This window comes from Schlesneria paludicola DSM 18645 (assembly GCF_000255655.1).
GTDB lineage: Bacteria > Planctomycetota > Planctomycetia > Planctomycetales > Planctomycetaceae > Schlesneria > Schlesneria paludicola.
This window is the reverse complement of the sequence record NZ_JH636434.1, coordinates 1,223,716-1,339,058: the sequence shown is the minus strand read 5'-3', so window position 1 is coordinate 1,339,058 and position 115,343 is coordinate 1,223,716. Positions and strand designations below refer to the sequence as shown.

General features: G+C 55.8%; 93 protein-coding genes (1 of these 93 running past the window's edge). 38 read left to right on the top strand and 55 right to left on the bottom strand.

What is annotated here, in order from left to right; genetic code table 11:
• On the top strand, nucleotides 1-1,630 hold the 3' portion of the coding sequence (locus OSO_RS0106590; protein WP_157605063.1) for a hypothetical protein. Its footprint begins 86 nt before the window's first position; the window shows 1,630 of its 1,716 coding nt (coding positions 87-1,716); the start codon falls outside the window, past its left edge; the stop codon is at nucleotides 1,628-1,630.
• Between the two features lie 74 nt (nucleotides 1,631-1,704).
• On the opposite strand, the gene OSO_RS0106585 is transcribed toward OSO_RS0106590, so the two are convergent.
• The 3 genes from OSO_RS0106585 to OSO_RS51565 form a co-directional block, all read right to left on the bottom strand.
• Entirely contained in the window at nucleotides 1,705-2,034 is a 330-nt protein-coding gene (locus OSO_RS0106585) for an STAS domain-containing protein (protein ID WP_010582665.1), read from the bottom strand.
• A 456-nt stretch (nucleotides 2,035-2,490) separates the two neighbouring features.
• Complete coding sequence (gene sixA, locus OSO_RS0106580; protein WP_010582664.1) at nucleotides 2,491-2,970, bottom strand: phosphohistidine phosphatase SixA; 480 nt, start codon at nucleotides 2,968-2,970, stop codon at nucleotides 2,491-2,493.
• Nucleotides 2,971-3,049: 79 nt separating this feature from the next.
• Nucleotides 3,050-4,474 (bottom strand): hypothetical protein, encoded by a 1,425-nt coding sequence (locus OSO_RS51565; protein WP_010582663.1) that lies wholly within the window; start codon nucleotides 4,472-4,474, stop codon nucleotides 3,050-3,052.
• 308 nt (nucleotides 4,475-4,782) lie between these two features.
• Between OSO_RS51565 and OSO_RS0106570 the strand changes: the two genes are divergently transcribed.
• Together OSO_RS0106570 and nrdR are read left to right on the top strand one after the other, a co-directional pair.
• Complete coding sequence (locus OSO_RS0106570) at nucleotides 4,783-4,950, top strand: hypothetical protein (protein WP_157605062.1); 168 nt, start codon at nucleotides 4,783-4,785, stop codon at nucleotides 4,948-4,950.
• A 307-nt stretch (nucleotides 4,951-5,257) separates the two neighbouring features.
• A complete protein-coding gene (nrdR, locus tag OSO_RS0106565; RefSeq protein WP_010582661.1) occupies nucleotides 5,258-5,719 on the top strand; it encodes a transcriptional regulator NrdR in 462 nt (153 codons plus the stop codon).
• Between the two features lie 72 nt (nucleotides 5,720-5,791).
• On the opposite strand, the gene OSO_RS42430 is transcribed toward nrdR, so the two are convergent.
• On the bottom strand, nucleotides 5,792-6,742 hold the full coding sequence (locus OSO_RS42430; RefSeq protein WP_010582660.1) for a metallophosphoesterase: 951 nt from the start codon (nucleotides 6,740-6,742) through the stop codon (nucleotides 5,792-5,794).
• Between the two features lie 374 nt (nucleotides 6,743-7,116).
• Here OSO_RS42430 and OSO_RS0106550 point away from each other — a divergent pair, with 374 nt between their 5' ends.
• Together OSO_RS0106550 and OSO_RS0106540 are read left to right on the top strand one after the other, a co-directional pair.
• Nucleotides 7,117-8,088: a CE1 family esterase gene (locus OSO_RS0106550; protein WP_237729261.1), complete on the top strand. Its 972-nt coding sequence runs from the start codon at nucleotides 7,117-7,119 to the stop codon at nucleotides 8,086-8,088.
• Between the two features lie 217 nt (nucleotides 8,089-8,305).
• Entirely contained in the window at nucleotides 8,306-9,409 is a 1,104-nt protein-coding gene (locus OSO_RS0106540; protein ID WP_010582657.1) for a Gfo/Idh/MocA family protein, read from the top strand.
• An 81-nt stretch (nucleotides 9,410-9,490) separates the two neighbouring features.
• Here the strand turns inward: OSO_RS0106540 and OSO_RS42425 are convergent, their stop codons facing one another.
• From OSO_RS42425 to OSO_RS0106515, 4 genes are all read right to left on the bottom strand, one after another.
• Entirely contained in the window at nucleotides 9,491-10,447 is a 957-nt protein-coding gene (locus OSO_RS42425; protein ID WP_010582656.1) for a sigma-70 family RNA polymerase sigma factor, read from the bottom strand.
• A 241-nt stretch (nucleotides 10,448-10,688) separates the two neighbouring features.
• Nucleotides 10,689-12,137 (bottom strand): sigma-54-dependent transcriptional regulator, encoded by a 1,449-nt coding sequence (locus OSO_RS0106525; RefSeq protein WP_010582655.1) that lies wholly within the window; start codon nucleotides 12,135-12,137, stop codon nucleotides 10,689-10,691.
• Between the two features lie 47 nt (nucleotides 12,138-12,184).
• Nucleotides 12,185-13,753: a sensor histidine kinase gene (locus OSO_RS47525; RefSeq protein ID WP_010582654.1), complete on the bottom strand. Its 1,569-nt coding sequence runs from the start codon at nucleotides 13,751-13,753 to the stop codon at nucleotides 12,185-12,187.
• A 72-nt stretch (nucleotides 13,754-13,825) separates the two neighbouring features.
• Nucleotides 13,826-14,002, bottom strand: a complete 177-nt coding sequence (locus OSO_RS0106515; RefSeq protein ID WP_157605061.1) for a hypothetical protein — start codon at nucleotides 14,000-14,002, stop codon at nucleotides 13,826-13,828.
• A gap of 858 nt (nucleotides 14,003-14,860) precedes the next feature.
• Between OSO_RS0106515 and OSO_RS42415 the strand changes: the two genes are divergently transcribed.
• Entirely contained in the window at nucleotides 14,861-15,295 is a 435-nt protein-coding gene (locus tag OSO_RS42415) for an ANTAR domain-containing protein (protein ID WP_040591616.1), read from the top strand.
• A gap of 163 nt (nucleotides 15,296-15,458) precedes the next feature.
• A complete protein-coding gene (locus OSO_RS42410) occupies nucleotides 15,459-15,716 on the top strand; it encodes a phosphopantetheine-binding protein (RefSeq protein WP_010582651.1) in 258 nt (85 codons plus the stop codon).
• Nucleotides 15,717-16,088: 372 nt separating this feature from the next.
• Here OSO_RS42410 and rplU read toward each other — a convergent pair whose 3' ends face one another.
• From rplU to OSO_RS0106425, 11 genes are all read right to left on the bottom strand, one after another.
• Nucleotides 16,089-16,457, bottom strand: coding sequence for a 50S ribosomal protein L21 (gene rplU, locus OSO_RS0106495; RefSeq protein ID WP_010582650.1), 369 nt, complete (start codon nucleotides 16,455-16,457; stop codon nucleotides 16,089-16,091).
• A 279-nt stretch (nucleotides 16,458-16,736) separates the two neighbouring features.
• Nucleotides 16,737-18,347 carry an Rne/Rng family ribonuclease gene (locus OSO_RS0106490; protein ID WP_029246718.1) on the bottom strand — a complete coding sequence of 537 codons (1,611 nt, stop codon included), beginning with the start codon at nucleotides 18,345-18,347 and terminating at the stop codon, nucleotides 16,737-16,739.
• A gap of 698 nt (nucleotides 18,348-19,045) precedes the next feature.
• Nucleotides 19,046-20,794 (bottom strand): phosphoenolpyruvate--protein phosphotransferase, encoded by a 1,749-nt coding sequence (ptsP, locus tag OSO_RS0106480; protein ID WP_010582647.1) that lies wholly within the window; start codon nucleotides 20,792-20,794, stop codon nucleotides 19,046-19,048.
• 236 nt (nucleotides 20,795-21,030) lie between these two features.
• Nucleotides 21,031-21,321 carry an HPr family phosphocarrier protein gene (locus tag OSO_RS42405; RefSeq protein WP_010582646.1) on the bottom strand — a complete coding sequence of 97 codons (291 nt, stop codon included), beginning with the start codon at nucleotides 21,319-21,321 and terminating at the stop codon, nucleotides 21,031-21,033.
• Between the two features lie 80 nt (nucleotides 21,322-21,401).
• The gene (locus tag OSO_RS0106465) at nucleotides 21,402-21,872 is read right to left on the bottom strand and encodes a PTS sugar transporter subunit IIA (RefSeq protein ID WP_010582645.1); all 471 of its coding nucleotides are present in this window, start codon (nucleotides 21,870-21,872) and stop codon (nucleotides 21,402-21,404) included.
• Nucleotides 21,873-21,913: 41 nt separating this feature from the next.
• Nucleotides 21,914-22,279, bottom strand: coding sequence for a ribosome hibernation-promoting factor, HPF/YfiA family (gene hpf, locus OSO_RS0106460; RefSeq protein ID WP_029246717.1), 366 nt, complete (start codon nucleotides 22,277-22,279; stop codon nucleotides 21,914-21,916).
• Between the two features lie 593 nt (nucleotides 22,280-22,872).
• On the bottom strand, nucleotides 22,873-23,322 hold the full coding sequence (locus tag OSO_RS0106450; protein ID WP_010582643.1) for a hypothetical protein: 450 nt from the start codon (nucleotides 23,320-23,322) through the stop codon (nucleotides 22,873-22,875).
• Between the two features lie 184 nt (nucleotides 23,323-23,506).
• Nucleotides 23,507-23,980, bottom strand: coding sequence for a hypothetical protein (locus tag OSO_RS0106440; protein ID WP_010582642.1), 474 nt, complete (start codon nucleotides 23,978-23,980; stop codon nucleotides 23,507-23,509).
• Between the two features lie 348 nt (nucleotides 23,981-24,328).
• On the bottom strand, nucleotides 24,329-25,750 hold the full coding sequence (locus OSO_RS42400) for a UDP-N-acetylmuramoyl-tripeptide--D-alanyl-D-alanine ligase (protein ID WP_010582641.1): 1,422 nt from the start codon (nucleotides 25,748-25,750) through the stop codon (nucleotides 24,329-24,331).
• A 1-nt stretch (nucleotide 25,751) separates the two neighbouring features.
• Nucleotides 25,752-27,266 (bottom strand): UDP-N-acetylmuramoyl-L-alanyl-D-glutamate--2,6-diaminopimelate ligase, encoded by a 1,515-nt coding sequence (locus OSO_RS42395; RefSeq protein WP_063710399.1) that lies wholly within the window; start codon nucleotides 27,264-27,266, stop codon nucleotides 25,752-25,754.
• Between the two features lie 110 nt (nucleotides 27,267-27,376).
• Nucleotides 27,377-29,176 carry a hypothetical protein gene (locus OSO_RS0106425; protein ID WP_010582639.1) on the bottom strand — a complete coding sequence of 600 codons (1,800 nt, stop codon included), beginning with the start codon at nucleotides 29,174-29,176 and terminating at the stop codon, nucleotides 27,377-27,379.
• 542 nt (nucleotides 29,177-29,718) lie between these two features.
• Here OSO_RS0106425 and OSO_RS0106415 point away from each other — a divergent pair.
• The 4 genes from OSO_RS0106415 (at nucleotide 29,719) to OSO_RS42390 (ending at nucleotide 36,470) form a co-directional block, all read left to right on the top strand.
• Nucleotides 29,719-32,808, top strand: a complete 3,090-nt coding sequence (locus tag OSO_RS0106415; RefSeq protein ID WP_010582637.1) for a 2-oxoglutarate dehydrogenase E1 component — start codon at nucleotides 29,719-29,721, stop codon at nucleotides 32,806-32,808.
• 89 nt (nucleotides 32,809-32,897) lie between these two features.
• Nucleotides 32,898-34,121 carry a 2-oxoglutarate dehydrogenase complex dihydrolipoyllysine-residue succinyltransferase gene (gene odhB, locus OSO_RS0106405; RefSeq protein WP_010582636.1) on the top strand — a complete coding sequence of 408 codons (1,224 nt, stop codon included), beginning with the start codon at nucleotides 32,898-32,900 and terminating at the stop codon, nucleotides 34,119-34,121.
• 60 nt (nucleotides 34,122-34,181) lie between these two features.
• On the top strand, nucleotides 34,182-35,567 hold the full coding sequence (lpdA, locus tag OSO_RS0106400; protein WP_010582635.1) for a dihydrolipoyl dehydrogenase: 1,386 nt from the start codon (nucleotides 34,182-34,184) through the stop codon (nucleotides 35,565-35,567).
• Between the two features lie 132 nt (nucleotides 35,568-35,699).
• Complete coding sequence (locus OSO_RS42390; protein ID WP_010582634.1) at nucleotides 35,700-36,470, top strand: lipoate--protein ligase family protein; 771 nt, start codon at nucleotides 35,700-35,702, stop codon at nucleotides 36,468-36,470.
• A gap of 80 nt (nucleotides 36,471-36,550) precedes the next feature.
• Here OSO_RS42390 and OSO_RS0106390 read toward each other — a convergent pair whose 3' ends face one another.
• Both OSO_RS0106390 and OSO_RS47520 read right to left on the bottom strand, forming a co-directional pair.
• The gene (locus tag OSO_RS0106390; RefSeq protein WP_010582633.1) at nucleotides 36,551-36,892 is read right to left on the bottom strand and encodes a hypothetical protein; all 342 of its coding nucleotides are present in this window, start codon (nucleotides 36,890-36,892) and stop codon (nucleotides 36,551-36,553) included.
• A gap of 653 nt (nucleotides 36,893-37,545) precedes the next feature.
• Nucleotides 37,546-38,064, bottom strand: a complete 519-nt coding sequence (locus OSO_RS47520) for a hypothetical protein (protein WP_010582632.1) — start codon at nucleotides 38,062-38,064, stop codon at nucleotides 37,546-37,548.
• Nucleotides 38,065-39,072: 1,008 nt separating this feature from the next.
• Between OSO_RS47520 and OSO_RS0106355 the strand changes: the two genes are divergently transcribed.
• From OSO_RS0106355 to OSO_RS0106340, 4 genes are all read left to right on the top strand, one after another.
• Nucleotides 39,073-39,957 carry an ABC transporter ATP-binding protein gene (locus OSO_RS0106355; protein WP_010582629.1) on the top strand — a complete coding sequence of 295 codons (885 nt, stop codon included), beginning with the start codon at nucleotides 39,073-39,075 and terminating at the stop codon, nucleotides 39,955-39,957.
• 81 nt (nucleotides 39,958-40,038) lie between these two features.
• Complete coding sequence (locus OSO_RS0106350; RefSeq protein ID WP_010582628.1) at nucleotides 40,039-41,628, top strand: ABC transporter permease; 1,590 nt, start codon at nucleotides 40,039-40,041, stop codon at nucleotides 41,626-41,628.
• Nucleotides 41,625-42,992 (top strand): hypothetical protein, encoded by a 1,368-nt coding sequence (locus tag OSO_RS0106345; protein ID WP_010582627.1) that lies wholly within the window; start codon nucleotides 41,625-41,627, stop codon nucleotides 42,990-42,992. Before OSO_RS0106350 ends, OSO_RS0106345 begins: the two co-directional genes overlap by 4 nt.
• 6 nt (nucleotides 42,993-42,998) lie before the next feature.
• Nucleotides 42,999-43,679: an HD domain-containing protein gene (locus OSO_RS0106340; protein ID WP_010582626.1), complete on the top strand. Its 681-nt coding sequence runs from the start codon at nucleotides 42,999-43,001 to the stop codon at nucleotides 43,677-43,679.
• Between the two features lie 81 nt (nucleotides 43,680-43,760).
• Here OSO_RS0106340 and OSO_RS0106335 read toward each other — a convergent pair whose 3' ends face one another.
• From OSO_RS0106335 to OSO_RS0106320, 4 genes are all read right to left on the bottom strand, one after another.
• Nucleotides 43,761-44,681, bottom strand: coding sequence for a spermine/spermidine synthase domain-containing protein (locus OSO_RS0106335; RefSeq protein WP_010582625.1), 921 nt, complete (start codon nucleotides 44,679-44,681; stop codon nucleotides 43,761-43,763).
• A gap of 86 nt (nucleotides 44,682-44,767) precedes the next feature.
• Nucleotides 44,768-45,550: an SDR family NAD(P)-dependent oxidoreductase gene (locus OSO_RS0106330; RefSeq protein ID WP_029246713.1), complete on the bottom strand. Its 783-nt coding sequence runs from the start codon at nucleotides 45,548-45,550 to the stop codon at nucleotides 44,768-44,770.
• 346 nt (nucleotides 45,551-45,896) lie between these two features.
• Complete coding sequence (locus OSO_RS0106325; protein ID WP_010582623.1) at nucleotides 45,897-46,736, bottom strand: MBL fold metallo-hydrolase; 840 nt, start codon at nucleotides 46,734-46,736, stop codon at nucleotides 45,897-45,899.
• 40 nt (nucleotides 46,737-46,776) lie between these two features.
• Nucleotides 46,777-47,856, bottom strand: coding sequence for a Gfo/Idh/MocA family protein (locus OSO_RS0106320; protein ID WP_010582622.1), 1,080 nt, complete (start codon nucleotides 47,854-47,856; stop codon nucleotides 46,777-46,779).
• 484 nt (nucleotides 47,857-48,340) lie between these two features.
• Between OSO_RS0106320 and OSO_RS0106315 the strand changes: the two genes are divergently transcribed.
• Nucleotides 48,341-48,544, top strand: a complete 204-nt coding sequence (locus OSO_RS0106315) for a carbon storage regulator (protein WP_010582621.1) — start codon at nucleotides 48,341-48,343, stop codon at nucleotides 48,542-48,544.
• A gap of 547 nt (nucleotides 48,545-49,091) precedes the next feature.
• Entirely contained in the window at nucleotides 49,092-50,480 is a 1,389-nt protein-coding gene (locus tag OSO_RS0106300) for a DUF1501 domain-containing protein (RefSeq protein WP_010582619.1), read from the top strand.
• Between the two features lie 369 nt (nucleotides 50,481-50,849).
• Here the strand turns inward: OSO_RS0106300 and OSO_RS0106290 are convergent, their stop codons facing one another.
• The 3 genes from OSO_RS0106290 to OSO_RS0106280 all read right to left on the bottom strand — a co-directional run bounded on the left by OSO_RS0106290 (nucleotide 50,850) and on the right by OSO_RS0106280 (nucleotide 56,803).
• A complete protein-coding gene (locus tag OSO_RS0106290) occupies nucleotides 50,850-51,098 on the bottom strand; it encodes a hypothetical protein (RefSeq protein ID WP_010582618.1) in 249 nt (82 codons plus the stop codon).
• A gap of 314 nt (nucleotides 51,099-51,412) precedes the next feature.
• A complete protein-coding gene (locus OSO_RS0106285; RefSeq protein WP_010582617.1) occupies nucleotides 51,413-52,432 on the bottom strand; it encodes a threonine ammonia-lyase in 1,020 nt (339 codons plus the stop codon).
• Between the two features lie 102 nt (nucleotides 52,433-52,534).
• On the bottom strand, nucleotides 52,535-56,803 hold the full coding sequence (locus OSO_RS0106280) for a hypothetical protein (RefSeq protein WP_010582616.1): 4,269 nt from the start codon (nucleotides 56,801-56,803) through the stop codon (nucleotides 52,535-52,537).
• 295 nt (nucleotides 56,804-57,098) lie between these two features.
• Here OSO_RS0106280 and OSO_RS0106270 point away from each other — a divergent pair, with 295 nt between their 5' ends.
• The 3 genes from OSO_RS0106270 (at nucleotide 57,099) to OSO_RS0106255 (ending at nucleotide 59,853) form a co-directional block, all read left to right on the top strand.
• Nucleotides 57,099-58,439 carry a sigma-54-dependent transcriptional regulator gene (locus tag OSO_RS0106270; protein WP_010582614.1) on the top strand — a complete coding sequence of 447 codons (1,341 nt, stop codon included), beginning with the start codon at nucleotides 57,099-57,101 and terminating at the stop codon, nucleotides 58,437-58,439.
• A 175-nt stretch (nucleotides 58,440-58,614) separates the two neighbouring features.
• Nucleotides 58,615-59,103, top strand: a complete 489-nt coding sequence (locus OSO_RS0106265; protein ID WP_237729258.1) for a sirohydrochlorin chelatase — start codon at nucleotides 58,615-58,617, stop codon at nucleotides 59,101-59,103.
• Nucleotides 59,104-59,589: 486 nt separating this feature from the next.
• Entirely contained in the window at nucleotides 59,590-59,853 is a 264-nt protein-coding gene (locus tag OSO_RS0106255) for a hypothetical protein (RefSeq protein WP_010582611.1), read from the top strand.
• A 144-nt stretch (nucleotides 59,854-59,997) separates the two neighbouring features.
• Here OSO_RS0106255 and OSO_RS0106250 read toward each other — a convergent pair whose 3' ends face one another.
• The 3 genes from OSO_RS0106250 to OSO_RS0106240 form a co-directional block, all read right to left on the bottom strand.
• Nucleotides 59,998-61,014 (bottom strand): Kelch repeat-containing protein, encoded by a 1,017-nt coding sequence (locus OSO_RS0106250; protein WP_029246710.1) that lies wholly within the window; start codon nucleotides 61,012-61,014, stop codon nucleotides 59,998-60,000.
• Nucleotides 61,015-61,049: 35 nt separating this feature from the next.
• A complete protein-coding gene (locus OSO_RS0106245) occupies nucleotides 61,050-62,192 on the bottom strand; it encodes an alpha/beta hydrolase family protein (protein ID WP_010582609.1) in 1,143 nt (380 codons plus the stop codon).
• A gap of 220 nt (nucleotides 62,193-62,412) precedes the next feature.
• Nucleotides 62,413-63,036, bottom strand: coding sequence for a leucine-rich repeat domain-containing protein (locus OSO_RS0106240; protein WP_010582608.1), 624 nt, complete (start codon nucleotides 63,034-63,036; stop codon nucleotides 62,413-62,415).
• A gap of 576 nt (nucleotides 63,037-63,612) precedes the next feature.
• Between OSO_RS0106240 and OSO_RS0106235 the strand changes: the two genes are divergently transcribed.
• The 3 genes from OSO_RS0106235 (at nucleotide 63,613) to OSO_RS0106225 (ending at nucleotide 66,549) form a co-directional block, all read left to right on the top strand.
• On the top strand, nucleotides 63,613-64,401 hold the full coding sequence (locus OSO_RS0106235; protein ID WP_010582607.1) for a sugar phosphate isomerase/epimerase family protein: 789 nt from the start codon (nucleotides 63,613-63,615) through the stop codon (nucleotides 64,399-64,401).
• Between the two features lie 125 nt (nucleotides 64,402-64,526).
• Nucleotides 64,527-65,114, top strand: coding sequence for an ACT domain-containing protein (locus OSO_RS0106230; RefSeq protein ID WP_010582606.1), 588 nt, complete (start codon nucleotides 64,527-64,529; stop codon nucleotides 65,112-65,114).
• Between the two features lie 76 nt (nucleotides 65,115-65,190).
• Nucleotides 65,191-66,549 carry a DUF711 family protein gene (locus OSO_RS0106225; RefSeq protein ID WP_010582605.1) on the top strand — a complete coding sequence of 453 codons (1,359 nt, stop codon included), beginning with the start codon at nucleotides 65,191-65,193 and terminating at the stop codon, nucleotides 66,547-66,549.
• 222 nt (nucleotides 66,550-66,771) lie between these two features.
• Here OSO_RS0106225 and OSO_RS0106220 read toward each other — a convergent pair whose 3' ends face one another.
• Entirely contained in the window at nucleotides 66,772-68,412 is a 1,641-nt protein-coding gene (locus tag OSO_RS0106220) for an Nramp family divalent metal transporter (RefSeq protein ID WP_010582604.1), read from the bottom strand.
• Nucleotides 68,413-68,730: 318 nt separating this feature from the next.
• On the opposite strand from OSO_RS0106220, the gene OSO_RS0106210 reads away from it, so the two are divergent.
• Together OSO_RS0106210 and tatC are read left to right on the top strand one after the other, a co-directional pair.
• Entirely contained in the window at nucleotides 68,731-69,429 is a 699-nt protein-coding gene (locus OSO_RS0106210) for a zinc metallopeptidase (RefSeq protein WP_010582603.1), read from the top strand.
• 306 nt (nucleotides 69,430-69,735) lie between these two features.
• The gene (gene tatC / locus OSO_RS0106200; RefSeq protein ID WP_010582601.1) at nucleotides 69,736-70,827 is read left to right on the top strand and encodes a twin-arginine translocase subunit TatC; all 1,092 of its coding nucleotides are present in this window, start codon (nucleotides 69,736-69,738) and stop codon (nucleotides 70,825-70,827) included.
• 104 nt (nucleotides 70,828-70,931) lie between these two features.
• Here the strand turns inward: tatC and OSO_RS0106195 are convergent, their stop codons facing one another.
• The 3 genes from OSO_RS0106195 to rimI form a co-directional block, all read right to left on the bottom strand.
• Entirely contained in the window at nucleotides 70,932-71,918 is a 987-nt protein-coding gene (locus tag OSO_RS0106195) for a 3-keto-disaccharide hydrolase (protein WP_010582600.1), read from the bottom strand.
• A 245-nt stretch (nucleotides 71,919-72,163) separates the two neighbouring features.
• The gene (locus OSO_RS42380; RefSeq protein ID WP_010582599.1) at nucleotides 72,164-73,618 is read right to left on the bottom strand and encodes an FAD-binding oxidoreductase; all 1,455 of its coding nucleotides are present in this window, start codon (nucleotides 73,616-73,618) and stop codon (nucleotides 72,164-72,166) included.
• Nucleotides 73,619-73,743: 125 nt separating this feature from the next.
• On the bottom strand, nucleotides 73,744-74,319 hold the full coding sequence (gene rimI / locus OSO_RS0106185; protein WP_010582598.1) for a ribosomal protein S18-alanine N-acetyltransferase: 576 nt from the start codon (nucleotides 74,317-74,319) through the stop codon (nucleotides 73,744-73,746).
• Between the two features lie 340 nt (nucleotides 74,320-74,659).
• Here rimI and OSO_RS0106180 point away from each other — a divergent pair, with 340 nt between their 5' ends.
• Together OSO_RS0106180 and OSO_RS0106175 are read left to right on the top strand one after the other, a co-directional pair.
• On the top strand, nucleotides 74,660-75,367 hold the full coding sequence (locus tag OSO_RS0106180) for a sugar phosphate isomerase/epimerase (protein WP_010582597.1): 708 nt from the start codon (nucleotides 74,660-74,662) through the stop codon (nucleotides 75,365-75,367).
• Nucleotides 75,368-75,448: 81 nt separating this feature from the next.
• Entirely contained in the window at nucleotides 75,449-76,333 is an 885-nt protein-coding gene (locus tag OSO_RS0106175) for an alpha/beta hydrolase (RefSeq protein WP_010582596.1), read from the top strand.
• A 90-nt stretch (nucleotides 76,334-76,423) separates the two neighbouring features.
• Here OSO_RS0106175 and ychF read toward each other — a convergent pair whose 3' ends face one another.
• Entirely contained in the window at nucleotides 76,424-77,512 is a 1,089-nt protein-coding gene (gene ychF / locus OSO_RS0106170; RefSeq protein ID WP_010582595.1) for a redox-regulated ATPase YchF, read from the bottom strand.
• A 192-nt stretch (nucleotides 77,513-77,704) separates the two neighbouring features.
• Complete coding sequence (locus OSO_RS42375) at nucleotides 77,705-78,952, bottom strand: CinA family nicotinamide mononucleotide deamidase-related protein (protein ID WP_010582594.1); 1,248 nt, start codon at nucleotides 78,950-78,952, stop codon at nucleotides 77,705-77,707.
• Nucleotides 78,953-79,234: 282 nt separating this feature from the next.
• On the opposite strand from OSO_RS42375, the gene OSO_RS42370 reads away from it, so the two are divergent.
• Complete coding sequence (locus OSO_RS42370) at nucleotides 79,235-80,299, top strand: lipase family alpha/beta hydrolase (RefSeq protein WP_010582593.1); 1,065 nt, start codon at nucleotides 79,235-79,237, stop codon at nucleotides 80,297-80,299.
• Nucleotides 80,300-80,327: 28 nt separating this feature from the next.
• Here OSO_RS42370 and OSO_RS0106150 read toward each other — a convergent pair whose 3' ends face one another.
• Nucleotides 80,328-80,822 carry a hypothetical protein gene (locus OSO_RS0106150; RefSeq protein ID WP_010582592.1) on the bottom strand — a complete coding sequence of 165 codons (495 nt, stop codon included), beginning with the start codon at nucleotides 80,820-80,822 and terminating at the stop codon, nucleotides 80,328-80,330.
• 229 nt (nucleotides 80,823-81,051) lie between these two features.
• Nucleotides 81,052-82,233, bottom strand: coding sequence for a DUF1559 domain-containing protein (locus OSO_RS0106145; RefSeq protein WP_157605060.1), 1,182 nt, complete (start codon nucleotides 82,231-82,233; stop codon nucleotides 81,052-81,054).
• 617 nt (nucleotides 82,234-82,850) lie between these two features.
• Between OSO_RS0106145 and OSO_RS42365 the strand changes: the two genes are divergently transcribed.
• The 3 genes from OSO_RS42365 (at nucleotide 82,851) to OSO_RS42360 (ending at nucleotide 86,320) form a co-directional block, all read left to right on the top strand.
• Nucleotides 82,851-83,519 (top strand): NUDIX domain-containing protein, encoded by a 669-nt coding sequence (locus tag OSO_RS42365; RefSeq protein ID WP_157605059.1) that lies wholly within the window; start codon nucleotides 82,851-82,853, stop codon nucleotides 83,517-83,519.
• 706 nt (nucleotides 83,520-84,225) lie between these two features.
• The gene (locus OSO_RS0106125) at nucleotides 84,226-84,699 is read left to right on the top strand and encodes a hypothetical protein (protein ID WP_010582588.1); all 474 of its coding nucleotides are present in this window, start codon (nucleotides 84,226-84,228) and stop codon (nucleotides 84,697-84,699) included.
• A 577-nt stretch (nucleotides 84,700-85,276) separates the two neighbouring features.
• On the top strand, nucleotides 85,277-86,320 hold the full coding sequence (locus OSO_RS42360) for a DUF1559 domain-containing protein (RefSeq protein WP_010582587.1): 1,044 nt from the start codon (nucleotides 85,277-85,279) through the stop codon (nucleotides 86,318-86,320).
• Nucleotides 86,321-86,684: 364 nt separating this feature from the next.
• On the opposite strand, the gene OSO_RS0106110 is transcribed toward OSO_RS42360, so the two are convergent.
• From OSO_RS0106110 to OSO_RS0106095, 3 genes are all read right to left on the bottom strand, one after another.
• Nucleotides 86,685-88,010 (bottom strand): sulfatase, encoded by a 1,326-nt coding sequence (locus tag OSO_RS0106110; protein ID WP_010582586.1) that lies wholly within the window; start codon nucleotides 88,008-88,010, stop codon nucleotides 86,685-86,687.
• Nucleotides 88,011-88,076: 66 nt separating this feature from the next.
• Nucleotides 88,077-89,483: a sulfatase-like hydrolase/transferase gene (locus tag OSO_RS42355; protein WP_010582585.1), complete on the bottom strand. Its 1,407-nt coding sequence runs from the start codon at nucleotides 89,481-89,483 to the stop codon at nucleotides 88,077-88,079.
• 405 nt (nucleotides 89,484-89,888) lie between these two features.
• On the bottom strand, nucleotides 89,889-91,211 hold the full coding sequence (locus tag OSO_RS0106095) for an MFS transporter (protein WP_029246705.1): 1,323 nt from the start codon (nucleotides 91,209-91,211) through the stop codon (nucleotides 89,889-89,891).
• Between the two features lie 507 nt (nucleotides 91,212-91,718).
• Between OSO_RS0106095 and OSO_RS0106085 the strand changes: the two genes are divergently transcribed.
• On the top strand, nucleotides 91,719-93,677 hold the full coding sequence (locus OSO_RS0106085) for a right-handed parallel beta-helix repeat-containing protein (RefSeq protein ID WP_010582581.1): 1,959 nt from the start codon (nucleotides 91,719-91,721) through the stop codon (nucleotides 93,675-93,677).
• Between the two features lie 41 nt (nucleotides 93,678-93,718).
• Here OSO_RS0106085 and OSO_RS0106080 read toward each other — a convergent pair whose 3' ends face one another.
• The 3 genes from OSO_RS0106080 to crcB form a co-directional block, all read right to left on the bottom strand.
• Complete coding sequence (locus OSO_RS0106080; protein WP_029246704.1) at nucleotides 93,719-94,798, bottom strand: WD40 repeat domain-containing protein; 1,080 nt, start codon at nucleotides 94,796-94,798, stop codon at nucleotides 93,719-93,721.
• 3 nt (nucleotides 94,799-94,801) lie between these two features.
• Nucleotides 94,802-95,971, bottom strand: a complete 1,170-nt coding sequence (locus tag OSO_RS0106075) for a hypothetical protein (RefSeq protein ID WP_010582579.1) — start codon at nucleotides 95,969-95,971, stop codon at nucleotides 94,802-94,804.
• 457 nt (nucleotides 95,972-96,428) lie between these two features.
• Nucleotides 96,429-96,833, bottom strand: coding sequence for a fluoride efflux transporter CrcB (crcB, locus tag OSO_RS0106070; protein ID WP_010582578.1), 405 nt, complete (start codon nucleotides 96,831-96,833; stop codon nucleotides 96,429-96,431).
• Nucleotides 96,834-97,403: 570 nt separating this feature from the next.
• Between crcB and OSO_RS42350 the strand changes: the two genes are divergently transcribed.
• The 3 genes from OSO_RS42350 to OSO_RS0106050 are packed head-to-tail and all read left to right on the top strand — an operon-like array spanning nucleotide 97,404 to nucleotide 101,237.
• Nucleotides 97,404-99,734 carry a CotH kinase family protein gene (locus OSO_RS42350; RefSeq protein ID WP_010582576.1) on the top strand — a complete coding sequence of 777 codons (2,331 nt, stop codon included), beginning with the start codon at nucleotides 97,404-97,406 and terminating at the stop codon, nucleotides 99,732-99,734.
• A complete protein-coding gene (locus OSO_RS0106055) occupies nucleotides 99,731-100,552 on the top strand; it encodes a polyphosphate polymerase domain-containing protein (RefSeq protein ID WP_010582575.1) in 822 nt (273 codons plus the stop codon). Before OSO_RS42350 ends, OSO_RS0106055 begins: the two co-directional genes overlap by 4 nt.
• A gap of 1 nt (nucleotide 100,553) precedes the next feature.
• Nucleotides 100,554-101,237, top strand: a complete 684-nt coding sequence (locus OSO_RS0106050) for a DUF4956 domain-containing protein (RefSeq protein WP_010582574.1) — start codon at nucleotides 100,554-100,556, stop codon at nucleotides 101,235-101,237.
• 92 nt (nucleotides 101,238-101,329) lie between these two features.
• On the opposite strand, the gene OSO_RS51500 is transcribed toward OSO_RS0106050, so the two are convergent.
• The 8 genes from OSO_RS51500 to rpsO form a co-directional block, all read right to left on the bottom strand.
• Nucleotides 101,330-101,467, bottom strand: a complete 138-nt coding sequence (locus OSO_RS51500; RefSeq protein ID WP_010582573.1) for a hypothetical protein — start codon at nucleotides 101,465-101,467, stop codon at nucleotides 101,330-101,332.
• A gap of 73 nt (nucleotides 101,468-101,540) precedes the next feature.
• Nucleotides 101,541-102,389 (bottom strand): hypothetical protein, encoded by an 849-nt coding sequence (locus tag OSO_RS0106040; RefSeq protein ID WP_010582572.1) that lies wholly within the window; start codon nucleotides 102,387-102,389, stop codon nucleotides 101,541-101,543.
• A 72-nt stretch (nucleotides 102,390-102,461) separates the two neighbouring features.
• Nucleotides 102,462-103,130, bottom strand: a complete 669-nt coding sequence (locus tag OSO_RS0106035; protein WP_010582571.1) for a hypothetical protein — start codon at nucleotides 103,128-103,130, stop codon at nucleotides 102,462-102,464.
• 490 nt (nucleotides 103,131-103,620) lie between these two features.
• The gene (locus tag OSO_RS0106020) at nucleotides 103,621-104,382 is read right to left on the bottom strand and encodes an EscU/YscU/HrcU family type III secretion system export apparatus switch protein (protein ID WP_010582570.1); all 762 of its coding nucleotides are present in this window, start codon (nucleotides 104,380-104,382) and stop codon (nucleotides 103,621-103,623) included.
• Nucleotides 104,383-104,411: 29 nt separating this feature from the next.
• Entirely contained in the window at nucleotides 104,412-104,801 is a 390-nt protein-coding gene (locus OSO_RS0106015) for a Minf_1886 family protein (protein ID WP_010582569.1), read from the bottom strand.
• 137 nt (nucleotides 104,802-104,938) lie between these two features.
• Nucleotides 104,939-105,691, bottom strand: coding sequence for a sensor histidine kinase (locus tag OSO_RS0106010; protein WP_010582568.1), 753 nt, complete (start codon nucleotides 105,689-105,691; stop codon nucleotides 104,939-104,941).
• A gap of 137 nt (nucleotides 105,692-105,828) precedes the next feature.
• Complete coding sequence (pnp, locus tag OSO_RS42345) at nucleotides 105,829-107,970, bottom strand: polyribonucleotide nucleotidyltransferase (protein ID WP_010582567.1); 2,142 nt, start codon at nucleotides 107,968-107,970, stop codon at nucleotides 105,829-105,831.
• Nucleotides 107,971-108,153: 183 nt separating this feature from the next.
• Nucleotides 108,154-108,423 carry a 30S ribosomal protein S15 gene (gene rpsO / locus OSO_RS0106000; RefSeq protein WP_010582566.1) on the bottom strand — a complete coding sequence of 90 codons (270 nt, stop codon included), beginning with the start codon at nucleotides 108,421-108,423 and terminating at the stop codon, nucleotides 108,154-108,156.
• 553 nt (nucleotides 108,424-108,976) lie between these two features.
• Between rpsO and OSO_RS42340 the strand changes: the two genes are divergently transcribed.
• Both OSO_RS42340 and OSO_RS49715 read left to right on the top strand, forming a co-directional pair.
• Complete coding sequence (locus OSO_RS42340; protein WP_162130515.1) at nucleotides 108,977-111,994, top strand: PVC-type heme-binding CxxCH protein; 3,018 nt, start codon at nucleotides 108,977-108,979, stop codon at nucleotides 111,992-111,994.
• Complete coding sequence (locus tag OSO_RS49715) at nucleotides 111,991-113,220, top strand: thioesterase, FlK family (RefSeq protein ID WP_010582564.1); 1,230 nt, start codon at nucleotides 111,991-111,993, stop codon at nucleotides 113,218-113,220. Before OSO_RS42340 ends, OSO_RS49715 begins: the two co-directional genes overlap by 4 nt.
• 93 nt (nucleotides 113,221-113,313) lie before the next feature.
• On the opposite strand, the gene OSO_RS0105980 is transcribed toward OSO_RS49715, so the two are convergent.
• Together OSO_RS0105980 and OSO_RS0105975 are read right to left on the bottom strand one after the other, a co-directional pair.
• Nucleotides 113,314-113,877, bottom strand: a complete 564-nt coding sequence (locus OSO_RS0105980; protein WP_010582563.1) for a cytochrome c oxidase subunit 3 — start codon at nucleotides 113,875-113,877, stop codon at nucleotides 113,314-113,316.
• A gap of 35 nt (nucleotides 113,878-113,912) precedes the next feature.
• Nucleotides 113,913-114,578: a metal-dependent transcriptional regulator gene (locus OSO_RS0105975; RefSeq protein ID WP_010582562.1), complete on the bottom strand. Its 666-nt coding sequence runs from the start codon at nucleotides 114,576-114,578 to the stop codon at nucleotides 113,913-113,915.
• A 430-nt stretch (nucleotides 114,579-115,008) separates the two neighbouring features.
• Here OSO_RS0105975 and OSO_RS0105970 point away from each other — a divergent pair, with 430 nt between their 5' ends.
• The gene (locus OSO_RS0105970) at nucleotides 115,009-115,290 is read left to right on the top strand and encodes a type B 50S ribosomal protein L31 (RefSeq protein ID WP_010582561.1); all 282 of its coding nucleotides are present in this window, start codon (nucleotides 115,009-115,011) and stop codon (nucleotides 115,288-115,290) included.
• Nucleotides 115,291-115,343 lie beyond the last annotated feature (53 nt).

Genomic DNA, 115,343 nt, shown 5'->3' with positions numbered 1-115,343 from the left:
GTTTGCCTGCGCGCAGCCTTCCCAGGCGTTAACGCCACCTGTGCCAATCGGAACGTCGAATGTTCCCTATGGTCCGCCAGCGCCCTATGGTCAGGCTCCCGTTGCCATCGGCCCCGGGCCGGTTCCAATCCGCTATGGCGCGCGATACCCGATGGTCTCGCCCTATCCGCAACCCAACTATCCTCCGATGCCGCCCCGTTACTGGTACCGGCAACCGACGCCGTTCGATCCGACGCTCTCGGCAAGGCCTCCGGTGAATGCCAATCCCGCGATTCCATTGACGCCCATTCCTCAGGGGGTTGATGGTGAAGCGTATCGCGTCACTCGTCCGATTGATGAAGCACAAGCGATGGTTGCGCCGCCAGCCATCGGCAATCTGCGTGTTTCGGTCAGTGAAGCATTCGTGAATCGAATTGTCGCACGGAATGAGCAAAAGCCAGGAGAGGTTCGTGATTTTATTCTTGGCGCTCAGGTCAGTGGGCACCAGACGACCGAGACCCGGTTGCGGTTCGATGTCTTGCCAAACTCGGAAAAGATTCGCGCCGCGTTGATTCTTGACGGATTGACACAGAGCCAGACAACGGGCGTGACGCCTCAGGCGATGGTCGATGTGGCCAGCCAGCAGCAATTTATGGCCACCAAAGAGCTGTACTTTGATGGGACCAGCATTTCAACGCGGCACGCCGTGGTCCATGTCCGGGCGAACAATCAAACACTGGGGGCGAAAACGCCGCTCAGCGGAACTCTGTTTGGGGGAATTGCCGATCGGATCGCCTATCGCGAAGCGGAGCGTCGCAAAACGGAAGCCGAAGCGATTGCACGTGACAAAGTCGCAGAACGTGTTTACCCGGAATTCGATTCTCAGATCGATAAGCAATTGGCGCTGGCCAATGATCACCTGGAGAACACAGTCCGGAAAGGCTTGCGTTTGGCCGGCCTAATGCCGACGCAGCAGCAGGCGTTTTCCACGAATACCTATCTGCAGTACTCGGCACAAATGACGGAAGATCAGCCTTCGACACCCGCGACATCGCTGGAAGCCGCGATGAATCGCGATGAAGGGGTGAATCTCCTGTTGCACGAGTCGTTCCTGAAGGCCATCGTGGCGCGTGCAAATTTGAAAGGTCTTAAGACGACTGACAAGGATTTGAAAGCCTCGCTGGCTCCATATGAAGTGAAGCCGGAAGAGGGGGATTCGACAGGTGACTCGGTGGCGCCACCGCAGGGGTTGGGGAATTTCGTCACGGATATTGAGTTCGATGCGGAGGACCCGCTGACGATTCGACTTGAGCAGAACCTTGCCAGTGTGACAATCCGAGCAAAGTTTAAGCCCGCAGGCCAAGACTTTTTGCCTCCGTTGGCGATTACGATCGGGTACAAGACCGAAATCGCTGGTGAGAAGATTCTGGTGACTCCCACCGAGGTTCAAGTCAAGGTGGCGAATCGCGATGATTCGAATGATCCCCCCAGTTTGGGGTTGAGTGTGCTTTCGCAGGCAATCAAGGCCAGCATATCCAAGCTGGCGTTTGATCGGGCGTTGCCGGCGAATTGGTGGACGTTTGGAGGGGTCTGTCCTCGCGTCACGGGAATTCGATCGGACGACGGATGGGCGGCAATTTCCATCAACTGAATGGCGTTCATCAAAAGCAGAACACCCTGGTACGGGTACCAGGGTGTTCTAAAATGTCTTCGTGCGTCGTCTGATCAGACTGCCACATCCAAGTCATGCAACTGCAGGACTTGATCAAGCTTTGTGATTTCAAGCACTTCACGGATGTCGGCCGAGGGGTTGTACAAGTGGACTTCGACGCCTTGTTTGCGAATCGAAGCCAAGAGCCCCAGAAGGCCGCTCGGAATTAATCTCACGCGTGTCAAATCGAACGCAAGCACCTGACAATTGTTTTCACGAATCAATTCAACTAGTTCATCGCGGCAGTCCGCCACATTCATGTCGTCAAGGACTTCCCGTCCCCCAAACCCAATGACGGTGAGTTCTCCCGCCTGGTAAACCTCCAGCGCTGAAACACTTTGCATTGTTCACAACCTCCGCGAAAAACAGAAAAGAAACAAAACCAAACGATATGGGCCTGATTTTTTGATCAGGTTCCCGAATCCCTTTCGAAAAAAAAGAAAGGGCAAAAGCGATAAGTGCAGCAAACATACCGTTTCTCAACAAAATGGCGCGAGTTCCATTTCAACCGCACGCGAACATCTGCCTAAGACAGAATAACGTAGAATTCCCGCTCGACTAGCGTGGAAATCCGGTGGATCGCCCGTTTTTTTGGGGAAAAAGAGCATGCCATAAGTATGGGTTGATTGGTGGTTGTTTCAGAAACGACAGCAGATTTTCCGTAGGTGCCGCCTGACAATGCAGATCTTGCGAGAATTCGCATCAAAACTCGGAAGTGTATTAAAACTCACCAAATCGCAGAACCCAACTTATCCGTGCCCACAACGTCCGAACGAGGGCGCCTGGCGATTCAAACTAATTTATCCAAACCAGTGCGGATCAAGCAGCCAGCGAAGGACACCTGCACTCCGAAGGATGGGGCCGTTGAAATCGATGCAGGCCACTGTACCGGGCGAAAACTGGATTCGTCCCCCACCCAGCATTTCCGCCAGGCATCGGCTCATGTCGGGCTGATGGCCCACACAGACGACTCGTTCCATCGCGGTGCTGGATAGAGAGCTTAGAAGCTCGTCGGTGCTAAGGCCTGGCGCCAGCCGCTGGCTCACACGAACGAGTGAGGAGTCCGCACCGATTTCTTCGGCGATCACCTCTGCGGTCTGTCGAGCTCGAACCAGGGGACTATGCAAAATTAGCTCGGGAGGCTGTTCGCGGGCAATCAGCCACTGGATTGAGCTCGCAAGCCGCCGCCGACCTGCGGGCGTCAGAGTTCTGTCGAAATCTGACGCCGCAACATCGGGGTCCACTGCTTCGCCGTGTCGAGCGAGCCAAAGTCGAAGCATGACAATTCCGGACAGCAGGATTAGGGATGAGGCACCTGGTTTGTGTGACTTCAACTTTACCGGCCGTCCCTAGGCCTGGCTATTCTGGGACCGCTGGCGGGGGTGACACTTCAGGCTGTGTACCTGCCGCAGGCACCGCCTCGACGGGTGTTTCAATGGCCGCTGGTGCGTCGAGCGACGGTGCTCCATCGTTTGCGGAACTCGCCGGAGTGGCCTCAACGGGTTCCGGGGTTTGTGTTGGCACGGTCTCAAGTTGAGGTACGCTCTCGGATGTTTCCGGATTCGGTGCAGGAATATCGTCCGGCTTGCTGGCGACGACAGGTGGCATAGGGCTGCTGGACAAACTTGGCACATTTGCCGGCGGGACCGTTAGGGCAGGGGCCGCTGCGGCCGATGGTTTCACGGCAGCCGTCACTGGGGCTGGCGTATTGCTCGCTGGCTTATTCACGACAGGCACCGTCGCAGGGGCTGGGGTCGCGGGTTTTGCAGCCGTTTGTGGTTGTGCTGCGGCAGGCTGCTGAGTGACCTGAGGTTGAGCTGAGGGCCGGTAATTTCCGGTCGCGACGTAGACCTTCGGGTCATCCACAATCCACCGCGTCGACCAGGTCCGTCCGTCATCCTGATTGACGATATTGAAGAAGTACGTACTGGTTTGTTCGCAGTGGTAGCCGTACGGGTAGTTCGAATACAGGTGATCGCGAGCGGTCAGGTTCGCAACACCTTCATGGGCGTAGTAGTGAACCTTTCCGTCGGAGGTGATGGAAAGTCCCAGCGTCCACCAGCCGGCATGCGTGATTTTCGGGCCGGGGACGTCATGACCGCGTTCGTCGGAACGGATCAGGATTGTGGCATAGTCTTCTTTCTCCCCGGTCATCTGTTTCGTATTCAGTTGGATGAAGAAGCCCGGCCAGTACTGCTCCTGCTTCTTAAATGATCCCATATTCTTGAACAGGCGTCCCATCGACTTTGTCGAATTAATCGTCGTCATGCAGTCCGCACGGAAACCGAAGTGGCTGCCATGACGACGTTCCCATTTTTCGAAAGGGGGGATATAGACGCGGCAGGTATAGCTGGGGGTCCACGATGCAGGCAGCATATAGCCCAGGCGTTGCTGGACACTGGCGATCAGGTCATCCTGCTGAAATGTGCGCGACGTCTGGCCGGGTATCCCCGAGTTCAGGGTCTGCATGGCCAAGGCCCCTTTGCTGCCGGGAATGCCGCCAGGTGGGGTGTCGACGCGGTGAACGTAGTCGGGCGTTCCTCGGTAAAGGCTCTCGAGGAACAGTCGATTGCTCGAAAAGCCCGACGGATGTCGTTCGACTTTATCGATGTTTGCACTCGACTTGGGCAGGTTCAGCGTAAAGCTCCAGGTCGGGTCTTCAAAATCATCGAAGCATTCGACGATCTGCTGCCCAGTCCCAGGTACGACCTGAGCTTGAGCCGGCATGACCAGATGTGGAAACGCGAACGCGAAGACGATCGGCAACGTGAAGCGAGATTTCATGTGAGGCATCCTGTTCCTCAAGGACCATCCTGTGCCATCAGTCACCGAACCTGATCGGAGATGCATCGGCACCACGTCAGATGTCGTGACGAATTTGTTCTAAACAACGTATTCAGGTGGGCGCATTTGTGAATACTCTGCCAGCAGTTGCTGAGTCGTGACGACTTTTCCGATTGTGCGGGATTTTCAGGATCCGCATCTTGGAACGTCTTTGCAGGCATACTCTTCCGTACCACCACTCACCTCGTGTATCGGATTCGATGAGGATCCTGATTCAATCAAATCCGCGTCACCGGAATTCACGACAATTGAGTTTGCCGACGGTGCGTTTTACGCGGCTTTTGAAGACGCCTGCGCAGGTCTTTCCCCATCCTCAGGTCGTTGTTGGGTCTGTCGATCGTCAGCGGACGCTCAACCTGTTTCAGGTCACCGCCGACAATCACTTCATTCGATTGGAATTCGATTTGAACGGATAATTTCTCGGAAAGAAGGCGTTACACCTAGTCTTGTCCCGTGCCTAGGGGTACCGTATCGTAATGGCTCGTCAAAGAGACACGACGACTGAAAACGACTGTGTCGACGATTGAACTGACGGGCAGATTCGCGGTGAGGATCGTCCTTCCGTACACAATTCGTCGTGATGCGATTGCGCAATCGCAGTGCGTCACCGTATGCCTTTGATTTTGCCTGGCCGACCTCAGTTGTTTCGTGCTTTTCCGTGTCTTGCTCAAGGGAACTGGCGTTGCAACTCCGTCAGGGAATGGTTGTGAGGAGCGTCGAACTATGATGTGTCCATTTTGCCGTCATGAAGACACAAGCGTGATCGACTCGCGTGCCAGCCAACAGTTTGTCATCCGTCGCCGCCGAAAATGCCTGGGATGTGAGCGGCGTTTTACCACCTACGAAAAGATTGAAGAGTCACCGCTGAAGGTCGTCAAGAAGGACGGAACTCGCGTTCCCTTCCAGCGAGAAAAGATCAAAGCCGGATTGGAAAAGGCTTGCTACAAACGGCCGATCAGCGATGAAACGCTCGAAACGATCATCTCCGAAATTGAAGGGAATCTTTACGAGCAATTTGATCGTGAAGTTCCGTCTCGCGAGATCGGTGAAAAGGTGATGGAATCGCTGCGGCATCTCGACCATGTGGCGTTCGTGCGGTTCGCTTCGGTCTATCGCGAGTTCCAGGACGTCAACGATTTCGTCGAAGAACTTCAGCCCATTCTTCGCGGTGACTCCCCGCGATAAGTTGGCTTGCTGCAACCAGCGACGCCCATTGACGCGAACACCGCTTACCAAATTGCGTCTTGAAGTGTGCCACTACACGTTGGGAATAGCGTCGTCATTGCCGGGCTGATTTGTCCAGACGAAGTGCTCGTTCGCCAGACGGTGTTCTCCCTGCCAGCGATAGGCACAGAGAAACCCGCCTTTGGCCACACTGAAGTCGAGGCAGGCCACGTTCGGGGCCAGGATCTCCGGACGAATCGGCGCCAGCCAGTAGTGTCCGCAAAACACGGGTGGCGCGTCGGACGGATAAGGAACCGCTGCCGCGATCGAGGCCTCATCGAGCTGATGGTCTGATTCGATTTCGTCGGTCATTGCGTAACTGCGAATCGTGTGGCGTTCGGGTGACAAATACCAGCGGACTCGGACATTGCGACGCACGTGCCCTTCCTTGTCGCGGAAGAATGCCATTCCCGGCAAGGGAGCTTCTTTCCCTTTCAGCAGAGTCTCGACGGCGTCAAATAACTCATTCCCCGGTCGGCAGGCGGACTGTAGAAACGATGGCAGCAACGGCTGATCGTTGGGGTGGTCCTGACGAACCCGTGCGATGGCGCGATCGTCCCAGCAGGCGTGGACCGCTCGAAGTCCTTCAAGTTCGAGCCACATCGGCAGGGTGCGAAACCATTCGAGGTAGAACTTGAGTTCGTCCGGCGTCAGTTGCTCGACAGTCTGGCGATGTTGGTGATTGTTGGAAGGAGAATGTCGCCTCAGAAATTCACCCGGTGCGTTTCGGTCTTCGGTGTGGTAGGCGATCGCGTTGAGTTCGTGGTTTCCCATCACGGCATAGGCGGTTCCGGCAGCGACCATCTGTTGAACGATCTTCAGAACTTTTTGGATTTGCGGGCCGCGATCGATGAAGTCCCCTAGAAAGATCACCTTCCGCTCGGGGTGCCGATAGATGCCTTCGTGACTTTGATATCCCAGCAGTTGAAGAAGTTGGACAAGTGCATCGGCATGTCCATGAATATCGCCAATCAAGTCATACATCGCGATTCGAATTTCCCTCACTCGTGCCGGTCGTGCGAACCAGAGTCATCTGTATATTTTCGGAAATTATAGCGGCTGCAAGAGTTCGAACGAACGTGGCTGGATCGCATGGCTGGGCCATGCAGCACTGAGTGACGCGGACACATGGATTTGAAGTACGATGAGTGTCCCGAACCAACTTTTTGATACAAACCCTGCGGCATGATCTTTGCGGCCCGAATCGAGACGGCATTTCGAGAAATGCGAAGTCGCTGTGACTTTCGCAAGAAGCGTCTTTCCCAAAGTATGATGCCTATTTCGGCGGTATTCTGCATCGGGATTGAGGAGTATAGAGGATGCGGACAGTTCATCGTTCCTCGGTGATAGTGATCGCGATGTCGACAAGAGTGTCTCTGGTTGTCGTGGCCATGTTGAGTATCGCGGCGACTGCCGGGCCTGCGGCTTGTCAGGATAGGCCGACATTGCGCGTGGCTGATGAGAAAACGAGCGAGCCACTGTTGCCCGGAGACCATTGGCGCAAGTTGTCGGTTGGAAAGCTTACCCGGACTGCGGCTGTGCATGTCCCGGTAACCTACGATCGAAAAGTGCCAACGCCCGTCGTACTGGCCTTGCACGGCGTCGCGATGAGTGGCCCGATCATGGCCGCATTTAGCGGGCTCAACGAGACTTCGGATCGAAAAGGATTCGTGGTCGTCTATCCCAACGGAACCGGATCAGGGCCGGTCTTGACCTGGAACGCCGGTGGTTTTGTGAAAGGAGTTTCGAGTCAGGCTGACGATGTCGGGTTTATTCGGCAGTTGCTGGACGATTTGGCAACCGTCGTCAACATCGATCAGAACCGCGTTTATGCATGTGGCATGAGTAACGGCGCCATGATGTGTTACCGCCTTGCCTCGGAATTGTCGGATCGCATCGCCGCCATTGCTCCGGTTGCGGGCACAATGGCCATCGGCAACCGCGAGCCCGATCGCGCGGTGTCTGTGATTCACTTTCATGGGACTCGCGACACGCTGGTCCCTTTCGAGACGGAGGGCATCAAGCAGATGCCCTGGTTGCGTCTGAAATCTGTGGAAGAATCGATCCGGACATGGGCCAAAACGAATCGATGCGATGTTCAGCCCGCGATCAGCGATCTGTTGTCAAAAGAAGGGGACGAGTTGACGGTCACGCGGCGGCGGTATGGGCCTGGGGTTGAGGGGACAGAAGTGGTCCTGGTCACCGTCACGGACGGTGGGCATACGTGGCCGGGGCAGGTTCCACCCGTCGAATTACTGGGAAAATCCGCGATGAATATCTCGGCAAATGAACTGATCTGGGCATTTTTCCAGCAGCATCCGCTGAAATGATCGAGCCATGACAATTCAGTGATTCGAAAATGCGGTCGCACGCGATTCGCAAGTTCCCCCCGCACGGAATCTCATCTACGGGTGCGCATTGATGGCATGACACATTTGAAAACGTCATGTCTGAAAAGATTGCGGGTCGGCATCATCCACAGCGAGATCCGCCATTGGTATTCTACGCGGCAGTGCTTGACCGTCATTGTGTTCCTGGGATTGAAACATGAGTCACCGAGTCTGCCGATGGGGCATTCTATCTGCCGCGAATATTGCTCGTAAGAACTGGTTGGGTATTCGGAACGCGGAAAATTCCGTCGTGACGGCCGTTGCCAGCCGAAGCCTTGATAAAGCCCAGCAGTTCATCGACGAATGTCAGGCTCATTCTTCATTTGATCCGAAGCCTGTCGCGGTGGGAAGCTACGAAGAATTGTTGAAGCGGCCCGATGTGGATGCCGTCTATATTCCGATGCCCACCGGGCTTCGCAAGGAATGGGTTATTCGTGCGGCAGAAGCGGGCAAGCATGTGCTTGCCGAAAAGCCGATTGGATGCGACTCGGCCGAAGCAGCCGAGATGATCGCTGCGTGTCAAAAGCACAAAGTTCAGTTCATGGACGGTGTGATGTTCATGCACAGTCAGCGGCTGAACAAGTTGCGCGAGGCGATCGATGACGGCCGCAGCGTCGGTCCACTGCGGCGAATCGAGACCTCGTTCAGTTTCTGCGGAACGGACGAGTTCGCAAAGAGTAACATTCGTTCAAGCGGCGAACTGGAACCACTCGGATGCCTTGGCGATCTCGGTTGGTACAACATCCGGTTTTCGCTATGGGTGATGAACTATCTGATGCCCACGCGCGTCAGCGGCCGGATGTTGAACGAAGCCAAGCGGACGGATAGTCGCGCTTCGGTGCCCACAGAGTTTTCCGGCGAGCTGTTTTTCGCGAACGGCGTGACGGCGAGCTTTTATTGCTCATTCCTGACTGCCGTGCAGCAGTGGGCAACCATTGCCGGAACGGCCGGCTATATTGATGTTCAAGATTTCGTGATTCCCTACTTCGGCAACGAAGTTTCTTTCCGCGTGCGCAATGCAGGGCTCAATCAAGTGAGCTGCGATTTCAACATGGAAGATCACACGCGACGCGTGTCCGTTCCGGAATACAGCAACGGATGGGGAAACGCACAGGAAACCAATCTGTTCCGCAATTTTTCGCAGCTTGTGCTATCGGGAAAAACCGACAATCACTGGCCCGACATCGCGCTGAAGACTCAGCAAGTTCTTGATGCCTGCTTGAAATCCGCTCGTTCCAACGGCGCGATCGTCACGCTGTAGTCAAACGCATTTGCTTTTCACCACTGTTGCGTGCAGGGCCTTAGCCCTCACGCAACGGTGGTCGTTTCCGACTCGACAGCCTCACACAGGGGCGGCTTCCGAGAGTTCCGTATCCGTATGCGTATAGTTGATCGCAACGGATTGTAGCTTTCGAAGTGCCAGACCTTCGACCTGTCGAACGCGTTCTTTGCAGATCCCCAGCTCGCTAGACAATTCCATCAACGTTCTGGGTTCAGATCGCCCGTTCAGTCCGAATCGCCCCTCGACGATATGGCGTTCGCGGTCACTCAAATGCTCGCTCAATGTTTCGACGACACGTCCGATCAATCGCGTTTGCGCTGTCGCCCCAAGATCGAGTTCTTCAAATGTGTCAGGTGTGCTGATCAGCACGCTGGGGTCCGTGGCAACGAATCGCGTCCGGTCGCGTTGACGTCGTTCGATCTTGCGAAAGAAACTGCGTCGGATTGCATGCGTCGCATAGGTACTGAATCGAAATCCCCGCTGATAGTCAAATTTATCGACCGCTTCCATCAGAGCCAGCGAGCCGTCGCTGACCAGGTCTTCGAATCCGTAGTGTGGAGATCGGTATTTTCCCGCGTTCGAAACGACAAGGCGAAGGTTGCTGCGAATAATGTGATCGCGAACTTCCTTGGCTTCGACCAGCAGCCGTTCGATCTCGGCGACTTTCGTGATTGAGGGGCGGCGTGGGTTGAGTGACGTTTGAAGGCGTGCGGCCACGAATTTCAGGTAATTCATTCGCCGAAATTCGAACTGTTCTTCAGCAAAGCTGAGCAGTGGTTCACTGAGTGCCGACGAGAGACAGGACGTGTGTTCACCATCAGGAGCAACCCGTCGGCGTGGAGCCCGCTTCGGAGTGTCGATTTCAAATTTCTGTGTCTTTGTTTTCGCGGCCAGCATTGATTCGAATTCATCGCTGGGGATGAACTCAATCTCTAGCATCAGAATCCGAGCTACGCGCGCTTCTTGATCGCAGCCCGACATTTGTCGATCGATCGAGCTTGAAGACGACCGGACCATGAAAGCCTCCTAAAAACGTCCATATCGTTCACGCATCTTAGTCGTGCGTGACTACTCCAACAAGCATTCCATACCGAATCGTACGCGGACCCTTACACGAAAAACGGGGCGTCCGTTGGGAATTTCTCATGAATTTCCGTTGGATTCGCTGATTGGAAATCGGCCATTTCATCTATCCGAAGTGGCGCGGAATTCGCGCAGAATGTGTTGGAAATGTCGTTTTCCTGCGACGCGAGGCCGATCAATTCGGATCGGGTTGCTGGGGTCCCGACATCATCGTTCGGATTTTGGCTCTTAAGGTGGGGCGGCTCAGTCCCAGAATTTCGGCCGCGCGAGACTGAAGTCCGCCGGAAAGTTTCATCGCCTGACCGACAATAATTCGGTCGAAATGAATCAGGGCGCGCCGGTAGATATCGACACTACTTTGCGTCATCTCCTGTTCGACGAAATCGCCCAGGGTTTTCCAGGCGTTCTGATTGACGCTGACGATCGGCTCAGTCGTTTCGACTTCCACCGGTCCATCGCTGTGAAGTTCGATGGACAGAAATTCAGGCAGCAGTGTAGGGCCCGTTGACACAATAAGCGCTTCACGAATGACGCTTTGCAACTCGCGAATATTTCCGGGCCATCGGTAGTGTTGCAGCTTGTCCAGTGCATCTTGCGAGATGGATTGCACGGCGGTGCCAAGTTGTCGATTGAATCGAAACAGGAAGTAATGGGCCAGCTCGGGGATATCGTCGAGTCGTTCTCGAAGTGAGGGCAGATGCAGCGTCACGCCTCGCAGTCGATAGTAGAGATCGCGCCGAAATCGACCATCTTCGATCATCGACTCGAGATTCTGATTTGTCGCGGCGATCACGCGGACGTCAACCGACAGCGTTTCGTTGCCGCCCACACGTTGAAACTGCCCATCCTGAAGCAGCCGAAGGATTTTCGCCTGCGTGGCCAATGGCATGTCGCCGACCTCGTCCAGGAACAACGTTCCGTGGTGGCATTGCTCGAATTTCCCGATCCTGCGGCGATCGGCCCCCGTAAACGCCCCTTGTTCGTGACCAAACAGTTCACTTTCCAGCAGGTTCTCGGGAATTGCGGCGCAGTTGATCGCCAGGAATGCGGCCTGATTTCTGCGACTGTGCTGATAGAGTGCCCGGGCGACGAGTTCTTTCCCGGTACCGCTTTCGCCCAGAACAAGCACGTTGACGTTCTGGGGCGCAATTCTGCCGATTTGCTTGCAAATGGACTGCATCGACGGGCCATTTCCGACCAGGCGATCGGACGAGTCATCGGCCAAGCTGGTGTCGTCGATCGCGGCGGCTGCGTGCATCAGCCGGCCGATTTTCAGCGCTTGATCCACAACCTGCTGAAGCTGTTCGAAGTCGAGTGGTTTAACGAGATAGTCATACGCACCGATTTTCATCGCTTCGATCGCAGTGTCTGCAGTGCCATGCCCCGTAATAAAAATGACGAGCGCTTTCGGATCGACTTCATGGACCTGTTTAAACAGGTCGAGGCCTGACATCTTGCCAAGGCGAATATCCAGCAGCACCACATGAGGCATTTCCTCACGCAGCAGCCGCAATCCTTCCGCGGCTGTTGAGGCGATCAGGACGCGTAGGATGTCGCTCTGCAAGATGTTTTGAATCGTCTTGCAGATTCCGACTTCGTCATCAATGACCAGTAGCGATTCCAAGTGACACCTCGTATTGAATCGATGACCGCGACTGCAAATTGCCTGTCTCAGGCCGAACCTGTATCGGCCGTCAATTCGTAGAATGGAAGATGGATCGTGAACTGTGCACCGCCATCGAGACAATTGATGGCATGAATCGTTCCACGATGTTCCTCGATAATTCGGCGGGAGACGGCCAGCCCCAATCCTGTTCCTCGTTCTTTTGACGTTGCAAAGGGCTCAAACAGTCGGGCTAAAACCTCGTCCGGAATCCCTTCACCCGTGTCTTGCAAGATGATCTGAACCCATTGCTCATTCGGCGGCTCATTCGGGCTTGGATCGAACGCAGGGCGGAGGTGACGATTTTCGACAACGGCGGCATCGATTGTCACCACGCCCCCATCTGGCATTGCCTCGATCGCATTGATCAGCAGATTGACCAGCACTTGATGCAGCTTTTCCGTGTCTCCATCGACCGTCAACGGGGACTCGTCGATCCGGGTGACGATCTCGATTTTCTGCTGACGCATCCGGGCGTCCACCAGGTTGAGCGCACGTCGCAACGTCTGGCGAATGTCGTGCGGAATTCGATTCAATTTTGGTGGCCGCGAGAAATCCAGCAGTCCTTGAATCGTCGCTTCCATCCGTCCGATCTCTTCCAGGATCAGACGTAGCTTGTTCTCGTCAAGTGACGGTCCAGATGCCTGCCGGATTGCATGTTGAAGGAGCAGTTTCACCGACGTCAGCGGATTGCGAATCTCGTGAGCCACTCCCGCAGCGAGTTCACCAACCGCCGCCAGACGCTCTGATTGCAGTACCTCACGACGAGCCGCCTGAAGGTCGCGACTAACGTTACGCATGCGTTCGGCAACGTGCTCCGCCTGCTGTTGAACATCGGCAAAGTCGCCCGATGATTCGATGGCGATTGTGCCGACGTCGCTATTGATGCCTCCCGCGTCATGCAGTGTAACGGCGATTCGCGCCATTGAGCGGTGCATGCGCAAGGCCAGTCGCCATCCGAGAAACACCCCCAGTACGGGGCCAATGATCAGCATCGCCACACGAAATGATAGCACCACACGGGTCACTCTCTGGCGTCGCAATGCATCTCGCTCTGCCAGTTCACGATTGAACTTGAGCAGTTCTCCCGCAGAATCGGTAATGAGTCGTGCCAACGCGACGATTTGCCGTTTCTCGCTGGCGATTTCGGTCGATAGGGAGGTCGATGGATCGTGAGCCGCCAGTCGATCGAACAAGCGGGGCATGCCATCCGTGAACGCGTTCAACGACGTTTCGAACGTCGTCAAGATTTGTTGCTCCATCTTCGAGAACACGGCCTGATCAAGGCGTTGCCGCTCACGAATGATTTCGTCCAGAATCTCCGTCCAGCGGGACGCGGCGCCTTTCATCGGGACCGTTTCATCGTAGAGTTCAGCGACGAGTTGCCAGACCCGAAGCAGGATCGATTCCGTCGCGCGAATCGAAACGACACTTTCCGTAAAGCTGCGCTGGTGTGAGCGTTCGAGCCAATACACGTAGTAGTTCGTGACGGAACTCATCGTAATCCAGAGTGTTGCCACCAGGATCACGGGGGCCAGCGTCTGGGCTAGCATCGACTTTGACGTATTCGATTTCATGAAAGAACTCTGCGCTCGTCAGTCGGGACGTGATGCAAACCGTCAGAACCCAATCGCGCCCTCTTGTTGATTCTATGGATTTAGGACAAATGTCTTGAGTCGCTCGCGGGTGATCATCTCGATGCGGTCAGGAAAAGGCCAATGATCGCGTCGTGAAATGACACGATACTGCAGCAGATAGACAGGACTCGATAAGCGACCTTCACTCATGATCGGTTCGCAGCCGTAGAGTTGTGCCCCGCGACGCATTCCCTGATCAAACAGCAGGTGTTCGAGTGCTTGCAAGGGTTTGGGAAAGCCGAACGCCGCAGTGGGGCTCTACATTGGCAACAGACCTCCCGGTCGCTACACCGCAGCGTTGATTCCCTCAACATCGTATTGTTGCTTTTCACAGAGTTCATGATTCGGTTGATCGCGATGGCGTCACCTCCACAAACATCTCGATACGGTCTCTATCCCTGCTTCGATCGCGGCTTTGATTTAAGATTGTGACGGCGGTTTTAGGGGGCACTTTGAATTCAATTGCTGGCCCACGGGCGTCCCTCGAGGATGCGTAAGCACCTCGAATGCCATTGCACCGAAACATTGCCAGGCCTTACGCCCTCCACAGGATTCGCCACAAATTGGAACTTGTTAAGACGAATTGCCGGTCTGCACTTTGGTTCAGTGGCAAGAGCGAGCTGAAGCGGGCTGCTGTATGGAGCCGAGAGTTGGAAATGTTCTTTTCGATTGGAAAGAAACTTTCCGACGAAGATCTCAGGTTCGACCGAGTTAGCGGGTGATGAAGTGATAGGGGCGTACGCTGATCCGAATCAAAATCGCCATGACATGGTTGAAGGTTCAATGCCCTTTATTGCCTGACCTGCAGTCGGCGTTCAATTGAATTGGCTCATTTCCAGCGATGAGAGACAGGTGGATTGTCTTTGTTTTTCGACATCCACCTCCTCGGCGCGCGATATGCAATGGCGGAACCGATGAAAGTCTTTCATCTGGCTGTTCGAAGATGCGGTTGGAGGGGTTCTTATTTCGTGGTGTTAATCGATGCGCCTCGTTCGCTACCCAAATCGCGGGCGAGGCCGCTTGAGGTGATCTGAGTCAAGGATTGCGATGATGTCTCATCAAGTCCTCGTTGCGAGCGAATCCGCATTTCGGCGTGCGTGGTGTGTTGACGAGTTGGTCTTGAACGGAATGGATGTGACGACGGCGACAGATGGAGTGGATTGCATTGCGAAGATGCGCGACGTGCGACCCGATGTGGTCTTGCTCGAACTCTCCCTGTTGTGGGGTGGCAGTCAGGGGGTTCTCGCAATCCGAGCGGAAGAACATGCATTGCAGTCGATTCCGGTTGTCTTGTTGGCCGTCGATGGATTTGCGGCCGAGTGGTACCAGTCCGCCCAATATTCCATTCAGGGATTTCTGTTGCGCAGGCCTTCCTCGGAGCTGCTCGTCTCGGCATTGCTCGCGGCGATGCGCCGGGCGGACCGGGAGACGCGAGAGATATCGTCATCTGTTCAGGGGCCGTCTCGCACGACGCTCTTTTGATTTTGATGATTTCATCTTGAGTTCAGGGAGGACTCCGGCGAAGTGGCAATGAGTTTGTTAATCTCAGCCACGCACAGCGACTGAGCTCGCGAAACTTTTTCGAGCTGGACCTGTTCAATTGAGGGAACTTGAATCTTTAAACCATCGAAACGGAATTCGACGAATGGAACTTTCCGAGTTGATCGCTGAGTTTGAGCAGCTCTGCAATGCAGCACCCGGAAGCTTGAATCAAGACTCGATCATTGAAGTCATCCCAGGCTGGAGCTCGCTGGCCTTTCTGGGGGTGATTGCGGTCGCGGATGACATGTTCAGCGTCACGTTAAAGCCCAGGCAGTTAATGCAGTGCTCGACGATCGCAGACTTGTATTCACTGCTCCAATCGCTGCGAGGCGATTCCAGCGCGAGTTCCAACTCCAGGTGAGCGGCATCCGAGTGGTAGATCGTTCCCGAACCTGGCGTGATTGGTTGCCCTCGCTCAATTCGACGTCGTGTCAGGACAGGAGTGGTCATACAGAGGCGTGTGTTGGGATGTGATCAGCGAGGCGCGCGGGCGATAAAACAAACGCATTCTGTGTGATCGGGTTGCCCAGTCCCATGATTGCCCAATCATGGGACTGGGCAAAAAAACAGAAACGCGAACAGAGAGAGCCTCTGTTCGCGTTTTGTTATTCTTACGATTGACCAATACGGTCACGATTTGATCGTCCGTTGAAATAACGGGGACTGGCTCCGCAACGACTCTGAAACGCCAGACGTCGTCAAGGGCAGCCCCCCCTCTTATTGCAACAGGTTGCTAGGAGGCGGTTGACGCTTCCGCAGCAGGCTGCTCAACAACTTGCAGGTTGGGAACGGCGATGTTTGTGATTTTCACGCGAGTGTATTTCTGACGATGTCCCGTATGACGACGCGAAGCATTACGACGGTGGAACGTCTGGATTTCGAGCTTGAGGCCCTTGAGCTGTGCCGTGACCACTTCTCCGGTGACGGTGGCCCCGGAAATGACCGGCTGGCCAACAACACTCGTTCCGCCGCCGTTTGCCAGCAGAACCTTGTCGAAGGTGATTGTCTGGCCGTCCTGGACGTCGTTGCGGTAGTCAACAGCCAACACATCGCCGGTCTTGACGCGATACTGACGGCTGCCATCTTCAATGATTGCGAACATAACTGAACCCCGAAAACCTCTACCCCGTTTCCGAGGCAATATAGAAACGAACGTCGCTGCTGGCGGCAGATTGCGGCGACTGAATGCACAGTCGCCGCCACTGGCCACCACAAGAGCGAGGCGAGCTCCGCTCGCCCATCATTTGACAATCGAAATCGTGTACTACCGAATTTCAGCTCGTCGGCCTCGGTCCTTTTCGGGACGATCGAGGTTTAAGGCATTGGACGCTTCGGGATACGAAAACACCAATGCCCAGCGAGGGAGGGAGAGAATACCGACTTAGCTCTTCGATTTCGAGTCTGGGTTTGCAAAAATTTTCACTTCTGTTCCAGTTGTGTTGGAACAATGGAATTTTAAATGCTCAGGACCCACCCCACTGCGGGCGTCCACAGTCACCAGCACATCGTATGTTTCTTCTAACTGCGTGATGTCACGTCGCTTACGGTTATTCAGGAATGCGGCGACGCGTTCGTGAACTTCCACAGTGACGCGTGACACGTCTTCCTGGTTGGCGTGTGACATCAAAAGCCGCATGACGTCAATTGCCATGCTTTCTGCTGTTTTGACTTGCGCCGTGCCCGAGCAGCAGGGGCAATCCTCGTAAACAGATCGTCGTAGCGACGGACGAATTCGCTGACGCGTCATTTCAATCAGCCCAAACGGGCTGATATTCAGGATCTTCGTACGTGCGCGGTCTCGTTTCACGGCGTGATGAAGTGCTCGTTCGACTCCGCGTCGATGCTTCTCGTCGCGCATGTCGATGAAGTCGTTGACGATCACGCCACCCAGGTCTCGCAAGCGAATCTGTCGGCTGATTTCTTCGGCGGCGCGAAGGTTGACCTGGTATGCGTTCTCTTCCGGATCGTCGTCCATGCGGAAGTTTCCGCTGTTGACGTCGATCGCCACGAGGGCCTCGGTCTGGTCGATCACAATCGAACCGCCACCCTTCAACGGAACGTGACGGCTTTGGATTCGGGTGATCTCTTGTTCGATGTCGTGCTGTTCGAAAATGGGTTCGCGGCCATCGTACAGGCGGACCCGATCAACGTGGCGAGGCAGCACGATTTTCATGAACTCGCACGCACGCTCATACGCACGGGGTTCATCAATCCAGATCGCGTCGATCTCGGACGTATAGATGTCGCGGATTGTCCGCGTGATCATGTCGCTTTCTTCGTAGATGTCGACCGGAGCGGGGAACTTTTTGACCCGGCTGACGATCACCTTCCACAAGCGAAGCAGGTAGTTCAAGTCGCGCTGAAGATCCGCTTGCGAACGATCAACGCCGGCGGTGCGAATGATAAATCCGAGTCCTTCAGGCGGACTCAGATCGCGTAGGATTCGCTTCAATCGTTTCCTCGCGTCGTCATCAGCGATCTTGCGGCTGACCCCCACGCGTTGCAGCCCCGGCATCAGAACCAGGTATCGGCCAGGGATGCTGATGTAGGTTGAAAGAGTCGGTCCTTTGGAGCCGATCGCACCCTTGATCACCTGCACCAGAACTTCACTACCGCGCTTCAGAATGTCCTGGATTTGCGGCTTGTTCCGAACACTGCGTTCGTTGAATTTGGTTCGTGGTCCGCGCGATGGACGGACGTCATCTTCATCGTCGTCATCGCTGTCATCAGCGTCTTTGCCGTCAACAAGATGCTTGTAGTACTGGAATTCGATGTCACTGACATGCAAGAACCCGTTTCGGCCGACGCCGAAATCGACGAAGGCTGCCTGGATGCTTGGCTCGATGTTGACGACGCGGCCCTTGTAGATGTTGCCGACGTAGTTCTCGAGGCTGTTTCTTTCGACGTAAAGTTCTTGCAAAAGGCCATCTTCAACGATGGCGATACGGCTTTCCTCGGCTTGGAGGACGTTCATCAGCATTTCTTTTTTCATCACTCACCTTTTTCAAAGAGTGAGTGCGCAGTCCGGCTTTTGAGTCGTTTGCACCAGGCGCAATCCGAATCGCTTCCCAATCGACGCGAACGCTGACTTCGTTCGTTGGCGAGGCGAGGTGAGAATTGCTCCAAGGACTTGATTTGAACTCCACAAAAGTTGAAACAAGGCGATTAGACGCACGGATCAATCCTGAAGGATGAACCGTTGGGCGAGTGACGGATGTTCCACCGTTGGCACGAGAGCACGAGCGCGACCGATCGGCAAATCGACGTTCAGCGGAACCACCCAGTCCCAAGGGCCCCTGGAAAAACGCCTTGGCGTTTTCGAGGCACTCAGACGGTTCAACGCCTTCCGACGACGAGAGTTCACGGACAAAGTCGTGCGAGATCACTTGCGGCCAACCAGAGAGGTGCAGACGCGCCGATTGCTGACGGGAAGGATACGGAGAAATTCCGTAGTACCCGACAAAGCAGGAGTCCTGCCGGCGGTCATCGAGAGAATCGTCACCGTTCCCACAACGCGATGCTCGGTCAAGCGGCAAGCGGTTGTCGGCGTCTGGATCGCAATTACGCACTCGAAATGATTCCAATCCAATGTATTTTGCCACGATCACAAGACCGCGGCGTTCGTAAATTTTGCAGGCGACTGCGTCGTGGCGAGCTGGCTTCGAGAAATCCCGATCCAACATTCGCGGTTCAGTCCAACTGCATGAGATCAGGGCAGATCCGTTTCAGTTCTCCCCCGAGATAGTTCTCGACATCGCGAGCAACGTCGAGTGTTTCTGCTCGAGCGGCGATTTTCTCCGCCTTCGAGATCGACAGATTTCGAATAACCTCCTTCAGTTCAGGAATTGCATGAGGTGTCACACTAAATTGCCGAATTCCCATTCCAATCAGTAATGGCAGGAATACGGGGTCGGAACTCATTTGCCCGCAAACGGATACGGAAATGTTGTGCTTCCGTGCCGCGTTGACGACGTGCCGAATCATCCGCAAAATCGAAGGATCGCCAGAACGATACAAATTCGCAACGGCTTGATCAGCCCGATCGACCGCGAGAGTGTACTGAATCAAGTCGTTAGTCCCAAGCGAGAAGAAGCTGACTTCTCGTGCAAATTCTTCCGCCATGATCGCGGCCGCGGGAACTTCGACCATCATTCCGATTGGGACATTACGCCGGAATGGAATCCCCTGCTCTTCAAGATCTTCAATCACATCACTCAACACCATTTTCGCCTGCCGGAACTCGAGCAGTGTCGAAATCAGTGGGAACATGATCCACAAATCGCCAAACTCGGCCGCCCGAAGCGCGGCTCGTAACTGGGTCTTAAACAGTTGAATATGCTGCAAGCTAAGGCGAATACTACGAACGCTGAGTGCGGGATTGACGCTTTCCGGATACTTGGCTCGAAGTGCGCCGGGCATCTTGTCTGACCCCAGGTCCAGCGTACGGATCACGACGGGTTGACCGGGGAATGCCTTTAAGACCTGGCAATAAGCCTGGTAGTGGTCTTCTTCTGTCGGCTCACGATTGGATTCAAGGTACAGAAATTCGGTTCGGTACAGTCCAATCCCAGCGGCACCTTTCTCCTTGCAGGGTTCGGCCTCTTCCGGGAACTCGATGTTGCCAAGCATCGTGATCGGTACGCCATCTTGCGTTTCGCAGGGCAACCGACTTAACGAACTCAGGCGGCGTGCGTGACTTCGGAATCGTTCTTCGGAATCGCGATACCGAATCAAGGTCTCTTCATCCGGGGCGATGATGACGACACCCTTGCTGCCGTCGATGATGATCGTTTCAGAGCCTGAGACGTCGGCGAGAAAATTTCCGATTCCCACGACGGCGGGAATCTCCATGGCTCCCGCCAAGATCGCCGTATGGCTCGTGTGGCCACCCACTTCTGTCGCAAATCCCAGCACAAACTTGCGGTCAAGCTTCGACGTTTCGCTTGGCGACAGATTGTGGGCGAGAACCAAGACAGGTTCGGTCAAATGACTCAGTTCTTCACGCCGCTCGCCCAGCAGGTGACGCAGCAGCTTCTTCTCGAGATCAAAAATGTCTGCGGAACGCTCGGCCAGATATACACCCAGATTCTGCATCTGCTTCGCGTACTGTCCAAGGACCTGGCTGACGGCGTACTCTGGCGACTGTTTTTGGCGAATTCGTGACTCAACCTGTTCGATGAACTTCGGGTCACGCACCAGAGCAAGGTGTGCGGAAAAGATCAGCGCGTACTGTCCGCCCAGGCGCTCGCCGACCAGCTTTTCGTTCAGCAGGATTTCTTCGCAGACGGCATCGAGCGCCGCGTGGAATCGCGTCAGCTCAAATTCGATCCCGCTCTCGGAGACGAATCGGACGGGGATGCGGAAATCTTCGGTGCCCAGAACCATGGCCGAGCCGATGGCGACACCGGGGGAAACGGCGATACCGCGTTTTATCAGCATGAAAAACAGCTATCCACTTGAAACGTCATCATGGCGGGGCGTCAGCAGCACAAACGAGTCCAAATTCAAGGTGTCCTGTGGGCCACTTCCGCAATTCGACACGATCCATTCTTCCGAATTTCAGAATGACCCGTCAGTCAGCGATTCACAGTCAGAAAACCAAAGTATTACCCAGCAATCTCCCTCTTTGATTTGCGAAGTCCAAAGTTGTCGCCCAGCGTTGCCGGCTCTGTCGATCAGGGACTCTTCTCGACTTGAAACCCGTCCAGGAACAGTTGGCTGACCCGTTCCACAACGATTTGCGAGCCAGCGCCCGTCGCCTCAATTTCCAGGCTGGTTCCCCGTTCTGCAGCGAGCGTTAACAGCTCCAGAAGGCTTTTTGCGTCGGCGCGCAAAGCCCCCTTGGTCAGCACCACGCTGCCCTGGTGTTGTTGCGCGGCCAAAGCAATCAACTGGCAGGGACGAAAGTGAAGTCCTTGCTCGTTGATAACAGTGACCGTTCGACGATGGATGACTGCATCGGACATGATGAATCATTCATCACGTAGGCGTTTGGATCGGGAATTGACGACATCCGCCCGCGTGGAAACGGGACGAGCGAAGACGTTTACAGTTCGTTATTGTCTGCTTCGGCAAGCAATTCCCAAATGTCTTCGCTGGTCTTGGACTGACGCAGGAACTTACAGAAATGATCGTTTCTGAGGTGTCGCGAGATGTTCTCGAGACCCCGCAAATGGTCTCCCGGACGATCGGGTGGGGAAACCAGCAAAAACACGATGTAAACCGGTTCGCCATCCAGGCTGGCGAAGTCGACGCCGTCTTTCGCCAGAGCGATTGCCGCGATCAACTTATCGGTTGAACTGTGTTTGGTGTGTGGAACGGCCACGCCGCGACCAATTCCGGTCGAACCGAGCTCTTCACGCTTCAAAATTGCGGCGACGATGTTTTCTTCGTCTTCGGCCTTGATGCTGCCGGCTTTCTGCAGGCTCGCAACCATGGCTCGAATCGCGTTTTCTTTGCTCCCGGCCGGAAGCTCGGGCAGGATCGCGCCCGGAACAACGAAGTCGCACAACTTCATGGAATCACCCCTTCTGGCTTCTATCTGAATGTTTCGATGTATTACGGATTATCTTTGGGATTGCGTTGTTCCGCGGCTTCGGCGATTTCGCTCAGTGCCGGGTCGCGACGGTGATCCTGAATCTTTTCTTTGTACTTCCGCACCTGCTGCTCCATCTTGTGCAGAGCCGCGTCAAACACGGCGATGACGTTCTCTCCGGTTTCACCCGATTCACTCGCCACCAAATCGTGACGATGCTCGGCATCCACAAGAATTTCGACGTTGGTTCGGTCGTTTGAAAAATCCACTGTCACGTTGATCGCCGTCACGCGATCGAAAAATGTCAACAATTTCTCAGCCTTCCGAGCAATGTGCTCTTGTGCGCTGGGACTCAAAGTACCGTGTCTGCTGGTGATAGCGACTTGCACCGAAACCTACTCTTTCTCTGGAATTTCATTCTCTGGAACATCAACTCAGATCGACGCTCAGGGTATGGGCGGCTTGGAATTGTGAAAAACGCAACCCACCCCAACGACCATCCAGGTATGGCGTCGATCCTTTACCAACTTGTTCGGAGAATAAGGGGGCGACCCTTAACTCTACTCCCATTTCTGATTCTGACAAAATAACCCCGAGGAGGTCATCCTCGGGGACATACGCGACTGATTGTATTCTACGAGAAATCCCCGTCAATCACCGAGCACACTTGCCTGTCAGGGCTTGTGCCGAATTCTCGGCGGCTTTCCGATTCTCTGACCTGCGTCTCACTGTTGCCCGCATCGAAGCAGATGCCATTCTGCTTAAATGCGGTACCATCGCGCATTCTTTCTCGGACCGATACGCTCAAACAATTCGTCCGTTTCGGAATAAACCTCCGATTGCCACGTCGTACGAAGAGTTTGGCTTTCCAGCAGCAGAAGTTGCCACGACACGCCGAACGCACCCAAGACGCAAGTCCGCTACGGCCGGACAAGTGTAGCACTCCTGCGCGTGAAGGAAAACTGCGCGGCCGTCTTGATTCCTACTGGAAATCGAGGATCGCGCCCGTGCGATCGGACGGTTCTGGTGTCGGCCGAACGTCCTTCATCGGCAGTGGCTGTGAGAGAGGGACAGCCGATGGCGCGGTCCTGATCAGGCTCTCCGCAGAAGGTCGGGTATCTTCGGACATCGCCGCGACACGCAGTCCGCCGTTTCGCAAATCCTTCTGTTTCAGCAGGCGGCTCGAACTCGATGTTCCTGTTTGCAGGGCGGGTTGGAACCGAGACTGACCGCCCTCCGACTGACTAATCGAGCGATAGGATGGGGCTTTGTCTTTCGCCTTTCGCTCTTTCAGTTCCAGGCCAAAGAAGGGAACTCGCGAATTACTGTCGATGGCGAAGCTTTTTCCGCCGACGGCGCAGCCGCTGGACACCAGGATCAGTCCCATGGCCAGACACGAAACAAACGCAGATTGTCCGCGAGCGGCCTGCATTCGACGGCCCTTCGAAAAATCATGACAGGAAAATGGGGAGTGAAGTCGGGTTGATATCAGGAAGAATGAAATTCGCAAAGATGTCTTTTGACGTGCGCGACAGCGGAATGACGAGGAATTCAGGCGGCTGGCAGAACGCAATTCGGTTTCGAATGCGAAGCCGGCCGCGCAAAATCCATTCGTCTCAGGCGGTCGGCGAACGTCCCTTCGACTTGGCGGGAGAATTGTCACGGACTTGGTTTGGTGCCTTCAGTGACGGTCGTTGTGACTTGCGATCAATCAGCAACCGGAAGCTCCATTTCTGCCCGTTCGTTTGTTGCAAGTCATCCGAATCGGCATCTGTGGCGTCGCTCGCGTCATCGAAATTCGGAAGTCCTGACTCGGTTGCCGAAGGCGATGGAGAAAATCTCTCGGGTTGCGGGACCGACGATGGCTCGCGGTTATCCGCCTGGCGAATCAATGAGTCGCGATCTTCAAGAGCGGCCAGTCGTTTCTCGAGTCCTTCAATCCGCGAGATCAGTTCCAATTTGTCGACCAGGTCCTGTTTTTGGTCAACCGCTGCAGACGGTTCGTCGTCGCTGGCGTGTGACGTCGGCCAGTGCATCGCGGTGCCAAGCCCAAGCAGCGCGACCGCCAAGCACAAATAGAACTTCTTCATTGATAAAGCCTCCTGCTGGTTCGTCAGTCCCCGTGATCCTTCACGGAGATGTGATTTTTTGGGGTGCCATCGACTGGCCGGTTCCATCCGGTCGGGCGGCGGTATCCCCTTGGTGTGTGGACAAGGCGGGTTCGAATTCTTCCGATCAGGAAAACCCCGGGCGCCGGGGGGACAGCCCCAGCGCCCGGGTGTATGGTCCCGTCACAACGTGACGACAAAGCCATCGACCCAGAGACAGCTTCGTCATCGAATACGTGAAGGCCCGGCGCGACCCGGACGAGCGATCAATTCCCGCAAATCAATCGCATGTGACGGAACCTTTCTCTCTTCAAAACCCTCGTTTTCATTTCACGCACAGTATCGTTGCGGTTTGATCTGCCGCTGGTGTTCCTCTTGTTGTGCCCGGTCTCGCAACCATTCGATGATGCGCTCCATTCGTGTCGCACGCGACCCTTTGACAAGCAGCGTGTCGTGCGGCTGCAGCCAGCAGTCGAGTACCGCCAGAAGCGTTTCCACGTCCTTCGCAGCCACGATCTGATGAGATCCCATTCCCGCCCGCGCCGCGCCACGGGCGATGTCATCCGCGTGCCGACCGCACGTCAGCAGGCGGTCTACACAAAGCTGCGCGGCGAGTTGTCCGATTCGTTCGTGTTCGTGCGCGGCTGACGGTCCCAGCTCGAGCATGTCTCCCAAAACCAGCAACCGTTGGCTCATGGCTGGTGTGGACGTGTCGGCCAGCAGTCGACAGGCGGCAGACACCGCGAGCGGACTGGCGTTGTAGGTCTCGTCAATAACGGTCCAGGTACCCACCTGTGTCATCCGACCACGGCCGGCGAGAGGCGAAAATTTCGCCAGTCCCGAAGCGATTGCGCAGGGCGACATGCCGACTTCCAGGCCGATCGCGATTGCGCACAGGGCATTGGAAATCAGATGACGTCCGGACAAGGGAAGGCTGAATCGTGCACCCTCGCAGCTAAATTGCAGGCACCTGTTGTGGATCGCGACGTCGGTTGCCTGGATGTGGTTGTCGTCGCCCTGGCCCACGAAAATGACGGGACAAGGCGCTCGATCCGCCATTTGCCGGACCGTCGAATCGTCACCGGGAAGTACTGCAAAGCCAGTGGTGGGAAGTTGTTCGAGAAGCTCGCCCTTGGTTTCGACAATGGCTTCGATCGAGCCGAACGATTCAAGGTGTGCGGCGCCGACCGCCGTGATCACGCCGACTTCGGGAAGTGCCAACTCGCATAGCCGGCGAATGTTCCCGATTTCCGAGGCTCCCATTTCCAGCACGGCGAATTCGTGTTCCTGATCGAGTTCGAGCAGGCTTAAGGGCAGGCCGATCTGGCTATTGAAGTTTGACGGACTGCGCGTGCCTTCGAAATGGTCGCTCAATGCCGAGAAAATCAGTTCGCGAGTGGTGGTCTTTCCGACGCTGCCGGTGACTCCGATGACCATGGCGTCCATTTGGCGACGGTACCAATTTCCAAATCGTCCCAAGGCGGACAGGGGATCATCCACGATCAGCATTGGCCCGGTCAGTCGCTCCGCCCGGTCGGCCGAGACGACGCACAAATGGGCCTGTCGCTCGAGTGCTTGTGCCGTGAAGTTGTGGCCGTCCTCTCGCTCGCCGCGAAGCGCCCAGAAAATATCGCCTCGCCGAACGTCGCGTGAGTCGATACTGACGCGGTCAAATTCGGTGTCGGGCGTGTTCAGATCGCGCAGCCGCCCCCCGGTTGCCAGCATCAGATTTCGGATGGTGAGCCGCTTCATGTTATGCGCTCACCCGTAACTGGGGTTGTGCCAAAGGTTGCCACCGTTCACGCAGAATTTCGCGGGTGATTTGGCGATCGTCGAATGGAATGCGGTCGCCGCCAATGATCTGCTCGCATTCATGGCCTTTTCCGGCGATCAAAACGCAGTCGCCAGGGGATGCGATTTCCAGCGCGAGTTTGATCGCGCTGCGGCGATCGGGCTCGACGACGATTTTCTGTGTCGATTCACCCATCCCGGCGAGAATCTCGTCAATGATCCGGTTGGGGTTTTCGCTGCGAGGGTTGTCGCTGGTCACGATTGCGATGTCGGCAGTCAATGCCGCGCGGCCCAGTTTGGGACGCTTTGTGCGGTCCCGGTCGCCACCGGCCCCGAAAATGCAAATGACCCGTCCAGGGGTGAGGGCACGAAGGCCGCTCAAGCATCGCTGCAGTGCATCGTCGGTATGGGCATAGTCGACAAAGGCTTCGAATGGCTGCCCGCAGTCGACGCGCTCCAGTCGTCCGGGGACACAACGAAACTCTTCGATTCCTGCCACGATTTCCTGTGGGGTCAGGCCAAAGTGTGTACAGACTGCCACGGCACCAAGAATGTTCGAAAGGTTGTGGCGGCCAATCAATCGAGTGGCGCAGTCCCAGGTCTTTCCATTGAGCTGCAGGCGAAAACGTGTGCCGGTCAGCGACTGGTCTCGGATCTGGGCGGAAATGTCCGCGGCGGGCGTCAATCCGAATGTCTGACACAGGTGTGACTGACCCTGCCGTCTGTGAATCGTCTGGGCACCAGGATCGTCAAGGTTCAGGGCAATCAACCCGCCCGGTCGAACCATGTCGCAGATCTTGGCTTTCGCCTTGAGGTAAGCATCGAACGTCTGGTGATAGTCGAAGTGATCCTGGGTGATATTCGTGATCACCGCCGCTTCCAGCTCAATTCCGGCCGCACGTCCTTGGTGTAGCGCGTGGCTCGAAAGTTCGATTGAGGCATAGTCCGTCCCGGTGCGGACCATCTGGCCTAGCCATTGAGCCAAAGTTCGCGAGTCCGGTGTCGTCAGAGTTGCCGATTCCGTTCGCTGACCATCAGAGTATTCCACGGTTCCCAACACGCCACAGCGATGCCCTGACTGTTCGAGCAGGCTGCGGATCAGCCAGCTTGTCGTCGTTTTTCCATTGGTGCCAGTGATTCCGGCTGTTTTCAGGCGGCGTGAGGGCTCGCCCGCCAGAGATTCACAGACCCGTGAATAGGACGATCGCACATCTTTCACAATACATTGCGGAATGGCGAGATTGGGGATCGCTTCATCGACCAGAAGTCCGGCGGGATTTCGTGAGATCGCGTCCTGAAGAAATTGACGGGCATCCACCCTGGTTCCGCGAATGACTGCGAACAACGAACCCGGGCGAGCGTCAGTACTTCGCTCAACAGCGTCGGTGACACAGAGGTTCGTACAGCCGACGAAATTTGCCTGAGGCAGCAACCGCCTTAAGCTTACGGCGTACGAAAATTCTGCCCCTTGATTCACGCCGAACGCCTCCCTGCGATCGTTGTTTTCAACCGTCACTCGGCCGACTTGTCCTTGATTCTTCCGAACCGGTCAAGACGATTTCGTCGCAGGGAGTCTTCGTAAGTGGCCTACAGCGGGGGAGCTTCGGGTTTCGCGGCGGGCGCATCGGGCTCCACGGCTTCCTGTCCGGCCGGCCCCGGGACAGCGGAATCGTCCGTCAGCACTCCACCGGAGTACGCGACGATGAATAGGAAAATTGAAAAAAAGTAGCTTAGCCCGACTTTGAAGAGATCCCCTTTGCGCTCTTCAAAGCTCTTGAAAATAAAGACCAGATATCCGATCGGATACGTGAAGATCGTCAACGCTCCCCAGCCCACGCTTTCCTGGAAGGCGGATTTGATGTTCTGACCATAAACCGCAAGGTTGGCGAATGACTGCCCCATCAACATGCCGAGGATGATGCCTTTCGTTGAGCCGGCCTGGGTGAATGATCCGTACAACATTCCACCGACCAATCCCATCAGGTCGAAGACCATGAAGAAGACCAGGGCGTCGACAATCAGTTGGGTAGTCGTCTTTGGTTTCTCGTCTTCGTCCTCGTCTCGCTTCTCCTTCGCGATGTACTTGTACTCTTTCTTGCGATCAACCAATTCCAGCGAGTCTCGGTTGTAGTAGACAAACTGACCGTTGGTTCGCATGTTGAACATGCTCGTAAACCCGTTCGCCAGGCTCATGACCAGCAGGAGGACGCATGGGACGATAATCGGCTGAAAGTTGATAACGTGTGGGTCTGGAAATTTTTCCGGCTCGACAGGTGCCGCCCCTTTTTTCTTCAGCACGGGGTTCAGTTCCAGTGCGAACTTCTTTCGTGCGACAGTGGCGTTTTCTTCCATATTGGAAGCAATCGTGACCAGATCAGGGCCGTAAACACCGGCAATGACCCCGATTCCCGCGATGTTCAGCGTGTTCGTCAGAAGAAACCACATGAGCCAGACGCTTAGTGGCTTAATGGTGCGGGCCCACATGGGGACGAGTTTCCAGACCATCCAGCCTTTGTACATGACGGGCATCGCCATGTGCGCCATGGCCACCGGCAACATCCAGATTGCGGGCAGAATTCCCATGGCGATGCAGATCGGGAACACGATTTCAGGTGTGCCGCCCAGATAGTTGATGACCACATACCCAACCATTGTGGGGATCAGGATCAGCGGGAGCATCACGACGAGGCACCACACCACAGACGCCGCCCCGAGTGCACTCGACAAGAAGAAGTCAAAATTCAACTTCTTGAATTTGTCTTTCCCCTCGAGCGTCAGCTTGATGATTTCGGTATCGAGAAACCACATCCAGCCGGGAATCACGAGAAAACTGATCGTGCAGCACAGCGCGAGAAACAGTCGCGGCGGCCACATCGAGATCCAGAGGAACAGAAACAGGCACAACAGTGTGAACGTTGTGGCGACGAGGGTATAGATTGAGCTGCGAAGAGCCAGGAACTGGTTTTTGCCGACGAACTTCCATGAATCGCGGAACAATCGCGGATAAAAGTCGGCGGGGTCGGGGCCTTTGAGCGATTTCTTTCGGGCTTTCGCCCCGATGCCGCCGAGGCCCGAGTCGTACCCGCATTCGGGGCACTCGGTGTCCTCCTCGTCCTGATACTTCATATCGAAGCCGCATTTGGCGCAAATGCGGGCCGAGGTGTCTTCCGCACGACGCATGTCAAAGGTCGCGAGCGCAAATTCGCTGTCAACCGGGGCCGCCGCCTTTTTCGCTTTGGCTTTCGCGGCGGCCGGCTTGCTGCTCGTGGCGGCTGCGGGGATGGGAATGCGCGTCTCGCAATTCGGACATTTGACGGCTTTGCCACGAGCGGTGTCCGGTACGGACAGCACCTTCTCGCAATTGCTGCACTTTACTTTGACGGGCATGGTTCGGCGGCCTTCCCCACTCAGTTGTCAATGCATTTCGACCGCGGCACCAACGTTCGAACGGCTGTCCATGCGGAATTTCTGAAGATCAGCAATTCGCTCGAATTCCGATTGCAGACAATGGAAATGCCGAATCATCTTGCAGAAAAGTGCTTTCACGACATTGTACGAGGCGAACAGTCGGTGGACAAAAAAGGGATTTGCCCGGCGAAAACCCTGCGAAAGACAGGGCCGAGGTCGGGCAGAACCATCCTCGCTGGTCGGTCAATTTGTTGAACGCCAGGCGCGCAACGAGACTCATCACGAGGAATTCAGGCAAGTTACAGCAAGGCGGATAGATTTCAAGTCACTTCCTTCGATCCATCTTGGTTTATCGAGCCATTTCAGTGCGGGTGATGTCAGTCGCACTTCCCCGTGCACTTCGGTAATCGGCAGGTATAGGGGCAAACGGCAGGTACAGGCCCAAATGTCTCCGAAAAGCGCTTAAATTTCCTGTTTGCTATTCTCCTCATTCTTGCTACGGTCTGTTAAAGTATCTGGCGATGTTTGCCAGCGCAACTTGGGTTATTTCATCCAACTGCGTAGAATTGGCGACAAAGCCGCTGAGCTTATGTGGCACTGAGTTCTTTCGATTGGTATTTCAAGCGTGGGAAAGGTTTCGGCCAACTGTTGCCGTCGAACGTCGTCCCCCGCCTGACTCGGGATCAGAAACGATCAAGATGAGTCCTTCAGATACGCTTGCGGCTCGCTCAGAGAAGAGCAAAGCCAGTTCTAACGCGTCGCGCAATAGCGATCCTGCCTACGCGGAACCTGAAATGGGTAGTCATTCTCATGACTCGAACTTGACGTATGTCGAGTCGCTGTATCTGGATTATTTGAATAATCCAGATACGGTGTCACCAGAGTGGCAGGACTATTTCCAGCAGATTGTCGACAGCCAGACTCGATCGGGCGGCGAACTGCACGACCCAAGTCTGTTCCGTGCGCCGTCGGTGGGAACCGGTGTTGTCAGCCCCATTCAGCTCGACTATGCGATCCTACAGGAACGCGTCGAACGATTGATTCGTAATTATCGAATCATGGGGCACTACAACGCGGATATCGACCCGCTCGGTCAGCCTCGGCCCAAAGTGACCGAACTCGATCCGACGAGTTGCGGACTCTCGGAAGCGGATCTGCACCGCCAGGTATCGACACTGACGGCCAGCGGGCAAAATGTACGTACCGTCAGCGACATCAACCAGTGGATGCGCAATACGTACTGCCGCTCGATCGGCGTGCAGTTCATGCATATCGACGATCCGATTGTCCGGGAATGGCTTCAGACGCGGATGGAAGCGACCGAAAACCGCATCCAACTCACGCGCGATGAACAAAAGCGAATTCTGAAGCGGTTGAGCGACGCCGTGGTGTTCGAGGAATTCATCCTCAACAAGTTCAAAGGCGCGAAAAGCTTCTCACTGGAAGGGGCCGAGACGCTCATTCCGCTGCTGGAACTCGCCATTTACCAGGCCGCCGATCAGGGAATCGAAGAAATCGTCCTGGGGATGGCGCACCGCGGTCGACTGAACGTGCTGGCCAGCATCATGGGTAAAGCGCCGCGCGCCATTTTCCGCGAGTTCGCTGACCTTGATCCGGAACTGAATACCGGGCGCGGCGACGTCAAATACCATCTCGGTTACAGCAACGACTGGCATTCCGGCGATGGCCGCAAAATGCACCTATCGTTGTGTTTTAACCCCAGCCACCTGGAATTCGTCAACGCCGTGGCCATGGGGCGCGTGCGCTCGAAGCAGGACCGTCATGGCGACACGGAACGCGAAAAGGTGGTCTGTCTGTTGATTCACGGGGATGCGGCCTTCGCAGGTGAAGGGATCATCCAGGAAACGCTGAACCTCAATCAACTGGACGCAACGCGCATCGGTGGGACCGTGCACATTGTCGTCAACAATCAGATTGGATTCACAACCGGGCCGCTGCAGGCGCGTTCAACGCCGTATGCGACCGATGTGGCCAAGATGCTGCAAATTCCGATCTTCCACGTGAATGGTGAAGATCCGGAAGCGGTGGCACAGGTCGTTCGGCTGGCGATGGATTTCCGTCATCAGTTCCACAGCGACGTCGTGATCGACATGTACTGCTATCGATTGCGTGGCCACAACGAGAACGATGATCCGTCGTTCACGCAGCCTTTGATGTACCGCGAAATTCGTTCGCGAAAGAAGGTCGGTCAAAGCTACTTGGACAAATTGCTCAAGATGGGCGATATCTCCGAAGAGGAAGCGAATCGACTTCAATTCGCCCACCGTCAGCAACTCGAGTCAGAACTCGAAGTTTCCAACGGTCCCAACTACGAGCATCGCTGGGATATGCTTCAGGGTCTGTGGCGCGGCTATCTCGGTGGAAACGAAGCCGGGATCCCCGACGTCAACACGGGGGTTGATGAATCCAAGTTGGCGGGAATTCTCGAGAAATTGACGCAGCTTCCCGCCGGATTCCACCCGCACTCGGGGATCGTCAACGATCGTTCGACGGGGATTCTCCAGAAGCGATTGGCGATTGCGCAAGGCAAGCAACCACTCGATTGGGCGGCAGGCGAAGTTCTCGCGTTCGCAACCCTCAGTCTGGAAGGTCACCGCGTTCGAGTTCACGGGCAGGACGCGGAACGTGGTACATTCTCGCACCGGCATGCCGTTCTGCACGACGTCAACAACGGCCAGACCTATATGCCGTTGGCACATCTGTCGACTGATCAGGCGAAGATTGAAGTCTACAATAGCTGCCTGTGCGAAGCCGCCGTGCTGGGCTATGAGTACGGCTACAGTCTCGACACGCCGGATGGCCTGATTTGCTGGGAAGCGCAATTCGGTGACTTCGTCAACGTCGCCCAGGTGATCATCGACCAGTTCATCGTCAGCGCGGAAGACAAGTGGAATCGGTTGAGCGGTCTTGTGATGCTGCTTCCACACGGGTTTGAAGGAAACGGCCCCGAGCACTCCAGTGCCCGGTTGGAACGGTTCCTGCAACTGGCCGCGGAAGACAATATCCAGGTCGTCTACCCGACAACGCCCGCCCAGATCTTCCATGTGCTGCGCCGGCAAGTCCTGCGGAAATGGCGAAAGCCATTGGTGGTGATGACGCCAAAAGCCATGTTGAGAATGCGCGAAGCGACATCGACCTTTGCGGATCTCGCGACCGGGACGTTCCGTCGGATTCTGCCCGACACCTTGGGGCGACCTGCCAGCGAAGTCCGGCAGATTGTCCTTTGCTCGGGAAAAGTCTACTACGATCTGGCGGCTCGCCGAGAAGAATTGCAACGGACCGACGTGGCGATCTTGCGGCTGGAACAGCTCTATCCTGTTCCAATGCAAGAGCTCGAAGAAGCGTTGGCAGCCTATCCCGAGGGGACACCGGTGGTATGGGCTCAGGAAGAACCGGAAAACATGGGTGCCTGGCGATTCCTGCGAGTCCTTTGGGGCGACGCGATTTTCGGGCGATATCCACTGTCGGTGGAATGTCGTCCTGCGTCCGCAAGTCCCGCGACGGGTTCCCATACAAGCCACGATCTTGAGCAGGACGAAATTCTGACGAAGGTCATCGGCAAATCGACGAAACCTGTCGGGCATCATTGATCGTTTAGCGCAGGCGATTGAACGCGCTCGCGATCTTCTCAACTTTGAACAGATCCCGTTTTTTGACGTGTAAAGGACGACGAAGTCTCATGACAGTCGAAGTGCAGCTGAAGAAGGGTGATTTTGGCGATTCGGTCTCCGAAGTCGTCGTCGTGGAATGGCTCAAGCAGGTTGGCGACGCGATCGCCGTGGATGCGGATCTGGTTGAACTGGAAAGCGACAAGGCCACGACGAAGTGGCCGGCTCCCAAAGCGGGAGTTGTCACAAAACTGCTCTTCAATGCTGGCGACACGATACCACTTCCTGCGGTCATCGCGTTGATTGACGAAACCGCGACCGCTCCGACAGCCCCCGCAGCAGCTGCTCCGGCCCCGGCCGCTGCTGCCGCCACCGCGAAAGTCTCGCCGTCCGCGGAACCACGCGTCATGCCGTCTGCCGCGGCAATGATGTCCGAAAATGGCGTGAAGCCATCGCAAGTCACTCCGACCGGACCTGGTGGTCGGATCCTGAAAGAAGATGTGCAGAAGCAGGTTTCAGCGGCTGCCGCTCAACCGGCCCCCGCACCGGCTCCTAAGCCACCTGTCGAAACTGTCCGCACCATTGTGACGGGTGAGCGGTCGGAAAAGCGTCAAATGATGAGCCCGATTCGGAAACGAATCGCCTCACGTCTGGTCGAAGCTCAAAGCACGGCGGCCTTGTTGACGACGTTCAACGAAGTCGACATGACCGCGATCATGGACCTGCGAAAGCAGCATCAAGACGCATTCACCCAACGATACGGGATCAAGTTGGGTTTCATGTCGTTCTTCGTGAAAGCCGCGATCGACGCCCTGCAGACGTTTCCTGCGATCAATGCCGAGATTCAGGGGACGGAAATCGTCTATCACAACTATTTCGACATCGGGATCGCCATCGGCGGCGGCAAGGGACTGGTTGTGCCCGTGCTGCGAAACGCCGAACGAATGGGGTTTGCCCAGATCGAGCAGGCGATTGCCGAATTTGCCAATAAGGTCAAAAGCAACACGCTCAGCCCACAAGAACTGACGGGCGGAACGTTCACGATCACCAACGGCGGCGTCTATGGATCGTTGCTGTCGACACCAATCGTGAATCCGCCCCAAAGCGGTGTGCTCGGCATGCACTCAATTCAGGATCGTCCGGTTGCTCGTGACGGACAGGTTGTGATTCGTCCCATGATGTATCTGGCTCTGACCTACGACCACCGAATCGTTGACGGCCGTGAAGCGGTCACGTTCCTCAAGCGAATCAAAGATTGTCTTGAAAACCCCGTTCGTTTGCTTCTCGATGTGTGATTGTCGCTCGATTCTTGAGTGTCGACGCGTCAGTTTCTTGGAAGATCATCGGGAGCAAACATGCCAGAACATGATTTGGTGGTTATCGGAGCGGGTCCAGGCGGCTATGTCGCCGCGATTCGCGCCGCTCAACTCGGAATGAACGTCGCTTGCATCGAAGAAGCCAATGCATTGGGAGGAACCTGTCTGCGGATTGGTTGTATCCCCAGCAAGGCGCTGCTCGAAGCGAGCGAACTGTATAAGATGGCGCAGCATCACCTTTCCGAATACGGTGTCACCGTCGGAGATGTGAAGCTGGATCTGCCGGCCATGATGAAACGGAAAGACACCGTCGTCACCGGTTTGACCAACGGAATCGCTGGCCTGTTTCGCAAGAACAAGATCACTCGCTATACCGGCCGCGGTCGAATTGTGGCTCCGGGGAAAGTCGCTGTCGAAGGTGCTCAACCCGTTGAGATCACGGCGAAGAAAATCATCATTGCGACAGGAAGTCGCTCTGCTCCACTGAAGGGCGTTGAAGTCGACGGCACCATGATCGGGACGAGCACCGAAGCGCTCTCGTTTCCGGAAGTGCCAAAGCATCTAGTTGTGATCGGCGCGGGGGTGATCGGTCTGGAACTCGGTTGCGTCTGGGCGCGACTGGGCGCGAAGGTCACCGTTCTCGAATATCTTGATCGCATCCTGCCAGGGATGGATACCGAAATCGCGACCGAAGCCCAGAAGATCCTGCAAAAGCAAGGACTTGAGTTTCGCTTGGGCATGCGAGTCACTGGCGCCCGCGTCAAAGGTGCCGGCTGCGTGGTTGAATGTGACGGTCAGCCACCGATCGAATGCGATCGCGTTTTGCTGGCCGTCGGACGTTTGCCGAACACAGACGATATCGGTCTGGAAAAGCTCAACGTCGCCCGCAATCAACGCGGTTTCATCACCATCGATCCTCATTCGTTCGAAACCTCGATCCCCGGAATCTATGCCATCGGCGACTGCATTCCTGGGCCAATGCTGGCTCATAAGGCGGAAGAAGAAGGGGTGGCCTGTGCCGAAGGGATTGCGGGCAAATATTGCCACGTGAACTACGACGCGATTCCCGGTGTGGTCTATACCGATCCGGAAATCGCCAGCGTTGGCAAGACCGAAGAGCAATTGAAGGACTCGGGAATTCCCTATCGCAAGGGGCTATTCCCTTTCATCGCGAACGGTCGAGCCAAGGCGATTGGCCGGACTGAAGGTCGGGTCAAGATCCTGGCGCACGCCGAAACCGATCGAGTGCTCGGGGTTCATATCATTGGCGCCCATGCTGGCGACTTGATTGCCGAAGCGGTTGCCGCGATTGAATTTGGTGCCAGCAGTGAAGATATCGCGCGGACGAGCCACGCTCATCCGACGCTCGCAGAGGCGATCAAAGAGGCCGCATACGCCGTCGATGGTCGTACGATCCACATGTAGTCGTCGGCGAATGGTGGTTGCCGCGCAGCACCACCCTTGGTCCCGACAGGTTTGTGAGCGTCGTCCGCACGCTGGCTTGCGGCGAGTTCGTCGACGCGTCAATTCTGGTTTGAAGAACCCCAGGTGGATTCCATGACGGACACGCCAGTTCCGGAATCGTTATGGCCTGGGACAGTGCTGCGCTCTGAACTGACGCTGCCAACGCCATCGGAAAACCTGGCGCTCGATGAAGCGATCCTTCACCATGTCGATCAGAGTCCAGACGCAGGAGCCTACCTTCGATTGTGGCAGCCGTCGACATACTTCGTCGTGTTGGGACGTTCCAATAACGTCGCAACCGAAGTCGACGTCGATCACTGTGCCGCCGCAGGGATTCCGATCCTGCGTCGAGCCAGTGGCGGTGGCACGGTTCTGGTCGGACCGGGGTGTCTTTGCTACTCACTGGTCTTGCCGCTCAATCCCCTGCTCCGCACCCTCGGCGTTTCAGGTGTGACCTCGGAACTGATGGAACGCACCGCCAAGGGATTGCGGTCGATGAATCCCGAGATTGAAGTCCGCGGGACGAGCGATCTTGTGTGTGGTGGTCTGAAGTTTTCCGGTAACGCCCAACGCTGGCTACGGAATGCCTTCATTCACCATGGAACGCTGCTTCACGATTTCGATCTCGCGTTGCTCGAACGCTGTCTGCGACATCCATCACGCGAACCCGACTATCGACAGGCGCGTCGGCATCCAGACTTCGTCGGGAACCTGAATGCCCGTCTCGAAGATCTGAAGCGTTGCGTCAGCGACGCCTGGTGTGCGATCGACGGACCGATTCCGCCCGAGATCGTGGGGGACGTTCAGCGAATCGTCGATACTCGCTCGCAACACGTTGATTGGAACATCGCACCGCCCATGTGACCGCCCTCGCGGAAGCGATGCTGTTGATCTGCCTGCTGTCGCTGTGTTGATGGAGATTGTCTGGCGATCAAGCGGTCAGATCAGAACCCGCCAGCCAACCCGTAGCCAAACCCTTCGCCCACGATGGGGCCGCTGCAGACCAGGTCGCATGATGAGTTAAAATCGCAGTCATCGATCATGTCGTAGAAGACCGTGCCCGAGATAAAGCTGGTCATCTTGAATCCGAATTTGCGGAAGCCTGTGAACGCATAAGACTGGTTGAGCGCCCCGAATGCATTGGACAGATCGTTCAATTCATTGTTGCAGGCGATCGCGACTTCGCTCAGTCCCACCACCATCGCCAGTACCGCCAGCGTCAGGACCAGAATCAGTTCCGCCGAGATGATCACACCAGATTCATCGTTCATTAGATTCAAAAACATGTCCGGGTTCCTTGGTCGATCGAGTTGAGAGACTGAAATCACGCCATCCCGTGCTCCAAATGCGTGAGCGAGCATGGGGTGAGGTCTCGGTGTGGCCGAAATCCTCGTGGTGTTGACGCCGAATTTGGACGTTCCGGCCGTTGGCTGGACACCCCCCGTTCGGCAGCGGGGAACAATTCGCGACGGTGATGCCGCGTGAGTGTCGAAAGAACGAAGCGGCTGTGGTGAGTAGCCGCTTCGTCAGGAACTCAGAATCACCGTGATTAATGTGGGAAAACGTGATGTTTTGTCCGTCATGTCACTCGGTGATGCTGAAGCAGAGTCGAGTCGTAAAGGTCTTTGATGCCGGGGGCAGACTTGCCACTGATCGGCGTGTCCTTCCGCAATCTTGCGGGCGAACGGTCAACACAAAATGCACGATCTGTGCCACGCGAATGACCGTTCGACCCGTACCAATGCAAAAAATCGTCACAACCGCTAGGAGATCCTGCAGGTTGTGACGATTGGGGCGATCGAATTATTCGACACAGCGCCGAAGGAGCCGTTTAAGCCTGTTGTCGAGATGTTAACGAATGTGACGGCTACACACTTCAAACGTGTTAACAGGATTGAAGCGGTCAGGCCTCAGATCACGGTTCGATTCTTCAGTCGCATCAGGGGGTGGCCGGCGGCGTTGTTGGAGCGGCCCCTTGTGGTGCAGGTGTTACAGGTGTCGCCGGAGTGCTTGGTGCTGGCGAGGGCGGCAAGAGGTCGGTTGGGCAACCCGTCGTACAACCCGTGGGGCATGTCGTCGTGGCCGGTTGATCGGTCGTGATCGGGCACGTTTCGGTGGATGAGTAGTAGCCGGTTCCGCCTTGAATGTCGGCGGCATAGTAGCCCGCGTTGGGATTTGAGACGCACCCATCATAGATGTCGATGAACGTGCTTCCTGCCACCCATGAAGTTCGTCCCCCCCACCACTTCATGCAACCGCGGTACGACGGAGTGCTGTAAGACTGATTCAAGGACTGAAATGCCATGCTCAGGTCAGCGAACTCGCCCAACAACGCATTCTGTAGATTCACCAGTCCAACGACCATCCCCAGGATGGCGACGGTAAGGATAATGACAATTTCGGCGGACAGGATGAAACCGGACTCGTCTCGCGACAAATCTCGCAACAGGGTCAACATTGGAAAAACCTTTCTCGAACAAGATCATCCGATTCGGAATCCTGAGGCACGACACAGGATCTTGGGCGGCATGCGTTTTAGGGAAAACTCCGGCGATCGAACTGGCGAAGTGGTGCGGCACTCGACACCCGCTGACGGAAAGGTTGGTGTGAAGACCATTCCGCCAGCGGGTGGGACGAGCCGTGCCACCTCGTCAGTTCGATCTATTGAGTCAATTAGGTCCGGTGCCACACACCGGATTTGTCTGCGTCTGGACGTCTGCAATGGTCTCTCAGGTCACCGCCGACATTCATTCACAGGGTTGGCGTCTTGGTCCCTTGAACCAGGACGCATCTGAACTTGGCCGATCGCACAACTCGTTTGTTCATGACGACCGCTGCATTCATGACAATCGCTAGCTCAAGCAGAACACGTGCCATCGGCCCATTGCGTACAGTCGTTAAATTCGCGACGCAATTCGCAATTGCCTGCCAGTCAATGGGTTATGCGATTGTTCGGTGCATGAAAGGGCAGCGTGCCGTTCCGATTGTGCCGTTTCTGATGTTTACAACGATTATCGCAATGAAAGGTGTTATGCTCAGGATTCTGAACATTCGCATCAAAGCGAGCGTGCGGAAGATCGCGACGACGCGGGGGGAAATGCGTAGGTCAGTACGGCCGAAGGAACACGCGAACTGAGAAGAGGGAATCGGGAGCGGCGTGGTCAGGTTGTCGTCGTTGCCTGACTGGTCCGATTGAGCGAGTTTTTCTGTTGTCGTGCGATCAGCCTGAGTTCCCTTTGCCGATTGCACTTCAGCCGCTTGTCAGCGGCCTCAGACGTTCTTAGGATGTTGGGTCTCCACGTTCGCACGAATTCCGAAATCTTGAGTGAACCAGCAAACGCAATCTCGGAGTTCGTCGTACATCGGCAGCGGAGATGTCTGTATCGCACCTGCGCAATCGCGCGGACTGCGTTTTCACTAGTCAGCGTCAAACGACGAAACATCGATTGAGACTTCGGGAGCCTGCATGAGCCAGTCTGAGGCCGTCATTGAAATTCGAAATCTTTCGAAGGTTTATCGCGACTTTTGGGGGCGCCCTAAGGTCAAGGCGCTGAATGCCCTCAGTCTCGATATCCGCAAGGGGGAAGTCTTCGGCCTCCTCGGACCGAACGGGTCTGGCAAAACGACCACGCTGAAGCTGCTGCTGGGGTTGCTGTTCCCCACGGAAGGTGATGTCACCATCCTCGGCAAGCCCGCGGCCGACGTGAGCAAGAACGAAAAGATCGGGTACCTGCCCGAAGAGTCCTATCTCTATCGCTTCCTGAACGCGTACGAAACGCTGGATTTTTATGGTCGCTTGTTCAATATCTCGCCCGCCCAGCGAAAAGAGCGGTCCGAGAAGTTGCTCGATCTGGTGAAGCTCGCCCCTCAGGCCCGCCGTCGCCAGTTGAAAGAGTACTCCAAGGGGATGACGCGACGTATCGGGGTCGCACAGGCTCTGATCAACGATCCCGACCTGGTCATGCTCGACGAACCAACCAGCGGTCTCGATCCGCTCGGTAATCGCGACATGAAAGACTTGATTCTGGATCTGAAGAAGCAAGGCAAGACCGTGCTGATGTGCAGCCACTTGCTGGCTGACGTTCAGGATGTGTGCGACCGCATCGCGATTCTGTACGGCGGTGAACTGAAGGTGATGGGACGAGTGGACGAGTTGCTGAAGGCCCAGGACGAGACGCAAATTCTCAGTTCCAAGCTCAGCGACGCGGCGATCAAGGAAGTGCAAGAAGTGCTGAAGAAACACGGCGCGAGCACGCTCAAGATCGATCAGCCGACTGCAAACCTGGAAGACTTGTTCTTGAAGACGGTTCAAGAGAGCCGCGAACGTCCTGGTCATCGCAACGTCGTCTGAGACAAGGCGGCATTCTGATTTCTTCGCCCACTGGCGCGGTTGTCCTTCCGTTATCCTAGTTAGTGAGCAACGGTCTCCGTCATGTATTTTGATCCTGCCGAAAATGCAATTTCGCTGGTCTTGACGCCGCTGTACTGGTTGGTCGTCACTGCTGGCCTATTGTTTGTGGTGCTGTTCGTGTCGCTGTCGAGCCTTCTGCTCACACGTGGCAAGAGCGGATTGACTGTGTTCTTCGCGGAAGTCCGCGGCATGCTGTCAGACATTTTCAGTCTGTCACCCCGCCGCATCTGGTCGCTGGCGCGGCTGGCGATCATGGAAGGGTATCGACGCAAAGCGCTGTCGGTTTTCGTGGTCTTCGCGCTGCTGTTCATGTTCGCAGGGTGGTTCATGGGGGATTCGGAAGGCGTGACGGCCGACCGCGTCAAGGTATACGTCAGCTTCGTGCTGACCGCTCTAACCTGGCTGCCCATTCCGGTGATTCTGATTCTGGCCTGCTTCGGAATTCCTGAAGATATTCGCCTGCGATCGATTCACACGGTCGTGACCAAGCCGGCTCGACGACTGGAAATTGTCATTGGCCGTATGCTTGGCGTTTCGGTAATCGCACTCTTCATTCTGCTGATCATGGCCATCGTCGGGCAGATCTGGATCCAACGACAAATCCCAAGCAGTCTGCTCACCTGTCGCGTTCCCGTTTATGGCCTACTGCGATTCATCGATCGCAACGGTGACGTGGGGGCGGGGGTGAACGTCGGGGATATCTGGGCCTATCGCAGTTACATCGAAGGGGCGACGAAAGCCCGGGCCCAGTGGGGATTCACCCAGGTTTCGGAATCGATGCTCGATTCTGACGGCAACTTGAACCTCGAGAACTCGTTCTCTGCGTTTCGTAGCTACAAAGGAGATATGTCGCGCCCCTTGTTCTACGATATTAAGATCTACCATCCTGAGACGAAGCTGGCGTATACGACTGACCCTCAGCCGGTCAATGAGTTCCGCAGCAAGCTCGATAAAATTCCTCGTAAGCTGACTATCGACGACGCTCAATACGACCTGTTCAAAGACTTTGTGACCAAAGACGGCGTGCTCTATGTGGAAGTTGCTTGTATCGATCGCGAGCAGTACATCGGGATGGCACGAGCGGATCTTTTCATTCGCATGCCTGACCGGCCGTTCGCCGTGGGTTACTGGAAGGCGATCCTTGGGATCGGCATGATCTTCGTTCTGGTCACCATGATTGGCGTCTCGGCCAGTACCGTGGTGAAAGGTCCGATCGCTGCAATTCTCACACTGGTACTGTTTGCCTTGTCAGGCAAGAAGTCCCACCAGTTCATGGATGCCCTGATGACGGGTGAGGTTCAAGGGGGCGGTTTCCTCGAATCGATCTACCGCCTTGTGACGCACCTGGGCCCCTCAACCGAATTGCCGGCGAATCCGGCGTTCACGATTATCAAGTTTATTGATACGGTGCTGACCAGCTTCTTGTGGCTGTGTAAGCAGGTCATTCCGCGCCTGCGTTCGTTCAACATGAGCGAGTTTGTGGCGAACGGGTTTGATGTGCCGTTTGATGTTTCGATTCTGCCCAGCCTGCTGGTCACCGCCGGTTATATTATTCCTTGCGTCATGCTTGGGTACTTCGCGCTTCGCATTCGCGAATTGGAGTCCAAATGAACAAATTGACATCTCAACAGCGAAAGCTGGTGTACCTAGTCGGTATCATCGTCCTGCTGATTCCGATTATCCAATTGAGCTTGCCGTCCGAAGGGGCTGCCGAGAAGGACGGAAAGAAGAATCCAGGCGGATTACTTTCACAGCTTCGCAGCAAGTACGACTTGGGCGAAAGCGATCTCGGTGACGTCGACGCCTCGGGCGCTGCGATCAATCTGGTTCTGCTGGGAATGCGCGGCGTCGCCGTGAACCTGCTCTGGATTGAACTCGACGAACAAAAGGACATGAAGCGTTGGGCCGAAATGCAGGCCACAACGGAATCGATCGTGCGACTTCAGCCACACTATGAACGTGTGTGGGACATCAACGGCTGGAATCTCGCCTACAACACCTCGACCGAATGGGACGCTGTGCCCGATCGGTACTATTGGGTTAAGCAAGGCGCGAAGCTGCTCAAACGTGGTGTTGCCCGCAACAAACGGTCTACCGAACTCTTCTACCGGATGGGTAAAGTTCTACAGCACAAGATCGGTGTTGCCGACGAATCGGTCGAGTATCGGAAGTACTTCCTGCACGATCCAGATCCTGTCTTCAAGGGCGGACCTGATCCAGAGCTCAACCCGGACGGCCGTGACAATTATCTGGTCGCGAAAGACTGGTTCTTGGAAGCGTGCGAACGCGAACTCAGTCGAGTGCAGCACATTCTCGACCGAACCTTGTTCCGCGCGACGCCCGCCCGTTGCCAGTTTGACTATGCACAAGGCCTGCAGAAAGACGGGAAGTTCGGGGAAGAAACACGAACCGCATGGGAAATCGCTCGTCAGGACTGGACTGAAAAGTACGGCCGGGAAATCTTCCATGCGACCATCGGATCGGATGAATCAGACATCCGGATGGAAATGACTCAGGACGACATCCAGCAGGTCGCGAAGACGCCAGATGATGCCGTGCGTGTCCGCAGAGCTGTCGACCAGTATCAAAAGATGGTCAACTATCGTTATTGGCGCATGCGTGCCTACGCGGAAGCCGAACAGGAAACGGCCGAAGCACATCGCAGCTTCTTCGAAGCCAAGCAGTTCTTCAAAGCCCAGAAGTTTGAAGAGGCCCGCGCTGCCGCTTATGCCGCAATGGAAGGTTTCGACAAACTGCTCAAACAGCCCGAATTCAAAGACCTGGTCGATGAAGATCTGCTGTGCGAAGAATGTGTGCTCGGCTGGAAGATCTGGGATGATATCTATCAGATTCATCAAGAGAAGGTGCCCGAAGAGTATCCACTCAAGTGGCTGGTCCAGCTCAAGCAGCAGAACCCGCAGTTGATGGAAAACGTCAACAAGCAGTTCAAGCGACTGTTCTTGGAAAATCGGTAATCGTCGATGTTGGTCACTGCCGAGATCATATCCCTGACCGTGGATCATATTCGTAACGTCCTTGCGAATGACTCGTCGGGGCACGACTGGTGGCACATCGATCGCGTCAGGCGAACGGCACTTGAGATCGCCCGCCAAGAGCAGGCGGATCTCGGTGTCGTCGAGCTTGCCGCCCTGCTCCACGACATCGCCGACTGGAAATTCCATGGCGGTGACGAACATGCGGGGCCACGGGCCGCCCGCGAATGGCTTGAACGGAACCATGTCGATCCGACGGTGGTCGACGCCGTGTGTGGTATCGTGGCCGGCGTCTCGTTCAAAGGGGCGGGCGTTGCCACTGAGATGCCAACGCTCGAAGGAAAGTGTGTTCAGGACGGCGATCGGCTGGATGCGATCGGTGCGATTGGAATTGCACGTGCCTTCGCATTCGGCGGGCATTTTGGCCGCCCGATGCACGATCCCGAGACGCCCCATCAACTGCATGAATCGTTCGCGGCGTACAAAGCCAAGCACAGCCCGACGATCAATCACTTCTACGAGAAGTTGCTGCTGCTGAAGGATCGTATGCAGACGTCAACCGGTCGCCGTCTGGCCGCGCAGCGACACGCGTTCATGGAAGCCTATCTGAAGCAATTCTTCAGCGAATGGAATGCGGACTTTGGACGTCAGTCGCCAGTAAATGCATGATTCCAGGCCGGTCGTTACGTTAAGCCACGAATTTTCTGCGCTGATGATCAGCGGGACAAAGGGGCCCGCCGTTCAATTCGGTCACGCGTTGCCGCGTGATAATTGTGGTGGATTGTCGAGCGAGTAGATCATCGTTTCGTCGGCAATGCGTTCCCGCACGTGCCGTGGAGGCTGCAGCAATCCGAGCAGTGTCCGGCCGTCGAACATGCGCAGTGGGCCGTTGACGGACTGAGCGAGATGCGCATCGATCGCGTCGATCGCCGGTGACGTGTTGATCGGTGTGTCACTTGCCAGCACCATGCCCCACGGCGAACCATAGGTCGGCACGAAGACCGACATGACTGCCGTGTGTGCGAACACCGATTCGATCGTCTTCGCGGTGCGCGAAAGAGGTGTTAGCAGCGGAGGTGACATCGACCCCGCCTGATTAACGAAGAGACCGCCGGGGCGAAGGGCCTGACGGCAATGCGTGAAAAACTCGCGCGTAAACAGCTTGTACGCCGGGCCGTCTTCGATCGGGTCGGTGAGGTCAGCGATGATCACATCCCAATCTCGTGCTTGGGCGATGACGTCATAGGCATCTCCGATTTCGACGTGGACGCGAGAATGGTTGAGCGACCCCTGGTGGATTTCAGGCAGCCACGTTCGACACGCTTCCACGGCGGCTCCGTCGATATCGACCAATCGAATCTCTTCGACGGTTTTCCACTTAAGAGCTTCACGCGCGGCGCCGCCATCCGCCCCGCCGGCAATCAGAACGCGTCGCGGATTGCCATGAAGTACGAGTGGCGTGTGGACGATGGGTTCGTGATACAGGAACTCGTCTCCCGTACATGTTTGCCAGCGATTGTCGAGGACCAGCGCGCGGCCGTAAACGCCGCTGTCGACCACCGCCAGTGTCTGAAACGGAGTCTGGCAACTGGTCAGGACTTTTGTGACGCGATGCTGCCAAACGTCGTGCGGCGTCAATTCTTCGCCGATCCACTGGTCTTTTGATTCCATGAGTCACGGTCCTCGCGCCTATTCGACGGGCGCAAAAGTCGCCTCGTCAACGGTTCAATTCAAGTTGCCGGCATTGACGCTGCTGATCACCAGAGCGTGTAGCCCCCGTCAATGACAATTGACGCGCCCGTCATATAACGCGAAGCGTCACTGGAAAGATAAACCGCCAGCGGTCCCAAGTCTTCGGGTTGGCCGAAGTCTCCGTTCGGGATCTGTGAGCGGAAGTTCTTGATCATCTCTGGGCAGTCTGTTGCCCAGCGAATATTCGGCGCCGTCATGAATCCGCCGGGGCAGATCGCGTTGACGGTCACGCCGCGAGGGGCCCAGTCGGCGGCGGCGGACCGTGTCAGTTGAATCACCGCTCCTTTGGCTGTTTCATAGTGACGGCCACCGATGCCACGGTTGGCGATCATGCCCGAGATGGATGCGACATTGATGACTCGTCCCCCGGTTCCGCGCCGCACCATTTCTCCGCCGATATATTTGAGGCACAGGAACGTGCTGGTCAGGTTCAAATCGATCAGCCGATTCCATTCTTCAAGCGTCTGGTCCTCGATCGGAACGTCGACACGACGGCCGCCGACGTTGTTGATAAGAATGTCGATCGGTCCAAATTCTTTCAGCACACGCTGGCAGACCTGTTCGCACTGATCGGGTTCGCTCATGTCCCCGACAATGGGGAATGCGGCGCGTCCGCGTTGCCGAATATCTTCTGCGGTCTTATGCAGGCTGTCTTCTTCGCGGCCGACCAGCACGACGTCAGCGCCGGCTTCGGCGATTGCCAGCGCCATCTCGCGTCCCAAACCCCGGCTGCCACCGGTGATGAAAAGTCGCTTGCCATCCAGGCGAAATCGGTCGAGTACATGCATTCGAATAGCCTTTCGGGGTGTGATTTGTGGATTGCGCGGGCAAACGTTGGGGAAGATCCGCGTCGTCGCGTGGTGATGTTTTTCCTCAGGCCCAACGAGGCCGGCCAGTTTCGTTGCCAGGGTCGAAGGCGACTTCACTGTAACTCTGGATCAGACCGAAATGTCAAAAGCAGGTCTGAAGGGCCGGTCAGTTCATTTCAATGCCATCAGTCGTTGATCTCATTGCTCTGTTGGAGTCGCGTCGGGTGGACTGGGTTTGCAGTGGGTTGCCGAAACCTCGGGTCTTGCAGGGCTGCGCTCGTCCTGACTTGGCCACCCAGTACGTGTTTTTCGTTCTGACAAGGCGTTAGAACCACAACTTGACGCGGTCTCTCAGTTGAGCGGGCAATCGTTTCATGACGGCCCTTTCAATCTGGTTGGTCGCGTAGCGCGTACTGAAGTGCATGATGATGATCAGTTCATTCTTGAATCGATCGGCCCGCTCGATGATGTCATCAAGATGCGTGTGGCCGAATTTGTAGATTTTCTCTTTCCGGTGGTCAGGCCGAAAGAAGGTCATTTCAGTAATCAGGATCTTCGCTTCGTAGAGCGCCGGGTAATTGTCGAGTCCCGGTGGCGCGGTATCGCCGGTGTAACACACCAGCGGGGTTCGCACTTCATGAGTGACGTCGACTCCCGATTTCCGCAGGTCGCGGATCTCGTTGCCACTCATGGATTGATACTGCAGTTTCAGCTTCTTTCGGCGCTGCCAGACCAAATAACCGACGGACGGCACCGTGTGGCGCGTCTCGAAGGTCGTGACGACATGATCGCGAGACAGCTCGATTTCCTGGCCTGGCTTCACGCCCACCAGTTGGCAAACCATCCGACCACGATCCAGTCGCTGCCAGACTTTCAGCAGCCGATCGGCCCACTCGACATTCTCTTCGGGTAGGTAGATCGTCGGCGGTTCCATCTTCATCATGCGCCGTCGGGCCACATAGACCGGCAGCGCGGCCATGTGGTCCAGATGCGCATGTGTTATGAAGATCGTGGGCACATTCATGAAGTCCCAGGGGCTGCCACCCAGATCGAAACCCAGCTTCAGTTCGGGGATCCGCCAGTAGCTTTGGACTGCCGCACGCGAATAGCCCTCAATTGTCAGGCCGTCGTGCTGCAGAGTTTGAAACGGCAGATTCTCAACCATTACGGATCGTCCGATCAGTCAGTTCGTCAGGTGCCCGCGTTCAGGAAACCTTCACGGGCTTGTTGGTCATGATACTCTTGGCTTCGGCGTGGCACAGCTTGAGTGCATCGCGGGCCAGTTCGTCCGAAAGCAATCGCGGCGTTTCCCCGGTCTTGATCGCATCGACGGCGGTTTGAAGCTCGGCCGTGAATGGAGAACACCATTCGCCCCCGCCCTTTAGTTTGGGCTGCGTTACCTTCCCGCCCGTGACGAGCGTCAATGGGCGATCCGTGACCCACTCGCCGCCCAGCGTTCCCGCCGAGTAAAGAAGTGTCGCTTTTTCAAGATAAATCTCAAACCCCGATGAGAATGCCAGTCCGTCGGCAGCGATTCCGCCGCTGTGCGACGTCACGGCAAGGGACGAGTTCTCGTAGACATATTGAGTGTGGACGTGGTTGACGAAGCCATCCTGAACCAGTCCGCGAGAAAAGACTTGCTGTGGGATTCCGCAAATCAGTCCGATGAAATGGTTGTCGTGGATATGCAGGTCGATTCCCCAGCCTCCCAGTTTTCGGAAGTCTGACATGTCACCCGACCATTTAGGCGGCGAGATCACGCGACGAAAATTCGCGGCGAGCAGTTTTCCGTATTTTCCCGATGCGATGGTGTCGGCGGCGAATTTGAATTCAGGGAAGAACGGCAGAACCTGGGCGACCATCAGCTTTCGGCCCGTCTTGCGTGCCGCGGCGACCATGCGATCGGCCGATTTGGGATCGACGGCGATCGGCTTCTCGATCAGCACGTCTTTCCCGGCGTTCAGCGCCGCAATCGCGACCTCTTCATGCTGGTCGTTTGGCAGACAGATGTCGACCAGATCGATATCTGGTGATGCGAACATTTCGTGATAGTTGTCGTAGGCGACGATTTTCGTCAGATCAAGCTTCGCGCCGCGCGGTCCGAAGTTTCCTTGAATGGACGTCCAGTCACCGATCAGTTTTTCCGGGCTGCGGGTGCAGATCGTCGTGACGGACCCACCCTTGAGTTTCGAGCCGGTGATTTTGCCGGACTCCGTGATCTTTGTAGCGCCAGAGAAGTGCGCCCAGCCCATAAACCCAATCCCGACGATTCCGATCCTGACCATCGGCTCACACACCCTTCACAAAAGACCCGCCGAATCCTGAAAACGAGTCGCTAGCATCTGGCTCGACTTTGCGAAAAGCAAGTGTGGATCGACTGCGCGAAATCTAGGCATGGTGGTTCTGCCTATTTTTTGTGCACACGCCTGGCCGGGTGGAGGTCGGTTTCGTCCTGAGGGCGATTTTGTGACGCGGTTTCGCGGTTTTTGCGGATTGCTCGCGTTTTTTGCGTGGTTTCTGTGCATTTCTCGCAGGGTTTGCGGGAGTTTTCACGCGGTTGCTGACGAAGTAGGCATGCGTCGGGTTTGTTCTGATTTCTTGGATTAGACTGGATTTCCTGTTGGGCAACCTGTTATCCTTCTGACGTCGTCCTCCAGTTGATGACACTTCCGGCGGGTTGTCGGATTGATCAATGAAGTGAGTGCGACCGTTGAGACCGCTGAGTAAGCACAAGGATGATTGATCAGTAACCAGGAAAGGGGTGGCGGTATGTTGGTTCTCTCTCGGAAGCCAGGCGAAAAAATCCTGATCGGCGACAATGTGGCGGTCACGATCGTGCGGATTGGTCCCAATACCGTGCGCATCGGAATCGAAGCTCCACGTGACATGAACATCGTTCGTGAAGAACTGTGTGAGCCCGCTGGTCATCTTGAAGAACAAATTAATGACCGTCACGACGTCGACTCGCTGTAATCAGCAGTTCGGCGCGACGCGTTTAAAAACTTGAACCGGCAAAGCTCTCACGCTTGGCCGGTTTTTTTTATTGGTCGGCAATATTGGTCGCAGCTCGGGATGACGCCTCGCGTCACCATTCACGAGTTGGGGGCTGGCGCAGATTCATCTCAGAAAACACGAGGCACCGCGCGAGATGTTCACAGCCAAATTGTCCGTGGTCGAACAGTGTGGGACCGCAATCCGCTCGGGCAACGCCGTGAACGAAATTTCAACGGGGATCGGATACCAATCAACGCGGGCATAATTTCGTCGATATTGCGTGGGCGCTGTCATTTCCTCAGGTCCAATCGGTCCTAAAGTTCTGCGACGCAACATTGGAATCGTTGCCAATTCACGGACCATCCGCCGGCGTCTGGTCCGTGCGAACTTGCACGAGACCGCGCGAAGTTGGTCTACTTGCTGGGACGACAGCGACCTTCGACCCGGTCTGGGGCATGTCGAACGACGGAACGATCTCGGGATCGTCTTTCCTTTCGAAGACGCAGAGCTGAAAGGATGATCGACTATGTTGAATCTTTCAGGTGACGGTTCGGTTCGCACGTGTGACGGTGTCTCGCGCCGCGACTTTCTTCAAGTCGGAAGCTTGGGCGCGATTGGCTTGTCGATGGCCGATCTGGCGCGGCAATCCGTCCTCGCCGCCGACTCGACCACCGGCGCCGGAAAGAACGATCGTGCTTGCATCATGATCTTCAACCTGGGGGCACCCAGTCAGCTTGATACCTTCGATCCCAAGCCGGATGCGCCACGTGAGATTCGCGGGCCGTTTCAACCCATCGCGACGAGATCGCCCGAGATTCAGATCAGCGAGATCCTGCCACGGCATGCCGAACTGGCCCAACACATCTCGTTTGTCCGCAGTTGCAACCACAGCGCGCCCGCCGTTCATGATGCCGGCTGGCAAATGATGCAAACCGGACGCTTTTTCACGGGTGGGGTGAACACGCCTCATGCAGGAAGCGTGACCGCCTATCTGCTGGGACGAAAAACCGATCTCCCTCCGTTTGTGGTCCTGCCGGAATTGATGGGGTCCGGTGGTGGCAACTTGCCAAACGGTCAGGCCGCAGGATTCCTGGGCAAGGCGCATGACCCATTCGCCTTGAATGCCGATCCGTCCAAGCCTGACTTCGTCGTTCCAGATCTGTTGCCGCCCAAGCAGATCGGCGAGGCGCGAATGGACCGGCGTCGTCGAATGCGAGACGTGGTCGACCAGACAATTGCGGGGTTTGAAAAGAGCGAAAACGCACAACTTCTCGACAGCAGCTTTCAGTCGGCGTTTCGCATCATCTCCAGTCCCCAGGCGCGTGATGCATTCGATCTGAGCAAAGAACCTCAGTCGGTTCGCGAACGTTATGGAATGAATCGCTTCGGTCAATGCTGTCTCTTGTCACGCCGACTGGTGGAAGCGGGCGTTCGGTTCGTCACGGTGAACACCTTTCTGACGGTTTTCAATGAAGTGACCTGGGACATCCATGGAACGCTTCCGTTCACATCGATCGAAGGGATGAAGAATGTGGTCGCGCCGATGTACGACCAGGGATACAGCGCCCTGATTGAAGACTTGTCACAGCGGGGAATGCTCGACAACACACTCGTCTGCAACCTGGCCGAATTCGGGCGAACGCCGCGCGTCAATCCGGCGGGCGGGCGCGATCACTGGCCGCAGTGTTGGACCGTCTATTTCGCGGGAGGGGGCGTCAAAGGCGGACGTGTGATCGGTCGCAGCGATCCGATCGGCGGGGATCCGGCCGAGCGGCCCGTCACACCACCCGAAATCGTCGCCACAATCTATCAGAGTCTTGGGCTGAACGTGGAAACCCATTTGCCCGGTCCCGCAGGTCGACCGTTTCCGCTGGCCGATTTCGGAACGAAGCCAATCATGGAACTCTTTAGTTAAGCTTCCATACTGAATTAACAGCGTGTTGAAGTAATGGGGACTGGCTCCGACCACATTAAAGCACCCCATGATATCGTGAACGCTACGGTGCCTGTCACCCTTACTTCAACACGCTGTTGAGCTTTCATTCGGCCGCGGTGCTGACCAAAAGAAAAACCCTTCGCAAGCCGACGAACTCAGGCAATGTTTGTTGCCTGAATACGCTGACTGCGAAGGGCTCGTCCCCCCCCGACGTCGATTCGCACGGTTGGCGAACGACGTACGAGTTTTCGCTTGCAGAACCGGTGATGCGAAGTGTTCTTCGCGGGTTCTGATGGTGTGTGTGTGAAGATCTGGCACAGCGGCCTGACGATCACGCCTGGTCAACGATCAGTTGCCGACGTTCTCGTTTAAACCCTGCTGGTTGGCTTCGCGTTCCACCTTGTATCGTTCCAGCGAACGAATCTGGTTGGCCAGCTTCTGTTCCGGTCCTCGTTTGAAGTACTGCACGTCATCGTCGAGGTAGTACGCCGACGGCAAGGTCTGACCACCGATCGTCGTTTGAAGGCAGCCGGTCGAGGTCGCCGAAATCAGCAAGCCTGTGACCAGCATTCCGCGCCAACCCGATATCGCTTTCATGACAACATCCTTGCACGACGAAGTACCCACGCCCCACGCGTGGCGTTCCCTTGATTTCCTGCTGCCTTCATCTAAAGGCAGTCGACCCGAAGCCTGAAGCGGCCACGTCGCGAAATCATCGGCTGCGTGGCGTCGAATGAAGTCGGCTCATCCGAACATCTCATTGCGATGCCACACGGGTAAAGAATCGGCTGTTACAACCAGAATCTTTCGCAGAATCGGCACAAACCTCCAGATTTATGAATTTGTGCCGTTCACGGTAGAAATTGAGGCTCTATAGCCACTCTTCGTTACGCAGCTTCTCCAAATTCCGGTCATTTTGAGTCGCTTGGCAACGTCATCCATTCCTGGAAACGGTCTTCGTCCACGTTCCGTCCGCTGATGACAACGACGATGTCCCCCGTACCTTCAGTCGAAATCTGGCCGCTAAGGAGTGCGGCGGTCGAGATCGCGCCGGAAGGCTCGGTACGAAGGCCGTGCGTGTCGTACAGCCACTTCATCGCCCCCCTCGTCTTCAGTTCGGAAATCGCGACGGCATCCGTGACAAACTTCCGCAGAATAGGCCAGTTGTGCTCACCCACGTCGTACGAGAGTAACCCGTCGCAGATACTCTGGGGATGATCGACGCGGGTTCGCTTGTTTGCGGCCAGCGATTGTCGAAAGTCATCAGCGCCGTCGGGTTCCACCCCTATGATTTTTGCCGACGGGAACCCATCGGCGATGGCAATCGCTTGACCAGCCATCAGACCTCCGCCGCTGACCTGGCAGAAGAAGTGGGACACGTCGCGACCCTGTTGCTGCAATTCGGTGACGACTTCCAGTCCGCCGACTCCGTTTCCGGCAATGACATAGGGGTCATCATAGGGCGAGGCCTGAACGGCTTTCCGTTCATCGGCCAGCTCGCGCGTGATGCGATCGCGTTCACCCGTTTCGTGGTCGCGCGAAATATCGTACGTCATGACTTCAGCCCCGAAGGACCGGGTCAATTTGAATTTGACGCGTGGCGCGGATTCGGGCATCACGACGACCACCTGCTTCTTGTATCGCATCCCCGCAAACGAGATCCCCGAGGCAAAGTTTCCGGACGAATGGGCCGCGACGGGCCGGTCGCCGATTCGCTCGAGATTCTTGGCCATCCAGTAGAGAGCACCTAGTAACTTGAACGAACCCACGGGAGTCCATCCATAGTCTTTCAGCCAGACGCGGCGATGACTTGGCAGCCCCAATTCACGTTCGAGCGAGTACGAACGAATCAGGGGAATGGGTGTCAGATGCTCTCGAATGACGGACTCGGCATCTCGAACGTCGTCAATGGTCACTTCGCGGATCGTCATCGTTGGTCCTTAGGGGGGAATCACCCTGAATCGGCATCAAAGGTACGCTTGCCCCTTCGAACACGTGTTTCGAAGGGGGCGGTGTCTGTTGCGATTCGTGATTCACTTACTGGCGGGCTTACCTGCGGGAGGTTTCTGGCGGGCGAGGTCTTTCGTTGCTTTCTCAAATGCTTTTAAATACGCCGAAGGTGCGGGCGGGCGCTTGGATTCGATCTGATTCACTTCGCGTTTCGGTTCGTTGGCACCGGAACGTTGAGCTCCCGACCGTTGCAGGTCGAGATTCTTCAACATTTCCTGGAACTGTTGCTGGCGCGCACGCGATTCAGGAGTCTCTTCTCCTTGTTTCGATTCGTTCAGCGATTTGGAAAGCCGATCGGCGAACTTCTTCAGTTCAGCGGGCGTCCACCCAAGCTGCTCCAAGAGTTCCGGATCAACGTCGCCGCGTTCAAGATCCTTCTTCAGTTTTTGCAGGATCAACTCTGTGGCCTGCCGGTTGTATTCCAGATTGGCGTCGTCGCCTTCCCCTATTGCTGGTGCGGCGTCCCCGGCGTTGGGAATTCCGTCTGCGTCGCCCGGATCACCGCCGCCAGGGCCATCCTGTGGCGGACCTTTTCCACCCTGCCCGGGTTGCGAGCCAGACCCGGCTTTGCTCGATCCTTCGCTTTTTCCGCCCTGATCGCCTTGGCCCTTCCCCGATTCACCCTTGCCGGATTCGCCATTCTTGCCTTTACCTGAATCGCTCTTACCCGAATCCTTTTTGCCTTGGCTTTGTGAATCGGCCTTTCCTGATTCGGAATCCTGCTTGCCGGTCTTGCCCTCTTTCGGGGCCTTTGAATCACCTTGCTTTGAATCAGCCTTTGACGACGACTTGTCGTTCTTCGATTTGTCGGAATCGGAGTTCTTCGACGAATCCTCAGGCTTGCCAGATCCCTCGCCGCCCTGCTCTTTCCCGCTCTTGGATGAGCTTTTCGTGTCGTCACCTTCGGACTTCGAACCTTGCGGATCTCCTTCGCCTTGCTTTCCGCCTTCTTGACCTTCCTGACCCGACTGACCGGAGGATTTTTTCGAGTCTCCGCCTTCTCCGGAATCGGACTTGGATTTCGACGGAGTTTGATCCTTGTCGTTCGAAGTGGGCTCCTTTTCGTTCGCTTCGTTCTCAGTCGATTTCGTGGATTTTGGATTCTTGCCCTGTTTGGGGGCGTCCGTTGATGGGTCTTGTTCGACTCCGGATGGGTTTTCATCGGGCGATTTGCCGGATTTTCCTTGATTGGCCTTCTCATTCGGCTTCGTCGAAGACGGCTTGCCGTTTTTGTCCTGTTTCTGTTGTTGAGTCGCCGTCTCTGGATCGCCTTTTTCCGGCGCGGCCTCACCACCACTAGGTTTCTTCTGTGGCTTCTTGGTGGAATCCGACGGCTTCTTGCCGGGCTTGGAGGCGCTTGACGAATCCGCTGAGGATTCGTCGGCGTCCTTGGGTGGTTCGCCCTCTTTCTTCGAGTCCGACTTCGATCCGGAAGCCTTGTCTGTTTGCTCGGCAGCGTCGTCCGATTTTTCCTTGTCCGATTTCTTCTCACCAGCGCCCGATGGCTTCGATGACTCCGCGGATTTTTTCTGCGAATCGTCGTCTGACGTTTTCATCTCTCCTGGACCTTTTTCCTGGTCCGCATCAGTAGGTTTCTCGGAGGGGTTTCCTTGATCCTTCTGACCACCGTCTGGTTTCTTGCCGTCTTGTTTCGAGCCATCGTCGGGTGATTCTGACTTGGATGGCTTTAGAGAATCGTCTGTCGCGTTACTGGCGGGATCGGGTTCTGTTCCTTTGGGAGTCGGTTCTGACTTCGTGGGTTTATTCTCAGGCTTGTCGGTCCCGTCTCCCTCTTTCGCGGCTTCCGAGCCGGGCTTCTTTCCGTCGGACGGCGTGTCGTCTGTCTTGTCGTCCGTAGAGCCGTCAGAATCCTTCTCGGGCCCTTTCATCTTGGACGGATTTTCCTCTTTCTTGTTGTCGCCAGGCGGTTCTTCAGCCGTCGCAGGCTTGTTCGGCGATGTCTTAAGATCGGAATCTTTTTTCGATTCCGAAGGCTTTGTCGAAGACGGATCGTCCGACGACGTCGGCCCTGCGTCGTCGCCTTGCGGACGATCGTTCTTGCGGGGCGATTTGGCGTCTGATTTAGACGACTTCTCGTCCGACGAAGCACCTGATTTGTCGGATTTTGATGGCTTCTCCGACTCGGGTTTGGTATCTGGATTTGGTGTGCCGGGCTTCGGTTGCGATTCTTTCTGTTCGTTCGCGGCCGCATCGGGATTCGCGTCTGATTTCGGCGGTTTCTCTTGCTTCAACCGCTCGTTGATCCGTCGAATGATCTCGTCATCCTGGGTTCCGTCGTTCGGCAGCTTTTTGTCATTGGCTTCGCCCGAGTTTTGATCGCTTCGCGCCTCGTCCGGTTTCCCTGCCGTGTCTTTCTTCGAGGGCTTCGTTCCCGCCGTCTGACCAGATCCGTCTCGAGAATCGCCTTTTTCGGCCGTCTTGCCCGGTTCCGTCGGCTTCTTTTGACCGGCATCTTCCTGTTGACCGTTTTGGGGTTCTTGAGCTGGTTGCTCGTCCTGATTCTCGCGCCGCGCTGTGGCCTCGTCAGGCCGCGTCGGATCGCGTGGCGGCCGGTCTTCAGGTTCGCCCTCACGTGGGGGATTCGCCGCATCATTGGCGTCGTCGCTCGCTTCGGCCATCTTCTGATCAAGGCGTTCGTTCTGAGCCGCAAGTTGTTCGTCGGCCTCTTGCTGAGTCACCGTCTGGATTACGCGGATTTTCACTTTCGGTGTGTTGCGTGAATTCGCCCGCGGTCGCCGGTTGTCATGGACTTCGATCCACAACTCAAACGTGTCTCCTGCAGCCGCTTGTAGCCGCTTCAGTTCCAGATTGTGCTTCAGCGTCAGGCGTTGCACCCGTCCTTCCGAGATCTGCTCGTGTAGTATGCGCTGTCCCGACTTTTCGACGTTCAAATACACATAACCCAGCTCGAAATCCGGGTCGTGTGCCTGAATCAATAGCGGAATCGTGACATTCGCCGGGGCATCAATGTCACGATCGGGTTGCACCAGCGTCACTTGTGGCGGGGCATCGGGGCGAATGGTGATCGGATAATTGACATGCCCCGTCGTGACGCGATCCTCTTCGGTTTTGCAGTGGATTCGGTAGTGCTTGGGGAATGTGCCATCGGATCGAAGTGCCAGCGTCCACTGCGCCTGCAGGATTTTTCCGCCCGATGAGACCGCCATGGGAATTTCTTCGCCGTTCGGGCCCGCCTGGGGATCGTCCAGGAACTGAATGGTCCCCGAACGGACCGGCATGTTGGTCTTCGCATGGAAGGTCACCGTTGCGCCTTCCCAGGTATCGATCGCACCATGATGCGGCTGTTCCACCGGAGACAGCTTCATGTAGGCGGGAAATTCAATCCTCAGACTTTCAATATCCGCATACGGAGGTTGCTCGACATGAATGCGATAGGGTTTTGATGTCGCGTCGCCGGCGCGAATCAGATACGTGATGTCCTGGACCAGCCCCTGGCCGCCATCGCCGATCAGTTGTCCCCGGTAACGCGGCTGCCCATCCTCGTCCGCGCGCAGTTCCAACGGCTGGTCCTGCTTGCCATCGGCGGTCGAATACAGCAGCAGAACTTGCGGGGGGATCTCTCCGGCCAGATCGACTTGAACGTCGACAAACGGTTGATGAACGGGGACGGAAATGTCACCGGGCTTGATGTCCAGGATTTCGGTGACTGTCGCGAGCGGCACCTGAGTCAAAGGAACCAGTCCACGCCAGATTGAGTTCGAGATCTTCTTCGGGGACAGCATCGCGTAAATGCAGAAGATGACGATCACGGCCAGTAGCAAATACGCCGTCCGAACAAGCGGTCGATGGTCAATCACGGACGCAACGTCGACCTGCTGCAGTTTGACGGCCGTTTGACGCTCGATCGCCTGCAGGATCGCTGGATTGATCGGTCGCCCTGCGGCTTTCAAATCGACAAGGTTCAGGAGACTGCTTTTGAGCTCAGGTTCGGCCTTTTCGATCGCTTTGGCCGCAAACAAGCCGTTGACGGAGCGAAACGAGGGAATTCCGACCTTATAGACCAGCCAGCCGCCTGCCGAAATCACCAGCATCGACAGCAGGGCCAATCGCCAGCCCGCACTAAATCCGCCCGGAATGACCCATTGGTCCATGACCACGAACAGCAGCAAATAACCGAGTGTCATGGCGCCGACGCCAGCGACGGCGGTCAAGATGTCCGTCGTTCGAATCGTCGAACGTGTCTTTTCGAGCTTCAGACCGACATATTCGTCAAAGTCGACATATTTGCCGGGGTTGGTTGCGGCCGTCATGTTCGATCGCCCTCATCGGGAATTGAACTGGAAACACCAGAAATTGTTGCACTTCCCGCAGATTTTCGCGAGGGCTCGCGGGCTGCCGACGACCACTTTCCGTCACTTTCGACGATACCATAGTTCGACGCAACCACGGCCGGAAGAGTTGCCGAAATCCTCACTTGTCAACAAACATTACCGCAAATTTACAAACACGGTACCGCTTGCCGGAAATCAGTGACGCGGTCACTATGATTCTATTGCGGTTCCAGTCACTGGTCGATTTCCTCGCAATTTGAAGATTCCTTGCGCCATGCTCAAACGCACGAATTCGATCTTGATCGTTGAAGACGAAGACATCATTCGGAGTTCGCTTCGTGAATTCCTTGTTGACGAGGGATATCAAGTTGGTGTCGCATCGTCGGTGGTCACCGGAATGTTGCAGGCCAAAAAGCAGGATTTCGACGTCGCGATCTGCGATGTGCAACTGCCCGATGGAGACGGTTTGGACCTGCTTCGCCGGCTACAGCAGCTGAACCCCAGCCTGTCCGGCCTGATCATCACAGCGTATGCCACCGTCGAGAACGCGGTTGAAGCGTTCAAGTCCGGAGCCTTCGACTATCTCGTCAAGCCCGTCATTTTTGATGACCTGTCCAATAAGTTGCGGCGACTGTTCGAGTACCGGGAATTGTATCTGGAGAATCAAGCCCTGCGGCGCGAACTGTCGCGACGGGATAATCGCGACGAAATCGTCGGATCAAGCAAAGCGATTCGACAGGTCCAGGATGCGATTCGCAAGGTGGCCGTTACCAATGCGACGCTGCTGCTGGTGGGAGAGTCGGGAACGGGGAAAGAGCTGTTTGCCAGGACGGCCCACCAGTGGGGGACGAAGCAGAACGAACGATTCATGGTGGCGAACTGTTCGACACGCCCCGAAAGTGATCTCGATTCCCTGCTGTTCGGATCGGTTGGCAATGCGAACCCTCAACCGGGATTGTTCCGGCTCGTCGGACACGGAACCCTGTTCCTCGACGAAGTGGCTCAGTTGCCGCTCGCGACGCAGATGAAACTGCTGCGTGCGATCGAGAAACTCGAGGCGACTCCGCTCGGTGGATCGGAACCCTATAAGATTCATGCCCGCGTGATTGCCGCCACCACGCGGGACCTTTCGGCCGAAATTGAAGCCGGGCGATTCCAGGAAGACTTGTTCTATCGATTGGACGGATCCAAGATTTGCATTCCACCGCTTCGTGAGCGTCTGGACGATATTCCCGAACTGGTCGAATCGTTCATCAGCAAGCACAGCCGTGCGATGGGACGCAAGGCAACGCTGGCCTCGAGCGACACCATCCGGCTGCTGATGTCGTCACAATGGCGCGGCAATGTCCGGCAGCTCGACAATGCGATCGAACGCGCCGTAATGATGTGCGAGGGAACACATGTGCGGCCCACCGATCTGCCACCGGACCTCCGCGGTGCCGATCAGCCTCTGCCCGACACGGACGACTTGCGGTCCGCCCTGCGCCACTACGAACGCCTGCACATTTTGCGCGTCCTTGACCAGTGCCCCGACAAACGCGAGGCCGCCAAACGCTTGAAATTAGGGCTGTCCAGCCTGTATCGGAAGATCGAGGAATTGGGCATCGATCTTTGAGATCGTATTCGCGAACGGAAATCCCTCGTTGCTTCCCTCGTTACCAAGCTCCCGCTTGGTAACGCCTCGTGCGAGGCGACCCAAGCTTCTCCTTCAAACACCGGAATTGGCGAAGCGTTCCCAAGCGGGAGCTTGGGAACCAGGGCCGGACGAGAGAGAGAAAAGAGACAGACGAGTGACAGAACGCCTGTGGCGAAAGCGATCCGCCCCCGAGTGTGCGATGCCTTTTATCGAGTACCAGATGACCAGCGACACCAACCCCTCCCCCGAAATCCGCTCACCACAGACGGGGGTGCTGCTGATTGCTCACGGCAGCCGGCGGAAAGAGGCCAACGACGATCTCGTCCGATTGGCCGAACTCATCACACGTCGCCAGGAATACGGCGTCGTGCAAGAATCTTACCTGGAGCTCGCGCCGCCGACGATCGTCGACGGTGGCCGCATCTGCGTCGAACGCGGGGCCACTCGAGTCCTGATGCTGCCCTATTTCCTTTCGGCCGGCGTTCATGTCGTGTTGGATCTGGAAGACGCCCGAAAGCAACTGGCCGCGGAATTTCCCAACGTCCAGTTTGAGCTCTGCCCCCACCTGGGCCTGAACCCACTGATGGCCGACATCGTGCTTGCCTGTTTGGAAGAGGGGAACTCAAAATCAACGACGGTGTGACTCACTGACAACTTGTGGCTCTCCGTCGGTGGAATGACTGAACCTTCCTCGTCGTCCGCACGGGGCAATGGTAGTGCGCCTTTCGGCGACATTTGATCTGTCTGTGTCCGCCAGAACTACTGGACAAATTGCGTTTCGAAGGCGACCCGCCCAGCGAATCGCGGTTTCATGCTCTTTGGGCACGAGCCGTCGTCTTCCTGTCCCGAAAACGATTTGACCGTAGTTGCATCCAATCCACGGGGGCAGTCTTCCAAACCTTTGGAAGATTGGTGCGAGTTGGTCCTGACACGATTTTTCGAGAATGTATGATCAGTTCGTGTCAAAATTGCAGGCCTTCTGAACGAAACCGGTCGCAGGTCGGGATGGGCTCCTTTTGCCACGGCATTCCCACGGCAAAAAGCACCTCGTCGAAGCACTGTTGAATTCAACAGCCCTGGAAAATGTGCCTGTCCACCTCGTGTCGGACGGGGTGAATGATGTGAACCTATGAACGTCTTGCAAACGTCGGCGAAGTGTGATGTCTGGGCCACACGGCTGAAACTCAAGGAGCGTCCTCATAGCCGCAACCCGCAAGCAAAGAATCACGGCGGCATCGGCCATGTGTCGAATCCTGGTTCAACCGACTTGGAGGCCGAGGTCGCAGCTCCGATCAGTACCCAGTCCCTCAAAGGGGAATTCGTCAACATCTCGCGCAAGATGCTCAATATGAGTATCTTGTTGTTTTTGCGGCAAGTCGTGTTCTTCAAATGAGTTGCAGGGCAAATTGATCAAGTCGGTCAAGATGCTCAAAATACGGGCCGGCCGATCACAGATCTTTTGCAATCTGTGTAAAAAAACACCTTGCGGACGCGGTGATTCGCGACCCCAAGGTGAAGGACCTGTGACCGCGGGCGGTTACTTCTTGCTGAAAAAATCGGGCGGCAGCTCGAGCGACCAGACTTCATTGTTGAGTGGCGGAGACATGCCCCCCGCGACCCAGATCTTGCCCTGGAATACGTATGTCGAGTGTTCGTGACGCTCTTTCCAGATCGCCTTGGTTTTGAGCTGTTGCCAGTTCTTTCCGTCGGCCGAATGCCAAACATCGCTCCAGTTTTTGGACGGATTATTCGACCAGCCGCCCAGGACCCACATGCGATCGCGGTAAACCACCGATGAGAACCAGAGTCTGGGCGACCATTCGGCAAACTCGGTGACGCGTTCCCAGGTCTTTCCGTCGCTGGACGACCAGACATCATTGAATGCTTGATATTGCGGGACGTAGTTTCCCCCGCCAAATACATAGATCTTGTCGTTCAAGACTGCCGCCTGATGGTATGACCGAGGCGCCCAGCCCGCGTCGGCAGTCTCCAGGCGCCATTCTTTTCCATCTGCCGAGGACCAGACGTCGTTTTTCAGGCTCTTGAGATCGCCGAAGTAGTAGTTTTCGGTCCCACCCAGAATCCACATCCGGCCTTTAAACTCTACGACGGCCGACGCGATTCGAGGTGACCATCCAGCAAGCCCGTCGAGTTTCCAGTTGGTGCCATCGGCTGAAGACCAGACCTCATTCGTGGCTCCGTGGCCTGCGAGTCGCCCATTGGTCCACCCTCCCATAAACCACATCCGGTCTGCGAAGGTGATCGTCATCGGCAGGTCACTGAATTTCCAAGGCGCTTCGGACTGCACCAGGTTCCAGCGTGTGCCGTCGCTCGAATTCCAGACGTCGCGTGGAGGCGATTGGAACGAATCAAACCAGCCGCCGAAAAGCCACACCTTGTCTTGGAAAACCACCTCACCGCTGGAATCACGCGCCCGCCATTCCGCCTTGGGGGTGACCAGTTTCCAATCGGGACTGTCTGACTGGGCCATTGACGGGATCGGACCGAACCAAGTCGCGAGGCCAGCCAGAATCAGGATCACTCGGAACGGCATGCGAAACACCTTTTGCAGTTTCAAGAGGATTTCAATCAGGGGGCAGGTTTGACTTCGATACCCGCGGCGACCTTCGGCTCAAATCGTCCGACGGGATACCCTCGTTGGTAGGAAATGACGAATTCGCCGTCTGAGGTTCGATATCGAACCTCGTCACGCCGCTCAAAATCAGTGGGGCCGGGTCGTCGAAGCGAGTTTGCGCTGTCGACTCTGACGTACTTGTCGGCAACTTGGATCACGATCTCCGTTCGATTGCCCAGAGAATGGCCGGTCGACGTGAATGCGACACCGTCCAGGTCCGCCTTGGAAATAAAGTGGGGTTCAACATCGAGGCCACTGCGGCGCATCAAATTGACCATCTCTTCGGCGTCTGAGAACAGGCAGACGTCATCCTCTGTTCCGTGGACGACCACGATTTTGGAGGAACTTCCCATCCGTCGCATCGTCAACAAGTGCTCGGGACAACCGACGAATCGCAGCTCTTGCTGCCCAGACGCCAGATAAAACGGGTGTTGCGGATCGCGCGACCAGCGTGCGTTTAGAGTCGTCCCGCCGGGAAGGTTGTACGCAATGTCGTCTGACAATTTTTTCATTCCACACATGTCGACAATACAGGCAAACGTGCGTGGCGCGAGCTTGTTTGCCATCAGCGTGACGTTTCCACCTCCCGAGCCACCTGTCGCGTAGATGCGATCATCCGCGAAGGGCTGCTTGCTCGCCAAGAGTCGATCTCGAAGCCACCAGAGCGATCGCAATGCGTCGAGGCTCTGTAGATAGCCGCAGTCGTACGGTTCGGGGCCCTGGATGGAATCCATCGGACCGCTTTGCAGGTAATTGACGCAGAGAACGACAAGGTTCCAGCGATCGGCAAGTGTTTGCGGCACCGCCGTTCCTACGCAATCGACGCCCCCCCAATTGTGAAGGCTTAGCATCAATCCTGTGTCGGCCGTCACCGACGCCTGTTTTTGCTGTGGATAATGGACCAGCACTCGGATGGTGCGTGGACCAGGACGCAAGGGCCACTCCTGTGCGGGCAACTCGACAACGTCATTTTGCGTGGGTAACTCGGGCCAGGGTTGACCCGACGAATTGCTTGCGAGAGTCAGAAGAGACTGGATCACAAGCGGACCGATTCGTCGCGCGAGTCGATTTCGCGAGGCCGCAGCAGCAAGAGACAAGCTTGGGGTCCCCTTCCAACAGCCGAGTCAGTTCATTTTTGTGGCGAGATCAGGCCAACAAGCCAAAATTTGAAACGGGCTCTTGTACTTACCGCATCGATGAAATTGTCGGAATGAACGATGTCAACAGACAGGTCAGGCCTAGGCAGGACGCTCGGGCGGCTCGACATCTCGACCACCGATGGCGATCGAGATGTTCAGACCGTCTCTCGAAGAGATATTACTTTTTCTCTTCCGGCTTCTTTTCTTCTTCTTTCTTCTCTTCCTTCTTTTCTTCAGCCGGTTTGGCAGGCTCAACACCTCGAATGATGTGGATCTCGGGGATCGCGGCCTTCAGTTCTGCCACGCCGGCGTCGGTGACTTTCGTTTGCCACAGATACAGCTTTTTCAGCTTCTTCAATCCAGCCAGGTGCTTGAGACCCGCGTCGGTGACTTCGGTTCCGTAAAGATTCAGGTACTCAAGGTTTTCCAACCCCTTCAATTCTTGCAAACCGTCATCGGTGACTTTCGTCTTTTCCAGGTGGAGCCGCAGCAAGCCCTTGGCGTCCTTGATGTTGACGAGTCCCGCGTTCGTAATTTCACGGCCACGCAGGTTGAGCTGTGCGAGTTGTGGCAGGCTTTTGAGGGGAACGAGTTGTTCGTCGGTAATCTTCCCGTCGGCCAGATGAAAGGCGACATCCAATCGCGAATCGTTCTGGGCCAATTCCATAACCTGACCGCCGGATTTCTTGATCAGTTCAATGGCTTTCGTTTCGGCTTCTGTGGGTGGAGTTTTCTCCGCAGCCGAAACCATCGCGATGCTGAGTGTTCCCAAGACAGCCCAAGTGCTCAACAAACGAATCATTGGTGCAAACTCCTTGATCGAAAAACGAAGACATCCTGACCGATATCATTGAGAGATAGCCAGCCGCAGCGCACGCTTCAAGTCTACCAATAAAAGAGGGCCAAGGTCGACGCGAGGCGGTCCGTACGTAGTTCGACCTGGAGAAGTTCGCCAGCGCTGCGTCACGCCGGGTGGTGCAATCAAGCGGAGACGCGCGGCGGGGCAGACGAACTTCAGGGGGGATCGAAGGGTGACGCCGACGTCTTTGTGATTCGTTCGCTCGTGTCATAATGCTGGAACAATCACTACAATCAGCACTTGTGACGAAGAGAATCGTGCCGCAGTGGTCCTCTTATGACGGCTTTGCGATCACGCAACGCATTCGACCCGTTAAGATAAGGGCGTCGTTGGTTTGTGTCTGTTCGTCGAGCACGATGGCGGTTCGCACGACGGGCCTGCGGGCATGGCATCAGTGCGAAGGTCTCTAATTGCGACGGAGTTTTGTCTCTTTGACAATTATTGAATCGCTTTACACTGCGGAATCCGCACGGAGTCAGTGCCTCGCCGTGTCGGTTTCTCGGAGAATATGGTCAGAACATGCATCAGTTTCGTCTTGCCGTTGCCACTCGTTGTTTCGAACAGTCGCTCGTGGAATCAATCAAATCCGCGACGGATCTGCGCGTTCAGGGAATTCAGTTTGACGTGCGGAACGAAGTCCATTCAGGCCATCTCTCGGACACAGGGCGCCGCGATCTTCTGCATCACATCAGCGAGCACCAACTCAAAGTTGCCAGCACCGTCTACCCACTCAAACATGCCTTGTACGAACCCGACCGTCTTGATTTGCGAGTGGAAGCGATTCGCAAAGCGATGAAGTTCTCGTACACCTTGAAGGTGGGAACGCTCTGCATTCGCGTCGGTCGGATACCGGAAGAGGCGGATTCGAAAGAGCGACAGGTTCTGGTCGACATCCTTTGTGATCTGGCGCGGTATGGAAATCATGTCGGTACGGTGCTGGCGATCACCCCAACGAATGACTCGGCCGAGACTCTGAGAACGTTGCTCAATGACGTCAAAACAGGTCCGCTTGGGATCGATTTTGACCCGGCGCACTTCGCGATGTCCGGACGGCCCGTCATCGATTCCTTACGTTCACTCCATGAACTGGTGGTTCACGTTCAAATTCGTGACGGAATTCACGGCATCGATGGCGGCCAGGAAGTAGCGGTCGGGCAGGGAAACGTCGACTGGATTGAGGTCCTCGCGCTATTGGGCGAGATGGACTACCGAGGCTGGCTGACGGCGATACGCGGGGTGGCCGAAGATCGGGCGTTCGATCTGGCTCGAGGAATCAAACTCATCCAGCGAATTCTGCTGGGGGGGTGACACGTTCGTCGGACGGATCAGGACTTCGTATACTGGAACGATGGGCCTGACAATCTGACTCCGCACGGTCCGCTGAAGCGGACTCGAACGGATGGCAATTGAGTTACTCAATCGATGGATGACAGATGGCCAAGCGTTACATCATGACTGTCCTGGCGGTGAATCGGACGGGAATCCTCGCCGCGCTGGCGAACGCGTTGGACGAATTGGGCGGAAACATGCGTGATGTCAGTCAGGCGGTGATTGACAAGTATTTCGCCGTCATTATGGCGGCCGAGTTTCCCGAAGATCAGGACCAGGAAGTGATCGTCGATCACATCCGCGCGATCTGTCGCCCTTTTGGTGCCGAGGTCACATTGCGAGATCCGTCGGGTGACACCGGGTTCGATGGCGAGACGGAACCGACACCGAAGGAACGCTATGTGTTAACCCTGTCGGGGCCGGATCGGCCGGGAGTTCTGCGGTTCCTGGCGCATCGACTGGCCTTGGATGGGATCGACCTCGTTGATCTTCAGGGGCGCCAAGTTGCGAATCAGACATTCATGGCGGCAATGGAACTCTCGGTTCCACCCGGGATCGATGCCTTGCACCTTTGCGAGGAACTCAAGCACGAATTTCAAACTGATGGGATCACCGTCGCCATGCAGCATCGCCGGATCGTGGCGGCGCTCTCTCACCCCGAACCTGTCGGATTCAATACCGCTGAGTCTTGAGTTCGCGGGTCCATAAGGACCGCGACCCGCGTTTTTCTTGCTCTGCTCTCAGATCTCCGTTCGTCAGGCCGCGAATATGGCACACAGTACTGGTTACTTTTCGGCGTTACAGCAACTGCGACAGCTTCCGCTCGATGTTCGAACGGTGACGCTTGGAATCAACATTGCCGACTGTGCCGACCGCAGTTTTCATCGGCTCTGTGATGGCATCTATCACCGGATCGTTGAAAAGGCCGGGCGGATGAATGTCGTCTGCAGCGAAGTTGCGTCACTGATGGGCGTCCCGGTTCTGCAGCGGCGATTATGTGTCACGCCCATCGATCGCGTCGCGCAAGGATTCAATTCCTCGGAACTGGTCAACATCGCGAAGACGCTCGATGGTGCTGCGGCGAACGTCCATGCCGATCGAATCGGCGGTTTCGCGGCCGACGTTCAGCACGGGATGACTCAAAGTTCGCGACAACTGATCGCCAGCCTTCCCGAGGCGCTTGTGCAGACCGAACGCGTGCGCGCGGCGGTGCATGTGGGATCGACAGAAAATGGGGTCAATCTGGAAGCGATTACGTCGATTGCGGATGTGCTGCTTAAGACGGCACAGGCTTCCAGTCATCGCAACGGAGATGCGACGGGAAAACTGGCGGTCCTGGCGAATGATTCCACGGGGCATCCGCACCTGACCGGAGCCTGTCTGGGTGACGGATGGGGCGATCTGGTCGTGCATGTCGGGATTGGGGCCACGTCCATTATTCGGCATGGGCTCGAGCAGCGATTACAGGAGAACCCCGATTCCCGCCTGGATGAATTGGCGTCGGTCATTCAAACGGCGGTTTTTCAGGCGACGCGAACCGCGGAACTCGTCGGTCGGGAAATCGCGGAACGATTGGGAGCTGAATTTGGCAGTATCGACGTCACTCTGGCCCCGACTCATCGTCCCGGTGACAGTGTGGTTGACCTGCTGCCGCTGCTTGGCATTGAACGTGTCGGTGCACCGGGAACTGCGACGGCGCTCACGCTGATCCTGAGCGCGATTCGAGCGGGGTCGGCCTTCGCATCCTGTTCGGCCGGGGCATACTCAAGAATCATGTTGTCGCTGCTTGAGGACACCTCGCTTGCCGCCGCGTCACAGTCGGGAACGTTGACCTTCGATCAGCTCTGCATGGCGGCGAATTCGGGAGCGAACGGCCTGGATCTCATCTGCCTGCCTGGCGACACCGATCGCTCGACCCTTTCCGCGATTATCGCGGACCAGGTTTCATTCGCCATTTTGAATCGACGTCCGGCCGCGGTGCGTCTCGTCATCGTTCCTGGCAAGCAAGCGGGGGATCTAGTGTCCTACAGTGGGATGAAGGCGAGCGCCGTGATTCTGCCCGTTCGCGGGGCTGGTCTGTCAGAGGGGTTCATTCGACGCGGTGGACGAATTCCCCCGGTACGATGATTCTGGCGTGATGACGGTGAATTCGTTCGTTTGGTCTTAAGAACGCTCGATGTGTGTCGTCGCATATGAGGGTTCAAGCCGGAATTGATCAGTCCATCGCGCCGGCGTGAGCAGAGCAACGCCCCCGCAGGTGAAATCCGCGGATCCGTCGTGACGGGATTGAGGGCGCTGCGAGGTGGCCCGGGTTGGATGTCACCCCGTCGGCGCGTCCAGAGCGACGAACTACAGCGCGGGCTCGCTTGAAGGAGAAGACATTACAGGTTCGGGCATGTTCCGCCTCGATCCAAGGATCATCGCGATCAACAGTGAGGTTGCGAACAGTCCGATCAGGCCGAATAGCGCCAGCACTCGATTATCATTGTCCCAAAAGCCTTTCAGCCCCAGTCCAATGAATAGCAATCCCGAGACAAAATTAAGACAGATGAGGGCTGGAGGTGGTTGGAGCGTTGCGGGCAACCAGCGTCGGTCCATCCAGATGGTCAGCCAACAGATGACTCCGCACGACAAGACTCCAGTCAAAAGATTGACGGGCGTCATGACCGCCAGCAGCAGTCTTGGCTTCTTGGGGGCGGATGGCTGTTCCTTCGACACCGCGGAGGTCTCGTCGGCGATCGGTTCGCTGGCATCGGTGATCGTCGTCACCATTTTCGAGGCCGTCACGACGATCGGTGTCGGAGATGCTTGTCCCGCAAATAAGCATCCCAAGATGACGAATGCCACCGAGGCACACCAGCCGATGATTCCGCGCCGCAATGAATCGGCCTTGTGTTCCGTCCAGTTGGCGACGAAAGAGCGAACAATTTCGTCGGCGATGCTGCAGGCAATCTCGACCGTTCCATAAAGCGTCCCCAGCATCGTCAAAAATGCCCCCACAACATACAGCGGTAATAACCAGGGGTGAATCTGCGTGACGAATCGTGCCTGCAGGTTCAGGAGATTTTCTTCGTCAGGCACGACGTGTTCGGGGCCTAGAAACATCGTTCCCGACGCCACAAAGACCGCGCTGAACACGATCACCAGCAGGAAGCTGATGGCGCAGTCGACAAGGGGGGCGTTGACCCAGCGGCGGACGCGGTGGTTCGGATCTGCGGCGATCTCACGCAGCATTTCGTCGGATGCGCGATGAGGCAAGACGCCCCAACTTTTCTCTCGCAACCAAGAGGTGTAACTGAGGTAGTCGAATCCCGCTCCACCGATCACCCCGATGTAACGCGTGACTTCAACCCAGACGGAGTGCTTGGCGATCTGCGGATATCGCTCCGGCAGCCATTCGGGATAGGACATCGAATGCGGCAAAAGGCCCAGCAGCAACTGCACCCAATCGGGTTTGTAGAGAACGAGCGTCAAGCCGGCGCAAACCACCATGGCCAGGACGACAAAGGTTTGGGTCTTCTCGAGAACCTCGTATCCGCCCGTCGCGGAAAGGATCAGGATTGCCACCAGGATCGCGGCGCCCCAAAGATAATCGATTCCACCCTGATAGTGGTTTCGTGTCTCGGTCAGCCATGAGACCAGGCTGCCCAGCACGCTGGAGTGGAAGGTGATCCAGATTGGCATGGCGACGACGGAAATCAACAGCAACATGATCGGCAGCCAGCCGCGTGGCCCTGGAAGATCGAGCATACGTTCGTACGGATGGACGCCCGTCAACACCATGTGCCGACTGGTGGAAATGACCAGTGACCACTTCAGCAGCGACGTGAGCGCGAAGACGAACAGGATGTGATACCCAAACAACGCGCCGCCACGCGTCGAGAAGATCAGCTCGCCCGTTCCGATCGTCAACGATGCCATAATGGCACCAGGACCGAAGACTCGAATCCAATCGAGCAGCGTGCGCGGAAGCTGGGGCGCGTCAGCCATTCTCGTGTTTCCCTCGGAAAAGAGAGACCGGGTGTCGAACAATCAGATTGGCAGAAAGTGCGAGAGACGAGATGTCGGGAGAAGCGTGTCACGCAGCATCGTACACTGGTCAGATGTCGATTGCGATTCGCGAACATCGAGTTTTCAGGCGAATAACCGACGAGTTTTTTGCATTTCGAATCTGGTTTTGTCGTGATGGAGTGATCCAATTTTTGCCCTGAGGCGTTGTTAAGAAATGTGCCGAATGCACGTCGGCATGAAAATTTCTACTGAATTGACGGTGTGCAATTTTGTCATGCCGAAGTGAGGGCTAAAACCATGATGATGTTCGATCCCATGTACCTGCTATTCGCAGCTCCAGGTTTGTTGCTGTCGCTGTGGGCCAGTTACCAGGTGAAATCCGCATTCGACAAGTATTCGCAGGTCGGTACGTCCAGCGGCTACACCGGTGCGGAAGCGGCTCGGCATTTGCTTGACGACGCGGGTTTGCGATCGGTGGCGATTGTCGAAACCGATGGATACCTTTCGGACCACTACGATCCGATCAATCGGCAGCTGGCCTTGTCGCACAATGTCTACTACGGGCGATCGGTGGCTTCGATCGGCGTCGCTACGCATGAGGCAGGACATGCATTGCAGCATGCCCACGGTTATGTCCCCTTGTGGTTTCGATCGGCGTTGGTTCCCGTGGCGAACATCGGTTCGAGCATGGGATACATCGTGATGGCGGTGGGACTGTTTTTGCATCCGTGGGTCGTCATTCTGGGCGCGGCGCTGTTCTCACTGGTGCTGCTGTTCCAGGTGGTGACTCTCCCTGTGGAATTTGATGCGTCGTCGCGGGCGAAACACCTCGTCGTTGAAGCCGGAATCATCCGGCCCGAAGAACGTTTTGGAATGGATCGCGTTCTCAACGCTGCGGCGCTGACATACGTTGCGGCAGCCGTCAGTAGTTTGATGGTACTGGCGTACTATCTGTTCCGGGCCGGGGTGTTTGGCGGATCGTCGGACGACCGTTAGTCCGGTTTGCCGAGCGACTTGGAAAGCACTGAAGTAGCGACTCGCCTTGGAATGGGGCGAGTCGTTTTCTTTTGGAATGGATGCCCCTTATCGTTCGGCTGGACACGGACGCAGGTTCTCGTCAAAATGGTGGTCCGCTCTCTGCCCTGCTCGTTCAGCCGGGGTGCTTCGAGTGGACACCGTGAGATTCGCCGAGCGATCGATGCTCGCAAGTCCCCGGCCTGGTTCCTCGAACTTTCCTGTGGATTCTGGCGGTCGCTGTGCGCGAACCGTCACGAACCGATCTTTCCTGGGGCATCGTAATCCATGGCAACAAAAACTGACTTGTTCGATGACTCGACGATGACATTCGGCGAGCATTTGGAAGTCTTGCGATTTCACCTGATTCGCGCCCTGCTGGGGCTCATGATCGGCGTCATTCTGTCGCTGATTTTCGGCGAACAACTGGTGCGAGTCATTCGAAAGCCGATCGACGCCGCGCTGCGTCGCGCCGACTATTCGAATTCGAATCGGGTTCAAGACAACATCGAAGGATTCGACCTGTGGAAATCGATCGGGTCGGGAATCTGGAATCAGTTTGTTCCTCCTTCCATCAGCGAAGAGGACAAAAAGGCGATCGAATCGATCGAGACATTGACCGAAACTGAAAAGAAAGTAGTGACGCTCGAAGTGTCGCCATTCGATCTGGTGACGGCATTGCACCAGGTTGCGCCGGATCAGTTTCCCGAGCCAAAAGAAGAACTGAAGGACTCTCCGACCGTCAAATTGCCGGCGACATCTGCGGCGTTTGGTGATTTCCGACGGACGGCCGAGAAGGTGAATCAGCCCGTGACATTGAATGTTCAGGAAGCCTTCATGACCTATATGAAGGTGTCGTTCATCGCGGGTTTGATCGTGTCCAGTCCGTGGATTTTCTATCAGCTTTGGCTGTTTGTTGCGGCCGGTTTGTATCCGCATGAACGCAAGTACGTTCACACCTATTTACCGATGAGTATCGGGCTGTTTCTGGGGGGCGTTTCGTTTTGCTTTTATGCGGTGTTGCCTGTGGTTCTGGACTTCCTGCTCGGCTTTAACTCGCGTATTGGAATCACGGCCCAGATCCGAATTTCGGAGTGGATCAATTTCGCGGTCCTGCTGCCATTGATGTTTGGAATCAGCTTTCAGTTGCCGCTCGTGATGCTGTTTCTGACCAAGATCAATGTGTTCCAGGCACAGCACTACGTGGCTCAGTGGAAACTGGCGGTCCTGGCAATCTCGGCCATTTCAATGGTGCTGACCCCTACGCCCGATCCCGCCACGATGATGCTGATGATGGTTCCGCTGCTTTTGCTGTACGTTTTGGGGGTCGCACTTTGCTACTGGTCAGAACCGAAATCACCGCTCGGCGACGCGGCGTAACGGAAGTTGACGTTCCAACGGACAAAGGGCGAGGAATGATCCTCGCCCTTTGTGTTTCCGTCTTAGCAGATTGAAATCGAACGACCGCCGCGTCCGCGGGGCGATCAGTTCTTTTCGACAACCCAGATGTTTCGGAAACGAACTGGATTTCGGTGGTCTTGCAAGTACAGCGGTCCCGCGTCCGGGCCTTCTGGGAATGGTGCCGAGGTCGTCGTATTCGGAATCGAAACGTTATTGTGAATGACGGTTCCATTGTGTTTTACGGTGACCTTGGCTTCTGCGGTTTTCTTTCCGTCACCATCAAACTTCGCGGCCGTGAAATCGATATCGTAAGTCTGCCAGGTCAATGGTGGGAAGCACATGTTGATATCCGGCTTTTTGACGCCGTAGATCCCGCCGCATTCTTTGCTTTCGCCGCTCAGGCCAAACGAATCAAGAATCTGCACTTCGTATCGCCCCTGACAGTAGCAGCCGCTATTGGCCCGTTCTTGCCCCGATTTCGTGGGCATATACGACAAGAGGAATTCGAGGTGCAGCGAGAAACTCTGGAATTTTTGGTGACTTTTCACCCCTTGGACAAGCAGGTCCCCGTCCAGTTTTCCGCCCAGGAACTGATCGGCTGACGTTCCGTTGAAAAGGACAATTGCTCCCTCTGGCGGTTTCGCGCCCAACGTTGGGCTCTTGCGTGAGACTTTTTTCAATTGGCCAATTTTCGTGCCGGCCAGATCGTTGACTGTCATGATGCCGTCCTGGATCAAGACATCGGCGTCGCCTGGGAATTGGATACCCTTTTGCGTTGTCCCTTCTCCCTTGCGGGTTTCGTTGCCGTTCCAGCCATCGCCCGGCAATCCGCCCAAGTAGGCAATTCCCGCGAGTTTTCCACTGCCTTTCGCGATGACCTGGACGCCAACGCGTGTCGGTGCATTGTCGATTTCGACTTCACCGAGATACTCACCCTGAACGGTGAAGTCGGCATCGGCCTGACTCGGATCAAGGACCGCGACTTCCTGACTCCATCCCGTGGAGGGGAGTGCTGCCTGCAGCGCTAGGGCCATTGTTGCGGAAAGGACCAGCGAAGACGGGAAACGCATGGACGAAGCTCCCAAGGTTGGCTTGATACAGACTGATGAATACGTCGACGCAGTAGACTGAGAATCGGGCTCGTCAGATCACCAAACATCCGTCCGGGGATTCCGTATTGGAAATGGGCCCGGCAAGCGGACCTCTGTTGTGGATCGGCAGGCCGCCATGGGGGCGACATGCTCCAAATTCAAAAGAGGCCGTGTTCCGCGAACGGACTGCGAGCAACGTATTGTGTGGTCGGTTTCGACTGAATTCAAGAAACGTGACCGACATCGACCAATTGGCCCGGATTCAGCAGATTCTGCGGATCAAGTTGCTGCTTGAGTCGCTTCATCAGATTTGTGCCCGGTTCTGGATCTCCGTTCATGGGCATTTGCCCCGTCCACTCGGGATCGCAGTGCAGAATCTGCAGGTTGCCCCGCGCGGATTTTGCATGTCGCCGCAGGTCTCTCAGGATCGATGTCGCCCGCTCGATGGTCGCAGCCTCTTCCGGCAATTGGCCGATGACGATTCCGTTGCCTGCGTGGACTTGGACGGCGACGCCTTGTTGGGTGGCGCGGCTGGCGAAATCGATGCATTGCGACGGCAGTAGATTGGCTTGAAACGTCAGTGGATCATCGGCGCAGGTGGGGAATTCGGTAAGAGCCGCCCAAAGTCGCGCGGCATCCGGCTCCGCGATCCGCTCTTGCGATTGGATTCCACAGGTCGACAATTCTTGCAGAAGGGTGTCGACTTGCCAGTCGACTTCGCGGCGTGTTCCTTCCAGCCCGAGACACAGTACCGACGCATTGGGGTGTGTCGCACAGCGAGCGGCCGTTGCAACCAGTTTCGCGGCCGAAGGGTTCAAGACCTCAACAGCGACGGGACGAGCCTGGGAAAGCTGCAACGTTTCGAGCGCTGGTTCGATTTGTTCGAGCGTTGTCATATTCAGCCAAAGAAGTGCCGACGTTTCGGCCAATGGCCGCAGCTTCAATGTGGCTTGGGTGATGACTCCCAAAGTTCCGCGGGAGCCAATCATCAATTTGCAGATATCGTATCCTGCCACGTTCTTGACGACACGGCCACCCGCCTTGAACAGGTCGCCCATCGAATCAACGGCCGAAATTCCGATCACAAAGTCTCGGAACGTCCCATGCCCGAACCGTCGTGGGCCGCTGGTGTTCGTCGCGATGGCGCCGCCCAGCGTCGCTCGACCTGCCTGGGCGATGTCGATGGGAAGCCGCTGTCCGGCGGCGGCGAGTTGTGACTGCAGCTCATCGATGCGAATTCCGGCCTCGACCGTGATCGTCATGTCGCGGGCCGGATAGTCGACAATCCGTTTCAATTCCGACATCGAAATCGCGACATCGGTCGGTGCCACCGGATAGGTCAGTGCGGTACGTCCACCCACGGGGCGAAGCGTTTTGCGTGCCTGAACCGCGTTTTCCGCCATGAATCGAGCCAACTCGGCCTGTGTCGCCGGAACAAATTCGGCGGGTGACGCGACTGATGACATATCCGAGATGACTCGCCTAAGGGTTTTCGCCAATACGTTCTGCGTGTTGTCGATTTCGATCGCGGCCAGACCGCTGAATTCGTGCCTCTGAACAAGGTGCCGTAGTCGGAGTATCCAGACTTCGGAGTCGCTCAAGCGGTCTGTGCAGTCGAATCGACCGGCGAAGCATAAAGCTGCCGCGAGCGAAATGAAAGCGGGCACGCCGATTGGCATGCCCGCGGTCACTCGTGAAACGGTACAAATCCGATCTGGTCATTGATCAGAGCACGTTCGTTGCGTGTCGTGTGGGGCACGTTCGTTGTGCCTGCTGAACACGCAGATATCGAGCAGAAATTCGATCAGGCGGCTTCGGCGTCCGTGTCGTTGATGCCATCATTGCCGTGTACGCGTTTGCGAAGCGAGAACGGAATGATCTGTTCTTCGCATTGATACAGGTTGTATTTCATCACGTACGCGTCTTCGTCTGTGTCTTCGTAGTGGCCTCGCAGGACTGAACTGGCTGACAGACCCTGTTGTCTAAAGAAAAGCTGTGCGGCGAGGTTTGTCTCGCGCACTTCCAATGTGATTTCCTGTCGACGCTGCTGTGACAGTTTGTTCACAAGCTTCTCGACCATCTGCTGGCCGACGCTTTGACGACGTGACCAGGGGGCGACGGCAAAGTTCAGGACGTGAAGTTCTGACTTGAGCAGTTCATAGATCATGAAGCCGACGATCCGCTCCTGACGCTCAGCCACCATGCCAATGCAGTTGCGTTGGCGGAGGCAGCACAGGAAGTCTTCTTCGGTCCAGGCGAATTCGAAGCTCTGGCGCTCGATGTCCAGAACTTCGGGCATGTCCCGGCGGATCATCCAACGGATTTGTACATCGCACTGAGGTCGTCGCGTACTGGGTCGCGAAATGTTCCCGAAGCTCATGCGGACCTCCTTGTCCATCTGATTCCTGGGGCCGGGCACCGATATGTGATCCACGGGTGCGCGGGCGTGGAACGTAGCGAATGTTTCGAAGAATGGCTAGTCGAAATTACTCAAGAAAGATGAAGTTTTCTGGCGGGTCAAAGTTCGCCGTCCGTAGCATGATGTCAGGATGCGGTAAGTCGGACTTTTGGTCAGTTTGGAGATGCTTGCTCGAAGCATTCATGACGGTGGCCGGTCACCTTGCCTCACCATCTTCACGGTGAACCCCGGCGTCGATACGATGACTTCCCCAACGCGCGAACATCGACCACGTTCCCCTGATCCTGCATCGAGAACCCGTATGCTGACGTTAGCGACGAAGTTTTTGCCCGAGCGGCCTGCGTTTGAGATCGCGTCGCGGTCCGGATTTCGGGCGGCCGAGTTCTGGCTTGATGGGCGACTGTTGCTCCAAAGCGACCTGATTGCCTCCATCGCCAAGGAGTACCCGTTTCGCTACGCCGTCCATTTTCCGAACCAGGGCCCCTTGTCTCAGGAGGCGCTTTCGGGTGCTGTTAATCTCTACGATCGACTCGATTGCACCGCCATGATCATTCATCAGCCGATGTTTGATGAGTATGGAGCCTTCTTGCGTCAGATGCGGCCCGGGATCGATCTGGCGATTGAGAACCATCTGCTGGACTTGCCGGGAATCGAACGATGGGCCGAGGAAAGCCCCGGATTGACGCTGGATGTCGAGCATCTGTGGCTCTACACACTTCAAGATGCGCCCCTCGCGACACTTCTAAAACATGTCGATCGTTTGCTGGCACGGCATGCCGCCAAGGTGCACCATGTCCATTTACCAGGCTACACGCCCGGAAGTGACGAACATCATCCGATCCATCACAGCCCCGTCATGGCGAAAGAGGTTCTGACGCTGCTTCATCAATATGGGTTCGGGAAGCTGGTCGTGAGTGAAGCCAATGAACTGTTTCAGTCAGACGAGTACTTAAAAAAGGATGTGGCCTTTTTCGAGGACTGGACGTCGTCGCTTGCGGCACACCCTTGAGGGGTGGTGAACTGGGATAAGACCGTCCGAGTTGAGTATCGACAACCATGACAACAAACGATTCCGAGTGAGTATCACATGATGCGACACACATCGCTGGCGATTTTCTGCTATTTCTTCGGGGCGACGCTGTTCGCGCAGGGCGAGAAGCCGGACGCGCCGGAAAAGTACGAGCTTGGCGCTGATTCAATGCCCATGACGGGGGTTCCCGAGGGGAAGGTGACCAAGTTTACCTGGACCAGCCACGTTTTCGAGGGAACGGTTCGCGACTACTACGTCTATGTTCCCGACCAGTATGACCCGGTCAAGGCGACCGCCGTCATGGTCTTTCAGGACGGACATGCGTACGTCAACAAGTCGGGCGAATATCGGGTTCCTGTGGTGTTCGACAATCTGATTCACAAGAAAGAGCTGCCGCCGATCATCGGAATCTTCGTCGATCCTGGGCACCTGGGCGAACCGCTTCCAGACAGCCGCTGGAAAGCGAACAATCGAAGTTTTGAGTACGACACTCTGAGCGATCAATATTCAAAGCTGTTGCTGGATGAAATTCTGCCCGAAGTGGGCAAGGCCTACAATCTGACCACCGATCCCGATCAGCGGGCGATTTGTGGTGCTTCGTCAGGCGGGATTTGTGCCTGGACAGTCGCTTGGGAACGTCCCGATGCGTTCCGGAAGGTCCTGAGCCATATCGGCAGTTTCACCAATATTCGTGGAGGGCACAATTACCAGGCTTTGATCCGCAAAACGGAGCACAAGCCCATTCGGGTCTTCCTGCAGGATGGCGACAACGATTTGAACAACGCTGCCGGGAATTGGTGGCTGGCCAATCTCGAGATGGAATCGTCGCTGACTTTTGCCAAGTACGATGTGAAGGCCGTTTGGGGGCATGGGGCACACAACGGCAATCATGGCGGCGCGATTCTGCCCGATTCACTGCGTTGGCTCTGGCGGACGACACCCTGAGCCGCGAAATCGGTGTTTCGCGGCCGTGGTGTCATCAAACGCAGGTTGTTCGTCGCCGGGCTGTTCGTCGTCCGGCGGAAGCAACCAGAATCAATTGAACAGGAAGTGGCAGATGTCGCCATCCTGCATGACATAGCCTTTGCCTTCGACTCGCAGTTTCCCTGCGGATCGGATCTCTTTTTCGCTCTTGTAGGTTTCGAGATCGGCCAGCGTGTAAACTTCGGCGCGGATAAACCCTTTCTCGAAATCGGTGTGAATCACACCAGCGGCTTGAGGCGCAGTCGCCCCGATCGGAATCGTCCAGGCACGCACTTCCATCTCGCCGGCTGTGAAATAGCTCTGCAACCCCAGGACTTTATAGGCTTCGCGTGCCAGCGCACTGAGCGCGGGCTCCGCCAAACCGGCCCCTTCCAGCATTTCCGCTCGATCGGCTTCGTCGAGTTCCGCGATCTCTGATTCGAGTTTTGCACACACGGGAACAACCGACGCCCCGACTTTCGCGGCAAAATCGCGAACGTCTTGGACCAGCTTGCCCTTCCCTTCCAGATCGTTCTCGTCGACGTTGGCGACGTACAGAATCGGCTTGGCCGTCATCAAGCCGTAGCTCGAGACGAGCTTCGTTTCGTTCTCGTCGAACTCCATTTTTCGGAGTGGCTGATCCGTGGTCAGGTGCGCCAGGCACTTTTTGATCACTTCCACGCGTTGCTTGGCGTCTTTGTCGCCGCTTTTGGCCGTTCGCTCTGCCTTGGAGAGCGAGTTTTCCAGTGTCTGGATGTCCGCCAACATCAATTCGATCTCAATCGTTTCGATGTCGGCAACAGGATTGACGCTTCCCGAAACATGGATCACGTCGGGATCATCGAAGCAGCGAACCACCTGCAGAATCGCGTCGACCTCGCGGATATGGGTCAAGAACTTATTGCCCAGTCCCTGTCCTTCGCTCGCGCCTTTCACGATCCCGGCGATATCGACCAGTTTCAAAGCGGCGGGAACCAGCTTTTTCGGGACAATATATTGGCTGATGCGGCGCAGGCGATCATCAGGAACGCTGACGACGCCTTCGTTTGGTTCAATGGTGCAAAACGGATAGTTGGCACTCTGGGCCGCTTTGGACATCGTCAACGCATTGAACAATGTGCTTTTACCCACGTTGGGCAGTCCAACAATTCCTGCTTCCATGATTCCGCAAAAGCCTTTTTGAGTAGAGCCAACCCCTGGAGGGGCCGCCGTGATGCACTGCCGCGATCAATCCGATCGAGATTCGATCCGGCGATTGATATCAGACCGATTCGTCAAAGTCACGCAGAGTCATTGTTCACGTGCCTGTCCCCCTCGCTTCGGACTGTGAACGGTGACTCACGCAGGTTTCCATCAACCCTGAATCAGGTGCAACCTGAGCAGGTTCATTGCCACTTTCGCCGTGCGACTTTTGGCGATCGCCGGATCGCCAAAGTGCTGCACTTTCTCGACTTTGGTCCCCTTCGGCCCGGCAAGGGCCACGAACGAGGCCGGAACCGATGCCAAGGGATCGTCGGGATCGAATTCAGGCCATTCAGAGACGGCAAGGGCGAAATTTGTCCCGAATCGCTGACGACAACCTTTGGCAATCGCCAACGCGACCTCTGCACTGATCGGACCATATTGGCGGATCAACATGGGGTCGACGGATACGAGTTCTCGCTTGGCCGCGTTGGTCGGAACAACCACTCCACCCATGTAGCAAGATTCAAAGCCGACAACACCGGTCAAGCGGTGTGCCAGCAGGCCCCCGGTCCCCGATTCGGCGGTTGAGAGGGTCGCTCGTCGTTGCAGCAAGAGTCGCACTAGCGCATGTTCCAGTTCTTCATCTTCCACGCCGAATACGAGCGTTCCCATCCGGTTCAGAATCGCCGTCTTGGCCCGTTCAATCTTATTGCGGCAGTCATCAACCGTTGGGGCGGTTGCCGTAATTCGCAGTGTAATCGTGGCTTCGTGAACGGTGATTCCCACGTCTGGATCGCGTCCGCGGGCCGTCAAGTCGCCCAGAATTTCTTCGGCCTGGGACTCGCCAACCCCGAACAGGTTGATGCGGGCACGCCGGATCACCTGCCCGCGTCCGTCGAGGCGCGGCAGGACCTGCTGCCGGAACATCTGCTTCATTTCACTGGGGACGCCGGGCATGGCCGCAATTCGCGATTGGCTGCCGTCGGGGCGAGTAGAGATCATCCAGATTCCAGGGGCCGTTCCACGCGGGTTCGGAAGTGGTTCACTTCCTGCCGGGAACATGGACTGAATGACGTTTCGTTCGGGCATCGGACGATTGCGTTTGGCAAACATCGATTTGACATGCTCGAATGACGGAAGGTGTTGAACCAGTTCGACATTGGCGAATTTCGCGAGTGCTTCGCGGGTCAAATCGTCAAGCGTCGGTCCCAATCCACCGGTCAGCAGTACGATTTCGGACCGATCGGCCGCCGCATGAATGGCAGCAACCATCGCGTCCAGATCGTCCGAGATGGTCAAATGGGCAAGGACTGGAATCCCGATTTCAGCGAGTTCCAGGCTGAGCCATTGGCTATTGGTGTCGAGTTTCGCTCCGGTGGTCAACTCGGTGCCAACGGAAATAATCTCAGCGTGCATGGGGAAAAACCCTGGGTATCCAGCAACCTCTCGTCCCGCGGACGGCGAAGGGCGAGATGTCATCATATAACGGAAATCAATTTGGTGACATTCATTCGCATGTTCGCGAACAGGGCGAAGCTTACTCGGTTCCAAGTAGGACTCGCAACGCGACGAAGGCATCTACGGGATCAGGAAGTTAAGTCGGGCGGCCGGCAATCTGAAATTCTGAGAAACGTCTTTTCAGAATTTACGACTTCGACAACAATCGGACCGCGTTGGTGGTCGGGTCAGGAGCGAATCATGCAGGCACGATCCAAGTTAATCGTTGCAGGATATCTGTTTGCGTCGCTTTGTGGAAAGCAGATGACCGCCAGCGAAGTGGTGGCAGTGGCACAGGATGACACTCTCAAGAAGCAGGTGGACGAAGGGATGCTGGCGAAGACGCTAGGTGGTCGGCAGTTCTGGGGTGACGTACATCACTTTCGTGGCTGGCGCATTCAACAGAATGTTTTCACCAAGCATTACAGACTGATTGATCCCGGTGACGTGCGCCACATGTGGGGATCGTTCGACGACTGTGCCGCGACGCTGAAGAAGATCATCGAACAAAAGCAGCTCAAGCCAGGCAGCGGGGCCGCGGTCGTCATGATTCATGGGCTGCTTCAGTCCTCGAAGTGCATGAACAGCATGGGCGTCACGCTTCGCGACGCAGGCTATACAACGGTCAATTTTGACTATCCGAGCACCCAGATCAGCATCACTGACGCGGCACAGTTTCTGGACCGATCGGTGCAGTCGCTGGAAGGTTTCGACGAAATCAACTTTGTGGTCCACAGCATGGGGGGGTTGGTGGTTCGTGCCTATGCCATGGAGTTCAAAGATCCGCGGATCAAGCGGATGGTGATGCTGGGGACGCCCAATCGTGGCGCTGAACTCGCGGATATTACGCAGCAGTATTGGATTTTTCGCGCCGCCGCGGGACCGGGTGCCCGTCAACTGGGAACACGTCCCGATGGTCTGATTCCCCGGCTTCCCGCCCCGGATTTTGAGTTCGCCGTCATTGCGGGGTCACGCGGGACGGCGTCCGGATGGAATCCGTTGATTCCGGGTGACGATGATGGCACTGTGACTGTCGCCAGCACAAAACTAAATGGCGCCGCCGACTTTGGCACCGTTCGCGCGATTCACTCCCGCCTGTTGCGGAATGAGGATGCGATCTCGCAGACCGTCAGTTTCTTGAAAGAAGGACGGCTGTGTCCGTATCGCGATCCACAGCCGATCCATCCCGAAGCCGAAAACTGTCACAGTGAGAATCGTGAACCCATCTCTGAAACGGTCCCGCTGGTAGAAGCGTTCGCTCGCTAACGATTGCGAGACATTCGTAGATGACGGGTTACTCTTCGTCACCAGGCCAAACCTTCGTGGTTGTCGGTCGCTTTTTGCCCGCCGCCGCCACGTTCATCTTGACTTGCTTGTTGGTCAACGCGAAATCCTTGGCAAATTTCGTATCGTCCACCGCAACGTCTTCGGCGGTGGGGGTTGACCATAGCATTTTTCCATCCTCGCCCTTGGCTGAGACTAACACGGAGTTCACACCAATCTGCGGCCCTTTGTCTGCGGGGCTTTTGTAAGCTCCGTTTTCGACGGGACAGATACTGGGCAATCCCGATTCTTTGTGAGTAAATACGACCGCACCGATCGCGACCGGTTTGCCGTCAAGAGAAACTGTTCCGCTCGCGACGGAACGTGGTTTTGCCTTGAATTTGCCACTCTGGGCATCACCGCATCCGACCGACGTGCCCACGATCCCCGCAAGGGCGATGATGTACAGTTTGTTCCACCAATGAGCATGGTTCGGCATGGCCGATTGTACTTTTGACGATTGCATGAAACCTAATCCCCGTTTGGACGAATACCAATGAACAGAAAGGAGCCGACGGCAAATGCACATCGGCACCTTTCTTGTTGGAGCGAACGTCGTTGGACAAGTTGATCATCACAGCTGAAGTGGTATGTCGAAGATCAAGATGCGAACAGGCAAATTGTCCCGCTCGCGATGATCGGCAACTTGTCAGATCAGTATGAGTTTGCCACTAAACTTGACCGACGTTGGGCTACTAGAATTCACCCAGGATGCCCCCATCTGAAGCGGCACCGAGGCGTTGATAGGTCAGCAAATCGACGTTCTGGCTGACGAATCGAACGCTACCGTCCACCATGCACATGTGGCAGCCGCCGTCATGAAAACTGCTGAAGCCTTCCATGTTCATGGTATGAGCCTTTGCAGAGCCTTGACGCTGAAGAACTTGTTGCCAAGTAAAGCTCATGAGTGGATTGTTGATCGGGCAGAGCGTCGCGGCAGTGTTAAACAGGGAGGGACTGCCTCCGCCATCGTTACGTCCCGACGAAGCCCAGCACCAGCTGAATACGGACCCGCTATTAACATCTCCAGCTCCACCAGCGGAAGTGTAGTTTCCAATCAGTCCGACGTAGACCGTCTCTCCGACCAGCAGGGTGTTCGAAGTACCGTCGCGAACTCCGCTGATCGTCCTGCCGCCGTTCATGTGCGAAACGCCGTTATTCCAAAACAGCCGTCCCGAATTGGCAAAGTCACCGTCGGCGGCAGAGGCGTTGGCTGAGAAGGCTGGGCTAAAATTCGCCAGGAGTGCTGAGTTCGGATCGTTGTCGACATTGAAATAAGGAATTGTGTGAGACCCGCCACCCATACAGATGTTGTAGTTGTTGATGTTCTTGTCGCTATTGTAGGTCGGCGTCGATGGGCATCGAAATACAGCAGGACTGTTCGTTTGCTGCACGATATAGTTCGGTGACCCTGCTGGGCCCGGCTTTGCGGCTCCGCCGGTCTGATGGTCGTAGCGACCGAAGAATGGTTTTGTCATGTCGAACTGATTGTAGAGATTCGCCTGGTCCATCAGAGGCAGTACAAGAACGGTCCACGGAGCCCGGAAGAATGTCGACGTGCTGTATCCGCCACCACTGTCATAGTTTGGGGCTGCATTCACCATCGGGGTGGTCGGAAGGCCTGATGAAACCCCGGTCTGGGCTCCCAGTGAGCTATTGGCATACACGACCGACGGTGGGAAAGTCAGGAACTGATCATGGTAGTTGGCCAGTGCCAATCCCAGCTGCTTCAAATTGTTCTTGCATTGCGTGCGACGCGCCGCTTCACGCGCCTGTTGGACTGCGGGCAAAAGTAGAGAGATCAAAACGGCGATAATCGCGATCACAACCAACAGTTCGATGAGAGTGAATCCGAGCTTTCTGCGTGGCGATTTCATCAAGACTCCTTCGCACAAAATGACGTACAACAACACTGCAACCAAACGATAAACGCTTCGACACGACAACAATCAGATGAAGGCCTGTGCTCCTTCAAACCCCATTGTGGCTGATCAACTGAAACGAAGTTTCTTGGGCGAGAATTGGCCGCCAGAAATGCGGCTACATCTCGTCGAGAGCGTGATGTAGACAAACGTACTGTCATTACGCGAACGCAAGAGCGTTCGGAATAAAGCGGTCACTCAAGATGGAATTGACGACGAAATGGGACTCGAAACCGACTAATCACAATGGGAACGAAACGCACCAAATCGCGAAGCAGTTCGCGAACTTAAACACCGTGATGGCCATGCGATGTGCCGCGGGATTCGTCAAACAGAGAGTTAAGGCAATCGCGTCAGAAAAGGACTGCGGCAATGAGACATGGGCTGAATCTGATTAAGACGCTATCAAGAGAGTTCGGAAAATGCAATTAGTTACTACAAGAAAAAAAAGTTCCATGTACGGATGACAACGCGTGGTCGAGACCTGTACTCGTCTAGCAGCGTTGACTTTATGGGGAGGTGATGGTGTCCTGGTTTTGGGATCGCCTGGCACATCAATGGGAGCGGTCGACATGCATCATCGGACTGAAAGTGGCGATCACTTGATTCTTAAGGTTGCCGCGTTTGTTTTGACCCCCACGCCGGAACCGATGGTGCTGGCCCTTCGCCATCCTATTGCCGGGCTGCAGTTTCCAGCAGGCACGATTGAGTCGGGCGAAGGGGTACTCGATGCCGCCCGGCGCGAGGTGCGCGAAGAAACGTGCGTCACGGCGCTGGACCAAGGGCGGCGACTCGGGACTGAAGTGTGTCCACGCGATGCCGACGAGGGATTTGTATTGGAAACGTCGGAAAGTATTTCCACGAATCGTGATGAGGAAAGGTCACTCTTTTATCGAGGGAGACGTGTCAGGATCCTGTCGCATGGTGATGCGCTGTCCCAAGTCTGTGAAGAGGAGTGGAATCTGAATCTTGATCCGCCGATTGTCAGCAGGCGAATACAAGGTGTTATTCCGACGCGATTCATTGGACGCTCTGTCGCGCGTGTTTTTGTCTGCTTTCTGTTTCTCGGCGACTTTCGATCAGAGCCATGGAAATGCACGGCGGACGGGCACACATGGCAGGTGGAATGGATTCCTTTGAGGACGACAGAGCGGTTTGCCCTGAATCAGGCCGACTGGTTCGAGCGTTTCAGGATATTGATGTACTCCGCCTGTGGGGTTGAGTCGTCGCAGCGTATGTGATGGACTCGGTGGTCATCGCGATTGTGATTCTCCTTATTGCCAAGCGGGAGCTTGGCAACGCTTTCTGCACATATTGACCGTTCACAGGCCGGGAACTGGCTCATTTTCCCGCGGGAAAGGTGAAGGATGAGGCTCGTCGATGTACTTTGGATTCCAAACTGCCGGGAGAACTTTCCTGTCACCCTCTCATCGCAACCTGTTGAAGTAAGCGGGACAGACACCTTGGCGTTCACGATGTCGTGGCGGTTTTTATTCTGGTCGGAGCCAGTTCCTGTTACTTCAGTAGGCTGTTAGGGCTGTGAACCGTGACCTACACATCAGGCATACGGATGTCGGGCCGAGGTCACTTTCCTATACGGCAGAGAATCGAATCGTAAGAGGCGTTACCAAGCGGGAGCTTGGTAACGAGAAGGAGCTACCAGGGGGGGCTTGGTAGCGAGAGGGAGGAGGAGTTACCAGATGGGGGTTTGGTAACGAGTAGAGGATACGGCTTGGGCCTGCGTAGATCCGAAGTTTGCAAATGTCGTCCTATATTTGCTCGTATGAACACATTACCGTTCTATTATGTTGACTGTCGCGACTCCGCTTTTTATAAGAAGTGAATCGCGAGATTCATTTCTCATTAAAGAGTTCACACCTCGGCTTGCTCGCGAGATCAGATCGAATTGTCTGTCCGGCGAATCTGGCCCAAACTTAGGTGCCTCGCATGTCTTTCCAATTCATTGATCGAAGGCGGTTTCAATCTCTTGGCAATTCTCTGCGACCGATCGGTGCGTTTCGTCCGGTATTGGCCGGTCTCGTGATTGGATGTCTGTTGAGCGGTTGCAGCAAAGCGGCCAAGCCCGCGTCACTGCGAGGTGTAGTCAAGGTGGCCGGCGTACCCGTGGCAAAAGGTGTCGTCCGTCTCTCGACACAGGATGGAACACCAGGTCCTGGTGGTTTGAGCCCTATTAAAGATGGCTATTTTGAGGTTGAGTCCTGCAAGGGCCTGAAGGCCGGCAAGTATCTTGTGATCATCCTCGGCTTCAAAGAGACGGGACGAATGATTCAGATCGATGACTCAAATCCACCTCAAAAAGAAGAACTTCAGTTCATTCCCCGTCGTTACAACGACGACTCTAAAGAAGTGATCGAGCTCTTGCCGGGGGACAACGAGAAGGATTTCAATCTGACACTCTAGCGGCTTTGTGAAATCAGGGGACGCACGCACATCGATATTCAAGATGTCATGGCTTCGTTCGTCTGTGTGGAGTCAATCCCCGTTACGTTCACAGTCTGTTCAGTAAGAATTAAGGTTGTGGCAGGATTTTCGTGTCAGTGCAATTGTCCTACGGCGAAGCTAGTTTGCAGCGACTTCAAGTTCGGTGAATTCGTGCAGACATGCAGTGACATGTCTGCACGATTGAATTGCATCTCTGCGGTTCTGTCACGCACGGTCGAGTGCACTGAGTTATTCAATCTCATGTCGGATTCACTCTATAAATTTAGAGTTACGGCTGTTCACAATATTTTCAAATCCTGGCATATCACTTGCCTTGCATCAACGGTTGGGGCTCCGGGGGGATTCGTCGTGCGCACAGCCATGCTCAAAGCGACGGGGCCGGTTCCGCAAAGTATCAAATCATCACCGCAATTTTCTAACGACAACTGGCTCGGCGACTTTCGTCATTGATTGCCAGTTTTCTGGAAGCGATTGCGTAACGGCATTCTGTTGTAATGAGTGAGTTTGATTGATTCTTTTTTTGGAGTATTCGCCCATGCCAAATTGCCCACGGCGCGAGAGACGCCAACGCGGATTTACTTTGATTGAGCTCTTGGTCGTGATTGCGATTATCGCCGTTCTGATTGCACTCCTTCTGCCCGCGGTGCAACAGGCACGCGAGGCAGCACGTCGGACCCAGTGCAAGAACAACCTGAAACAACTGGGACTTGCTCTTCACAACTACTACGACACCAACGGATTCTTCCCCCCTGCCGTCATTCGTGGACCCAATTGTGCCGGGTCTGCCGGTCCAACGCGGTGCAGCGGGCTCAGTTTCATGGCACGGCTCGCACCTTACTTCGACCAAGCCAACCTGTACAACTTGCTGAATTTCTCGGTGGAACCCGCCTGGAAGGACACGAATCCGGGGGGCTATGCGGTCGCTTCGGCCACCCGGCTGGGCATGCTGATCTGCCCTTCCGATCCCGTTCGCGGTCAAGTGGCACGGCCTGACCTTGGGCCGACCAGCTATGGCGCCTGTGTCAGTAACACCAACAACTATTGTTCCGATCCGAACTGGTATCAGGGGCTCAACGGCGGAGGCCTACAGGCGTACATGTGTACTCCCGGTGGAGGAACCGGGGTGGTTTATGGGAACAGTCGCGTGACGTTCGCTAGTATTACCGATGGGACAAGCAACACGATGGTGCTGTCGGAATTCACGTCCGGTGATCCTTACGTTCAGCAAGATAATAATTTTTCAGCCTGTCTTGCCGGGGGGACGCCAGCTCAGACCGGCTATGGAACCCTTTACGATCCCGTCGGCTATAGCTGGATTTACGCTCAGGGAATGCAGTCATGGGCCTATTCGACACTGCTCAAGCCGAACGATCAAATCGTCAAGATCCAGAACAACAACTTCTGTGTTGGCTCGCCATGGGTCGGTCCGGCCTTGTTTGGTGCCAGAAGTCACCATGTTGGGGGCGTGCATGTCGTCCTGTGCGACGGTGGAGTCCGGTTTATCTCGGATAACATCAATCTGACGACTTGGCAAAACCTGGGCAATGTTGCCGATGGCAATACCTTGGGTGAACTCTAACCAAACCTTGAATGGCGGTGTTCTGGGCTCTCTCCAGCGTATCATGGGGGGATGCTGTTGCTCTGAAAATGATCGCGAAGGAAGCCTCGAACGCTCGCGTTCGAGGCTTCCTTTTTTGCTGTTACGCTCGTCTTTGCACGCATGACCGCTGTTGGGAAGCGATCTGGTTTCTCATTTGGGTTGAGCTGGTAGAACGGCTGAGCCATCCGGCCTGTGGGAAATGTCACGGTTGGATAAATTGATCAATCACGAGTAAACACGAGCAAAAGGTCCTTCGCCGTGTTGCCTGTTGGCGCTGAGAAACGTCCTTGATTCGTGTTCCGATCCGAAGAGATCCGCGCTTTTCACGATCATCCGACAACGCTCACCAGAGGGGCTGAATGAGCTCCTTGTTCCATGCCTGCCACAATGCGTCCAGTTCCTGGACTTTTGCAGGGTTGTCAGCCGCCAGATCGTGTGTCTCGCCAAGATCGTCGGTCAGGCGATAGAGCTTTTTAGGGGTCACACCGCGGGTTGGATGATTCTCGACATTTAAGTCGTATTGGACGAGCTTCCATTCCCCGTGGCGGACGGCATTTTGTTCTCCCAACCGCCAGTAGAGGGTCTCGTGCGGGATATTTTTTTGCTGACCTGTGACAAATGGCAACAAATTCACGCCGTCGAGTTTCCAATCGGGTTGAATGGTGACTCCAGCCGCGGCAAGTGCCGTCGGTTGGATATCGAGTTGGATGACGGGATGCGCGTACACGGCACCGGCGGGAACGTGTCCCGGCCAGCGCACGACAAACGGAACACGAATACCTCCCTCAAGCGTCGTGCGTTTGCTGCCGCGAAGTGGCGCGTTGATGCTACTGTTGATGGTGGTTCCCGGCATCGTTGGTCCGCCGTTGTCGCTGATGAAGAAGATCAGTGTGTTCTCGTCCTGTGCTGTTTCACGCAGTGACGCCAGAACCTTTCCGATCGCGTCGTCCATCGCGGAAAGCATCGCGGCATAGGTGCGCCGCGGTGTGGCATCGATTGACGAGAACGCGTTCAATCGGTCGTCATCTGCTTCGAGAGGGGTGTGCACGGCGTTGAACGCGAGATAGAGAAAGAACGGGTGATTCTGGTGCCGTTCGATGAATGAAACCGCTTCACGGCCGAACGCATCTGTCAGATAGCCTGGTTCGGTGACTTTTGTGGTTCCACGCTGAATGTCGGCTTCTTGCTTGTCGAAATAGGTGTGATGTCCTGCCAGAAATCCGAAGAATTCACCAAAGCCTCGTTTCAGAGGATGAAATTTCGGATCTGTTCCCAAGTGCCATTTTCCAACGAGTCCCGTCGCGTATCCCGCCGCTTGCAGTCGGTCGGCGATGGTGGTTTCCGTGAGTGGCAAACCTTTGTTGGCGCCACCCGGATTGAACTCATGTCCAAATCGTTGCTGATAGCGGCCCGTTAACAGGCCGGCGCGGGTTGGGCTGCAGTATGGGCCTGACACGTAGCCACTGGAAAACCGCGTTCCCGATGCGGCAAGCGAATCGATGTGTGGGGTGGGAATGTCTTTGCCACCATGAAACCCGACATCGGCATATCCCAGATCGTCGGCGACGATGACAAGAATATTAGGTAGTTTGGCGGCATCTGCGGCTGAGGCCAGCCCCATCCACAGAATCGCGAAGAAGAATCCACTCGAAATGTGCTGTCGTTTCATGCAAAAACTTTCTTTGGATCGACACATGATCGTTCATCGCACCCGTCGTGACATGAACATCGTGTGTTACTGATAGTCGTTGCCTGTCGAACTGCGGCGGCAATCTTCGCGCCAGGCATCAAGTTGGACTCGCATGGTCTTGACCAGTTCTGGCTTCACAGTGGAAAGGTCGGTCTGTTCCTTCGGGTCGGCGACGATGTCATAGAGTCGTGTCCGATGGATCGATCTAAGGGTCGACCGGTCGTTGTCTGCGTCGGATTCGTTCAGTTCTGCGAACAGTTTGTAGTGTCCATCCAGCCATGCTGCGGCATGGCCATATTCGAATCCTATCGGCTGTGATCGTTCAAATGGCTGGTTCTCGATCAGTGTCCGCAGACTGATTCCATCAAGTGGTCGAGTCGAGTGATTTGAGGCGCCGACCACATCCAGAATCGTCGGCAGAAAATCGTTCGTTACGGCGGGCGTTTGGACGACACGCCCGGTCTTCACTTTTTCGGGCCATTCGAGAAGGGCGGGAAGTCGAATTCCACCTTCCAAGAGATCGCGCTTCCGGCCGCGAAACGGTCCTGTTGATCCCGGGGCGGTTTCTTTGCCTTCAGGACCATTGTCGCTGCAGAACCACACGATTGTTTTCTCGGCGACACCGCACTGTCGCAGTTCTTCGCGCAGGCGGCCGATCTGTTCGTCCATCGCCGTGATGCAGCCGTAGTACTCTTGCTCTTTCGGCGATCGATCCGCGTATTGAGCACGATATGCGGGACCGGCTTTGACTGGTTCGTGCGGCGCATGGAACCAGATGACGGCCAAAAACGGTTGCTCTTTTTTCACTGCCTCGCGAATAAACGGGACGGCGCGGTCCATGATGACGCGTGAGTCGTCACCATCAAGGTTTGTGGTAGCGAACTCGCCAGGGCCCGTCCAGTAGTGCGTATTGAAAATAGGGTTGATACCTGGGTCCCAGGTGGCAACGGCCTGCTCAGTTGAGAACGCGACATCGAAGCCGTGCAGCCAGGGGGGGGCGAACTCGGCGGGGTCGCGCCCACCGCGGCGGCCATCTTGAATTTCGTTGGTCAATGTTCCCAGATGCCACTTTCCGAAATGGCCGGTGGCATATCCCAGCGGCTTGAGCAACTCCGCTAGCGTCTGTTCTTCTGATGGCAAATGACCGACGTTGGCGTTAGTGATGCCGTATCGATAGGGATGTCGACCGGTCAGGCAACTGCCTCGCGTTGGTGAGCAGACTGTCGGAGCGTAGAAGCGATCAAAGCGAAGACCTGCTCGCGACATCGCGTCCAGATGCGGCGTCTTCAGGACGGGATGCCCGTTGTAGCCCACGTCGCCCCACCCCATGTCATCGGCCATGACGAGCACAATATTGGGTCGCGGCAAAACGTCGTCGTCGGCGATCGTTACGTGACTTCCCAAACGTATGATCACGACGAAGCAGAGGATCGTCCGAAGTGCTACGGTCATCGATTGTTTCCCACGTAAGGGTGCCCCGCAATCATGGAGTGCGGTAAGGAGGCGAAGGTGCAAATCGTCAATGACGCCAGGCCATTGACGGCGAGTCTGATGGCGCTTGCTTCAGGTTTGACGGTTGGCAGCGATCCACGAGGCGGATTCGTTCGTGTTCTGCCCATGCCTCCAGAAAGAGCCGGTCGGCATTGAATTGGAAACTCACCTTGGTGGCCCGCGAGGCAGGCACCATGGCGATATCCAGACTTGTCATTCTCGACGGCGGCGGACCCCGTCGCCATGATTTCCACAGGAAGATCGCGCCTCGTTGTCGAGGTGGTCAAAGATCCTTCCCGTTGCGTGGTTGAATCATTCTCGTGAGATGCCCACGCGTGTCAAGCAAACGTGATCGAATCGCTGATTTCAGGTTCCCAGGCTGTTCTGCGCGGGGCGTCGGGGAAGAAAAATGCCAACCAGGAATAAAGCGATCAGCAACAGGCCAATTCCCAGATAGAAACTGGTTCGTAGGCCATAGTTGTCCGACAGCCAACCATAAATCAGCGGCATAAAGCTGACGACGATCATGATGCAGTTGGTGTAAGCCGTGTTCTCGCGAATCCGTTCGGGGGCCGAGCAGGCAACGATATAGTTCAAATAATAGATATAGTAGAGTTCGCCGGCTCCCAGTAAACCGAAGCTAAAGAGATACCACTTGCCGGGAATAAGCAAGGCCCAGGCAAGCCCACCGATGCAAAACAAGGTTGTCGTCAGAGCCGGGACTTTGGCCTGATAACGCATCAACATCCAGCCCAGCGTGAATCCCGACAGACTTTTACATCCAAACCGCAATGCCAGTTGCATTCCGGTGTATTGTTCGGGAGATTCACCCGTTGCGTCGCGCACGAACAGCGCCAGATTATTCATGATCATGTTTCCGCCCGCACTGGTCAGCAGAAACCCACAAACGGCAATGACGATCAAGCGATTGCTAAAGTAGGCACGAAGCCCCTGCACGGCTTTGACATGGGAGGTGGAAGACGGTGCCGCGTTGTCGATGGGAGGTTTGGCCAGCAAAACACAGCAGGCCGAGAGCAACATCGCAGGGCCCGTGATCCCGAAGAGTGCGACGTAGCACCAGGGTTCTGGAATCGGTGTCACGCGGATCAGGCCCAGAAAATTTCCGTTCAGGATCAGCTGCGATGCGCAAGATCCCAGCACGGCACAGGCGGGGCCGATACCGAACGTAACCCCCAGCGTCCAACCGCGGCGCGCGGTCGTCATGCCGCGTCCGATCAATTCCCACAGGCACATGTTCGTGACACCGTTCGTGATCCCGATTACGCCGGCATGTGCGACGACACCGAAGGCCAGCCACTGCGGTGCCAGGAAGAACAGTCCCGCAGCGACGAGACCGGCGGCGCCCTTACAAAGATAGTTAATGACAAGCATTCGCTTAAGTAGATGAACCGACGGCCAGATCCAGGCGATCAGCATCGGAACCGGGGTCATCCACATATAAACCGATTCTGGGAGATTGGCGACCGTGTCGCTGAATCCGAGGGATGACAAGATTGCTGCGTGCAGGACTCCGACATAGAACACCGGCGCAACGAGATAATTGACCGAGTTGTTCACGATAAAGACCAGGCTGTTCCATCGCTGGGCGCTCTCGGAGAGTCCTACCTGTTCTGGATCAAGCGATGCGAGGTCTGACGAAGCGGATGATTCTGGGGGACTGTTTTCCAAGGAGAGCTCGCTGGCTTGCCGAATTTGAATTCCGGGTCCCTGGCGTTCCGTTCGACGTTGCCAGGCAGTGGACGTTTCGTCTTCCCCAGGCGACTCCGACGCAAGGCCAACATGTCCGCTCGTCGAGCCGACCTGCCCATTCGATCACGGCAGCGTGTGAAAATCCAGGGAGTGCGCGTGATTGTCTCGATTGGTGTTGAGGGCCGTTGATTCCCGTGCGTTGCTTGGTCACGAAGTCCGCGTTCACGGGTCTATGGGCCGAAGGGTGACGTGAAGAAGGGGGAGGCACATTTTCGCGGTCAGTGGAATTCACAGCGATTCGGCCGGAGCAAGCCTTCTCATGTGCTGCGGGAAATTAAGCCAGTCCCCGGCGGGGAAATGAGCCTGTCCCAGGCGGCGAAAAAGGGCCGGTTCCCGGTGTGCGACTGGTTACGTCACGCAGTGATCGTTGTATGCTGGGCCGATCCATTCCACCCACCTGTTATCATCCAATGCGGAGTGCTGACTATGCTGACGCGGTCACTGCTGTATGTCCTGTTGAGCACGATCGGTCAGGCGACAGAGAACCAGTCAACAGAAAACCAGACAACGCCTGGCACGTTCGTCGTCGAGCATGCAACGCTCATGAATCTCGGTTTTGAATGGTCGATCAGTGGGGATGCAAACCGGAATGCGGCCGTCGCCGTCCGGTTTCGTGAAGTCGGTGATTCGGCGTGGCGACCGGCCATGCCTCTGGTGCGAATGGGCGGTGAGAACATTTACCGACGACGCGAGCATCTTGACTACACCGTGCCACAAGGATTTGCGGGCAGTATTTTGAACTTGAAACCGGGGACAGACTATGAATGCCAGTTCCAAATGACTGATCCGGATGGAATTCAAGGCATCGCAGCACATTCGGTTCGCGTGAAAACACGCACTGAGCCCCAGGCATTCGCAAAGGGGAACGTGCGACACGTTTATCCCGCTGACCACGCAGGGCCGAAAGAGGAGCCTCATTATTCGTGTCTACTCGAAGCGTACTACGGAGCCGGGTTGGGTGATTGGAGCGTGGTTTGGGAGCGACGTGTACAGCCCGGCGACACGATCCTCTTGCATGCGGGAATCTACAAGAACGATCGGTTGAACTATGTTGATCCGCAGATGACTCCGTTCGATGGAACGATGTCACTGACGCTCAAGGGAACTTCTGACAAGCCGATTACGATCAAATCGGCGGGTGACGGAGAAGTGGTCTTCGACGGCGCGGGCAATCACCGCCTTTTCGACGTCATGGCCTCGAAATATCACATCTTTGACGGCCTGACAATTCGGAACACGGACGTGGCGATCTTTGCTGGTCAGAAGGAGGTGCTGGGGGCTGTTGGACTGACGGTGAAGAATTGCCGTTTCGAGAATATTGGCTTCGGCGTCTGGACAGAATTCGCTGGCTCAAGTGACTTCTATATCGCGGACAATTTGTTTCTTGGCCGCGATGACCGCTTTCGGCTCATCGGATGGACCGGACCCCTGTGGGCGAGTGCAGGTCCCTATGGATCGCATCAATTGACCAGCTACTATGCGGTCAAAGTCTATGGCCCCGGTCACGTGATCGCGCGCAACGCGATCGCTTATTTTCATGATGCGATCGGGATCTCGACCTATGGGACACCTCCTGAAGACCCTGAACTGCAGGCCTCTTCAATTGATATCTATGGCAACGATCTGCATATGCTAAATGACGATTTCGTGGAGACGGATGGCGGCGTGCATAACATTCGTGTGATGAACAATCGGGGGATCAATGCCGCACACGGTGGATACAGCTCACAGCCCGTCTTCGGTGGCCCCGTCTACTTTATTGGCAATCTGCTTTATCATGTACCCTCGGGTGTCGCGTTCAAATTCTCGGCAAAGCCCGCGGGGTTGTTCGTCTTTCACAATACGATCATCGGCGAACAAGTGATTCGCGATCCGTCCGAGAATATGCACTTTCGCAATAATTTGTTTCTGGGACGCGATACTCCAGATCGCGGCATCATGACCTGGTCCAATTCTAGTTCCGCATTCAGCAGTGATTACAATGGCTTCCGTCCAAACAAGGGCGTCAAGGATCAGTTCACGTGGCTTGGACCGAAAACGGGCGAGCATCTGTACGAGCCGACGTCAGAAGATTGGAAGAGCTTTCCGACGCTTGCGGAGTTTCGCAACGCGTCGAATCAGGAAGTACATGGGATTGAAGTCGACTATGACGATTTCGAAGGTCTGGTTCCGCCAGATTGCACCAAGCGGCACGCCGTCTATCATGCCATGGATTTGAACTTTCGGCTGAAGCCAGATTGTCGCGCGGTCGACGCGGGTGTCGCGATCCCGACGGTTAACGACGGCTTTTCCGGTCGAGCCCCCGATTTGGGCGCGCTCGAAGTCGGATCACCCGCGGTCGAATATGGTCCACGCTGGCTCAGGCATCAGCCATTCTATCGTTAATACCGGACCGGTATGCGTTCGAGCAACGATCATGCACTCGACTACGGTTTGACAGGTATTGCCTTGGTTAAGTCGTAGAGCATCACGGAATCTCCGGTGTCTCCCGTCGAAATTGCAGCCCACTTGTGATCAGGCGATAGCGCCAAAGCATGAGCCGTAGCGGACTCGACAAAGCCTCGAGGCCGAGCTGTCGAAACATCGATTAAGAGGATACCCGAGGTGAGGCTTTTAGGGCGGGTGGGGTCGATTCCGGCGAGAAGGCCGGGAACTACTGCTGTCTTGCCATCGGATGTCACACAAAGTCCGTAGACTGTCGTTTCTTTACCAACAGAAGGCATTTTAAATGAGTTCATTTCTTTTCCATCGCTCGTGGCGAAGAAACGAACGTGGCCTGGACTATCGGCCGTCGCGACTGTCTGGCCGTCGGGTAAAAATGCAATCGCTTGGACTTGATGAATGCCACTCGATTTTTGATCAAGCTGAACAACCGCTTTGCCGGACGCGGAGTCCCAAATCCGCAATCCAAAGTCGGTTCCCGATGCGATCCGATTCCCATCGGGTGAAACAGCGATTGCTGTGATCGGATTCCCGTGGTCGCATTTCACACTGACCTGCTTTGTCTCGAGGTTCCACACGAACAACTCGCCTGTGGAATATCCCGCGATCAACTTTGTATTCGAGAGAAATGAGACCTGGCGAGCTTGGCGGTACTTCTTGCGGTCCGGATCACCGGGCAAGGCTCCAATTGACGTTCCATCGACGACGTTAAACACCTGAATGTTCAAATCGTAGTCAGCAATCGCCAGTCGCTGACTATCCTGACTAAAGGCGACCGAAAAAGCCGCTCCTCGCCCTGTGCATGGAAACTCGCGAAATTCCTTTTTGGCGACGAGATCGAAAACTTTGGTGGTGGGAGCACGTCCAAAAGTTCCCACTGCCAAATAGCGTCCATCAGGCGAAAACGCGATCGATGCCGTTTTCTCGTCGCCAATGGATAGCTCGATTGGTTCTGCGCCGAATCCGCATGATCCCATGAATGAGAGCACGGCTGTGCATATGATCCACGGCTGAGATGTCCGGTATCGACGGAACATATTGACCTGTTTCAGTATCGTGTACATTGTTTACTCGTCCTGCTTCGTCCACACGATGTATCCTGCCCCGTGTGTCTTGGACAAAAAGTCGATTCCTTTGGCGAGTGTCGCGCTCTGGCATGTGACATGACCGACCGCGAATTCGGCTTTCGTTCCTGATGCGACGAGTAACGCCGACTTTCCATCGCCATACTTGATTTTTGCGGCCATTCCAGGGATCTGTGTCGGTCCAAAATTCCATGTCACTGTAAAGAGATCGAACAAGTCTGAACTGTTTCCGTCGGCTGGTTTGTGCGGCGCGAGAGTGACAGTTCCCGTGTATGCCGCGCCATTATTGGGTGCCTTCGCGTCCAAGATCTTGAATTCTCCATCAAGACTTTCTGGCCCTTGCCATTTTTCGTGTCCAAAGACAGTTTTACCGTCTTTCGCAGCATTGATGGGAATCCACTTTCCGGACAAGTCGCCTTGATCAATATCAAACACGGCCAAGGCGACGGCCCCCTCGGGAGCGAACGCGACCCAAAGTTCGGGATAGCCTTCTCCGCGACCTGGAATTCCGATCCCAGCCAGCGACTCTTTTTTAAGCTTCATATCGAGAAAATGAATTCCATCTTTTCCTTTTGTGGTTGTGATTAATCCACCACTCCAGTCAGAAAAGCTCGAATTCAGAACCTGGAATTTCCCGAGCAGCACGTTGGAAAACTGCTTATCACTTTCTTCCTCCGCGGCCTTCATCGCGGCCTTGAGCTCGGCTTCCTCCTTCTTCGAAAGTTTAAAGAGGTCCGGCTTTAAGACGTAAAGCGCCGCGACAAGCTGTTGTTTGGAGACCTTTCCATCTATGAAAAATAGCCGTTTTCCATGCGCGTCGGGACGAATGTCATCGTCGTCAACAAACAACAAAACCTTGCCGTTCGGCGTACGCCGGATCTCCTTGCCATCAAGAAACGCGAGTCGTATTCCGCCAAATTCATTTCGAATGTCATCTCCATCGATGTAAAGTAACGCTTTGCCGCCTGGTTCATCACGGAGCGTGTCTCCATCGATAAACAGAAGCCGCTTACCGCCAGGCTCGCGGCGAATATCGTCGCCATCAATGAACAAAAGTCGTTTGCCACCGGGGGAAGGCCTGATGTCCGTGGCTGCAGCCATGGGGCATTGAATTGCACTGACGATCAAGACAGCCGCAACGATCAATTTCATGACCGGAGTTCCTCATAGGGATAAGGCAAAACAACTGAGGGGACAATAAAGAGATGTGTCGTCGCTTCGCTACGTTTCGATTTTGAGTCGCCACACAATGTTCTTCTTCGGTCGACATTGCGGATGAGTGAGTAGAATCTGCACCGTTTCCGAAAGGTACAAACGAATTCAGAACCGAGTCAAGTTTTAAAGCAGACCCGTGCGCGCCAATTGTATCGGCTAACACCATCGCCGCAATCACGAACTGAATCATCAAGGACCTGGCTTTGTGCTCGCGATTTCTCATCCTCGACGTGTCGCGAAGTTCGCAACACATTTTAACGCGATGAAGTTCGATTGGCAGGTGTGTGCGATCGCATCGCGATCACCAGGTTCACAATCCCTCAGAGTGCAAGAGGCTGCTACGTGGTAAACGTTCCACCACTGTGAGCAAGGATTCAGGTGAGCAGTTTGTAGGTTATCTGCCACCAGCCAAGAGGACTCCCAGTCGGACAGCGAGCAGCCCCGCAATCAGGCTGGAGATCAAATATGCGATTGCTTTCCAACTGGAGCCGTCACGAAAGAGAGAGAACGTTTCGAGCTCGAATGTTGAAAACGTTGTGTAGGCACCTGTGAAGCCGACGGCCAACATTAATTTCAGCTCTTCACGCGTGATCCAGGGAAGTTTCGCAAATTCGACACGTTCCGTTATGACAATCGAAAACCAGCCCAGAAACAGGCATCCGCTGACATTAATGAGAAACGTGGCCCAGGGAAAACTCGTTCCCAACCAGCGTGTGGCATAGATCCCGATTCCCCATCGCGTCAACCCGCCCGCGGCCGATCCAAAAGCGACGAGCAGGATTTGAAACCAGGTTCTCATGCAATACGGTTCCCCGTTGTTTCGTCCAACGTCGCCGAGCTTTCAGTAGACTTTTGTGGTTTCGGTTTCGTGGGTGACAGGTCGTCTGGAGGGGGGCTGCCTGCGATCGTGCCGAACGCCGTCGCATTTTTTATGTGATCACAGTTCGTTTAGCAGCACTCTGTCATTGCGCCTGCGAAACGTCCCATCCCAGTTGCGTGGCGTCGACAACTGTTCACAGCCACTTCGTTGTTCAAGCCAACTCGATTGTTCTCCGCCGCTTTTTACGAAGTGTAGAGAAACGATGCGAGCGCGTCTGCATCAGCAACGATATGGAAAAAATCTGAATTTCTTGAAAACAAATGCGAGTGTTTTCGGTATTCATTTCGCAAGGCGACGCATTTCTTGTTTTGCCTCACGGAGAATTCTGCAGTCATCGTTCAGTCAGACAAAACAGAGTCGGTTTTCCCGTTGTGTCCGTGACTGGGAACTTGGGCAGGCAATCGGCGTTGATTCCCAACGCACTGCTCTGACATCACCAACGGGTTGAATCAGGTTGGCGATGAATCGCCACCATCCGAGGAATGACCCATGATCGCGCGGTTGATAACTGTCCTGGGAATTGTTGCTTTCGTGCTTGTCGCCGTTTTCGGGCAGTCTCCGCCGGAACGTCCAGACCCTTGGTCGATGCGATTTGGGCCTGGTGGATTCGGACCAGATGGCTTTGGTCCAGGCGGAATGGTTTCGACTCAGCTCCAGTCCGCGGCGATCACGCTGATTGGAATGCCGGACGTTCGCAGCGAACTCGGCGTTACGAAAGAGCAACAGCCCGTGCTGGATCAGCTGATCGCAGAAACTCAAAAAGAGGCACGGGGCTCGATGGGAGACATGAGTCCCATCGATTTGCTGGAGCTGGACGATGATGCTCGAGACGATCGGCTTCGTCAAATGCGACAGAAGATGGAGAAAGTCATTGAGCAGTCTGATGAGCGAATGGCGAAAATTCTCACCAGCGAGCAGACCCAACGATTGGCAGAGCTCTGTCGTCAGCGGGCTGGGATTGCTGCGATGCTGAAGCCAGACATGGTCAAGCAGCTTCAATTGTCGGAAGACCAAACGGCGAGGCTAAAGCAACTCGAAGAGTCCGGTCGTCCACAGGTTGTGGGGGCACCTCCTGGAGGCGTTCCAGGTGGACGTCCAGGATTCGGTGGCGGTCCTCCCGATTTTGAGCGCATGGAACAACTGCGGCGACGGGCGGAATCCGAAGCCGTGGCCGTGTTGAATGACGATCAGCAGACGAAGTGGAAGGAGATGTTGGGTAAGCCGTTCTCGTTCCTGCAACAACGCATGGGGCCGGGCGGACCTGAACGTAAGCTGCTCGCCAAGTTTGACCACGATGGCAACCATTGGTTGGATCTGGCAGAACGTCAGGAAGCTCGGGCGACGATCAAGCAGCAAGGCGGCGCTCGTGGCGGCCAAGGGGGCGGACCATTTGGAGGGGGAGGCCTATTCGGCGGATTCGGGCCGCGCGGTGGACCAGGTCGCGGACCTCGTGAGCCTGCCAAACCGGGGCCCAAAGTCTCTGTGAGTGATGTTCGAAATTATCCCGAGGCAAGTCTTTACGATCCACGCGTTCTCAGAACGTTCTTTCTGGATTTCGAGAGTCCCGATTGGGACGCGGAGTTGGCCGATTTTCACAACTCGGATGTGGATGTTCCCGCGACGCTGACCGTCGATGGTGTGAAGTATCCCGGAGTTGGCGTGCATTTCCGGGGGATGTCGTCGTACATGGGGGTTCCCGAGGGCTACAAGCATTCCCTGAATCTGGCGGTGGATTTCATCGATCCGAAGCAACGGCTTCTCGGTCAAAAGACACTCAATCTGTTGAATTCTCACGAAGATCCATCCTGTATGAGCACCGTGCTCTACTCGCATCTCGCACGTCAGCACATTCCGGCACCGCAAGCGAACTACGTCAAATTGGTCATCAACGGTGAAAGCTGGGGCGTCTATGTGAACGTGCAGCAATTCAATAAAGACTTTGTTGCCGAGAACTTCAAATCGACCAAAGGGGCTCGCTGGAAGGTTCGTGGCAGCCCAGGTGGCGGCGGCGGACTGGAATATCTTGGTGAGGACATCGACGACTACCGTCGCCGATACGAAATCAAGTCCGACGACAACGAAAAGTCCTGGCGGCGGCTGGTTGCTCTCTGCAAAGCACTCAACGAAACGCCCGCCGGTCAGCTTGTGGAAGTCATCGAGCCGATGTTGGATGTGGAAGGTTTGCTGTGGTTCCTGGCTTTGGACAACACGTTGATTAACAACGACGGATACTGGGTTCGAGCCAGCGACTACAGCATTTTTCTGGATGGCGATGGCAGATTTCACATCGTTCCTCACGACATGAACGAAGCCTTTCGTGGGGCGATGATGATGGGCCCGCCCGGCGGTCGCGGCGGCCCCCGTGGTCCGAGAGGTGGACCAGGTGGGCCGCCGCCGAATGCTCAAGCGGGCCGCGGTGAGCCCGGTCCTCGGTCGCAAAGGGGGCGAGGGCCACGCGGCGGTGGCGTCGAACTTGATCCGCTGATCGGGATGGATGACAGCAGCAAGCCGCTTCGCAGCAAGATTCTGGCAGTTCCGGCGTACCGGAAACGCTATCTACAGCATGTCTACGAACTTGCCGATCAGTCACTCGATTGGAAGTCCTTGGGACCCGTCGTTGCTCAATTCAAATCGCTGATCGAAGACGAGCTTCGCGCGGATACACGAAAGCTGGAATCGTTCGAAGCGTTTGAGCGGGTCACCGCCGACGAGCGTGCAAACGAAGACAGTCGCGGTCACGAGATGGCACTGCGAGCATTTGCAGAGGATCGACGTGCCTATTTGCTCAAGCATCCCGAAGTCAAGAAAGCGATTCCATGATTTCGCCAACGCCCGCTTGTGGGAAGAATTCCCAGGCAGAACTGTTGTCGATTCATGCTGGAGGACACTTGCCGAGGCCGACTCGTGAGATGTTGATCTCCCCTTCCCTCTGTTCCGCTGCAGGAGATTCGGTTCAGGCATTCGAGATGAAATTCCTGCTCAACGAAGCGCAGGCGCGGCGATTGGAGATCGACCTGCGTTCATTTTTGATTGATGATCCACACGCGGAATCAGGGCCACATCCAGGTCAGTATCGAATTACAACTCTGTATTTCGATACTCCGGAGTTCGATGTCTATCATCGCCAGTCAGGTTATGTGCGGCGAAAGTTCCGGTTGCGGCGGTATGGTGATTCCAATGATGTCTTTCTTGAACGAAAGGCCAAGCAGGGATTGCATGTCCGCAAGCGTCGATCCCCTGTACCCTTACATGAGCTGGATCGCTTGCAGCGTCCAGAGATCGAATCGGACTGGGTTGGCGAGTGGTTTCATCGACGGATTCAATTGCGACGGCTATCACCTGTGTTGTCGTTGACCTATGACAGGATGGCCCTCGTCGGAGTCTATGAAGGACATCCGATGCGTGCGACATTCGATCGGGCAATCCGATCGCGACCTGCTTTGGATTGGCAGTTGAATCCCGTTGAAAGCGGTGCCGAAATTCTGACGGATCATGTCATCTTCGAGCTCAAATACCGTGACTTTCTTCCCGATCCGTTTAAGGCCCTGATTCACTCACATCAGCTTTCACCGGGAAAAGCCTCGAAGTTCCGACTGGGTCTCGAGGCGTCACAAGTCATCACGCGACGGGAAGAGTGAAATGTCCGATTGGATTGCGACATCGGCGGCAGCAGGGATCGACCTCACCCCGTGGGAAATCGGTTTTCGTTTAGGGCTGGCGACGGTGGCGGGATTCGTTGTGGCAGCGATCGGCTACCTGTCGCATGGGCACCGAAAAAGCGACGCCCCCATGTTGCTGTCGACGCTGGTGTTGCTCACAGTCTTGATTGCGATGGTCACGATGGTCATCGGCAACAGCGTGGCGCGTGCGTTCGGCCTGGTCGGGGCGCTGTCGATCGTACGGTTTCGAACCGTCGTCGATGACACGCGTGATACCGCATTCGTCATTTTTGCCGTGATTGTGGGGATGGCGATCGGTGCCGGAACATACATGGTGCCGGTTGTCGGAATACCGCTGGTCGGCATCGCTGCAATTTTACTTGACCGCAGCCGATTGAATCGCCAGCAACAACGACACTCACACCAGTTGACGATTCGCTTGGGTGCCGGCCGTGATCCACTGACCTTGTTAAGCGAGATTCTCGATCGCTATGTCGCCACCAGAACGACGACTGGGACGAGTACTGCACGTCAAGGTGCCGCGCTGGATCTGACATTCGCTGTGACGATTAACCCGTCGGAAGTCGAAGACGTCCTGCCGAAGCTGGTGGCGGAATTGAATCGGATCGAAGGCGTTCAAAGCGTCGAATTGGTTCAACGCTGATTTCGTTGTGCGTTCTCTTCGGCCCGGTCTCGCCCATGGCCCGACCTTGATTTGTGATGTTCAAACCAAGGGACTCGAATCCCGCGCAGGCACTACGGAGCGATCTTGAAATCGTACTTGTAGAGTTCGAGCACCAGCATCACGATCCCGGTGATCAGCGCGGACAACGAGACAAACAGCAATGAGACATAGATATCGGGTGCCGGCGATTCTGCGTTACGAGGAGCCATGATCAACCTTTGCTGTACCCGTTGATTTCAAACAATGCTTGTGAATGAGCCGAATGCAGGCGTTGATGCGTCATCAGATCTTCGTCGTGACTTGGTCATCGACCTGAATCGTCACATTCTTTTCTCGAACGATGTATCCCACCGCACGATCAGCCTCCACCAAGGTCAACACGATCGTGCCAAGGAATTTGCCACCGCGATACACGGTCAACTTATGTGAAACTTCCAATCCAGAATCGCGACCGATCGAGATTTCGACCAGCTCACGCTTCGAATTGCGATCTGCCTTGAGAACTTCGGTAATTCGGCCATCGAGCGGGGGAGGCGGTGTAGTCTGCGACGAAATCAAAGCCGGTTCAGTTGGAAGTCCTTTGGAGTTCAAGAAACTCTTCATGACTTTGACGTCATTCAAGAGATGCGTGTACTTGTCTGACAGCAGTTGGTACTTCGTTTCCAGTTCGAACCGCTGATCTTCCGTTTCGTAGAACTTTTGAACGTGCTCGTCGCGATTCTTGAAAATCTCGTTGTTCTTCTCACGTTGAAGGTCGGCTTCTTTTCTTCGTTCGATCGCTTCAATCGTGGTCAACGCCGACTGATCGCGTTGCTGATCGACGTCCTTCTTCAATTGCTGATTGTCAGCAACCAAGGTTTTGACGCTGGTTTCCAAGCTAGTGTTAATGCCCTTCAAACGCACATTATCGCGTTCCAATTCGGCACTTTTTTGAGCCGCTTCCGCCAGCAGTTTTTCCGATTCGGACTGCATATCGCGGATTTTTGTGTTCGCGGCCGCTAGCGCGGTTGCAGTTTGCTTTTCTTTCGCACGCCAGTTGGTTTGCGCTTTGTAAATCGCACCTGCGAACGCCATAAACATGATGCTCAAGACGAGATGCAACACGACCAGGATTTTACCGACTGTTGTCATTGTCCCACCTTAAACCATTTCAAAACAGAACCAACTGAATCCGTGAATCACTGAATTGCAACGCCGAGGATTTCAATAGCCTTCGCCGAGTTGCTGCTTCAGTTGGCTTTGCCGACTCTCGAGCTTTCGCTGGTTTTCTTCGAGTCGAATGAGTTCGTCTTCCAAATACTTCTGCTGGACTTGAGCTGCGAAGTGGTCGTTCCTGAGCAGTTCCAACTGGTTGACCAGGCGGTAGACCTCTTCGCGTCGTTCCTGCATGACACGAAGCACGTCTTGCGTTTGCAGGGTGAGCTCAGAGAATTGTACCCCGACAGCCTGGACATCTGCCCAAAGTTGTTGGAAACGTTCATCGAGTGTCTGCTCGCGGGCCTCGACGCCTTTTTTGTCAGCGGCGACGAACTCGATGACTGTCTTCAACGTCGTCTGCAGTTGCTCCGGTTTCGGTGACAGCTCTTGCAGGCGCTTCGTCGTTTCTTCGTCGAGTCGTTTTCGCGCCTTCAGCACGGCTTCTGCCAGCACGGGTGTTTTATCGATGACCGAACTGTCGGTTCGGCGGTGCTTGACCGAATAGGTTGTCTTGTCGCCGTTCTCGACGCTGAATACGAACTCTTTCTGGAGTTCAGGCGAACGCATTTCGCCTTTCCAGTCTGGACCGCCGTTGCGCAGTGCCGCAGCGAAGGCCAAAAAGGCCAGGCTGGAAGCCGCAACGAAGACAACAAGAATCTTGGCAACAGTGTTCATGCAGATCTTTCTGCCAGCGCTCGGCGATGGAGGCAGTTCATTTCTGGCGGAAGGAATCGTACGAAAAGAAGCGTACCGATTTTGACGGTTCCTAAAATCTTACCGGTCACGAAAAATCAAAGTCAATTAGAAAGTCGACACCTTTCGGATGGGCGCGACATTCCTGACTCTATCTCAAATTGGACACTATTCGTTCACATGTTCGGCAGATGCGTTCATAACCTGCATTGCGTCCAAGGACCCCGGCACAACTCGTATAAACGCTGCCCTGAGAGGATCGATCGTACCGAATGAATCGATTACAGCGACGAAGGATGTAAAAAAAAAACGAGTCAATCCGCAGAATTGGCTCAAGAAAAAACCGAGTGTCTTTCGAGACGCCGAATTCGGGGCGTCGTCCTCAAACGCAATTCGGTCCCCATGGGAGAGCGTGCAAAAGCGGTCGTCTGATTGCAATCTGAGACCCAATTGAGTGTGAGGCACACAGGGCTCACTCGATTCGAGAAGGACCTGTGATCTCGCTCGTCGCCCTTCCCGCACGGAGACGTCGTTTGATGCGTGGGTCGAGTTCTTCTTCGCGTTGTTCGCTGCGGCGTTCGTCAATCGTCATTTTCAGCCGCTCGTGCAGGTGCCAGAATTTCAATCCGTAGTCGAGTGCTGCGAAGAGGAGCAACACGAACGCTAGGGCGAAGCAGACTGTGATGATGTTCTCGGCTGGCAGCACGAGCATCGACAGCGTGTCGCTGGCTCCAATTGTGCGGTATTGCCAATCCAGCGACGACAGTGACCACCACAACGTGATGCCAAGTGCCAGCAACTTGGCCACTTGTCGAATCGCATCTCCCAGTCGAAGTCCGGTTCCGAGGCCACCAAGTCGGAATCGCGGCAGCAATATGGCAGGCGTCCAGAGCAATCCGGTCTGAATGAGATTGGTAAGCAGGCCGCAAATCAGCAGCAGCAGCAGAATCGGCGCAATTAACTCAGCCATCGTTTGCAGTGCTGAGGTCAATAATGCCGCACCGGTATTGGTGTTCAGCGAGAGCGCCGGCGGTCCTGAAATCGCAGAACGCATCAAGGCAGCCAGCGTTGTGGCGCAGCCAAATCCGAGTGTGCGGATCAAACCGCAAAAGGCCAGAAGTATGACGGCGGCAGTCAGTTCGGGGCTTCGAGCCACCTCACCACGGGCTCGCGCCTCGCGCCGGCGGCGTTCGGTCGGAGGTAACGTTCGCTCGGCTAAGTCATCCTGGAACATGGCAGAGGAGTTACGGCGATCAATCCGTCCTACGTGATTTTAAACGCCTTCGAGACGTCGATGGCGTAATCCGAGTTAAAAGCGTCATCGAATGAGTAAACATTGACGAAGTCGCCAAACTGGTCATTGTCGGTTTTCTTCATCTCACCGAGCTCGATCAGCTCAAAGACGATTCGCCCCACGTCACCGGTCGTTGAGATCCCCCAGTGCTGGAAGACCGCAGTTGCCATCATGCCGAAGCGCCGCTGTCCAAGTGTCCGTACACCTTCCAGCAATTCGCGCGCGGACACGTGACCACCTGTTTCGCTTTGATGGTCGCGTCCAGACGAAGTCTGTGCTTCGGAGAGCGCGTCAGTAATGAAAAGGTACGCGTGAGGGTGAAATTTCAATTTCGGGCGGGGCGATTTCGTGAGAGGCATCGTTTTTGTCGATATCGAGTGAAGGACCCAACCGTCATTCCATGAATTTCTCGGCACTCATCCAAGAGGCATGAGAATATACTACAGATTCTCGGACGAATGATACCCCGACATTCGTCAAACTCGAAAAATGAACGTCAGGCAGACGCAGAATTGTTCGCTTCGGGCAAGCTGATGCTGAATCGCGTGCCTTGTCCCGGTTCACTGTCGCACAAGATTGTTCCGCGATGTGCTTCCACGATTTTCCGAACCGTCGGCAATCCCAATCCACTGCCGTCGGGTTTCGTCGAAAAGAAGGTGTCAAACATGCGTGCCTGGGTTTCGGTCGACATGCCTTCGCCCGAATCGATGATTTCCAGGATGACTCGGTCGCCACGCGAATACGTCAAAAGCTCCAGAACGCCGCCGCGGGGCATCGCTTGTTGCGCGTTGCGTGACAAATTCGTAAGAACCTGCAGGAAAAGCTGAGTATCAATTTCGACCTGCGGCAGATTGGTCGCCAGATGTGGACTGATGTCGATTCCCTGCTCTTTGGCCAGCGGCTGGTAGAACTCGATGAACTCCACCACAAGCTGATTCAGGTCCGCCAGCTTCTTCTGAAGTGCCCCGACCCGAGCAAATTGAAGGAAATCGTTCAGCAATCGTTCGAGCAGAACGCATTGCTTGCGAAGTGAGTCCACCTTCTGCAGCATTCGCCGCTCACGAGGGGATTCGGCGGCGAGCAGGTCTTCACGCAGCAGGTCCAAGTTCAACGTCATCGTCGACAATGGATTGCGTATCTCGTGAGCCAGACCACCCGCCAGTGTCGCAATTTCGGCATACTGAGATAGTAGCCGCTCGTGGTCGCGTGCGAGACTCTGATGGTCACTTTGAGCTTGCGTTTGGTCCATCCTGTGCCTCGGATCGTGCCGTTGTCGAAGGTACAGACGTTCAAACACGCGCCTTCCCATACTCGATGAGAAGGCGCGTGATATTGAGATTTAAGAGCGGACCACCGCTCGTGTTCTAAACAGAATCAGCACGACGCTCAGTCGTCCAGATCAGCAGCCGGAGCGGCTTCTTCTGGTGCCGCGCCTTCACCTTGCTCTGCCAGAACGGCCTTGCGTGAAAGCTTGACACGATTCTGGTCGTCGATGGCGATGACCTTGACCTGCAGTTTGTCACCCACTTTGCAGATCTCATCAACCGATTTGACATATCCGGTTGACAGTTCGCTGATGTGGCACAGGCCGTCTTTGCCGGGGGCGATTTCAATGAAGGCACCGAAATCCTTCACCGAGCTCACCGTCCCGTTGTACACGCGACCGACCTTGATTTCTTCGGTCATCGCTTCGACGCGAGCCAGAGCGTCTTCGGCACCTTCGCTCTTCGTGCAGGCGATCATGACTGTGCCGTCATCGGTGATGTCGATCGTGGCGCCCGTTTCTTCCTGGATGGCACGAATCGTCTTACCACCGGGGCCGATCAGCAGACCTATCTTCGCCGGATCGATTTTCGTACGGAGCAATCGTGGTGCGTTGACCGAGATCTCGCCGCGTGGCCGACGAATCGAGGTCAGCATCGTCTTCAGCAGTTCGATGCGTGCTTTGCGCGCTTGCTCAAGCGTGGCACGAATGATCTCTTCGTTGATGCCGTCGATTTTTAGGTCGAGCTGGATGCCCGTCACACCCTTCTGGGTGCCGGCCACCTTGAAGTCCATGTCACCGAAATGGTCTTCGTCGCCCATGATGTCGGTGAGCAGCACAAAACGATCTTTCTCTTTGACGAGACCGATCGAGATGCCAGCGACGGGCTGTGTGATTGGCACACCGGCGTCCATCAGGCTGAGCGTTGCACTGCAAACGCTGGCCATCGAACTGCTGCCGTTCGATTCCATGATGTCTGAAATGACACGGATCGTGTACGGGAACTTGTCTTCGGCGGGGATCACCGAGTAAACCGATCGCTCTGCGAGAGCACCGTGGCCGATTTCACGACGACCGGGGCCGCGGATTGGTCGGCATTCGCCGACGGAGTATGACGGGAAGTTGTAGTCAAGCATGAATCGCTTGAGCGTCTCTTCGAACAACCCCTCGACGCGTTGCGTGTCGCGAGCCGTCCCCAGGGTGATTGTCGCCAGCGACTGGGTTTCACCACGGGTAAACAATGCTGATCCGTGGACACCGGGCAGGACACCCACTTCGCACGAAACGGCACGCAGATCTTGCGGAGTGCGTCCATCGAGTCGCTTGTTCTCGAGGATCAGGTCACGCACCACGCGATACTGCAGTTGTTCGAACGCTGCTGAGAATTGTTCGCGAGTCCATCCATTCGACGTCGTCGTGGCGCCTTCAGGGAAATACTCGGCGACCAGTTGTTCCTTCAGTTGTTTCGTGCCGCCGCTTCGTTCGGCCTTGACGCTCGAAACTTTGCTGTCACGCAGTGCATTGTAGGCTTTTTCGCGGAGTGCTGCGTGGAAAGGGTTTTCAGGGGCAGCTGGCGCGGCGAAGGCGGGGCGACCCGCTTTCTGCTTGAATTCTTCTTGCAATGCGCACAGTTCTGCAATTGCCCGATGTGCGAACATGATCGCGTCGGCCATCTGGTCTTCTGGCAACTGTTGTGCGAAGCCTTCGATCATCAAGACCGAGTCTTTGCTGCCGGCGACAACCAGGTCCAGGCGGCTGACCTTAATTTGCTCGCGGGTTGGCATCAGGACGAATTGCTCGTCGATCATGCCCACACGGACGGCCGCGATCGGCCCATTAAACGGCACAGGGGCGATGCTGAGAGCAGCACTCGCCCCGATGATGGAGAGGACGTCTGGATCGTTTTCGGAATCGACAGACAGGACGTTTGACATGACCTGGACTTCGTCGACATACCCTTCTGGAAACAAGGGACGGATTGGTCGGTCGGTCAGTCGGCTCGTCAGGATTTCCTTCTGGGTCGGCCGTCCTTCTCGCTTGATGAAGCCGCCAGGAAATTTCCCGGCCGCAGCGGAACGCTCGCGATAGTCACAGGTGAGCGGAAAGAAATCCGTTCCCGGACGCGATGGGCCATTTTGTGCGGCGACGAAGACGACAGTGTCACCGAATTGAACCAAGACGGCCCCTGCCGCTTGCTTGGCCATTTCACCGGTTGTAAGACTGATGGTTCGCCCGGCGAACTCTTTTTGAACGACAACTTTCACAGCTTATTTCCTGCAAAGACATGTTTCTCAGAAATCAAAACCTCCCGATACGTGAAATGGCGGGCTTCACCCCTGCGCGAAACTTCACGCCGCGCAGGAGAAAACCTCATTCGGGAAGCCGAATTGACAGAAGCTCGACGCCACCAGCTCAGAGATGCTGGAGCAGAACCGCCAAGCAGCAAACTACTTACGCAAACCGATCTTCTTGATCACGTCTGCATAGCGACCCAGATCGGTCGCTTCAAGATATTTCAGCAAACGACGACGCTTGCTCACCAGCATCAACAGTCCGCGACGACCCGCATGATCTTTGTTGTGCAGCTTGAAATGCTCAGTCAATTGAGCAATGCGGTGCGAGAGAACCGCAATCTGAACCTCTGGAGATCCCGTATCGGCTTCCGTACGCCGGTACTGCTGCATCATCTCCGTTTTTCGTTCTTTCGTAATCGACATATCTCAACCCTGCCTTGGTTTTTCCTCTTGGTTGGCCCCGTTCACGGTGTTATTCCGTCGTCCAATATCGACGCTGGACTCCATTCCGTGGCCAAAACCAATCACTTTTCTACACTGTATATGCACTTGCCCATAGTCTACCGTTTGGCGCATAAGATGCAATGGACCGCGATTCGATGTTTTTGACATGCGGACGCGACGTCATTGACGCATTTCGACCGCGTTTCCGCGTTTGGGAAAACTTCCTGTTCCCTCAATTCACTTTCCGACTGGAAACATCCAGACTTCATCTTATTGGATTGTACCGGTAGGCTGTTGTGTCGACCTTTTGCCCTACCCGCCCGCATCCTCACCTGCTCAGCGCTCTTGGAGCTCGACGATGTCGAATGTCTGTCTGGCAATCTCCCTGGCACTTCTCACATTTTGCCGAAATCGTCAACTTGGACGGTTCCGATTCAATCCCCTCTCCGCGTTAACGCCCAACTCGAGGAAACCATTGAGCAATATGTCGTTGCAGAATTTAACTCGTTGGTGTGTCTCTCTGAAGTGTCCCGTGGCTCAGTTGAATCCCATGGCCCTGGTGATGCTGGTTGGTTGCATCGGATTTTCGGCGTCAGTGCTTCATGCGCAAGAAAAAAGTCTCGCCGAATTGATGCCGCGAATTCCGCCCCGAACGCCTGCGGAGGCTCAGAAATCGTTCAAGCTTGAACGAGGGTTTTCGTTGGAACTGGTCGCGGCGGAGCCGAATGTCGTCGACCCGATTGATGCGGCATTCGACGAGCATGGTCGCATGTACGTCGTCGAGATGAATGACTACCCATTTTTGCCCGAACAGCGGGTCGAAAAGTACAAGCAACAGCGGCCCGAGACCTGGGGGCGGATTCGTCTCTTGACCGATACGAACGGCGACGGGCGAATGGATAAGAGCGTCATTTTTGCGGACAAGTTGCGCTGGCCGCAGTCGGTGATCTGCTCACAGGGTGGCGTCTTTGTGATCGCTCCGCCAAGCCTCTACTTCATGAAAGATACAGACGGTGACGACGTCGCGGACGTTAAAGAGATCGTGTGCACGGGCTTCAATTCATCCAATGTCCAAGCCCTTTCGAATGGTCTGGAGTGGGGGCGGGATAACGCAATCTACTTCTCTTCAGGTATTGCTGGTGGCGATTTGACCGTTCCCGCTCACAATGGCAAACCTGAGTACAAATTCACGCCCGGTCGACGCGATTTGCGGCTTGATCCCAAAACTCGCGAGCTGACGATGGTTTCAGGGGGGCAGCAGTTTGGGCACACAATCGACAATTGGGGTGATCGATTCATCTGCAACAACAGTAACCACATCATCCATGTGGCTTGGCCGCTGAACTATCTGGAGCGCAATCCCCTGCTCGCAATTCCGGACATGACACGTTCGATCGCAAAAGAAGGTGCCGCGGCCACGGTCTTCCGGACGAGCACAGCAGAGCCCTGGCGCCTGGTCAGGACGGCGCGCCGGGCGGCGGATCCCGAGATGAAGAAGCGGCTGCCCGCTTCGGAGCTTGTTCCGATCGGCTTTTTTACGTCTGCAACGGGTGTTACGGTCTATCGTGGCGGCGCTTATCCCACCGAATTTCGTGGCGATGTCTTCATTGGAGACTGCGGCGGCAATCTGGTGCACCGGAAGAAGTTGACGCCCAATGGCATCAGCTTCATCGCATCCCGCGCGGATGAGAATGTCGAGTTCCTGACCTCCGATGACAACTGGTTCCGCCCCGTCAACTTTGTGAACGCCCCAGATGGAACTCTATACGTATTGGATATGTACCGCGAAACGATCGAACATCCGATCTCGATTCCGGACGACATCAAGGCGTTTGTTGATCTGGAGTCGGGGCATGACAAGGGGCGCGTCTGGCGGCTCGTTCCACCTGGTTTTCACCGGGAAGCACCACCAGACCTCGGCAAGCTCACGGCTCTTGAGCTGGTCGCCAAGTTGAAGTCGCCGCATGGCACAATCCGCGACACCGCGCAGCGGATGATTGTTGAGCGGAATGAACAGTCGGCTGTTGAGCCGTTGCGTCAACTTGTCTCGTCAGCCGACTCCACCGTGACGCCGGAAGCGCGTGCGCATGCAATCTGGTCGTTGCAGGGGCTGAACGCTTTGGCTGCGGGGGATGTCATGGTGGCGCTGAAGGATTCCGACGAGCACCTGCGTGAGCTCGGCTTGCGATTGGTACCCAAATTCATCCAGACCGCGCCCGACCTGGCGAAGGTTGTACTGGCCCTCGGCAATGACCCAGCATCCCGTGTTCGCTGGCAGTTGGCCTTTACGCTGGGAGAATTGCCGGCGCAGTATGCCGTACCGGGTTTGAGGTCGATTGCTGACAAGGCGGCCGCCGATGCCGACTTGCGAACGGCATGGTTGTCATCGTGCTACTCACAGATGGGGGCCATTGCGAAAGAGTTGCTTGCGGCGAATTCGGACGCCGTTCAGCCGTTGCTCGCCGATCTGGCGCGGCTGATTGGTTCTGCGGCGGATTCGCATGACAGCGTGGTGCTGCTGGGTTCAACGATGCAAGACGCTGTTCCCGAATCGACGAAGATTTCAGTGTTGCTGGCACTGGGGGACGGTGTTCAGCGCCGCGGCACGACGTTTCAGAAAATTTTGACGGATGCGTCCTCGGGGGCAGCAACGCGGGCCTCCCTGGATTCCTTCTTCCAGCGGATCAGCAAGTTGGCTGCTGATCCGGCGGTTCCGGAAGCGAGCCGACTCTCTGCCGTGCGGCTGCTGGCGCTCGGGAACGCGGATTTGGCGCAGCAGGTTCTGCCAGAGCTACTAACGCCTCAAACGATTCCCTCGTTGCAGATCGCAGCCGTTAAGTCGTTGGCCACTCATGGCACGCCAGCGGCCTATGGGGCACTGCTCGAACCCTGGAAGACATTCGGTCCCGCGACGCGTGCGGAAGTTGTCGACAATCTTGTCCAGTCGGGTGGGGGAGCGATCGTCCTGTTAGAGGCGATCAAAGCGTCCACGATCAAGCCGGGTGAAATCGATCGCGACAAGCGGCAAGTCTTGATGAGTCATCCGCAGGCGCGAGTCAAGGAGTTGGCGAAAGAGGTTCTCGCCGAGCCTGTTAGCAATCGCAAAGAGGTTGTTGCGGCCTTCCAACCTGCGTTGGAGCTGACGGGGGATGCGGCACGTGGCAGGTTGCTCTATGCAAAAACCTGTGCGCAGTGTCACCGTGTCGGCACGTCAGGGCATCAGGTCGGGCCCGATTTCGTCAGTGTTCAAAACAAATCCCCGGCGGACCTGTTGATTGCGATTCTCGATCCAAATCGCGAAGCGCAGCCGAGCTTTCAGACCTACACGGCGGTGACGAAGGAAGGGAAGATTCACACGGGAATTATCTCATCCGAGACGGCTGCCAGTGTCACCTTGCGGCGTGCGGAAGCCAAAGAGGATGTCCTGCTGCGCGATACACTCGATGAACTGGTCTCGAATGCCGTTTCGCTGATGCCGGAAGGTCTGGAAAAAGATCTCAGCCCACAACAACTGGCCGACATTATCGCGGCAATTAAGAGTGGCCAATGAAACCTGAGCTTCAGATTGGGGCGTCTGCGACACTTGAGCGGATGGTCGCGTGTGCCGACGCAATTCACTTGGGGCAAGGACGCTCATCCAGCGCGATTGTCTTCTCGACGCCGTCCATGATTGCCTTGATGGAGTACACGGCACGGGAGGTTCTGCGGCCATTCCTCGATGAAGGGGAAGAATCGGTGGGGGTGAATGTTCATGTTGAGCATCTGGCCGCCACGCCCCTTCAGGCACCGGTGCGGGGGCACGCGCGCGTCATCGCCGTCGAAGGGCGCTTCGTCGAGTTTGAGATCACCGCCTCTGACGAACGTGATGTGATCGGCCGCGGCACGCATCGCCGCGCTGTGATCACCATCGCCCGGTTTGCTGATAAGTTGAAAGAAAAGGTTCAGGCGATGACTCAGGGAGCCGTGCTGCCATCGTATCAGACACCCAATTCTGGGGAGCTTTCCAAGCTGGCAACGCTGGAGGCGGTTCGTGACGGGGCATTAGTGACAGTAACCCTGAACCGGCCTGCCAAGTTGAATGCCGTCAATGTCCAGATGACGGCCGATCTGGAGTCACTGAATGCCTGGTTGGCGGGGCACCCCGAGATTCGCGTCGTGATTCTCACGGGGGCGGGTGATGCGTTTTGCGCGGGCGATGACGTCAAAGAGGTGGGGACTTTGGATCTGGCGACGGCGACGAACCTCAGTCACCGGCAGGCCGAATTGTATTTGACGTGGGAGCGGTTGCCACAGATTTTTATCGCGGCCGTGAACGGAGCTGCATTTGGTGGTGGCTGTGTCTGTGCCTATTCGTGCGATTTCCGTGTCGCAGCTCATTCGGCTCGTTTTGGGATGCCGGAGATCCTGTTGGGGTGGCCGCCTGGATACGGAATCGCGCAACTGACCTCGCTGGTGGGAAAGTCGCGTGCGCTTGAACTCTGTCTATTGGGTGAATCGATTTCGTCGCAACTGGCGTTGACCTATGGTTTAGTGCACGAGGTGGTTCCCCAGAATCGCCTCCATTCGACCGCTCGTGCGCTGGCGGGCAAGTTGCTCGCTCAACCCGCCGAGGCGCTGCGTCAGACGAAACGCCTGATTTACTTGGACGAAGGTTTGCAGCCCAAGGTGGCGCACCTGGCCGATACGGCAGCATACATTCAGTGTCTCGAACAGCCAGACGCTCGCGAAGGGATCGCGGCGTTCTCGCAGAAGCGCCGCCCGAAATTCAATCAATAGTTGCCGTGGCACTTTGCTCTCACTGGATCGGGGTCGCGCGTATCGCCCACAGGCTCGTTGGCGTGCTCGATTCGAGTCGATCAACGTGCCAATTCAGGCAAAAGTTCGTGCGATCAGCATCACAAACAAGATTGCGATCCACACCACAGCGAGCGCGTGCCAAAACCAGGCGCAGACCGTCACGCCCCAGTAGTACTCATGGTCATATCGGTCCGCCGCGGCCTGTACGGTGATGTAGCAGAGGAATAGCAGTGCAATGATGAAATGCATTCCATGCAGCGTGGCGAACACGGCGACAAATGCCGCCGCGCCGGTTTCGGCTTCTGTCGGGGGTTGTTGTCGAATCAAGGTCGTCAGTGCGTAGGTCTGAACCGCGACGAACGTGACGCCTGCCGTCAGGCCGAGTCCCAGCCAGTTTCGGAACAGCCATTGGCGCTCGCGTCGAACGGCCCTGACAGCACCGTCAACGCAGATGCTTCCTGACAAAAGCAGGCCTGTGCTGAGTGCGAACGCTCTTGAAAAATGGTTTGCCTGATGCGCGTGGTGTGCGGGGAATTGTGTCACCAAGACAAGGGACAGCCCGGCGGCAATCGCGAGGAGCGACGTCGCCAACACGAAGAATTGCAGTGCGTAGGCACTTCGGGGTTCTGGGACCACAGCCGTTCACTTCCGTTGACGGCAACCGGGAGATCTTAAATCAGTTCAACCAACAATTGTCTGGCTGCCGGGTGGCCCAAAGTCACATTCCGACCATCGACTTCGGCTGTGACAATTCCCGCTTCACGACTGTTGTAAACCACGCGGCATTCCTTGTGGAGCGAGATTCCGGAATCGCTCAGAAATCGCAAGAACTCACCTTCCTGATCGGTGACGCGAATAATTCGAACGCATTGCCCGGGTGAGACAGAGTCGAGCGGAATGGCTCGTTCCGGGTGACCCCGCATCGCTCCATTGGCAGAAGGGATGGGGTCTCCATGGGGGTCGGCGATCGGACGCCCAAGGAATTCGTCCATGCGATCGACAAGGTTGTCGCTGACCGCATGTTCCATGTTCTCTGCTTCTTCATGGACCTGGTCCCAGTCGAGTCCCAACGTTTTCACAAGAAACAACTCAATGAGTCGGTGCCGCCGCAGGATCCGCACGGCAACTTCGCGACCGACCTTCGTCAATCGGACTCCTTCGTACGGGCGGTAGTCGGCGTGTCCGGATTCTGCCAACGTCTTCAGCATCGCGGTGACAGTGCCGGGCGCGACGGACAATGCGGTGGCTAACTGGCCGGTTGTCACCCAGTCTGAACCTGTCTTCTGCCCGGTGAGCAGTGTCGTTTTGAGATAGTTCTCGACCGTCAACGTTGGCATGAAGCGGAACTCAAAATTCGGTTATGGAGCGTCATCAGCAGATGGAGCGACACGTTTCGAAGAAAGATTGTAAGGGGTGTCCACTCGATTGACCAAGCCATGGCAAACACCTTGCAAAGTCTGTATCAGAATTTCGTTTCACGAGGATGTCTGGAGGAATCTTCAGGGCCCGATCGGCAGTGCGCACCTCGATTTTGCGGGCGACTGCGAGATACAGGAGGCGACCTGTCGTCTCAGATCCAGAGAAAAGCGCGCCGAATCAAACATTTCTGCTCAAAAGCCTTGCGATGGATTTCTTGAATTCTTACACTCCCCGATCCGATTGGCTTCCAGATCGTCGTCTTGGAATTTACAGCAATCGTCGTCCGTTCACTTCCGCTGTGACTGATGTCAATGTCTGGCGGTGTACACTTTGCAGGGTAGTTGGATCATGAAAGAGGGAATTCACCCCGAGTACCGAGATGTCGTATTTCAGGATACCTCAACCGGGATCCAGTTCTTGATCGGGTCAACTATCAAGACACCAAAGACTTGTGAGTACGAAGGCAAGCAGCTTCCGCTGGTCACTGTCGATATCAGCTCGGCCTCGCATCCGTTCTTCACCGGTAAGCAAAAATTCATCGATGCCGCTGGTCGCGTGGAAAAATTCCAACGCAAGTACAATTGGGGCAAGAAGGACGAAGCCGCAACGGAAGAAGCTCCCAAGTCCTGAGGTTGTCTGCCAATCAGACTTCACGCATCATTCGAAGGCCGCAGATCGGCAAA

Coding starts and splice junctions, on each gene's coding strand:
- OSO_RS0106585 (WP_010582665.1), bottom strand. CDS start 2,034: ATGCAAAGTGTTTCAGCGCTGGAGGTTTACCAGGCGGGAGAACTCACC.
- sixA (WP_010582664.1), bottom strand. CDS start 2,970: ATGCTTCGACTTTGGCTCGCTCGACACGGCGAAGCAGTGGACCCCGAT.
- OSO_RS51565 (WP_010582663.1), bottom strand. CDS start 4,474: ATGAAATCTCGCTTCACGTTGCCGATCGTCTTCGCGTTCGCGTTTCCA.
- nrdR (WP_010582661.1), top strand. CDS start 5,258: ATGATGTGTCCATTTTGCCGTCATGAAGACACAAGCGTGATCGACTCG.
- OSO_RS42430 (WP_010582660.1), bottom strand. CDS start 6,742: ATGTATGACTTGATTGGCGATATTCATGGACATGCCGATGCACTTGTC.
- OSO_RS0106550 (WP_237729261.1), top strand. CDS start 7,117: ATGTCGACAAGAGTGTCTCTGGTTGTCGTGGCCATGTTGAGTATCGCG.
- OSO_RS0106540 (WP_010582657.1), top strand. CDS start 8,306: ATGAGTCACCGAGTCTGCCGATGGGGCATTCTATCTGCCGCGAATATT.
- OSO_RS42425 (WP_010582656.1), bottom strand. CDS start 10,447: ATGGTCCGGTCGTCTTCAAGCTCGATCGATCGACAAATGTCGGGCTGC.
- OSO_RS47525 (WP_010582654.1), bottom strand. CDS start 13,753: ATGAAATCGAATACGTCAAAGTCGATGCTAGCCCAGACGCTGGCCCCC.
- OSO_RS0106515 (WP_157605061.1), bottom strand. CDS start 14,002: ATGCGTCGCGGGGCACAACTCTACGGCTGCGAACCGATCATGAGTGAA.
- OSO_RS42415 (WP_040591616.1), top strand. CDS start 14,861: ATGATGTCTCATCAAGTCCTCGTTGCGAGCGAATCCGCATTTCGGCGT.
- OSO_RS42410 (WP_010582651.1), top strand. CDS start 15,459: ATGGAACTTTCCGAGTTGATCGCTGAGTTTGAGCAGCTCTGCAATGCA.
- rplU (WP_010582650.1), bottom strand. CDS start 16,457: ATGTTCGCAATCATTGAAGATGGCAGCCGTCAGTATCGCGTCAAGACC.
- OSO_RS0106490 (WP_029246718.1), bottom strand. CDS start 18,347: ATGAAAAAAGAAATGCTGATGAACGTCCTCCAAGCCGAGGAAAGCCGT.
- ptsP (WP_010582647.1), bottom strand. CDS start 20,794: ATGCTGATAAAACGCGGTATCGCCGTTTCCCCCGGTGTCGCCATCGGC.
- OSO_RS42405 (WP_010582646.1), bottom strand. CDS start 21,321: ATGTCCGATGCAGTCATCCATCGTCGAACGGTCACTGTTATCAACGAG.
- OSO_RS0106465 (WP_010582645.1), bottom strand. CDS start 21,872: ATGAAGTTGTGCGACTTCGTTGTTCCGGGCGCGATCCTGCCCGAGCTT.
- OSO_RS0106450 (WP_010582643.1), bottom strand. CDS start 23,322: ATGCAGGCCGCTCGCGGACAATCTGCGTTTGTTTCGTGTCTGGCCATG.
- OSO_RS0106440 (WP_010582642.1), bottom strand. CDS start 23,980: ATGAAGAAGTTCTATTTGTGCTTGGCGGTCGCGCTGCTTGGGCTTGGC.
- OSO_RS42400 (WP_010582641.1), bottom strand. CDS start 25,750: ATGAAGCGGCTCACCATCCGAAATCTGATGCTGGCAACCGGGGGGCGG.
- OSO_RS0106425 (WP_010582639.1), bottom strand. CDS start 29,176: ATGCCCGTCAAAGTAAAGTGCAGCAATTGCGAGAAGGTGCTGTCCGTA.
- OSO_RS0106415 (WP_010582637.1), top strand. CDS start 29,719: ATGTTTGCCAGCGCAACTTGGGTTATTTCATCCAACTGCGTAGAATTG.
- odhB (WP_010582636.1), top strand. CDS start 32,898: ATGACAGTCGAAGTGCAGCTGAAGAAGGGTGATTTTGGCGATTCGGTC.
- lpdA (WP_010582635.1), top strand. CDS start 34,182: ATGCCAGAACATGATTTGGTGGTTATCGGAGCGGGTCCAGGCGGCTAT.
- OSO_RS42390 (WP_010582634.1), top strand. CDS start 35,700: ATGACGGACACGCCAGTTCCGGAATCGTTATGGCCTGGGACAGTGCTG.
- OSO_RS0106390 (WP_010582633.1), bottom strand. CDS start 36,892: ATGTTTTTGAATCTAATGAACGATGAATCTGGTGTGATCATCTCGGCG.
- OSO_RS47520 (WP_010582632.1), bottom strand. CDS start 38,064: ATGTTGACCCTGTTGCGAGATTTGTCGCGAGACGAGTCCGGTTTCATC.
- OSO_RS0106355 (WP_010582629.1), top strand. CDS start 39,073: ATGAGCCAGTCTGAGGCCGTCATTGAAATTCGAAATCTTTCGAAGGTT.
- OSO_RS0106350 (WP_010582628.1), top strand. CDS start 40,039: ATGTATTTTGATCCTGCCGAAAATGCAATTTCGCTGGTCTTGACGCCG.
- OSO_RS0106345 (WP_010582627.1), top strand. CDS start 41,625: ATGAACAAATTGACATCTCAACAGCGAAAGCTGGTGTACCTAGTCGGT.
- OSO_RS0106340 (WP_010582626.1), top strand. CDS start 42,999: ATGTTGGTCACTGCCGAGATCATATCCCTGACCGTGGATCATATTCGT.
- OSO_RS0106335 (WP_010582625.1), bottom strand. CDS start 44,681: ATGGAATCAAAAGACCAGTGGATCGGCGAAGAATTGACGCCGCACGAC.
- OSO_RS0106330 (WP_029246713.1), bottom strand. CDS start 45,550: ATGCATGTACTCGACCGATTTCGCCTGGATGGCAAGCGACTTTTCATC.
- OSO_RS0106325 (WP_010582623.1), bottom strand. CDS start 46,736: ATGGTTGAGAATCTGCCGTTTCAAACTCTGCAGCACGACGGCCTGACA.
- OSO_RS0106320 (WP_010582622.1), bottom strand. CDS start 47,856: ATGGTCAGGATCGGAATCGTCGGGATTGGGTTTATGGGCTGGGCGCAC.
- OSO_RS0106315 (WP_010582621.1), top strand. CDS start 48,341: ATGTTGGTTCTCTCTCGGAAGCCAGGCGAAAAAATCCTGATCGGCGAC.
- OSO_RS0106300 (WP_010582619.1), top strand. CDS start 49,092: ATGTTGAATCTTTCAGGTGACGGTTCGGTTCGCACGTGTGACGGTGTC.
- OSO_RS0106290 (WP_010582618.1), bottom strand. CDS start 51,098: ATGAAAGCGATATCGGGTTGGCGCGGAATGCTGGTCACAGGCTTGCTG.
- OSO_RS0106285 (WP_010582617.1), bottom strand. CDS start 52,432: ATGACGATCCGCGAAGTGACCATTGACGACGTTCGAGATGCCGAGTCC.
- OSO_RS0106280 (WP_010582616.1), bottom strand. CDS start 56,803: ATGACGGCCGCAACCAACCCCGGCAAATATGTCGACTTTGACGAATAT.
- OSO_RS0106270 (WP_010582614.1), top strand. CDS start 57,099: ATGCTCAAACGCACGAATTCGATCTTGATCGTTGAAGACGAAGACATC.
- OSO_RS0106255 (WP_010582611.1), top strand. CDS start 59,590: ATGAACGTCTTGCAAACGTCGGCGAAGTGTGATGTCTGGGCCACACGG.
- OSO_RS0106250 (WP_029246710.1), bottom strand. CDS start 61,014: ATGCCGTTCCGAGTGATCCTGATTCTGGCTGGCCTCGCGACTTGGTTC.
- OSO_RS0106240 (WP_010582608.1), bottom strand. CDS start 63,036: ATGATTCGTTTGTTGAGCACTTGGGCTGTCTTGGGAACACTCAGCATC.
- OSO_RS0106235 (WP_010582607.1), top strand. CDS start 63,613: ATGCATCAGTTTCGTCTTGCCGTTGCCACTCGTTGTTTCGAACAGTCG.
- OSO_RS0106230 (WP_010582606.1), top strand. CDS start 64,527: ATGGCCAAGCGTTACATCATGACTGTCCTGGCGGTGAATCGGACGGGA.
- OSO_RS0106225 (WP_010582605.1), top strand. CDS start 65,191: ATGGCACACAGTACTGGTTACTTTTCGGCGTTACAGCAACTGCGACAG.
- OSO_RS0106220 (WP_010582604.1), bottom strand. CDS start 68,412: ATGGCTGACGCGCCCCAGCTTCCGCGCACGCTGCTCGATTGGATTCGA.
- OSO_RS0106210 (WP_010582603.1), top strand. CDS start 68,731: ATGATGATGTTCGATCCCATGTACCTGCTATTCGCAGCTCCAGGTTTG.
- tatC (WP_010582601.1), top strand. CDS start 69,736: ATGGCAACAAAAACTGACTTGTTCGATGACTCGACGATGACATTCGGC.
- OSO_RS0106195 (WP_010582600.1), bottom strand. CDS start 71,918: ATGCGTTTCCCGTCTTCGCTGGTCCTTTCCGCAACAATGGCCCTAGCG.
- OSO_RS42380 (WP_010582599.1), bottom strand. CDS start 73,618: ATGCCAATCGGCGTGCCCGCTTTCATTTCGCTCGCGGCAGCTTTATGC.
- rimI (WP_010582598.1), bottom strand. CDS start 74,319: ATGAGCTTCGGGAACATTTCGCGACCCAGTACGCGACGACCTCAGTGC.
- OSO_RS0106180 (WP_010582597.1), top strand. CDS start 74,660: ATGCTGACGTTAGCGACGAAGTTTTTGCCCGAGCGGCCTGCGTTTGAG.
- OSO_RS0106175 (WP_010582596.1), top strand. CDS start 75,449: ATGCGACACACATCGCTGGCGATTTTCTGCTATTTCTTCGGGGCGACG.
- ychF (WP_010582595.1), bottom strand. CDS start 77,512: ATGGAAGCAGGAATTGTTGGACTGCCCAACGTGGGTAAAAGCACATTG.
- OSO_RS42375 (WP_010582594.1), bottom strand. CDS start 78,952: ATGCACGCTGAGATTATTTCCGTTGGCACCGAGTTGACCACCGGAGCG.
- OSO_RS42370 (WP_010582593.1), top strand. CDS start 79,235: ATGCAGGCACGATCCAAGTTAATCGTTGCAGGATATCTGTTTGCGTCG.
- OSO_RS0106150 (WP_010582592.1), bottom strand. CDS start 80,822: ATGCAATCGTCAAAAGTACAATCGGCCATGCCGAACCATGCTCATTGG.
- OSO_RS0106145 (WP_157605060.1), bottom strand. CDS start 82,233: ATGAAATCGCCACGCAGAAAGCTCGGATTCACTCTCATCGAACTGTTG.
- OSO_RS42365 (WP_157605059.1), top strand. CDS start 82,851: ATGCATCATCGGACTGAAAGTGGCGATCACTTGATTCTTAAGGTTGCC.
- OSO_RS0106125 (WP_010582588.1), top strand. CDS start 84,226: ATGTCTTTCCAATTCATTGATCGAAGGCGGTTTCAATCTCTTGGCAAT.
- OSO_RS42360 (WP_010582587.1), top strand. CDS start 85,277: ATGCCAAATTGCCCACGGCGCGAGAGACGCCAACGCGGATTTACTTTG.
- OSO_RS0106110 (WP_010582586.1), bottom strand. CDS start 88,010: ATGAAACGACAGCACATTTCGAGTGGATTCTTCTTCGCGATTCTGTGG.
- OSO_RS42355 (WP_010582585.1), bottom strand. CDS start 89,483: ATGACCGTAGCACTTCGGACGATCCTCTGCTTCGTCGTGATCATACGT.
- OSO_RS0106085 (WP_010582581.1), top strand. CDS start 91,719: ATGCTGACGCGGTCACTGCTGTATGTCCTGTTGAGCACGATCGGTCAG.
- OSO_RS0106080 (WP_029246704.1), bottom strand. CDS start 94,798: ATGTACACGATACTGAAACAGGTCAATATGTTCCGTCGATACCGGACA.
- OSO_RS0106075 (WP_010582579.1), bottom strand. CDS start 95,971: ATGAAATTGATCGTTGCGGCTGTCTTGATCGTCAGTGCAATTCAATGC.
- crcB (WP_010582578.1), bottom strand. CDS start 96,833: ATGAGAACCTGGTTTCAAATCCTGCTCGTCGCTTTTGGATCGGCCGCG.
- OSO_RS42350 (WP_010582576.1), top strand. CDS start 97,404: ATGATCGCGCGGTTGATAACTGTCCTGGGAATTGTTGCTTTCGTGCTT.
- OSO_RS0106055 (WP_010582575.1), top strand. CDS start 99,731: ATGATTTCGCCAACGCCCGCTTGTGGGAAGAATTCCCAGGCAGAACTG.
- OSO_RS0106050 (WP_010582574.1), top strand. CDS start 100,554: ATGTCCGATTGGATTGCGACATCGGCGGCAGCAGGGATCGACCTCACC.
- OSO_RS51500 (WP_010582573.1), bottom strand. CDS start 101,467: ATGGCTCCTCGTAACGCAGAATCGCCGGCACCCGATATCTATGTCTCA.
- OSO_RS0106040 (WP_010582572.1), bottom strand. CDS start 102,389: ATGACAACAGTCGGTAAAATCCTGGTCGTGTTGCATCTCGTCTTGAGC.
- OSO_RS0106035 (WP_010582571.1), bottom strand. CDS start 103,130: ATGAACACTGTTGCCAAGATTCTTGTTGTCTTCGTTGCGGCTTCCAGC.
- OSO_RS0106020 (WP_010582570.1), bottom strand. CDS start 104,382: ATGTTCCAGGATGACTTAGCCGAGCGAACGTTACCTCCGACCGAACGC.
- OSO_RS0106015 (WP_010582569.1), bottom strand. CDS start 104,801: ATGCCTCTCACGAAATCGCCCCGCCCGAAATTGAAATTTCACCCTCAC.
- OSO_RS0106010 (WP_010582568.1), bottom strand. CDS start 105,691: ATGGACCAAACGCAAGCTCAAAGTGACCATCAGAGTCTCGCACGCGAC.
- rpsO (WP_010582566.1), bottom strand. CDS start 108,423: ATGTCGATTACGAAAGAACGAAAAACGGAGATGATGCAGCAGTACCGG.
- OSO_RS49715 (WP_010582564.1), top strand. CDS start 111,991: ATGAAACCTGAGCTTCAGATTGGGGCGTCTGCGACACTTGAGCGGATG.
- OSO_RS0105975 (WP_010582562.1), bottom strand. CDS start 114,578: ATGCCAACGTTGACGGTCGAGAACTATCTCAAAACGACACTGCTCACC.
- OSO_RS0105970 (WP_010582561.1), top strand. CDS start 115,009: ATGAAAGAGGGAATTCACCCCGAGTACCGAGATGTCGTATTTCAGGAT.